This is a genomic window from Trinickia sp. Z7, from assembly GCF_056498045.1.
In genome coordinates this window covers 1-115,343 of sequence record NZ_JAUEQW010000010.1, presented here as the reverse complement: position 1 = coordinate 115,343, position 115,343 = coordinate 1, and the positions used below count along the sequence as shown (strand labels likewise).

The window sequence follows — 115,343 nt, the reverse complement described above, 5'->3', positions numbered from 1 at the left end:
CGGAACTTTACCGGCTGGCAATGCCGAATTTACCCGAGATTGAGCGAGATGGAATCGTACGATAATTCTTAAATGTGTGTAGACCGTGCGAAAAACCTCATTAGCGGTCCAATAGCCGCCCCTCGCCTCCGAGCCTATTGCTCCGAATGGGGAAGCGGGCGCGCTGCGCGACCTCTCGGAGGGAGGCGTAAAAGCGAGCGCATTGGCCATTTGCATGGCGATGTGCGCTTTCGGTCATTCGTTCACTCCGCGATTCGTTGAAAGGGAAACGCCATGAAATGTCGGTGGACCGTCGATCCGAATACCGCGCCAGCGCGGCGCCGTCCGCTTCGCCGTGCGCTCTGTCGCTCGCTGGCGCTCGCCGCTGCGGCCGCTTGCTCCGAAGCCGGGGCTGCTCAGGCCGCCTCGCCTCTGCACGAAACCATCGTTTTCGTCCGTCACGGCGAAAAGCCGGCCCATGGATATGGACAATTGGACTGCCAAGGGCTTAATCGAGCATTGGCATTGCCTGCCGTTATCGCAGCGAAGTTCGGTATACCCGATGCCCTTTACGCGCCCAATCCATCGATCCGAAAACCGGACGAAGGCGTGCCATACGACTATGTCCGTCCACTCGCGACGATCGAACCCACGGCCATTCAGTTCGGCATGCCCGTCGATACGAGCTACGGATATGCCCAAATCGATGCGCTCGAAAAGGCGCTCATTGCACCCGAACGACGGGGCAAGCTCGTGGTGGTAGCGTGGGAGCATCATGAGATCGAAGCGCTAGTGCGCCGGATCATGCAGCAATACGGCGGCTCGACGCAGAGCGTGCCGCATTGGCGAAGCGGCGACTTCGATGCGATATACGTCGTCAAGCTCGATTGGGCTGCGGATGGCGCCACGCCGAATGCGGCGTTCACGCTCGATCGCGAAGGCCTCGATGGACGCCCCAAGGACTGCCCGTGCGCGGCGCTGCCCGACGCGCCCGCACCATCGTCAGCGATCGCCCCCTAGGCCCTGCACGCGTCACTTTAGAAAAACAGGTCGCCGAGGTTGATCACGACACCATTGAGAAAGCAGTAGACCGCGTGACCCTGCGTGAGCGCATCGGACTGCTTGCTCGACGGTGAGGTTGACTTTGGCCTACGTCATCGTCTCGAGATCCTTTAACTCGTGACAGATATATCCTACATTCCCGCAAACGCAACCTCATCTTGTTAGATATGCCATACAGTGCGCCGAGCGCGTCCAGCGCCTTCCCTATCCTGTTTGCTCCGGATTTCGGAGAAGCCTTTCGCCGCGAGCGCAAGGCCCAAGGCCGCACGCAGCAATGGGTGGCGGATAAGGCGGGTGTGGCGCGCTTTACGATCACGCAACTGGAGTCGGGCCAGAACGTGGGGCTGCATCACGTCCTGGCCGCGCTGACAGCGCTTGGAAAGGGGCTTTCCATCGTATCGGTTCGCCCGGACTACGACCAGCTCAAGGAGATTTTCCGTGACGACGAATAGGGTGCGCGAGCTGATGCAGGGCGGTTTTCGGTGGCGCCGCCCAAGGTGTTCAGCCGACCGCGCGAAGCCGCTCGAGATGAGCCAACGCCGTTGCGCTAAAGGGTTGCCAATTGCCAGCGGCGAACGGGCAATGAAGGGAGAGGCCGGGCCGTGCGTATTAAGAGGCGGCTAGCTCATCCGTCATCGAAAACAACTTGCGCAGATGATGCGCGACGCCCGCCTCGAAGTTGTTGCCGATGCGCGGCACGGACGGGAGCCGCGCCATCAAATCGGGATTGGCATTGTTCATCATGAACGGGTGTCCCGCGGTTTCGAGCAAGTCGATGTCGTTCATGTTGTCGCCGAACGCGACGCAGTGTGCGGGGTGCAGCTCGAGACGGTTGAGCACGAATTGCAGCGCGCGTCCCTTCGAAACGTTCGACGTCATCACTTCCAAACAATCGGGAAGCGAATAAGTCACGTAAAGCGCATCGCCAAACGCGCGATCGAGGCGCTCGGCGATGAGCGCGAGATCCGCGGGATCGCCGATATAAAGCACCTTCGCGATGTCTGTGCCGTCGTGCGCCTGCAGATCGACGATTTCATAGCGAAAGCCCGAATCCTGGTGGTAAGCGAGCAACTGGGGCGCGTCGCGATCGATGAGCCAGGCGTCGTCAGCGAACAGATTGACGATCACGCGGCCATGCTCGCCGACGATGCCGGGCTGCACGAGTTGCTTCACCGCGTCGGCGCAAAGGTTGCGCGAGTGGATCAACGTGTCGTCAGGCGCGTGAACGCGCGCGCCGTTGGATGTCACGAGATAAGGACGAATGCCGAGCACGTCGCGAATGCCCGCGACATCGCAGTAGTGGCGCCCCGTGGCAATCACGAATTGGACCCCCGATTGCTCGAGCCGGCGCACCGTAGCCACCGTGAACGGGTCCAATTGATGATCGCTGTTGAGCAGCGTGCCGTCGAGGTCGGTAGCAACGAGCTTGTACATGGAAAAGGCCGGGCGATGTTTTTCGAGGAAGGCGGCGCGATGAATCGCGCGGCAATTGCTCCGTCATTTTAGGCCGCTTAACGAAACATCGCGCGCCGCGCGAGTTCGAGCGCGCCGTGCGCCGAGTCGGCCAGCGGCGGACGCAACCGGGACCGGTGCGATGCCGGGACATAGCCCGCTAGGGCTGCGGCGAGCCCGCCGCATAGCGCGACCGGCATCGCGCCGAGCGGATCCAAAGCATCGACGAGCTTCGCAATGTCGGCTCCCGCCTGCGCCAGCAGCGCTGCCGCGAACGGATGGTCGCAGTGTTCGAGCACGATGGGCGCCAAACCGGCGTAATCGGTCTGCTTCGCTTCGCAGAGCCAGACCACGAGCGCATCGCGATCGGCAGCGCCGATGTGGGCGAGCAGCGCATGCGAAAAAGCATCGGCGTTCACCCGCCCATCGAGTGCTTGCTGGGCATGGACGATTGCGCGCAGCCCGAGCCGTGCGCCGCTCGCTTCGTCGCCCGAAGGAAATCCGTAGCCGCCCGCGATGCGGCACACGCCGCTTTCACCGAGCGCGGCCGCGATGCTGCCCGTGCCGACCGCGACGATGACGCCCGCTTCGCCCCCATGCGCGCCGAGCACGGTGGTGTAGGCATCGCTTTGCACATCGAGCCTGGCAACATGAGGCGCGCGCGCCAAGAACGCCGCAAGCCAATCGCGGTTGTTCACGCCCGCGAGCCCGCAGCCGAGCACGCAGTGCCGCCATTGGAGCGCCAGCCCAGCCGAGGCGAACGCCTGCGCGCACGCCCCTTCGATGGCCTGCCACGCACGCTCGACACCGAGCGCGAGGCCCGACGGGCCACCCGCGGCCTGCGCGAGTTCGACGCCGCGCACATCGGCCAGCACGACGCGCGTGCCGGTGCCACCGCCGTCGACACCGATCAGAAATTGCGTTGTTTCCATGCTTTTCACCCGCGGCGCCGAGCCGCATCCTCAATGTTCGGTTGGTTCACGCCGACCGAGAGATTATCGGCTTCGCGCGTCCCCGCCAATTCTCCGATCGGCCTAGTGCCGCTCGATGGGCGATCCGCTATCCTTGCGAGCAATTCGGCCCCGCGCACGATTCGATTCGCCGGGGCTCTCGACACGGACCAACCAGCCGGCAAGCGAAAACACTTGCACGCACCGGCGAACGGAGGCATCCATGACGGAACGTTGCAACTGGGTAAGAACGCCGGCAGACGAGCATTACCACGACACCGAATGGGGCGTGCCTTCGCACGACGATCGTCATCTGTTCGAGATGCTCGTCCTAGAAGGCGCGCAAGCCGGCCTGTCATGGTCCACCATTCTGAACAAGCGCGAGAACTATCGCCGTGCGTTCGATCATTTCGACGTCGAAGCGGTCGCGCGCTTCACGCCGGCAAAAGTCGAGGCTTTGTTGCAAGACCCCGGCATCGTGCGCAATCGCGCCAAGATCGAAGCGGCCATCGTCAACGCGCGGGCCGTCTTGACCATTCGCGCCGAGCACGGCTCGTTCGCCGATTTCGTGTGGTCGTTCGTCGACGGCAAGCCCATCCAAAACGACTGGACGCTCTACAAAGAGCACGCGCCCGCCTCCACGCCGGAGTCCGACGCGCTGAGCAAAGCACTCAAAGGCTACGGCTGCAAATTCGTCGGCTCGACGATCTGCTATGCCTTCATGCAAGCAATCGGGATGGTCAACGATCATCAAACCAATTGCGCTTCGCGCGCGCGTTGCGCCGCGCTGGCCTCGCGACGCAGCAAGCGCAAGAGCGGCTAGCGGCGCAGGGCCGGGAATCCCCGCGTGTCGCGCGAGCAACACTCGGAAAAAAGTGCTTGATTACACGTCTTGGTCTAGGGAATATCCCCGAAAAGCTGCAATTTCGCCCGCCATCGCCGTTATAGCAGTCACGAGCAACAACATCGCCGCTGCCGATAGACAGCAGACCAAGATCATGAAGAACCTGCATTTCCTGACGCACCAGGACCTATTCGATCACGCCGTCGATCATCTTTTCGCGCAACGGCAAGCGGCCTTGCTGCCGCGCGGCGGCGGCGCTTACCACGGCTTTCGCGGCGGCTGCCCGATCGGCAGGCTGATCCATCCGCGCGATTACATGACTTCGATGGAAGGCGTGCCGGTTCGCTACATCGACAAACCCGCCACGACCGTTCCCGCCTACATGGACGCCGGCGTCGCGGCGCTGAAGAAAGCACTGCTCAAGGCGCGCGTGAACATCTACGATCCGACGACGGTCGACCTACTGAGCTGCCTGCAGAACGTACATGACGCGTTCGGCGTCTGGGAATGGCACGAACGGCTGTTGTCCGTCGCACGCCAATTCGGCCTTTCGGCCACCCGGCTCGAAAAGCACGCGGCCTAAGGGCTCGTCTCGCTGCTTGCATGCCAGGCTTGCGCTCGCGCGCCGATAGCGCGCAAGCGCGGCGTGATGCCGCGCAGGCCATGGCATCGCAGCCAGCGCCACCAAAGCAAACGGCGGTGTCGCTTCTTTCGAAGCACACCGCCGTTCGTTTTTTACAGCCGCGCCGCCCCAGGGACAGCGCCGTGTAGCGTTTAGTGCAGCTTCTTCGGCAGCATTTGGCTGCGCAGGCGCTTGTGCAGGCGCTTGACCGCAGCAGCCTTCTTGCGCTTACGAACAGCCGTGGGCTTTTCGTAAGACTGGCGTTCACGCAGTTCGGCGATCAGGCCGTTCTTTTCGATGGCGCGACGGAAGCGGCGGATCGCCACTTCGAACGGCTCGTTTTCCTTCAGAAGAATGGTCGTCATGGATTTCCCAAAGTTACGTTCAAATGCGTAGCGCGCTTTCGCGCACGCGCCGGTCCGCTAGAGGCCACCACCCAACCGTACGATAGACGGCGCGGACACTGCCACGTTCGGACTGGCCTAGAAAAGAGAGAGCGGAGAGTTCACCGCGCACGCCGGCCGGCTACCTTACCGACGCCGCGTTTGACTGCCGGAGCTGAACCTGCCCGTGCCGCTCGCGAAGTGACCGCGAGCCCGCCGCAGGACGACCGATGATGCCTGGCCGGTGCAACGAAAGGGCAGCAGATCTCAAATGAAAACGGCAGCGATCTCAATTCGACCCGAGATGATATCAGGTAAACCGCGAGCGGGCCACTTTTCGCGTCGCCCGATTGACCGGGCAACGCCGAAACAACAGCCAAATGCCGCCCTCGCCGGCACTTTTCGCAAACGTTTTGTTTTTCCCAAAACCTTTCCACACAAGGCTTTGCAGCCGTTTCCGGCCTCTAGGCACACGAATTCCTCGTTCGGTCCCTAAAGTTTTTTCTCGGCCTCGCCGACAACCAGGACAGGCGGGCAGCGCCATTCGCGAAAGCGCGACGCCGAACCCCGAACCAGCCTAGTCCCTGGACCGTTTTCCAAACGAGGAAGCAAAATGCTGAACATCAACACCAACATCCTGTCGTTGACGACGCAGACGAACCTGTCGGGTTCGCAAAGCGCGCTGTCGCAAGCCATCAACCGCCTCTCGTCGGGCAAGCGCATCAACACGGCAGCGGACGACGCCGCCGGCCTCGCGATCGCCACGACGCAAACGGCGGCGATCAACGCGCTGAACCAAGGCGTGATGAACGCCAACAACGGCATCTCGATGGTGCAAACGGCTTCGGGCGCGATCTCCGCTACCGTCGCCAACTTGCAACGTATCCGCCAGCTCGCCGTTGAATCGGGCGACGGCTCGCTCGGCACGGCGGCGCAAGCGAACCTGCAAACGGAAGTTTCGACCCGTCTGACGGAAATCAACCGCGTCGAATCGCAAACGTCGTTCAACGGCCAAAACGTGCTGAGCGGCCTGGGCAGCGTGAACTTCCAGGTCGGCGCGAGCGCCAACCAAACGATCACGGCGAGCTTCGGCACGACGGCATGGACGACGACGGGCCTGGGCGTGTCGGGCGTGGACATCTCGTCGACGTCGGGCGCGCAAAACGCAATCACGGCGATCGATGCGGCGCTTGCTCAAGTGAACAACTTCCAAGCAACGCTCGGCGCAACGCAGAACACGTTCCAAGCCGCAATCACGAACACGCAAACGCAATCGACGAACCTGTCGGCCGCCAAGTCGCAGATCGAAGACGCGAACTTCGCGGAAGAAACGGCGAACCTGTCGAAGGCGCAAGTGTTGCAGCAAGCTGGTATCTCGGTGCTCGCACAAGCGAACTCGCTGCCGCAACAAGTGCTCAAGCTCCTCCAGTAATACGGTCGAGCACCGCGTGGCGCGCCGCCGTTCGGGCCGCCATGCAAACGAAGGCGGTGCATGCGGTACACGCCGCAAGCATCGGCTTCGCAGCCACTCAGCAGGATCCGCGAACGGGAGGCATGCCTCCCGTTACGCGCTCACAGACGGCCGCATGTTTTATCAGACGGCCATCGCATGACACTGTATTGAATATTGCGCAAGCAAACGGAGCCAGGCATGAGCACGACAACGAGCACGTCTTCGCTGCTGCAACAAGCAGCGCAATCGATCTTGAGCGGTGCGACCAAGTCCACGCTCGACGTGAACTCGCTCGTCTCCGCGCTCGTTACCGCCAAAACCGCGGCGCAAGCCACGACGCTGTCCAATCAGCAATCGAGCGACAACACGACGCTCTCGGCGATCGGCCAGATGAAATCGGCGCTCACGGCGCTGCAAAATTCGCTGACCTCGACCGGACTTTCCGACGGCACCCTCTTCAGCAAGCTCGGCGCGACCTTGAGCGGCACAGGCATCACCGCGACGACTTCGACGGGTGCGGCCGCGGGCTCTTACTCGGTCAGCGTGCAAAACATCGCCACCGCAAACCAAATTTCGTCGGGCGCCTATGCGAGCGGCGCCACGCTCGGCACTGGCACCGTCACGATCGGCGATGGCTCCAACTCGATGACGGTCAATCTCGATTCGACCAACAATACGCTGTCCGGCCTTGCCGCGGCGATCAACGCGTCCTCGAGCAACCCCGGCGTGACGGCATCGGTCGTGACCGCGACCGACGGCCAGCACCTCGTGTTGACCTCGACCAACACGGGCGCGGCCAACAAGGTGACGATCGCCGCCGGCGCGGGCGTCGATACGGGCTTGAACACGGCTAGCTTCAAGCAAGTGACAGCCGGCCAAGACGCGCAACTCACGATCAGCGGCAATGCCGTCACGAGCGCAAGCAACAATGTGACGGGCGCGTTGTCGGGCGTGACGCTGAGCCTCACGTCGGCCTCGGTCGGCACCACGCAAACCCTGACCGTAGCGACGGATACGTCTGCGATCACCAACGCAATTCAGGGCTTCGCGAATGCATACAACGGCTGGATTTCCACGCAGAAATCGCTGTCCTCGTACGATCCGTCGTCCTCGACCGCGGGCCCGCTGCTCGGCGACGCGATGTTGAACTCGGCCGTCAACGGCATTGCCTCGATCATGGCAAGCGGCGTGACGGTGGGCAGCACGACCTACAGCATGGCCCAGATCGGCCTGAACCTGAACAACGACGGCACGCTCACTTTCAGCTCGTCGACGCTGCAATCGACGCTCACCTCGTCGCCGACGATGGTGCAAAACCTGTTCAACGGCACGAATGGCATCGGGGAACAGCTCAATACGTTCATCAACTCGTACACCGAATCGTCGGTGGGTCAAATCGATCAGCGCTCGGCGTCGATTCATTCCGATTTGACGAGTCTCACCCAGCAGCAGTCGTCGTTGACGGCCTACCAGCAGACGCTGACCGATCAATACAACGCGCAATTCACGGCACTGAACAATTTGATGTCTCAGATGCAGAACAACACGCAATATCTGAATCAATTGTTCGGCGGCAACGGCGCCACCGGTACGCTGAATAAGGCGTAATCGTTAAGCCCTGACGGAAACATGAAAGGCAAGAGATGATCTCTGAATCGCTCGCGCGCGCCTACGAACTGACGCGCGCACTCGTCGTCGCGGTGGAATCGGGGGACTGGCAGTTGGCGTCGGATCTCGTCGAAGAGCGCTCGCCATTGATCATGGCCCTCGGGCGCGATCAAGACGAAGCGTCGCTCACGACGATCCGAGCCATTCAAGAAATCGACGCGGCCATCATGAGCCGCGCGCACACCGCGCATGCCGCGATCTCGAATGAGTTTTCCGACGCCAAGCAAAGGATCGCCGCGGCCGGCTTTTATCAATCCACGGGGCAGTTGCGCTGAGACCAGGCGGCGTGAGCGAAACGAGCCAACGCCGCGATTTCGAATAACCAAAAACAAGCCGCATCTGTCAGATGCGGCGCTGTACGCTAAAGCCGCGGCAACGCGGCTTTTTTATTGACGCGTCGGTTAGCGCAAATTGCGCCCGAATCGGCGCGTTGTTCGGGCAATAGCGAGCGCGCGAGGCCTGGCACACTAGCCTCTGGCCGCCGCTTACCCTTACGAACACCGACACGCGCACCGTCGACGGCGCTTCATTCCAACGATCGAGACTCCCCCATGCATCCACCGTCGAGCACTCCCACCGGACCGCGCCGCATCGAGATTCGCCAGATTTTCTATTCCGAGGCGACGCGGCAGCAGCTCGACCCCGGCTTCATCCCGCTGGACAATTGCGGCCAGCGGCCCGATTGGCGCGAATATTGGCCGATTCGCGGTTTTCTGCAGCGGCACACGCTCGACGAAAACACGCTCTATGGGTTCTTTTCGCCGAAATTCGGGCAGAAGACGACGCTCACTTCCGCCGCCGTTCTCGAGTTTCTCGCTACCGTTCCGCGCGATGTCGATGTCGTCGGCTTTTCGCCGTTCTTCGATCAGGGCGCCGTTCATCTGAATACGTTCGAGCAAGCGGCCACCAATCATGGGAGCAGTTGGCCCGTATTCGAGCAGGCAGTGGCGTTCGTCGCGCCGGGCCTCGATCCGCACATCGTCGTGATGGATTCGCGCCATAGCATCTTCTGCAATTATTTCGTGGCGACCGCCGCGTTTTGGCGGCGCTGGCTGGCCGTGAACGAAGTGTTGTTCTCCGTCGCCGAAGCCGGCACGAGCGCACTCGCGCAACTGCTCAATGCACCGCTTCCCTATGCGAACGGCTTCGTGCCGGCCAAGGTGTTCGTCCAGGAGCGCGTCGTGTCGCTCCTATTGCTCGGCGAGCGGCATTGGCGCACGAGGCACTTCGACCCGTTGCGGCTGCCGATGTCGGGATCGATCGTCAGCCCTTATCCCGCCGATCTGCTCGTGCTCGATGCGTTGAAGACGGCCGCGATTGAAACCGGTCACGACAATTACCTGAAGCTGTTCCAGCAAGTGCGAAACACCTTGCTCGATACGGCGCGCCGGGCGAACGGGATGCAAGCGGGACGCAGTTGAGCGCTGCGAGCGCGATGCGCGCTGCGCTCGCCTTAGTATCCATTCAAATGACAGTGACGCCGGAAAACGACCGATAACGACCATTCAAATGGCAGCTATGCACTGCCCAACCCGAGGCCGAACCGGGGACAAATAGCTACGAAGCTTCGGCACACGCTCGCCACATCCGCTCGAATTCACCTTCGAGCGTGCGCGCAAAGCTAGCCGGGCTGCACAGCGTCGAATTCAACACACGCTCGCGCAACCCGCTGCGCAATGCCGCCAGCGCCGGCCGCTCGCGCGCGCAGGCAACGGCGCGGGCCACGTAGGCGTCGTCGTCGGCCGCGATCCAATCGCCGAGATCGACGCTATGGAGCACGCTTTCGCACAAGTGCCCGAGGAAGCGATCGCCATGCCGGCACAGCACCGGCACCCCCATCCACAAACTTTCGGCTGTCGTCGTCCCGCCCGGATACGGAAAGGGGCTCAACGAAATGTCGACGCGGTTGTAAGCGGCCAAGTAGTCCGCCCGCGGCGATGGGCCTTCCATCACCAAACGATCGGCCGCGACGCCGTGCGCGGCAAAGCGTGCAAGCGTGGCCGTGCGCTGCGCTGGGTCGGCGAGTTGCTGGGCTTTCAAGAACAGCTTCGCCTCGGGGACGGCATGCAAAATGCGCGACCATACCGCCACCACGCGATCGTTGACCTTCACGAGATCGCTGAAGCAGCCGAACGTCAGGGGACGCGCCGTATCGCCGAGCCGCGCTGCATCGATTTCGACGGCAGGCTCGGGCGGGGTAAAGCACAGATAGCCGTGCGGCAACCGCCATGGCCGCTCGACGAAGTGCTCGGCTTCCTCGGGCGGCAGCACCCATTGATCGCCGATCACATAGTCGATGGCCGGCAATCCCGTCGAAGCGAAGTAGCCGATCCAACTCGCTTGCACCGGCGCAGGCTTCCACGCAAATACGGGCAAGCGATTGCTGTCGGTATGACCCGACATGTCGAGCAAGATATGCACGCCGTCGTTGCGGATCGCCGCCGCCGCCGCTTCGTCGGCGAGCCCGACGAGCGAGCGCCATTGCGCAAAGCGCGGCTTCAGCCGCTGCGTCAGTGCGTCCTCGTAAGGGCGCGTCGAATAAGCGAACAATTGCACGCGCGCGGGATCCAAATGCGCCAGCACGCTTTCCAGGAAGAATCCCACCGGATGCGTGCGGAAATCGCCCGATACGAACCCGATGCGCAACGCAGCGTCCGGGGTTCTATCGACGAGCCAATCCGTGAACGGTCGCGCTCGTTCCCCCGCGAAACGGCCGAATGCGCGCGCCTCGGCCAAGTAATCGCGCGGCGCGACATCTTGGGCGAAGCTCAACGTAAACAGCAGATTGCTCCATGCCTCGCCCCATGACGGGCGCAACGCGAGCGCCTGACGAAACGCCTCGATCGCCGCTTTGTGCTCGCCCGTCTCGCGCAACACGATGCCCAAGTTCAAGGCGACTTGCGGCTCGTGCGGCAGCAGCGATCGTGCTTGCAGATAGCAGGCGGCTGCATCGGCCAGCTTGTTCTGCGTCTTCAGCGCATTGCCGAGATTGTTGTACGCCTGGCCAAAGCCCGGCTGCAGCGCAATCGCCCGGCGGCAATGATCGGCGGCCGCGTCGGCTTCGCCGAGCTCGCGCAGCACGTTGCCCAGATTGCTGTGCGCTTCGGCGAAGTCGGGATTGATGGCAAGGCACTTGCGAAAACTCGCCGCGGCCGCGGCAGGCAGGCGCATGTCGAGCAACGCCATACCCAAGTTGTTGTGCGCCCGAAAATGATTCGGATCGAGCGCGACCGCCTGCTCATGGCTTTCGACCGCGGCGGCTAGCTTGCCCCAGCTTCTGAGCGCGCAGCCGAGATTGTCGAAGTACACGGCCTGAGGGCTGATCTCGATCGCGCGGCTGATCGAATCGAGCGCATCGGCATAACGCGACTCCTGCATCGCGACGACGCCGAGCAGATGCCAAGCATCGGCATGCCGCGGCATGCGTGCAAGCGCAGTCTCGTAGCGAGCGCGGGCCTCTTGCAAGCGGCCGCTACGATGATGAACGAGACCGTCCTCGACGAGTGTGTTGGCATCCTGATCGATTGCCATCATGCCGCGATCTCCTTCAATTTCGTTTGCCACATTTGCTCGATCGCCGTCATCCAGTTGCCGGCGAAGCGCTGCGCGTCGGCAAGCGGCGAGCGCTCCACGCGTTCGCGCAAGCCTGCGCGCAGCGCGGCCAACGCCGGCAGATCGGTCGTCGCGGCGACAGCGCGCGCCACGTAGTCTTCGGTATCGGCTGCGATCCAGTCCGGCAGGCCGACCGTCTCGAGCACCAACTCGCCGAGGTGAGAAAGGAAGCGGTCACCGCGCCGCGTCAGCACCGGCACACCCATCCATAGCCCTTCGACGCTGGTCGTGCCACCGGGATAAGGAAACGGATCGAGCGCGAGGTCGACGCGGTGATACGTCGAGAAATATTGTTCGCGCGAGGACGGGCCTTCCAGTAGCAGACGCGATGCATCGATGCCGTATGCCGAGAACCGGGCGAGCGTATCGCGCAGGATCGACGGTTCGCCGAGCTGATGGTTCTTCAGCAGCAAGCGCGAACGCGGCGCGGCGTGCAGAATTCGCGACCAGACCTCGAGCACCCCGTCGTTGAGCTTCTTGTGGTTGTTCAAGCAACCGAACGTGAAGCCATCGTTACCGAGCGCGGGCAGCGAACTCACCGCGATCGCTTCGCTCGGCAGCGTGAAGCACAGGTAGCTGTCGGGCAAGCGCCAAATGCGTTCGGTGTACTGCGCTTCCTCGCCGGGCGGCACGACATGGGGATCGGCCAGCACGTAGTCGATCTCCGATAGGCCCGTGGTCGCGAAGTAGCCGAGCCAACTGATCTGCAACGGGGCGGGCTGCCATGCGAACATCGGCAGCCGGTTGCGCCCCGTGTGCCCCGATAGATCGACGAGCACGTCGATGCGATCGTCGACGATACGCCGCGCGAGCGCGGCGTCGTCCATTTCGGCCACATGCCGCCACAGCGCGAAGCGCGGCTTGATGCGGGCCGTCAGTTCGTCGCTATGCAACGCGTTAGAGTAGGCGATCGGCTCGATGCGGCTGCGGTCCAGTTGCGCCAGCACCGATTCGAAGAAGTAGCCCACCGGGTGCTTGCGCAAGTCCGCCGACACGAAGCCCACGCGCAGCGCGCGGCCCGTATGGGCGCCATCGGCCAAGACGGGCCACTGCGTATAGGGCGTCGCGCGCGCACGCATTCTTTCGCCGAAGTACCGGGCATCGGCCAGGTGTGTCTCAGGCGACCAACGCGGCACGTACGATTGCCCGAACAGCACGCACGTATGCGATTCGCCGAAGTCGGGGTTCAAGGCAAGTGCTTCGCGATAGCAAGCGAGCGCGGCGTCGGGCTCGCCGAGATCCGCGAGGATCGTGCCGAGGTTGTTTTGGAACGAGGGCGTGTCGTTGCGCAGTTCGATCGCGCGGCGCGCGTATGCGAGCGCGCGCTCGGGCGCGTTCAAGCGCCGCAGTGCATTGGCGAGGTTGTGATAGGCGTCGGCAAAATCCGGGGCGAGCGCGATCGCGCGCTCGTAGCACGGCACCGCCTCCGGCACGCGCCCGGCGCCGTTCAGCGCGTTGCCTAGCGTGTTGTATGCCTGCGCCGATGCGGGCGTGAGTTCGGCGACGCGCCGATACGCTTCGATCGCGCCGGCGATATCGCCGCGGTGCATCAGGATGCCGGCGAGCTTGTCGTGAGCCGCGGCCAACTGCGGCGCGAACTTGACGCTTTCGCGCAGGCATTCGAGCGCCGCATCGCCGTGGCCCTTTGCCTGCAAGGCCACGCCGAGGTTCAAGTGGGCTTCGGCAAAGGCCGGCTTCGCTGCGATCGCCTTGCCGTATGCGGCAATGGCGGCATCCAGTTGCGCCACGTCCTTCAACGCATTGCCTAGGTTGTTGTACGCCTCGGCATAACCAGGCTTGAGTTCGATCGCGCGAGCGCAGCTCGACATTGCCGCGGCGGCGTCGCCGGTTTCCCGCAGTGCGTTGCCTAGGTTGTTGTGGGCTTCTGCATAGTCGGGCTTGAGCGCTACGGCACGGCGATACGCGTCGACCGACTCGGGTAGCGCCTTGGCCTCGCGCAGCGCATTGCCGAGATTGTTGTAGTAGATCGGGCTCGGCGCAAGCGCGATCGATTCGCGCATCAGCGCGACGCCGGCTTCGCTCTGCCCGATCTGGCACGCGAGCAGCCCCATGAAGTGCAGCGCATCGGCGTGCTTGGGCTGCTTGGCGAGGATGCGCGCGTACAGCGCTTTGGCATCGGCAAGCCGCCCTGCCTGGTGATGCGCCAACGCGGCGTTGAGCCACTGGGCCGTGTTTTGCATGATCGATCCGGTTATGGAAGAGCGATGCGGCCCGCAACGGTGCGCCGCATGTCGTGTGCCGTCATGCCGTCGCCTTCGATGGTGACGCCGAGCTGGCGATGCGGGCGACGCCATCGCGCCACATCGCTTCGAGCGCAGCTTCGAGGTGGCGCGCATAGCGCGCGGCGTCGCACAGGGGCGAAGCAAGCAGCGTCGTGCGCAGGCTCGAGCGCAGCGCTGCGAGACGCGGCACATCGCCCGCGAAGGCGATGGCCTTGGCGACATAGTCGTCGTTGTCGGCGGCGATCCAATCGGCGAGGTCCGCCGAATGCAACATGCTCGTACAGATGTTCGACAAGAAACGATCACCGCGCCGGCACAGCACGGGCACGCCCATCCAGAGACCTTCCACGCTGGTCGTCCCACCGGGATAGGGGAAAGGGCTCAGCGCGATGTCGATGCGGTTATAGGCAGCGAAGTATTCAGCGCGCGGCGAGCGCCCTTCCAATATCAGTCGCGATGCATCGATGCCGCGCGCCGCGAAGCGCGCGAGCGTGGTCTCGCGCGTGGGCGCATCGTCGAGCTGCTTCGCTTTGAGGAACAAGCGCGAATGCGGAACGGCGTGCAAGATACGCGCCCAGACATCGACGACACCCTCGTTCATCTTCATCAGATGGTTGAAGCAACCGAACGTCACGTGGCCTTGCGCGGCGAGCGGCAACGGGCCGATGGCGACTTGCTCGGCCGGCGGCGTGAAGCACAGATAGCTGTCGGGCAGGCGCCAAAGCCGTTCAGTGTAGAACGCTTGCGCATCGGGCGGCAGCACGTGCGCATCGCCGAGCAGATAGTCCATGGCCGGCAAGCCCGTGCTGGCGAAATAGCCTAGCCAGCTCGCTTGCACGGGCGCGGGACGCCAGGCGAACATCGGCAAGCGATTGAAATTCATATGGCCCGACAGGTCGAGCAACAGATCGATGCGATCGTCGCGGACGCGCGCGGCCGCTTGCTCGTCGTTCATCGAGGCGAGCGGCGTCCAGGCGCTGAAAAACGGCTTGATGCGTGCGGTCAGCGCATCCTCCAAACGGCGCGTCGGGTAGGCGACGAGTTCGATTCGGCTACGGTCGATATGGGCGAGAATGCTTTCCAGGAAGTGGCCCGTGGGGTGAGTCTTCAGATCGCCGGAGACGAGGCCGACGCGCAGGGGGGCGGCTCGTGCACCGGCTGCGAGCGGGACGAGCCAATCGCGCCAAGGCTTTGCTTTAGCTGTGGCGATGCCGCCGAATTCGACGGCTTCGGCCAGATAGTCGGCCTGGCTCATGTCGTCGCGGTAGCTGAGGATGAAGAGCAGATTGCTGCGCGCTTCCAATAGGCCCGGCTTCAGTGCGAGCGCCCGTCGGTAGGCGTCGATCGCGGCATCGAGCTCGCCTAAATCGACGAGGGCATTGGCTAGGTTGTTGTGGGCTTCGGCGTAGTCGGGCTGGAGGGCGATGACGGTTCTGAAGCATTCGACTGCTTCCGTCAGGCGGCCCTCGTCTCTCAGCAAATTGCCGAGATTGTTGTGTGCCGGCGCATAGTCGCGCTTCAGCACGATGGCCTGGCGAAAGCTCTCGACCGCCGCAGCCCGCATTCCTCGCGCCGACAGCGCATTCCCGAGATTGCCATAGAAGATTTCGCTCTCGTGCCGGCTCAGCGCCTGCATGATCCATTCCGTCGCTTGCACATAATTGCCGTCGTGATACGCGACGAGGCCGAGCAAATGCAGCGCGTCCGCGTGGTTAGGATCGACGGCGAGAATCTGCTGATAGACCAGTGCCGCATCCGCGAAGCGTCCGGCATGCTGCAGAGCTAGACCCGATTCGATCAGGGGAGCGTTCGAGGGCGAGGCCGACTGCGACAACGACGAAGCCGGCGCACTCGGAGTCAACTCACCGCGCGTGCAAGGTGCGATGACCGGCGGGATAATGAACTGCACAATGCCTGGAGCCGGTTGCACCATCGCCGGCACCGCCGCTTGCGGCGTCACACCGGCACGCCCAGCCGACCCGCACGCGACGGCATTTTCAAACGGCTGTCGGGAGCCTAGTTCACGATCATTGCCCATACTTGCGCAGATAGCATTCGTAGGCTGCCCGCCACGGTGGCGTATTGAACGCGCCGGCGCTCTCGTGGACAGCACTAATTGGCCACGTACCCATGCGCAAGCCGTTGAGTTCGGCTTGCCGGCAGAAGTCCATGTCGTAGAGGTGGAACTCGAACTGATTGTCGAAGCGCGTACCTGATTCGATCAAGCGCGCACTGTCGGCAACGAGCATGAGCCCATCGAGCAGCTTGCACTCGACGCCCGACGGTCCGAAGTAGGAAATCATGTCGCATGGAAAACCCTTGCCGTGGCCGACCGTCCCGCTCAGATACTCTGGGCTGTCCCACGTGAAGTCGGGCGTCGCGAAGGCCCACGCAGGTTGCAGGGGCAAGCGGCGGCGATTACCGGCCAGACCGACCACGTCGAACTGGGTAAGGGCTTCGCGGATACGTTCCATCCAAAAAAAGTCATGGATCGATACGTCGTCGTGCATGAACACGAGAATCGCGGGGCTCGACGCAGCCTGCTCGATCGCGGCGTTGTATAGAGTCGCGAGCCCCGTCGTATTGTTGTCGAACAGCAGCAGTTCAGGCGCACACGCGGGACGTTGTACAGCCAGCGACCGACCAAGAGCGGTATCGCTCATGAAGTTCGCTCGTGAGCAACGAGTCGCGCAGACAAGGCGGATCGGCTTGTCCTCTGAGGCATCGGTGCGCGAGTGTTCGGCCGGGGCGGTCGTAGCCCGGGCGGCAGGATCGGGCTGTTCAGTGCGCGAGGGCGCACCTGTCGTCGGCGCGCCATCGAATTTTTTCACGCGCGTCGCGACGGCGCTTCTCGCATGGGCGAGATCGGCCTGAAAGGACTCGCTGTCGAATAGCTCACGAGGCACACGCGTCGTGAATTCATGGAGATTGGCTTGGAGTCGCGCGATCTCGGGTAGGCGAGCGCCACAAGAGGTATACAACTGCGACAAGCGCTGCGCCGCGCCAGCGAGCGCGCTGGCGGTCAGCGTGCCGCTCGCAGCTTCACCGCGCACCAGCAGTTCCCATTCATACAGACCGGCACTATAGGTAGGAGTAGTTTCCGGTGAAAGTTGTTTGTACTCGGGCCGCATGCGCAGCATGCTCAAGTACCCGCCGACCGCGACAAGAGGCCCGCGCGCGGCAAGGTTCAAGTACGTGGCCACGTCGGTCAGGAAATCCAACGTCAGTGATCGGTAGGCGAACAAATCCGTTTCGCTCGCTCGCTGGCGATCGATCATGACGTTGCTCGTTTCGCCAATAAAGTTTTGCATCTGGGCGACCATGTCCCTGACGAGCAAATCTCGGCCGATCAACGCCCGTTCTCCGACATTCAATAGCGCAGGCGGGGTATGCACGATGACGTCCTGCTCGTCGATGACCGCGCGCCCGTGAAATGCGAGGGGCGATTCCGGATGCAAGCGCAGCGCTTCGACGAGCGCATGGACCGACGTCGGCAACAGGATATCCGCTTCGGCCAGCCACTTGACGTAGCGACCTCGCGCATGCGACCACAACGCCCGGGCGGTCCGCACCTTGTCGTTGAAGCCTAGGTGGAGGTAGCGAATTCGCGAGTCGTTCAGTGCGGTTACGATCGGTGCCAGGGCGCCGCCAGGCGTATCGTCGCCCACTACGATCTCGACGTCGTCGAAAGTTTGGCGCTGAGCGCTGATCAGAGCACGACCTAGATAGTCGGCTCGGCGCGCGGGAACCAGGATGCTGACGGTAACCATTGGTGGGGAATCTCGTTAAAGTGGCTTGCGTGAGGGCGGTAAATCGAAAATAGCCGCCACTACACCGTGTCAAGCGTGCCCTGGCGCTCTCTCTAGCAGCAAGTAAAACTGCAACGAGCACAGTTCGGTCCATTCGTCGCGGCTCACACCCTTGAGCGTCATTCGTTCAAGATCGATGTTGATCGGCCCCGCGGCGCTTTGATGCTGCTGCCAAAGAGCGGCGAGCCGTCCGTCGATCGAATAGCGTGTCTGAATCACTCGGTAGCCGGTTTCCTCGGCGAACTTGAGCATTTCCTTGCGCGTAAAGAACCGAATGTGCGTGATATCGAGCAATCCCGCGGCGTCGTACGTCCAATTGCCTTTGCTCAGCTCGTCCATGAGCCACAGATTACGGACATTGGGAATGCTGAGCACGAGTTGCCCCGTCGGCGACATGTAGGGTCGCAGTTTCACCATCACGTCCCATGGGTCGTACATGTGCTCGAGTACATCGGTCAACAACACCGCGTCGAGCGTACCGTGCGCAATCCCTTCCCGGCGAAGATCAAAGTCTTCGAAACGACCGTGCAATACGCGGTCGAGCTTTTGCCGTGCGAGAGCCGCGGCATCCCGATTCATCTCGATGCCCCAGGCCCGGCTTCCAGGGAAACGCGACTTGACGAGCGCGGCATTGCTTCCCGCCGAGCAACCGACGTCAAGAATCAGCGATGGTACGTTTGTAAACATCTGTGCGAGTTCGCTGCGCCCAACCGTGTGATAGATATCGTCGACGGGCCTCGACTCAACGTTGAGATATTGCTGCCAAACGTAACGGGCCTTGCGCTCGGACAGCCCCCTAGCCATCGACGACATCAATTGCGCCACACGCGTGGCAGCCTTGCCGTCCACAGTCTCGTTGTAATGCGCCACGCGCTTTGCCGCCATCGCGAGCACTGCGTTGCGTGCGTCACCGTCCGTCAACAGCAGCCGCATATTGCCGGCCAGGTCCGGCGCCTCGACTTCCAAGATTCCTGTTTCCGACTCGAAACACGGTCCCATGATCATGCCGGTCTCGTTCATCAAGTTGATCACCGGCGTGCCGGCGAGCATCCCTTCCACCAAGTAGTTCGAGTCAATCGCCACGAGCAAGTCGGCACCCGCGGCAAGGAGCTGCGTGTCGCCAGTGCAGTAGAAGTAGTCGTCTCGAGGAGCCCCCAACTGCCCCAGAATGTTTGCGCAACGCTGCTCGCCGAAGGCCTGATTCGAGGGCCGGTCCTTGATGACGGCGTTGAAGCGCAGGCCGCAAGCGCGCAGCGCCTCGCAACTCGCTATGAAAACCATCACTGAATCGGCGTAGATATCGTCGTTGCAGTGCGCACTGAAGTTCGCCGACCAGGTCGTGCCGAAGACGATCAGCGGCGCATCGGGGTTCAGACCGTACTTAGCGTCGAGCTGACGACGGCTGCCCGTCTTGTCGTTTCGCAACTGCGCATAGTTGTCCCAAGCGGGATTACCGGTAACGACGAAACGTTCTTCGGGGTACCCGAGGTCGAGGTAGCCCTCCATGCCACGCCGTCCGAACACCGCGAGCTTATCGGCGATCAGCTGATCATGCACGGTGTACGGATCGACAAGTGCGATGCCGTGAGCGACGTGCAACGTGGCAATGCCCCGAGACTTGGCCCAGGCAGTCGCGACTTTGCCGCTGCGAGTCATGTCTTCACTAGTCACGAGCAAAGCAATGTCGAATCGGCCGGCTGCCTGCTCGAGGCAATCGAGCAACGCAGCCGTAGCCGGCAAGGAGGCGGCGAGTGTTTCGTCGATCGCGGTCGAGATCAGCGCCGACTCGCGTCCCAATGCGCGCTCTTCGCCCGCCAATGCGTTCAGGTACTGTGCGAATTGTGTCTGCGTCCGCACCGTCTCGGTTTCGAAGCGCCTCACACCTTCAGCGTCGAGCAGATCTTCGAGATGAACGACGGTGCTCCCGGTGCTTTCAATCGCACCGCGCATCTGCGGGCTTGTGGCGCCTGCGGAAACGAGCACGACCATCGGCTCGTGCATCGCCAGGAATTGACGCAGTGCTTCGTATTGCGTGCCCCACAACAGGCTGACAATGGCCTTTTGTGTCATTGCCGACCTCCATCGAAAATGCCGAAGTGCTTCTCCAATAACGCCTTGACGAGGTCATATTCCGCACCAATGGCGAGATCAACGCCGTCCTTGAACCGAAACGGCGCACCCGCCGCCCAGCCACGCGCGATGCTGGTAGCGTGCAGATCGATTCTCTCGTGCTCGAGCCACACGCTGAACTGCTCGAGTACTTGCGGAGCGATAACGCCGCGAAAATCGAAGCCGGGCATCCGTGCCGTAAGCGTCTTGAAGAGTCCGAAGAAGAATCGCCGGCTGCGCAGCGGCCTGAGCAACTCCGCGAGCCGCGCTGCATATTGCTCTCGGGTATGCGGCAGCCAGGGTTGCAACGCCGCGAAGTCGCCTCGATCGAGTGCCTCGTCGCGCGCTGCGACATCGGCCGCGAAACGAGCATTCGCCTGCACGTCAGGTCGATTGTCGAGAACGACGAACATACGGCCCGTCACACGGGGCGTCAAATGCCTGATGATCGCGTCTTCGAGAAAATAGCCCAGGTCGAATAGCGCCTGGTCGCGAGCGAACCAGGACAGCAGGCGCTTCCATCGTTGCGTGGCGTCGAGCTCGGCATAGGACAACCAATTGATGTTGCCGCCGCCCAAGAATGCACCGTAAGGTGCAGCCGCAACGATAGTCAACTCCGCGCCATTCGCGAATTCGACCAACTCGTCGGCGCTCACGCGCGACATGTAGTGCGTGAAGTCGCCTTTGTCGTGTGTGCGTTTTAGGGCATGCGGCCACCGCGTCTCGTCCGCGCCGTATGCAGCTTGCGTATGGTCGAGCGAATGTATGTCGAAGACCATTCGACCGCCGGGCCGCACGACGCGCTTCCATTCGAGCAGCGACTCGCGCCAGTTCGGGAAGTGAACGAGAACGTTGAGTGCAACGGCGCAGTCGAACGCATTGTCGGCGCACGGCAAAGCGGCGAGATCACCGACCTTCAGTTCGATCGGCGAGCCCCCGGCTAGCCGCCGCGTTTCATCGAGCATCGCTTGAGAGCTGTCGATGCCGGTCACGCGGTACCCGTCGACAACGAGCGGCAGTGCCGCGCGACCGGTGCCCACGCCGATATCGACGATCTCCGGTCCGCGAGCGAAGCGTCGAATCGCGTCGACCTCCAGCGCATTCTTGAGGCTATTGGTCGATTCGCTCACCATCATGCGACCCGAATACCAGCTGACCATGCGAGGGTCCTGCCAAGCGTCGGTTTTCCAGCGGATGAGGTCGGACAGACCCTCGCCGGAGGGGAGATCCAGCCGATCATTCATTTCAGTACTTCCCAAGAAAGAGGGGTGCCTCGCGTGAGGGCGCGTCGGACCTTTGTTCCGATCACGGTGGAAAAATATTTCGGCGACAAGCCGAAGCCCGGCCGAATCGCACGCACGTTGTCGGTGGTCAGCACCTCTCCGGCTTCCACGTCGCGCACGATGTAGAGCGAACGCCGGAACACCGCAGACGCGCGCTCTTGCTGCGTTGGGCCGTACACGACACGCCCCAAGGACTGCCAGGCTCGTTCGCTTTCCACTACGAGCGTCTTCATTTCGTCGGGCTCGAGTGAGAAGGCCGAATCGACACCGCCGTCGGCGCGCCGCAACGTGAAATGTTTTTCGATCACGGTTGCTCCAAGTGCAACGGCCGCGACGGCTGCGCCCACGCCCATCGTATGATCGGACAGCCCGACTTCACAGTCGAAAAGCTCGCGCATATGCGCGACCGTATTCACGTTGCTGTTTTCGGGGGAAGCCGGATAAGAACTCGTGCATTTGAGCAGAACGAGCTGTTCGCAGCCGGCGTCGCGCGCGGTGCGTACCGCTTCATCGAGTTCGGCTACGGTCGCCATCCCCGAGGAGATGATCAAGGGCTTCCCCGTGGCCGCCACCCGCCGAATCAACGGCAAATCTGTGTTCTCGAAGCTCGCAATCTTGTACGCAGGGACGTCGAGGCCCTCGAGAAAATCAACGGCTGTTTCGTCGAATGGCGTCGAAAAGCACAGCATGCCGCGCGAACGAGCGCGATCGAAAATCGGCTTGTGCCACGCCCACGGGGTGTGCGCCTGCTCGTAAAGCTTGTATAGCGAAGTGCCGGACCATGGACTGTTCGGATCGCCGATATGAAACTCCCCATCGTCGAGGTCGAGCGTCATCGTGTCGGGCGTGTACGTCTGCAGCTTCAGTGCGTGCGCACCGGTGGCCGCCGCCGCGTCCACGATCTCAAGTGCGCGCTCGAGCGACTGATTATGATTGCCCGACATCTCGGCGATCACGAACGGCGGACAGTCACGGCCAATCGGCCGATCCGCAATCTTGAATGCGCTCATCGCGCGACTCCTTACCAATAATCGACGGTCGAGCACCATAAGGACAGCGCCGTCACACGACGAACTCACCTGCTGCTTTCAGCGCTGAGTAAATCCACTCCGCGCGCTGCCAGTCTTCTAGGGTATCGATGTCCTGCACAAGATGCCGAGGTAATACGACCGGCAACGCAACGGGAGAAAACAGCGTGTCGCCCCGCCGCCATGCTTCACAGCGCCCCCAGTAGAACTGACCCGCATCGTGCCATGCCGCCTCGAGGTCCTGCGAACGGACGAGGCGATACTCGGGGTATAGGGCGTCGAGGGCACCGTCGGCGGTTACACGCAGCGCACGCTGCACCGGAAAATCGAATGTCGTAACCGAAAATGCGAACGATTTATCGGTATGCATCCGCAACTGCTGGAAACCGTCGCGAAGGTAGCGCGCCTGCAAAAACGGCGCAGTCGCGTAGATGCAGCATGCAAATTCCGGATTCGTGCCCTCGTTGCCCAACGCTACGAGCGCGTGCTGCACGACCTCCATCGTCCCGGCATGGTCGTCAGCAAGCGCCGCCGGCCGCACAAAAGGCACTTGTGCGCCATGCTGCCGCGCTACATGCGCGATCTCTTCGTCATCGGTCGTGACGACCACGCGTTCGAACAAGCCGCAAGCGAGCGCGGTACGGATCGAGTAGGCAATGATCGGCAAGCCGTGGAAGGGCTTGATGTTCTTCCGCTCGATCCGTTTGCTACCGCCGCGCGCGGGAATGATTGCGACGCACGTCATGTCAGCGCCTTCCTCAATTCATGCGCGACGATCGACTGAGTTTCGTCGGTCAACCCCGCATACATCGGCAAGCTAATGGCCTCCCGGTAATACTGTTCGGCTTCGGGAAACTGCCCCGGCGCGAAGCCAAGGCGGCGGTAGTACGGCTGCAGATGCACAGGAATGTAATGCAGGTTCGCGCCGATGCCCGCCTGCCGCAGGCGTTCGAAGACCTGACGATGCGTGGCATGCGTAGCGTCGAGCTTCATCCGCACGACATAGAGGTGCCACGCGGAATCGTCGAGCACCTCGCTTTGCGGCAGCACCAACGGCAAATCGTCCAGCAACGTCGCGTAACGTCGAACGAGTGCTCGACGGCGCGCAAGGAATGTCTCGAGCCGCGCGAGCTGAGAGATACCCAGCGCGGCCTGAAGATCGGTCATGCGGTAATTGAAGCCCAACTCGACCATCTCGTAGTACCAAGGCCCGTCGCTCTCACGCTCCAGCTTCGCGGCATCGCGCGTAATGCCGTGACTGCGCAGACTCAGCAGCCGAGCGTGCAGTGCGTCATCGTTAGTCAGCACAGCACCGCCTTCGCCGGTCGTTACGATCTTGACAGGATGGAAGCTGAACACCGTCATGTCCGCAAAATCGCCGCAGCCGACGGGCCCGCCCGCATAGGTTGCCCCCACCGCATGCGAGGCGTCTTCGATGACGGTGAATCCGTAACGGTCCCCGAGCCGCTTAATTGCTCGCATATCAGCGCTTCGGCCCCCGAACGCGACCGGCACGACGATCTTCGGCAACGTGCCTGCTCGTTCCGCGTCAGCCAGCTTGCGTTCGAGCGCTACCGCATCGAGGCACCAGGTGTTGCGGTCGATGTCCACAAAATCCACGTCCGCGCCGCAGTAGCGAGCACAATTGGCCGATGCCACGAATGTGTTCGGCGTCGTCCATAGTCGGTCGCCCGGACCCAGGCCAGCGGCAAGACACGCGATATGCAGCGCCGCCGTTGCGTTGCAGACTGCAACCGCATGCGCGGACTTGGCGCGCTCGGCAAGGGCGGCCTCGAACGCCGGTATCGCGGGCCCCTGCGTCAGCCAATCCGACTGGAGCACGCGAGCAACGGCGGCAAGGTCGGATTCGTCGATCGACTGACGCCCGTATGGAATCATCGCGCTCATACGGCTTGCTTATCGAGCGTCCGCAGTTCTTCGATTGTCAGGAACCGGCTATTGTTGTCGGACGTGTATTTGAAGCCTTCATCCACCGGCTTGCCAACTTCGCCGAGCGCATTGGTTGCATAGTCGCTTTGAACGACGAAACGCACCGACGGTGCTATGACATAGTGATCGTGATAGACGACGGTATTCATGCTGTCGTCGCGCGTAATCATCATTTCGTGCAGTTTTTCACCCGGACGAATGCCGATGACATGCTGCGGCAGTTCGGGGGCCATCGCCCGTGCCAGGTCGACTATTCGCACCGACGGAATTTTCGGCACGAACAGTTCCCCGCCCTGCATGCGCTGGAAGCTTTTCATGACGAAGTCGACCCCATGATCGAGCGTGAGCCAAAAGCGCGTCATACGCTCGTCCGTAATCGGCAGACTTTGCGCGGCTTCGGCTATAAGCTTGCGGAAATATGGCACGACCGATCCGCGCGAGCCCACCACATTGCCGTAGCGCACCACCGCAAAGCGAGTCTTATGCTTGCCAACGAGGTTGTTGGCCGCCACAAACAGCTTGTCCGACAAGAGTTTGGTAGCGCCGTACAGATTGATCGGACTTGCGGCCTTGTCGGTCGACAGCGCAACGACCTTCTCCACCCCATTCTCGATCGCCGCGTTGATGACGTTCTCGGCACCGTTGACGTTCGTCCGAATGCACTCGGTCGGATTGTATTCGGCCGCGGGCACTTGCTTGAGCGCCGCAGCATGCACAACATAGTCGATTCCGCGCATCGCTTGCTTTAGGCGCTCGCCGTCCCGCACATCACCGATGAAATATCGCATGCACGGCGCGCCGAAAACCTGCTGCATTTCGTATTGCTTCAGTTCGTCGCGTGAGAACACGACAACGCGCGCGGGCTTCCACTGGGCAAGCAGCGCCTTTACGAACTTCTGACCGAACGACCCCGTTCCGCCCGTGATAAGTATCGATTTGTCGTCGAACATTGCCCGATCCTTCTAGCTCACATCGTCTGCCGCGGATGCGGCCGGCCGAGAAACACGCACGCTCGTCGCCAAGTGCCGAACGATGCGCGCCTTCCGATGGATTCGTATATTAGTGACGACCGGCAAGCACCGTAGCTCCGATTTGAAGGCTTTTTGACCTTCTAATCGACAAACTGAAGCCCGGGTGGGGGGCGATCGGTGGGCTATCCGGCCCCGCCGCGACCTGAAATGAGACGATTGCGCCCCAATCGGGGCTCTATTTTACGAATCGGTGGGATCGTCGCGATGGTAGATTGGCGCCGTACGCCAAAGACCTTGAAAGCAGCTCGCCCGCGGCACGGGGCTCATATGAACGGATTTATCATGACCGACACCCGTCCACCGATTCACGGCCGCGGCCGGATCGCGATTCGCGCCGACGCGTCGATCGATTGCGGAAGCGGCCACGTCATGCGTTGCCTAACGCTCGCGGATGGGCTGCACGCCGAAGGCGCGGACGTTCATTTCATCACGCGTGCTCATCAGGGCAATCTCGATGCACTGATCGAATCCCGGGGTTATCGCGTTCATTCGCTCGGAACGAGCGAGCCGGAGGCGGGGGACAAACTCGCCATCGCCGGGGGACCACCTCATGCCGCCTGGCTGGGCTGCGACTGCACGGCCGATTTGAACGATACCTCACGGGCACTGGAATCGATCGGCGACGTCGACTGGCTCGTGGTCGATCACTATGCACTCGACGCTCGCTGGGAGACACCCCTGCGGGAATTTGCAGACCGGCTGTTCGTGATAGACGATCTAGCCGACCGGGACCACGACGCCGATCTTCTGCTCGATCAGAATATGGTCGCGGACGCGCAGCAACGCTACGTCTCGCGCACAGGGCCTCGATGCCAGCATCTGCTGGGCCCCACCTATGCGCTGCTGCGCCCGGAGTTTGCCAGACTGCGTGAAACGGCGAGACATCGCCGTCTAGAGGGGCCAGCCCGTCTACTGGTATTTTTCGGGGGCGTCGACGCCACGGACGAAACGGGTAAGTTCCTCGATGCTTGGTCCGCTGATGACGCAAAACGCTTTGTGGCCGACCTGGTAGTCGGCGCGAATCATCCCCGTCGCACGGTTCACGGGCAATGCGCGCTGCCCGGGGTGAACGTACGGGGCTATGTCCCGGCCATGGCCGCGCTGATGGCGAACGCCGACCATGCGTTCGGCGCCTCGGGCACTAGCAACTGGGAGCGCTTTTGCCTAGGGCTGAATTCGTCGGTCGTTTCCGTCGCCGCCAACCAGCGGGCCATTGCACAGTACCTCGGCGACGGAGGATGGGTGGACAGTCTCGGCGACGCGCGCAACACTACCGCCGAAACCTATCGCGAAGCGCTGCGCATGCTGGATCCCGCCTCGCAGGCAGCCCGCGCTCGCCATGAACGTCTCATGCAGGCGGTCGATGGCCGCGGCGTGGATCGCATCGTACGACGCTTGCTCGACAAGCCGGAGGGGCAATGAGCGAAAGCACTTTCGACGCGTGTCGCGACCGCTTGCGCCCGATCGGCGAGGCCGACCTGGCCCAGATCCTCGAATGGCGCAATTCCCCGGACGTGCGTGTCTTCATGTACACGGGCCACGAGATCTCGCTAAGCGAACACAAGGCCTGGTTCGAGCGCATTGCACACGACCGTTCGAGGCGCTCGTGGATTTTCGAGGCCGACGGTGAACCGATGGGCGTCGTCAATCTGACGCGTATCGACATGACAAGCCGCGAGGCACACTGGGGCTTTTACGTGCGCCCGGGTGCGCCGAAAGGCAGTGGTCTTAGGCTCGGCCGGCTTGCGCTAGCCGAAGCGTTCGGGCATCTAGCGTTGAATAGGCTGATCGGCGAAGTGCTGGCGTCGAACGACGCTTCTCTGCATTTTCACCGCAAGCTCGGCTTCGAACACGAGTGCATTCTCGAAGCGTACCATCACGATGGCGACGCGGCGCATGACGTCCACGTTTTCAGTTTGACGCGCGCGGCTTGGCTACGAGACTGCGCCGCGGCCCTCGCGCCGTAAGCCGTGCTCGCACACGACCAGAGCCCCTACCGCGCCTCGCTCGCGCTGTGTCCCAACCGTGCCGAAACGCACAAACGTGACCTACAAACCAGCCGTAAAGACCTACGACGCCCCCGCCCCCGCCCGCCGCATGGCCACCGGCTTGACCGCATTTTGCAGCGCCGGCGCTGCCGGCGTGGAATCATCGGTCGACGTCGCCCGTCCGCCATCGCGGAAGAACGCCTGCTCGGCCGCCTTATTCATCACCAAGATACTGATCCGCCGATTGGTCGGCGCATTCGGATCGTTCCCTTGCAACGGCTGCACATCGGCCAGCCCGCGCACTTGCAGCACCTTATCGAGCCGCATCCCACCCGTGACCAACGCGCGCCGCGCCGCATTCGCCCGCTCCGACGACAACTCCCAGTTCGTATAGCCGTCCTCGCCGCCGCCGTACGGCACGTCATCGGTGTGGCCCGCTATCGAAATGTGATTCTCGACATCGTTCAGCGCCCCGCCGATCTGCGAGAGGATCGTCACCGCATACGGTTGCAGGCGCGTACTGCCGAGCGCGAACATCGGCCGCTTCTGCGAATCGACGATCTCGATGCGCAAGCCCTCGGCCGTGATCGATATCCGAATTTGATCCTTGTACGCATTGAGCGCCGGCACGTGCTCGATCAGCGCCGTCAACTTCTGCTTCAGTTGCTGCAAGCGCTGCTGATCCTCCGGGGCGGCCTGTGGCGTCGATGGCTGCGCCGTCGGCGCATTGGGCTGCGTCATGGCGCCGGCACCGGGCCGCGTGTCGGAGATATCTTTCCCGCCGCCCTGAACCACGTTCGAGCGCGTCGCATCGGCCGTCTCGCTGCCCGAAAACAGCGCCGAGAGCGGCGTATTGAAGTATTCGGAGATCCCTTGCTTGTCGTACTTGGAAGTCGATCCGAGCAGCCACATCAACAAGAAGAACGCCATCATCGCGGTGACGAAGTCCGCATACGCAATCTTCCACGCCCCGCCGTGATGCCCTTCATGATCGCCGCCCTTCTTGCGCCTGACGACGATGCTCATCGGCCGCTTGTCCGCGGCGTCTTTGGAGAGTCTGTCACCCATCGCTTCGCCCCGCTCAGGATGACGTCGCGGGCTTCGAGACCTTCGTCGCACGGACGGTGTCGTCGAGTTCCTTGAACGTCGGGCGATCGGTGGTGAACAGCACCTTGCGGCCGAATTCGACGGCCACCGAAGGCGCATAGCCGCTCAGCGAAGCGAGCAGCACCGCCTTCACGCACTGGAACGGCTTGGCGGCCGCACGACCCTTGGCATGCAACAGGTCGGCCAAAGGACCCACGAACCCGTACGACAGCAAAATGCCAAGGAACGTGCCGACGAGCGCAGCCGCGATCATCTTGCCCAGCACCGCGGGCGGCTCGCCGACCGAAGCCATCGTATGCACCACGCCCATGACCGCCGCAACGATGCCGAATGCGGGCAAGCCGTCGGCCATCTTCTGCAGCGCGTTGGCGACGACCGATTCTTCGGCATGGTGCGTCGTCAACTCTTCATCCATCAGATCCTGCATTTCGAGGACGTTGATGTTGCCGGTCGACATCATGCGCAGATAGTCGGTGATGAAGTCGAGCAAATGATGGTCGCCGGATATCGTCGGGTACTTTTGAAACTGTGGGCTCTGTTCGGGCGCATCGACATCGGCCTCGAGCGCCATCATCCCTTCCTTGCGAGCCTTTTGCATCAACTCATAGAGCAGCGCGATCAACTCCAAATATTTGGCCTTGTCGTAGCGCGGACCCTTGAAGCAAGCGGGCAAGCTCTTGATGGTCTTCTTCAGCGTAATGACAGGGTTCGCAACGACAAACGCGCCGAACGCCGCCCCGAAAATACAGAGCAGTTCGAACGGCTGAAGCAGCGCGAACAGATGCCCGCCCTCTCCGACGAAACTGCCGATCACGGCGCCGAGCACCATGACCCATCCGATTGCCACAAACATAACTTCTCCCAATGCTCCAAGCTGCGCCAACGCGCCGACCGCCCTCACGCGAGCGGGGCGACGGACGAATCGTTCGTACTCCTATCGATCGTGCAAACGGACACGACTCGATGAAAGCGGTCGATTTTTACCGATCGCGGCCCTGCGGCGAGGTCTGATATCCGTCCATCCCTAGCTAACGGCGCAAACACGCGCAGCTAAAGGGCTAGATGTCGTTGAATTAATAGGGACGCAGCTGAAATGCGGCGACAAACCGGTATCGATGACCGATTTCGCGGAGCTTTGATGTAGATCAAACGTTTGGGGCAACATCACGGTAAGCGAACCGGCACATCGTTCCCTCGCGCGCCACGCGCACCGCGGAAAGATAAAGCGAACCGAAGCCTCGTGCTGCTCGGCCGAGGCGCAGCTCATCGCATCTTCGACGAGTACGAGTGAATAATTGCGGTCGAACGCCGCACGCGCGGGGGCGGCGTTCGGCTCGCTCTATCAATTCTTTCCAACGAAAGATGCGCTGGCGCATGCGCTTTTGGAAACCTACGTCGCGGCGCTGATCGCGGATTTCGAACGGTTGCGCGAAGCGGCGCCCTCGCTCGACACAACAGCGCTCGCGCACCGGCTGGCGCGTGCGCTACTCGCGTTTCGGTCGGCGCATCCGGCGTTCGCTCGGCTCCTCGAAACCCACGGCGGGGCGTTGCCCAGCGCCGCCGCCGTGCGCTAGCGCCTGCGCGACGAGCTGGCCGCGGTGCTGCGCGCCAAAGCACCGTGGATGAAAGCCGCCCAAGCGCAGGTACGGGCGGCGGTGATCCAGCAACTCATGAAGGCGGCGGTCGCGATGCAGGCGCAGAATTCGCTGCCGCATCGCGCCGCGATCATCGACGAGTTGGAGCGCGTGATACGCCTCCACTTGGACGATACGCTGCGCTGCGCCGAGGCAGACCGCGGCGCAGCGGCGAGCCCGAAAGCACGCGATCGACCGAGCACGCGCGACGCGGGTGCTGCGCCCGTCGCGCCGCTTGCGCGTAATCGCTCGTAATGGTGGGAGGCCCAACGCGCCTCGCAGGTCGTTCATCCGATAACCACGCGGCTATAATGGGCGCGATTCCGTACCGAGTCGTCTCCAAGAGGTAACCGATGTCCGCATCGCCCCTCGCCGCCCCGCCGCGGCGCGCCCGCAATCTGGCCGAATTCGTCGTGAGCCGATTGACCGAGCAAATCGAAACGAGCGCGCTCAAGCCCGGCGACAAGCTGCCCACCGAATCTCAGTTGATGGAGACGATGCATGTGAGCCGCACCGTCATCCGCGAGGCGATTTCGCGCTTGCAAGCCGCGAAGATGATCGAAACGCGCCACGGCATCGGCAGCTTCGTGCTCGAATCGCGCGCGTCGAAGCTCGACATCGACATGATCCCGGCCACGACGCTGCGCGACGTGCTCTCGATTCTCGAGCTGCGCATCAGTCTCGAAACCGAATGCGCCGGGCTCGCCGCGCAGCGCGCCCAGCCGGACGATATCTCGCGCATCCGGGCGGCGCTCGATGCATTGAACGCGTCGCGCGACACGGGCCGAGCCAGCGTCGACTCCGATTTGAAGTTCCATATCGCGGTCGCCCGCGCCACGGGCAATCGCTATTTCATCGACATCCTCACGCAACTGGGCACCGCCTTGATTCCGCGCGAGCGCATCGATTCGGCCGGGATCGCCGACGAAGACCCGCAAGCCTATCTCTCGCACGTCAATCGCGAGCATGAGAGCATTCTCGACGCGATCGCTCGGCACGACGCCGAAAGCGCACGCGCCGCCATGCGCATGCATCTTTCGAATAGCCGCGAACGTCTGCGCCGCGCCTACAAGCGCGCGAGCGGGAACGACTAGCGCCGCTTTCTCGGGGCCATTCCCGCTAACTCCGCATTTGCGCCGACCACCTGCAGGCCCCTAGCGCACACAAAAGCGTTGCGGCCAGCCGACACTGCATCGCGTCCAACCGAGCGGCCCGGCCACGAGCATTCAACGACGCCGCTTCCGCGCATGGGTGCCCGTTCGCCTGGGCGCGGTTGCAGCGTCCGCGCGCCTGCGCCGACGCTGCTCGCAGGCCCGAAGGCGCGCGAAAACACCCCCTCCCCGCCCCATCCACCAGTTGTCGTACAACCAGTATAGTAGCCGTCGCGATTCGTCTTCCTGGGAGTTTCCCTACTAAATTCTCCGTTCTTCCCTAGCGACAATGCCGTTCACCGCTAGTTGTACGATGACGTACGAGATAACTCTCCAAACAACGGCGGCAAGCAAAATTCGGGCGCTCGGCCGTGTGCCGGCGCCGTTGGGATGCAGCGATCAACCACGGAGACTCAATTGAACAAGCGCGTATTGAAACTGTCGGCCCTCGCTCTGGCTGCCGGCTTGGCAGCGGGCGCGGCGCAGGCGCAGACCAGCGTCACGTTGTACGGGATCGTCGATACGGGGATTGGCTACCAGAGCAATCAGGCGCCGGCGCTGGGCGCCACGTCGGGCGGCAAGGCCGCGACGAAAATGATCAACGGCATCTGGTCGGGCAGCCGTTTCGGTTTTAAGGGGAGCGAAGATCTGGGCGGCGGCACGAAAGCGGTGTTCCAACTCGAAGAAGGCTTCAACAGCGCGACGGGCGGACAAAGCGTGAACGGCCTCGCGTTCAACCGGCAGGCGTACGTCGGTCTGAGCGATACGCGCTACGGCACGCTGACTTTGGGCCGGCAGTACACCTCGTTATACACGCTGTTGTCTCCGTGGAGCCCGACGACGTGGCTGACGGGCGCATTCGGCGCGCATCCGGGCGATATCGATTCGTTGGACACCAACTATCGCGCGAACAACTCCTTCGTCTACACCTCGCCCACCCTCAGCGGCTTGACGCTGAGCGGCTCGTACTCCATGGGCGGCGAAGCGGGCAGCTTCAACGCGGGTTCGACGTGGAGCGCCGCCGCGCAGTATAAAAACGGTCCCCTCGGCGTCGCCGCGGGCTTTCAGCGCGTGAACAATTCGGCGGTGGGCGGCGGCGCTTGGGGCTCGTTCTCGACCGTCAGCAACAACGGCAGCCAGCCTGCCGTGTCGGCGGTGAACAACGGTTACCAGTTGGCGCAAGCGCAGCAGCGGATCGCGCTGACGGGCGGCTGGCAATTCACGCCGTCGTTCGATCTTTCGGTGTCCTACTCGAACGTGCAGTACATCCCGGGCGTGAACTCGAAATTCGCCAGCGAAGCCGTGTTCAACACGTACGGCGCGGTGCTGCATTGGAAGGCGACGCCCGCATTGGATTTGGCCGGCGGCTACAGCTATACGAAGGCGTCGAAAGCCAACGGCGTGACCGACGGTGCGCAGTACCACCAGTTCGTGCTCTCGCAGTACTACTCGCTGTCCAAGCGCACGGCGTTCTACGTGCTCGAAGCGTTTACGCGCGCGAACGGCCAAACGCTCAATGCGGCAGGCGGCGTGATCAATGCCACGGCCACGATCGGCGACGGCTTCAACGGCACGCCTTCGTCCACGCGCAACTTGTTTGCCGCGGGGGCAGGGATCGTCCATCGGTTCTAACTCTTCGAGTTTTCCGAGGCGCAAAGGCAGGAGCGTTGGGCGGTTTAGCGGCGGGCTTGCCGTCGCGGCGCCAGCGAAACGTCGTGCGGCCCATCCTAGCGATGGGCCGCATGAGTTGCCTAACGACGTAGTCCCCGATGTAGTCCACCGATCGGATCAACCGCCCTGCACGAGCGCCGTCACCTGAGGCGCCGTCATCGCGCCGCGATAGATGCGAAAGTCGTCGATCGAGCCGGCGAAGAATGGATCGCCGCTCCATTGCGAGCGGCCGATCCAGTTTTGCGCCGTCTTGCCGATGCGCCACGGCGCAAATACGAAATCGCTCGAACTGTTGACCGCCGCGCCATTGACGTACAAGATCGCCGTCGTGCCCGATAGCGTGACGGCGACATGCGCCCACTCGTTGACCGGCAGCGCCGCCGTGCCGTCGAGACGCCGCTCGCCGTGAGGCCCGTTGGTCGTGATCGCGAAGCGCACGACGCCCCCCGATCCCATCGGCGTCAAGAACATATAACGCCCGGTGCCGGCGCCGAAATCGAACACGCGCGCCCAGCGGGTGGCACGAGTCCAATTGACCCACGCCGCGATCGTGAAGTCCGAAACGTCCGCCACGATGTCGTCGGGCAGGCTGAAATAGCCTGTCGCGCCGTCGAGCGAAACCGCGTTGCCTCTCTTACCCACGGCATGGGTCGCGCCGCCCACGAGCGTGCCCGTATGCCCATTGCCCGTGGTGTCGGCCGCCGTCGTGCCGCTTGCTTCGTCGAAGCTCAGCAGCGTGTGCGCTGCCAGCGCCGTCACGGCGGCGACTTCCGCAGAATTGGCGCCCTCGCCAGACGCCGTCGCGGCCGCTACGACGTAGTACCAAGTGCCGGCGCCGGGCTTGTCGGTGTAACTGAGCGGATCGACGATGCCCGAGGCGACGACGCCGTACGGTCCCCCGGCCGTCGCGGCACGCTTGACGGTATAGCTCGATGCGCCGGCCACGCCCCACCACGACAATACGACCCTTCCCGCTTCCGGCCAGGCCGTGAGCCCGGATGGCGCCGCCGCGGGCGCGACGGCGTCACGCGTGCACGTCAATGTGCCGTAACCGAGCTGGTCGTAGCCGCCGCTCGTCGAACCGTAATTGCCGCCGCCGCCTTCCGGTTCAATTGCGAGCGCGAATTTCGTCGACCATGGCGCGGCGAGGCCTTTCCGATTGACGTAGTGGTTGTAGACGAGCGCCCAACATGGCCGCACCGTCCCTCGACTCGCGGTCGAAAACCCGGGCTGCACCACGTCTACGTTCGAATAAGTTACGTACGGCACCGTCAGATACGTGCCGTCGGGCTGCACCAGATTCGCCTTCGCGACATACTCCGCGCCGGCAAGAAACCGATTGCGGTCGTGCCCGTAAGCGTCGATGCCTTGATTCCAAGCCATTTCGCATATAGCGCCGCCCAAAGCGATGCCAAGCGTGTTGTGACCTTGGTCGCGGCCGCTCTCCTGCCACTGGCCGAGATAGCCCGGATGCACGTAGTAGACGGCTTGTGCGATTGCGCCGTTGCCGGGGCCGTTCAGGAAGTAGTCGATGCCCGAATCGAATATCGCGTGATCGTCGCAAAGCACGCCGATCGCCATCACCGAGGCGATGTTGCACAGGTCCCAGTTGGCCCAGTAGTGAGTAATCTCCGTGTTGTTATGGCGATTCAGGAAGTCCGCGTTGATCGGATAGAAGATGTTGCGCATCATCGCCTGGAACGCCGCAAAATCGGCAGCCGCCCAACCCCGATAGCCACGCATGATCTCGCCGGCGTTGGCAAATTCGTAGCCATACAGTCCGGCCGCGAGGTCGACGTTCGAATCGCCGCCCAGGCGTTGCAACGTAGACGACCATGCATTCATGATTTGCACGGCTTTGTCGGCATAGCGGGCATCGCCACCCACCTTCCAACGCAGCGCGCATGCGTAGGCTGCGGCGATGTCGTTGTAGAGCACCGGATAGTTTTGCGGGCCGGTACCGCCGCGGTCCACCTCGACTTGCGGACGCGGCGACCACGACAAGCTTGCGTGGCTGTTCGCGGCCAAGATCTTCCAGCCGTCGATCCATGGCGAGGTTTGGGTCGAGACTTTCAGTGCCATACGGTCGAAATCGGCCTGCGTATGCAGCAGACCCGGGTGGACGAATGCACCGCTCGACACGATATCGGCTTGCCCGGTCGCCACGTGCGCCAGTGCGCTGGCCGACGCTGCGCCGCTCGCTGCGGCGCGGGTGCTCGATGCGGCGGCGTCCGACGCCGCGCCGCCGCATGCCGAAAGCGCCAGCGCGCCGAGGCTATAGAGAAAGGTCCGCCGAGAAATGTCCGGCATCGACTCGTTGCCCTTCGTCTCGTCCATATCGCATCCGTGTAGAAATCGTTGCCGCGTGCCCTGCACCGTCAGTTGCGGCGTTGCCTGCCGGTATCGAACTTGTGCGCTGCTGCTGCGCGAACACGTGCGACCGCGCCGCACGACGATTGTTCAATCGAACGAAGATACACAGTGGCAACGGGGACAAGGGCATCAGGATCGACGGAAACGAGCGTCAGAAAACCCTTAGGGCGAAGCGTTGGCTGCGCCCTCGACGACCGCATGCACGAGTGCCGGCGAAACATAGTGCGGCCCGTCGAACAGATAGACGCGGTACCCGCGATAGGCCTGAAGCTGCGGTTTCAATTCGCTTGCGTTCGCCGCGCGCACGCCTGCGCCCGGCAACCCACGAAACGCCTCGGCAATGATTCGCACACGCTCGGGCCCTAGGCGTTCGGCAAGTGCGTCCGCGTAAGCTCGCGCCACGCCCGGCTTGCGCACGTAGTCGCCGCAACCATCTTGGAACAACACGCCGACATCGCGCGGCAGCCATCGGTCCAGCCACGCCGCGAGCGCGGCGCCCCCGATGTTCGAGTTGTCGTAGACGCTGATCCATAGCGGCTTGGGCAACTGATCGAGCAACGGCTCGAGCGATGCGGCATCGCGCCAGGTAGGATCGACTTCGACCGGAAAATACCAACCGGCGACATGCATCGGCCACTTCACCGCCGCCAGCGCGAGCGATTGCTTGACGAGCTGCGCCGCATTGCCGCGCGCCCGCGACTCGTCGAAGCGGGCCGCCAAACCGACGATCACCTCCCGTGCCCACGGCTCGCGGCCGATGCGCTTCCAGTCGGGCAACCGTTGCGCCGTCTGCAGGCGCGCGCCCGCCACGAGCGCTTCGTCGTCCACCGCGGTCCATTGCACGAGCAGCTCGCGCACGCCAAGCGCGTCCCATTGCCCGTGCGGATTCATATGGGCGGCATCGGGCTGCCAGATGATCCCCTGGGCGAGCTCGGATGCATCGCCCCGATCTGGCGTGGCGGCAGCGCAGTAGCCCGCCGCCATGGCGAGTGTGCAAGCGGCCACCCCCGCGCGGCGCCGCCAGCGCCTTGCGAGCGCTCGCGTCGGCGCCCTATCGCCCATGGCTGCGCGCGAGCGTGTCCGTCAGCGCATGCCGGTAGTCGTCGGCTAAACGCGCTCGATCGATTTTTGCGTTGACGGTCAACGGCAGCATCCGGCAAGGGATCAGTTCCGAAGGAATCATGTAGGGCGGCAGGCGCTCACCCAGGCGCATGCGCCAATCGCTCGGCAACGCACGTTGCGCGCCTCGCAGATCGTTCGCGCCAGTCTCGACGAAAGCCACGATGCGCGCCACCGTGCCGTCGGTGCGCCGCAACGGCACAGCGGCCGCATGAACCCCGCCCGGCATCGCCGCGAGCGCCGCGTCGATCTCCGCCAGCTCGATGCGATAGCCGTTCAGCTTCACTTGTTCATCGATACGGCCGTGGCAAAACAGCAGTCCATCGGCATCGACACTGCCCAGATCGCCCGTGCGAAACGCGCGCTGGCCCGCGCGCGAGAACATGCGCGTCGCGTTCAGATCGGCGCGGTTCAGATAGCCGCGCATGACATAGGGGCCGGCAATGCACAGCTCGCCGCCTTCGACGAACACTTCCCCGCCGCGCCGCGCGAACCCGATCGGCAAGCGCTCGGGATGCGTGGCCAGCACGGCGTCGTCGACGACGATCCATGTCGCCGCCACCGTGGCCTCGGTCGGACCGTAGGTATTGATGATGCGCGCGTCGGGAAAGCGCTCGCGCAATCGCCGCGCCAGAGAAACGGGCAGCATCTCGCCGCAGAACAAAAACGTGTTCAACGACGGCAGCGCGACATGTGCGAAGCGCGGATCGAGTAATTGCTGCTGCGCGAAGGACGGCGTGGAGACCCATGCGCTCACCCGCGCGTCCGCGACCTTGCCGATGAACGCAGCGCCCGGCAGGCAGGCCGCGCGCGACATCATCACGATCGCGCCGCCGGACGTCAGAGTGCCGAAGACTTCATACATCGAGAGGTCGAAGCTGAACGGCGCCTGATTCAGAAAGACCGGCGCCGTACCGAGCGCGAAGTCGGCCGCCATCCACTCGGCCAACGACTGCACGCTTTCGCGGCCGATCTGCACACCCTTGGGCTCGCCCGTCGTGCCGGAGGTGAACAGCACGTAGGCAAGATTTTTCTCCCGGAGTGGTTGCGCACGTTCCGGCGCCGATTCGCACTCGCCCGCCCAATCGAAGCGTTCGAAGCTCGCTCGGCGCGCGTCGTAATAGACCGAGGCGCCGAGCGCACACGCGATGCGCCGCATACGCTCGTCGGGATAAACGGTGTCGATCGGCACGAACGGCGCACCGAGCATCAACGCGCCCGTCATGGCCACGAAGAAGTCCGCTTCTTTGTGTCCGCGCACGATCACCGGCACGTCGCGCGCGATGCCTTGAACGAGAGCCGCGTCGCACCAGGCGAGCGCGGCTTGCTCGAGCGCACGCCAACTGAGCGTGCGCTCCGCCGCGACGACGGCCGGTGCGTCGGGACGCACGTCGGTTTGGACGAAACGGCCTTGCGCTAGATCGAAATGCATCTGCGCCGCCTATTTGAACGATGGGAACGATGGGTTGGACGCGTTCGACCGGTCCGAACCCTGAGCGGCGATGAACGACGCAAGCGCGGCTGCACTCGCGAGGTGTTCGGCGATCTCCGTCGGCGGGACCGACACGCCGAACTCGCTCTCGACCCGCAGCACGATCTCGACGGCGAGCACCGAATCGACGAGTCCCGAATCGATCAGCGGCGCATCGGCGTCGATGCTACGCAGCACGACTGATTCGACGAGCGCTTGGACGCGTTCGAGCAATCCGTTTTCTGTTGACATCAATCGAATCTCCTTCAAGACAGGTCGATCAAAACTGGAAATAGAGAAAGCGCGTTTCGCCATGCAATTGCGCAGCGCATACGAGCAAAACGAGCACGATCGTGGCCGTCCAGCGCCAGGACGGCGACCAGCGCCAACGCGGCGCAACGGTATCGGCGGCGCGCTCCAGCGCCGGTGCGAACCGGCCCATCCATTCGTGCGAATTCGGCGCAAACCAAGCGATCGCCAGCAGCAGCGCGAGTTGCGGTGCAGGCATGCTCCGGCCCAAGGCCAGCCGCAGCCCACCCCACAGGCCGCCGCCATCGTCGATCGACGGCCAAGCGGGCGGCGCGAAACCGCGCAAGCCGGCCATGCCTTCGAGCATCGCAAGCGCATCGCCCACTCCGTGCGCGCGAAAGAACACGAACGCGACGAGCGCGGCAACGAAGGTGATCAGCACGCTCGCGACGCGCCACGCGTGCGAGCGCACCTTCGCCGCTGGCGTGCCGGGGGACCGAACCGCCGCACTTCGGTCGTTGGCTTGGCGCCAATTGCGCCAAGCGTGATTGACGGTCAGATAGACCGCGTGCAGCACGCCGTAGATGAGGTACTGCAGCCCGGCGCCGTGCCAGATCCCCGCGAGGCCCATCGTGTAGAACGTCGGCACGGCCACCGTGGCGGCGAAGCCCATCGGCGAGCGCTGCGCGGCACGACCGATCGGTTGGCCCCGCTGCGCACGGCGGCGGTTGATCCGCATCGACAGCGGGTAATAGAGGTAAGCGGTCAGGTAACGCGTGAGCGTGATGTGCCAGCGCTGCCAGAAGTCGATGATGCTGGCTGCTTTGAACGGCGAATTGAAATTGAGCGGAAAGCGAATGCCGAAGAGTTTGGCCAGACCCACCGCCATGTCCGAATAGCCCGAGAAATCGAAGTAAAGCTGAAGCGCGTACGCGAGCGCCGTGCCCCATGCAGCCCAGCCGTCCAATGCCGCCGGGGCCGCGAAGCCCGCGTCGGCGTAGGCGGCGATCGGATCGGCCAGCAGCAGCTTCTTGGCGAGCCCCATCGCAAACACGCTCGCGCCGATCGAGATGTTTTGCGCGCGCAGCCTGTATGTCTGCGCTTGCGCGAACTGCGTCATCATCTCCTTGTGATGCAGAATCGGTCCCGCGATCAGATGCGGAAAGAAGGTCACGAACTGCACGAAGCCAAGTGCGTCGGATTGTTTGACGATCCGCGCGCGGCAATCGAGCAGATAGCCGATCTGCGTGAACGTGAAGAAGGACACGCCGAGCGGCAGCACGACGCTCGATGCGTGCTGCGCGAGCCAGCCTTGTTGCGAGAGCCCGCACCATTGCACCCACGCGCCGGCCATCGCCGACCAATACTTGTAGCGCACGAGCACGGCCAGATCGACGCAGATCGCCGCCGTCAGCCAAATGCGCGCGCTGCGCGAGCCGGGCGCGGATGCGAGGATCGCGCGGCTCATGCCGTAGTTGAATGCGATCGACATCGCAAGCAAACCGATGAACGCCGGCGCCCATGCGCCATAGAACGCGAGCGAGGCCAGGCACAGCCAGAACGCCGCCAAGCGCGGCGAACGCGCGCCGGCCACATAGTAGAGCGTCAACGCAATCGGCAGAAACAGCGTCAGGAAGACGAACGAGTTGAACAGCATCGGCGTATTCCCTCACTGACGGTGGGTAGACATCGGCAAGGCCGCCACCGACGGACCCGATGCGATAGAGGCAGGCGAAGACAGCGCGTCTTCCGACATCTCCCAAATGACGACGCGCACGCTGGACGGCCACTGCGCCCGCTTGGCCCAGATCGCCGCAAGTGCGCGGTCGAAGCGCCCATCGTCTTCGCTCACGTTCCATACCTCGCCACCGAGCGCTCGGCCGAGCCGGTCGGCAAAGCCGCTGCGTCGCGAGAAAGAACTGCCCGCAAGCAGCACCCGCGCGGGCGGGGTGTCGTCGAGCAAGCCGCCGGAGGGTATGGGGCGGATCGTTTCGGGCATTTCGATGTCGGGTGCGGGCCGCCAGTCGTTCGGAACATCGGCCAGGCCGGCGAGCCGCAGCAGATCCCCCACCCGCGCGCGCACACCCGATTCGTGCTCGACCGCGAATCGCGTATCGCCGCGTGCGCCCAGGAACGGCTGCACCGCGACCGCAACGGCGTCCGCGGCCGCTTGCGCGCCGCGCCCGTTCCAATGCACGTCGGTGCGATAGAAGGCGGGGCGGGCGGCCGTCAGCGGGCCGAGCAAGTCCACTTGCGCGACACCGGCTTGCGCGAGCGCCTCCCGCCACGCCTGCCAGCGCGCGGTCATGCGCGCCTCCTGGCGCAAGCCGCAGAGCGCCTGCGTCTCGACGCGCGCTTTGTCAGGGACGGTCGCGACGACGAGCGCGATGCCGTCGCGGCGCAAGGCGTCGGCGTAGCGATGCAGGGTAGCGACGTGTGCGCGCATCGCCTCGGTCACAGGGATCGTCTCGGCTACCGACGGCGCAGGCTGCAGGCCATCGGCGTAGAACAACCAGCCGCGGCAGCCCTCACGCACTTGCGGCCCTAGATCGCCGAGCACACGGTAGCGCAGCGCAGCGCTCGCGCGGCGCAGCGCGGCGGCGTACGGCACGTCGATGGCGCGATCGATGCGGCGCATCGCCTCGCCGCTGCGCCATGCCGCGGCATCGCCGAGCGTGGACGCCGGATCGGCCTTCGTGCGCGCGACGAGCGAGGCGATGCCGAGCGCGAACGCGCCGGCGAGCAAGGCCAACACACAAGCGGCCATCGGGCGATGTGCGCGCTCGGACTCTGCCATGCGCGGCGAGCCAGCCCCGAGGCGGCCGTGGCGTTCGGCAACGGTCTCGCTCATTGCGCCAGCGCCTTATCGATACGATCGAACCAAGCGGCTTCGGCCATGATCGACGAAGCGTCCCACTGACCCGAGGCGCTCGGACCGTAAGCCATCTGCCCTTCGTTGAACTGCCAGACGATCGCCTGCGGTTTTTGCTGCGCGAACGCGGGGGATTCGAGGTAATCGAGCAGCGTCTTCCACGGCCCCGTATCGCCGAATTTCCAGGTCAGTCCGACCGGACGCGCGAGCGCATGCGAGAGCCGCTGAGTAAAGCCGAGGTACGGCTGCACCATGCTGTTGCCGACCACCTGCACCACGGGCGCGGCATCGGCCAGCAAGCCCGCGCCGTCGGTCTCCTCGCGTACGATGAAACGGTCTTTACCGATGGCCCGCTTGCGATCGGGCGGCAGCAGCGCCGCGAGGTCGCCATAGTCCATCTCTTCGGTCCATTCGCCCAGCTCCCTCGGCTCGCCCTGCTCGCCGGGCAGCGGCCCGGCAGCCGCTAGATGCCGCGCCGTCGCATCGGCCGCCGCTTCGGCCGTATGCGCGGACCAATGGTAGTCGGCGCGAATATAGGTGCTGTCCTCGCGCGTATCGACGTGCGCGAGCGCGGCCGCCGCGTCGACGAAATCGAGCCGCGCGTCCCGCGCATGCGCAAGGATCGCCGCGTAGCGCTGCGCGACGCTCGTAGAAAGCGCGGTGTCGTCGGGCAACTTGTCGGCGGCGGCGCGCGCCTTCAACGGCGCGACCACCATCGTGCAACGCACGCCGCGTGCGCTGAGCTTGCCCACGGCCTTGCCGATCAAGTCGACCACGGTCAGGCACGCTGGCGTATCGTCGGCCGTCCAGCTTTCCCAAGCGGGGAACAACCAGCGGTCGCGGCCCTCGACCACGCCCTGCGCCGCGCGTGCCATGCGAGGCGTGAACGTCAAACCGGCGGCCAGCGGCGCGGCGGCCAAAGCCAACAACAAGCGGCGGCGGCGCGCGCAGATGGCGGCGCCCGGATCGTGAGCGAAGTAGGTGGGTCTCATCGGCAAATATTCTTGTGGGTGGAGTTCAAAAAGAGCGCCATCGTCGTGGGCGGGAACCGCGCGAGTCCCGCTCGCCTCAGTGGCCGCCCGGCCATTCGAGCGTGTCGGGCACGCCGCCCAGCACCGGCCGCGCGGCAGTGCCGGACAGGATCAACGTGTAGCTGCGGCCGGCAGCCAGACGCGGGAGTGCGAACGGTGCGGAAACGGCGTCGCCGCAAACGGCGACCAGGGTCGCGGCGACCGGGTTGATCGAGCGCGCCGCTGCGTGCGCCGGCGCGACGCGATCGAAGACGACCGTGTCGGCATGGCGCTCGAGCGCGACTTTCCCATCGCATCCATCGACGAAATTGAACAGCCGTAGCTGCGCGCGCAAGGCGTCGGCGGTGGCCGCTGGCGCGGCGATGGATCGCGCTCGCCAGCCGCGCGCGCCGTCGCGCTCGATCGCCACGGTGATCGTCGATCCGGCGGTGTCGCTGCCCGCCGCGCGCGCGGCGGCGGCGTCTTGCGCGGCGATCGCGCCGTCCACTTCGACACCGAGCGTCGTGCCGGGCCGCACGACGCCGAGCCCCGTCGCCGCGCCCGGCGCGAGTTCGATCGGGCGTGCACCACCCGGCAGCGCAACTTTCGCGGCGCGCGTCGAAAGGTTGACCACGCGCAAGTACGTCGCGTCCGCCGGCGGTTGGGGGCCGTATAAGCTCGCGACATCGTCGGCGGCCGCGCTAGCCGAAAGGGGTGCGGCGGCCATCATGACGGTCAGGGCGGTCACGGCGGTCAGAGCGAATTCGCGCGCATGGCGGATTCCCATGCTCCGCTTCTGTTCCGAGGCTGGGGTTCGAGTTTCGTTTCGGTTCGTCATCGCTAGCATCACGTTCTTGGTTCGAATCATTGGAAAACGAGCGGCCAGGCTCGTATCTGCCGCCTTCAATAAGCAAACACCGCGCTGCAAAAGGCGCCGCGCGCGCGGTCGTCGCCGGTCACCTTCCAGCGGTACTGGACCGAAAGCTGGACCGACGAGCGCAAGGTGTCGTACTTGCCGTCGCGAAATCCGTAGTGCACGGTCACGCCCACGCCCGCGCCCACCGGCACGCTGCGATCGACGCTCGTGTCGTAATCGGCGCCGAGCACGGCGTAAGGAAAGACCGTCAAGCGCGGGCTCACGCGGTCGATTCGGTAGCTGCGCCCCGCTTCGACGAGCGCCGTCGCGTAGTTCGATCCGTGCGCCAGATAGCGGCCTGCTTCGGCGTAGGCCGATAAGGTCCACCACGACGGCACATCCACGCGCCGTTCGGTGCCCACCCCGGCCGAGTAGGCGAGCCGCGCGAGCCAATCGCCCTGCGCCTGCGAGCCGATCGGCACGATCCGTTCGAAGGCGGCGATGGCGTCGACGCTCGAGAACGGCTTGCCGCGCACACCGAACGCGGCCTCGAGCGAGCTTGCGCCGCTCGCCCCGCCGCCCGACACGCCGAAGCCCTCATAGCCGCGTGCGTACAACTCCAACATGCGATCGCCGAGGCTGCCGAGCGGACGCCAGTACACCTGCGCACCCGCTTGCCAGTTGTTGCTCGCGGTAGCCGTCGGCGTGCTCGGATAGCCCGACTGCAGTCCCGCGCCGCGGTAGTCGAGCGAGACGTCGAAGCCCCATTTGCGCGTCGCCTCGGAATGCGCCGCCCGCAGGCCTTCGAGTTCCTGCGCCCCCTCGGCCTGCGCCGAAGCGGCTTTTCGCCGGTGCTCGTCCTGGCGGCGAACGGGTCGATCCTTATCGGCGGCGCTCGAACGCTCGGAAACGACAGTTGGAGCCGCCGCTGGAGCGAGCGCGCCGATCGCGCGCTCGAAGTAGCGTGCCGACTGCGCGTCTCGATCCGCCGCCGCCGCGGCATAGCCGGCGTCGGCGAGCGAGAGCCCGGCGAGCTTGCCCTGCGCGTCGGCGTGCTCGAACGCGGTCAACGCGCGCGCATCGTCGCCGGCTTCGCGCGCGACGTAGCCTGCTTCCAGCACAGGCAGCGAGTCGAGCAAGCCGTCATCGATCAGCCTGCGCGCTTCATGGTTGGCCTCACGCGTCTGCCCCGCGCCTTCGAGCGCGTTGATCAATGCCGCGCGGTGCTGCGCATTCTCGGGCGCGGCCGCCACCGCTTCGCGCGCGTAACGGATGGCCCCGCGCTTATCGCCCCGCTCGCTCGCGAGATCGCGCGCACGGCCCGAAGCAAACGCGGGATCGGCGGGCCATACGTCGCAACTCGCGCCGAAATCGGGATCGTCCACGCAGTCGGCGATGGGCTGCACTGCACTCAACGTCGGCACCGGGCTTGCATTGCCCACGAGCCGGCGCGCGCGGCCAAGCCGCTCTGCGACGAGCGCATCGGTGTCGTCGCCAAGCGGTGGCATAGCCGAGAGCCGATCGAGCGCATACTGCGCTCGCCCTTGCGCCATCCATATATCGGCCGCAATCGCGCGCGCGCTGTTCCGTGTCGAGCGAGTGGCGTCTTCGCGGTGCAAGGCCGCGTCCAGATCGGCGTCGGCGGGGGCGAGACGTTGCTGCTCGGCGCGCGCGAAGGCGCGAAAGACGAAGGGCAGCACTTCCGTATCGTCGTAAGCGATAGCGTCGCTGGCGGCTTGCTCGAGGCCGTCCCAATCGCGAGCCGCCATCAAAGCGTCGAACAATGCGACGCGATAGTCGATGTTGTCGGGTGCGTAGGCCACCGCTTCACGCGCCGCAGCGCTCGCCTCCCTCAAGCGAGCGCCTTGGCGTGCGGCGAAGGCACGGTGCGAAGCCTTCGGCGCCATGCCATTGCCGATGAAGGTGCGTCGCAGCCTGAGGTCATCGCTGTCGCCGAAACGTTGCACCGCTTCGACATCGGCCCGCCATGCGAGCGCGTCGTTGCCGGCCGCGCTCGCCGAATCGATCAGCAACAAACGCAAACGCAGCACGTCGGGCCGCGCCGCGATCGCGCGCTGCGTCTCTTGCACGGCGCCGGCATAGCGCTTCTCGCCGTAGGCGCGATACGCCCGCTGCGCGGCTTCGAATGCCTCGCCCGTTAGCGCGTCGCCCGGTGCGCTCAACGCGCTCGGCCGCTGTGCGAGCCGCTTGGCAGCCGAGCCGACCGCGTCGATTTGCGCTCGGCGTTCGACCAACGGACGGCGCGGCCCCAGATCCCCGATCGCCTGACGTAGCGCGGCGCTCGCGGCGCCATAGCGACGCTGGGCCGCCAGCGTATTGGCGAGGAGCAGCCGCAACTCGAGCACGTCGGTGCGCTGACGGATCGCCTCTCGCGCGAGCCCTTCGGCCTGTCGATAGTCGTGTCGTTCGAACGTGGCGTAGGCTTGCTGCGCCACGCGATAGGCCGCGCCGCCAAGCGCCGGCGGGTCGATGTCACGCTCGCTCGCGTGCCCGGCCGCTGCAGCGAAGGCGAGATAGACCAGGCAAGCCCGCGCCATGCGCCGCAGGCGCGGAACGCGATAGTGGGGCGATTTCGCGGTTGGCGTCGTGCGCGCCGCGGCCGCCACGGCTTGATGAACGTTCGTGTCGCGGCTCATGAGCCCGCCCCTTGCAAGCTGCTTAGACGGCGCTGCTCGTCGATGACAACCTCGATCGCTTCACGCGAAACGACGCCGCGCGCGACCATGAAATCGCCGATACGGCCGTGCCGGTCGGGATGGTATTCGGTCAGGGCCGCTTCGAACGCTTGCCGGCGCACGAACCCGCGCTCGATGAGCAAGTCACCGATGAGCGGTATGCTGTGCATCGCCGCTGCTTGCGGTCGTGGCTGCGTTTGCTCGGGCGTTTGCGTTCGCACCTGTGCTCGCGGCGCATCGTCCAAGCCCCCGCGCAACCGCCTGAGCCCGAATGCGATCTCGCCCTCGCGCACGATCCTCTGCTCCACGCTCGCGCCAATGTGCGCCTGAAGCTGCGCGAGCAACGCGTCGCCGAGCGGGCTCGCCGTCAGCACCACCGCGCGCCCTGCCGTATCGAAGCCCTGCGGCAGCACCCGAAAGCGAATGATCGTGTCGAGCGGCAATTGCCCACGATGGCGCTCGAGCGCATCGGCATCGAGCCTCCCGCGTTCCAACTCGGCCTGAAATGCGATGGCTTCGGCAAGCGTTTCGTCATCGAGCCAGCCCTTGGCCATCAGCACTCGGCCCAGCGGCGCTTCGCGTGCGTGCGCCTCATCGAGTGCGCTGCGCAGCTTCTGCGCATCGATGGCCTGCCAAGAGACCAAGAGCTCCCCCAAGCGCTGCCGCCGATCGACCAAGCCATCGGCGGACGGAAAATCGTGCATCGTCTTGTCCCATGCGAGCCGCTTACCGGTCGCCATATGCACGACGAACAAGCGCCACGCGCGCGCCACGGCCAGAAAATTGATGAAGTTGGCGATCACCATGCGCGGTGCCGACAACAAGCCGTGTTCCCAGCCATATAGGCGCGTCACGAAGTACATGCGCTGCACGGCGCGCAGCGCCAACGCGCACGCGTTGAACCACAGCAATGCGCGAAACCAGGCGGCATCGGCGAGCGCCGAGGCGGCGAACGGCGGCGCCATGCCAAGGGCATCGGCCAGCGCGAACAACAGGAATTGGGCGACGAGAACATAAGCGAGCATGCCGACGATCGCCGTCACCGTGCCCTTGCGGTCGCGCAGCAACAGATAGCGATTGGCGAGCGAACCCGAGAACCCGGTTTGGCGCCAACCTTGCAGGCCGATGCCGAGCGTCCAGCGGGCGCGTTGCCGATACGCCGTGCGCAGCGTGTCGGGGAAGAACTCGCGCACGCAAAGCGGCATCGACAACGTGAATTCGCGCACGGGGCCAAAGCCGAACCAGGTCTTGCGGCGCGCGGCGAAGGTGACCGGAAAGCGCGCGAAGATCGACTGCATGCCGAGCTTGGCCAGGCGCGTGCCGACGTCGTAGTCTTCGGTCAGGCTCTCGGTGTTGAACGGTTGATTGTTCGTCTGCGCGATCAAAGCGAGCAATGCGCGGCGCGAAAAGCACGTGCCCACCCCGGCCGACGGCACCGCGCCCGCGAGGCTCTCGCGCACGACGAGATCCTTCGCATGCCATTCGGCGAATTCGTCCATATACGTGCCCGCGACGAGTTCGAACCAATGGCGCTCGAGCGAGGCGACGGGCAGTTGAATCATGTCCTTGCGCGGCAGCAGGTAATTGAAGAACTTCAGCTCGAGCGGATGCAGCACGTCCTCGCTGTCGTGCAGCACGACGCCCGCGAACTCGATGCCGCTTTCCTGCTCGTGCTTGAAAATCGCCTGGATGACCCAGTTCAAGCAATCGGCCTTGCAGGTGGGACCGTCGTGCGGCACCTCGACGCGCCGCAACTGCCGGTAGCGGCGCCGCATGCGCTCGACTTGCTCGATCGTGCGCGCGTCGTTGCGATACGTGCCGACGAAGACGACATAGCGGCGGTAGTCGAGCACGCGCACCATGTCTTCGAGCATCGCCCCGATCACGTCGTATTCGAGCCAAGCGGGCACCATGATCGCGATCGGCTGCTCTTCGCGCACATGCAGTTGTTCGACGGTCAGCGCGCGGTAGCGCCGTTTCACGGTGAAGTGCCGGTAGATCTCGCGCGACCAATACCAGAGATCGACGAACAAATCGTCGAGGCTCGACGCGAAGATGACGACCGCGACCACGGCCGAGAGCACCTCGAGCATCGTGAAATAGCGGCTCATGGCATAGCCGCCGTACCACTGCAGCGCGACGAGGCTCATCGCTCGCCGTCCTTCGCCCGATGGCGGCGGCGCTCGATGCCCGCGATCGCGACGAGCGCGATCAGGAAAGCGACGATGCCCGCGGCGACGAGCCATGGCAAACGACGCGAGAAGACATCGGCGCGTGTGCTATCGGTGACGACCTCGCCCGGATGACGCGAATCGAACAACCGCGCCACCCCGTTCGAGGCGACGAGCGCAACGTCCCCGCGCACGAGGCGCAAGGCGGCGGGCAGTTGCGGCGCCTCGCGGCCCAGCGAGCGATAGGCGATGCCGGTGGCGCCGTTCGATTGCGCGACGTCGATCACGGCAAGCTTGGACAAACCCGAGACATCGGCATAGACGCGCCCCGATGCGTCGACGAGCTTGAGACGATCGGCGGACCATCGTGCGCGGGCATCCTCTTGCTGCAGCGCTAAGTCGGCGGCGAGGAACGGGCCCGTCGGCGCGGCCACCGCGCCGTCTTTCACGACCGCGAGCGCGGCGCGCGACGGCGCGAGCCCGGCGGCGTTGGCCAAGCGCGCGAGCCGTGGCAGCGACTCGGTGGCATCGTCGAGATAGGCTGCGGGCACGAACACGCTCGCTGCCGTCGCAAAGCGCGGCAGCATGCCGATGAAATCGTCTTCCACGGCGGCGCGCGCGAGCGTCAGATGACTCGTCGGCAGCACGGCCACCGGGTAGCCTTGCGAGCGCGCCTCGCAGCCGCCGTCGGGGCGGCGCTGGAACACGACGCGCAGCACGTTGGTCGGCGCCAGCGCGAAGCGCGGCACGTGCGCGACGATCGTGCCGGGCTTGCCGTCCTCGCGCAGCAGTTTCGAGCCGATCAGCACGCCGTTGAAATACACGGAGGCGATGTCGCCGTCATGGTGCGGCGTCGGCGCGGCGGCAAGGTCGAGCACGACTTCATCGGGAAGCTTGCCGCTGCCGGCGACGGCGGACAGGTCGAAGCTCGCGTCCCAGATGGCGCGACCGAGCACGTCGAGCGTGCGCGGCTCGCCGCCTAGCGCGGACAGCGCGATGCGATCGGCGTCGGGCGCGAGCGCGTCGTCGAGACGATGCACGACGTAGCGATCGGCGAGCCCGACGGCGCGCCAGTCGCGCGCGAGCGCTTGCGCGGCGCTCGAATCGCCGACGACGATGGCCGCTTGCCCCGGCAAATGCGCGACGCGAATCTCGCCGGCCGCTAGCGGCTTCTCGATGGGCGCAAACACCCGTGCGCGCCAAGCATCGAACGCCACTGCGCCGGCGGGCGAGACCGCCGCGATCTGCGTGCGCAACGCGTCGAGCGCCGCGCGCGTTTGGCCGCGCAGTGCGTCGTCGGCGATCACCATATCGGGCGCGAAGGCGCGGTGCGATGCGAGCGTCAGGAGCGCGCCCACCGTCGCCTCGTCGGAAAGCTCGATGCCGCTGCCCGAAGCAAGCGCGGCGAACGCCGGGACCGCGCGCAACGCGGGCGGCACGTCGGCCGCGTCCAGTTGCACGGTCTGACCCATCGCGGGCCACGCGCGCACGACGGGCGCGCGCCCTTCGCGCTCCATCAGCGCTTGCACGCGCCAGGCGGTATCGAAGGCTGCTTCGCCAACATGCCGCCCCGAGATCGCGACGATGGGCGCGAGCGGCAAGGCGCTCCATGCCGTACGGACGTCGGTGACGGCCTCGGGATCGAAGCGATAGGAGAGCCGCGAGCCGGGCGCGACGCGTAACACGTTGCCGATGGCCGTTTGGTCCGTGCAGAGCCGATCGTCGATGACCGAGGCCCATTGCAGGCCGACGCGCACGAAGCCGCTCGGCCGCGGCGCCCCGTCCACGCCGATGCTCGCTTGGGCATCGCCTTGCGCTTGCGTGAAGCTGCGCGCGAGCACCGGCGCGCCGTCGAGCGAAACGACCAGCGTTTCGCGTCCGCCGTCGGCGTGCAGGAAACCGCCGTCCAACTGCAGCGTCGCGTCCTCGATCGGCACACCGGCAGGAACCGGCAGATACAGCTCGTGGCGGGCGTCGGGCGCCGACAGGACGAGCGGCTCGCGCACGCCCAGGTCGGAGAGCGTGACGCTGCGCGTCGTCACGCGATGCTCGCTCAGATGACGAAACGCGTCTGCAATGCCGCTCGCCGACGCATCGCTCGTGGCGGCACACACGCCATGAGCAAGAATCAGTAAGGGCGCGGCGGCAAGCGCCAGGCGAAGGCGCACGGCGGTGCGCGCGAAAGGATCGGAGGTCACGATAGTTTGGTTCGGTTCTATGAATGCTCGGAAGAAGACCGGGACGATCCACAGCATCGCGGATCGCTTCGATGGGCCGTCCGGCGCGTCGATGGCGCCCACGGCCGGCGACGCAGCGGTGCGGCGGTAAGCGCACTAGAGCGGCATGGCGTGCTCCAAGGCCTCGGTGGGCGTCGCGTAGGGCCGCGTGAAGCTCGCGAACTCGATGAATGGACGGCCCGCGACGGCGGCGGCGATGCGCTCGGCCGCGTGGCCGTCGCCGTAGGGGCTGATCGGCTGGCCCAGGGAAGCCCCGTTGCCGCACCCGCCCAGCAAGGCGCGCACGCCTTGAACGATCGTGTCGGCATGCGTGCCGACGAGTCGCACGGCCCCTGCTTCGAGCGCTTCGGGCCGCTCGGTGACCTCGCGCATGACGAGCACGGGCTTGCCGAGCGCGGGGGCTTCCTCCTGCACGCCGCCCGAATCGGTCAACACGATGGCAGCCCGCTGCATGAGCCGCACGAAGCCGAGATAGTCGAGCGGTTCGATCAAATGCAGGTTGGGCGTCGCGCCGATGCGGGCGTGGGCGGGGCCGCGCACGTTCGGGTTCAAGTGAATCGGATAGACGATTTGAACTTCGCCGCTGCGAGCGAGCGTGTCGAGCGCCGCGCAAATCGAGGCGAAGCCTTCGCCGAAGCTTTCCCTGCGATGCCCGGTGACGAGCACGATCGGCACCGCCTCGTTCAGTTCGGGCAAACGGGCGTCCAGCCGCCGGCGCAGCTCGGGGTCGGCGTCGATGCTCGCCGCCGCCATGTAGAGCGCATCGATGACGGTGTTGCCCGTCACGAAGATGCGCCCGGCGAGCGACTCGGTCATCAGGTTCGCCTTGGCGCTTTGCGTCGGCGCGAACAGGAGATCGCCGATCGCATCGACGACGCGACGGTTCATTTCCTCGGGCCACGGGCTCGACATGTCGCCCGTGCGCAAACCCGCTTCGACGTGGCCGACCGGAATGCGGCGATGAAACGCGGCCAACGCCGCGGCGCAGGCGGTGGTCGTGTCGCCGTGCACGAGCACGCGATCGGGCCGTTCCTGCGCGAGGATGTCGTCGAACGCGAAGATGAGACGCGAAGCAAGACCGTTGAGCGTTTGATTGGCCGTCATCAAGGCAAGGTCGTAACGCGGACGAATATCGAACAGTTCGAGCACTTGCTCGAGCATCGAGCGGTGCTGGCCACTCACGCAGACGATCGACTCGAGTCCCGGCGTTTTATCGAGCGCCTTGATGACCGGCGCCATTTTGATCGCTTCGGGACGTGTGCCGAAAACGGACATGATTTTTGTTGCCATTGTTGATATTCCCCGATCCGTTCAATGCTTTATGCGCCGCCGAATGACGACCGCGTTCGCAGCCGATGCGTCGTGCGCATGGCGTGCAAATGCGATCACCCGCTGAAACTGACGATTACCGGCGCGCGAGAATCGGCGCCAAGTCGGGCGCGGCTCAGATCACAGCTTGCATTCGCGCCGAGGGGGAATTTTCCGAATTTTCGAGAACCGGCTTGCAAACAATCGTTAACCCCATAGCCAAACAAACGTTAAGACGCATAGCGTCGGGCGGGGCAAACGATTTCGCAGCTTCGATTAATCCATTGGAATTCGGCAGCGCTATGAATGTTTGAAATGATTGAAACGCGCGGCGCGATCGCGCGCATTGCGGCAGTCGAAAAGGGGAAGGCGGGGAAAGACGAACATTGGCGCCGCTCTCGCCCGCGACGGACTACGCCTGGGCGTAACCGTCGCGGTGAAGCGGGTGAAGCAACTGCAGGGGATGAAACAGGTGAAGCGGGTGAACCGGATGCATCGTCGCCGGTTGCGGCCCGCCTTGCGCGAGCCGCAACCGTTCAAGCGCTCACGTCGAGCGCTTAGAAGAACCCGAGCGCTTCCGCTTGGTAGCTCACGAGCAGGCACTTCGTCTGCTGATAGTTCTCGAGCGCCTTCTTATGCGTTTCGCGGCCGATGCCCGACTGCTTGTACCCGCCGAACGCGGCATGCGCAGGATACAGGTGGTAGCAGTTGGTCCAGACGCGGCCCGCTTCGATCTCGCGACCCATGCGGTACGCGCGCGTTCCGTTGCGCGTCCACACGCCCGCGCCGAGTCCGTAGAACGTGTCGTTGGCCAGTTCGATCGCTTCTTGCTCGTCCTTGAACGTCATCACCGACGCCACCGGCCCGAAGATTTCTTCTTGGAACACGCGCATCTTGTTGTTGCCGAGCAGCATCGTCGGCTGAACGTAGAAGCCCGTGCCCAGATCGGGCGCCGGCGCCGTGCGCGCACCGCCGGTCAAGCATTGCGCGCCTTCGCCGCGGCCGATGTCGATGTACGAGAGAATCTTGTCGAGCTGCTGTTGTGAAGCTTGAGCGCCGATCATCGTCTGCATGTCGAGCGGGTGCCCTGCCTTGATCTGGCCCACGCGCGCGATGGCTTTTTCGATGAAGCGGTCATAGATCGACTCTTGAATCAGCACGCGCGAGGGACACGTGCAGACTTCGCCCTGATTGAGCGCGAACATCGCAAGCCCTTCCAAGGCCTTGTCGAGGAACGCGTCGTCCTGATCCAAGACATCGGCGAAGAAGATGTTCGGGCTCTTGCCGCCCAACTCGACCGTCGAAGGAATCAGATTCTCCGCTGCGGCGCGCAGAATGTGCTTGCCGACCGGCGTCGATCCCGTGAACGCGATCTTTGCGATGCGCTTGCTCGTTGCGAGCGCCTCGCCCGCTTCCTTGCCGAAGCCGTTGACGATGTTGACGACGCCCGGCGGGAACAAGTCGCCGATCAACTCCATCAGCACGAGCACCGACGCGGGCGTTTGCTCGGCCGGCTTCATCACGACGCAGCAGCCGGCCGCGAGCGCGGGGGCGAGCTTCCACGCCGCCATCAACAGCGGGAAATTCCACGGGATGATCTGGCCGACCACGCCCATCGGCTCGTGGAAATGGTAGGCGACCGTGTTGTCGTCGATCTCCGAGATCGCGCCTTCCTGCGCGCGGATGCAGCCCGCGAAATAGCGGAAGTGATCGACGGCGAGCGGCAGGTCGGCGGCCATCGTTTCGCGCAGCGGCTTGCCGTTGTCGATCGTCTCGGCCACCGCGAGCAGCTTCAAGTTCTTTTCCATGCGATCGGCCACCGCGAGCAGCGCGTTGGAGCGCTCGGTGGTCGAAGTCTTGGCCCACTTGCGGCGCGCCGCATGGGCGGCGTCGATAGCAGCTTCGACATCGGCTGCGCTCGAACGGGGGATCCGGCAGAACGGCTTGCCGTTGATCGGCGAAACGTTTTCGAAATACTCGCCCGCGACAGGAGGCACCCATTTGCCGCCGATGAAATTGTCGTATTGCTTGCGATACGGGTACTCGACGTCCAAACCGAGCTGTTTCAGGTCAAACAGGTCCATTGCGTGTCTCCTTCGATCATGTATTCGAAAATTCGCGGCGCCGAAGCGGCCGCCCTATCAGGCAACAAGCATGCCAATTGAAAGACTCGGTGCGCACCATGAGAACCGCTTCGCCGGTCGGCTCCGCCCTGCTTCAATTTCGAACAGTTCTGCCTCGCTCGCTCGACGACTGTCGCAATTTGGGACAGTCGTCGAACGCGCCGCGCTCACTTCACCGATGCCGAAGCCAGCGCCCCTTGCGCGGCGCTCTGCGGGCCGGCGTTCAGCGGCGTGGTCGAGGCCCGCGCGGCGTCCGCCGTCAGCTTGCTACCGCCCGACGGATACCCGTTCACATTCAGCAAAAACGCCATCAGGTCGGCGTATTCGCTGTCCTTGAGCTTGCCGGGGCGGTCGGCCGGCATGTTGGTCGCCATATAGTTATAGATGCCGCCGATCGTCAGGTGGGCATTATTTGCGGGCGCGAATGCCGCACCGCTCAGCGCCGGCGCGGTCACCCCTTGCATATCGGCGCCGTGGCACTTGGCGCAGTTCGCCGCATACAAACGCTTGCCGTGCGCAACCTGCGCCCGGTCGAACGAAGGGGCCGCGGCGGTCGTGGCCGCGGGTGCGGCCGCATCCGACACTTTGACGATATATCCGCGCAGGCGAGCCGAGTCGCGCGCCGCGCGCAGCAGGCCGGTGCGCGCGCCGGGCACGGGACCATCGAGATAAGCGAAAGCCGCCGTCCTGCCTCGCGCCTCTTGTATTGCGGCGGGCGTCACCCAGGCTCGCGTCAGCTCGGCAAGACGCCCATCGGCTTGCATCGCGTCGAGCGCCGTGTCGACCTTGCGCTGCAGGCCGTTCGCCCCTGCTTTGAAGGCGAAAACGAGCTGCCAGTCGGAATAAGGCGAATGGGTCTTGCGCACATCGAATTGGCGGCCCGCATGCGCCTGCTCGTATGCGACCACCGCCGGATACCAAACGATTGCGCGGCCCGCGCGGCCGCTTGCCACGGCGTCCACGGTTCGCTCGGGTGTGCTCTCGAGAACGAAGCGCACGTGCTGCTCTTGCACGGCGATCAATTGCGACGGGCTGCCGTAGGTTGCCGCTACCGTCTCGCCCGGCGCGAGCTTTTCGGCTGCGCCCGAGGCCGCGCCGACGCTGACGTAGCTCGCGTTCAAATAACCACGCGAGAACAACATTTTGCCGTCCGAGGCATCGGCGGCATGTGAGCGCGGAAAGCCCGCGATCACATCGCAGTCGCGGCCGAGCGTTGCGTGCAGTTCCTTGAGCGAGACGCCGTCGTCATCGCCGCCTGCATCGCCGACCTGAACGAACGTGCTGTCGATGCCGGCCGCTTTGAAGGTCTCCGTCGCAACGCGCTTGTCGAGCGCCACGGACGGGCTGCCCTTGAAGGTGCAAATGCGGACCGTGGATGCAGCCGCGCTCGTGGAAAAGAAGGCGAGAGCCGCGGCGACCGATACGGCGGCCGCGCCAAAATTGAATTGCGTGTTCATGATGGTGCTTTCGAAAAGCGCCGCGCCGCAGGCGACCGCCGTGCCTGGCAGGCGGTCGCGGCATGAGCCTAGCGGTTGAGCGCGGTAATGAAGTGACCGATCAGCCGTGATGCAGGGCGAAGACGTAGAGCGTGCCGCCGCGCGGTACCTTGTCGGCGACCTTCGCCATCGGGCCGCCCCAGATCGGGTTCGCGCCGCCGTAGCCGGCGAGCACGGCGACATACTCTTGCCCATCCGCTTCGAAGACGGCCGGCTGCGCGATGATGCCGCTTGCCAGTTGCGGGCTCTTCCAGAGCACCTTGCCCGTCGCCGCATCGAACGCATAGAGGTGGCCGTCGAGCCCGCCGCTGAACGCAAGGCCGCTCGCCGTGCTGGCCACGCCGCCGTTCCACGGCATCTTGCTCCAGTGGCTCCACACTTTCTTGCCCGTGTTCACGTCGATCGCTTGCAATTCGCCGTAGCCGTGACTGCCCGGCTCGGGCTTGATCTCGAAGCCTTCGCCGAGATACGGCAAGCCTTCCATGTAGCTCACGGATTTACCCGACAAGCTCATGCAGGCATGCAACGACGGCACGAACGCAAGGTGCCGCTCGGGATCGTACGAAACCGACCACCAGTTCTTCCCGCCGAGGAAGCTCGGGCAGGTATCGATCGTCGTGCCCACGGTCGGGTACTTCGACTTGTCCTGGATCGGCTCGCCCTCGCTCGTATAGCCGGTGACCGAGGTGGCCTTCACGAATGCGTTCGCATAGATGAGCTTGCCCGTCGTGCGATCGATGGCGTGGAAGAAGCCGTTGCGGTCCGCATGGATGATCGCGTCGTAATCCTTGCCGCCGTACTGAATGTTGGCGAGGATCGGGGTATTGACGCCGTCGTAGTCCCAGGTGTCGTTACGCGTGTACTGGTAATGCCACTTGATATCGCCCGTCTTCGGGTCGAGCGCGAGCAGCGAATCGCTGTACAGGTTGTCGCCCGGACGCAGCGAAGCGAGCCACGGCCCCGGATTGCCCACGCCCCAGTACAGCGTCTTGGACGCCGGATCGTAAGTGCCGGTCAGCCAGGACGCGCCGCCGCCGTGTTCTTGCATGCCGTCGGGCCAGGTCTCCGCGCCTTTCTCCTTCTGCGAGGGGATCGTCACGCGCTTCCACAGGACGTTGCCGTTGTCCGGATCGAGCGCGGCGATGAATCCGCGCGCGCCGTATTCGCCGCCGGAGTTGCCGACCACGATCGCGCCGTCGATCGCGAGCGGCGCGAGCGAGAACGCATAGCCGGTGCCGGGATCGAACATGCGCTTCTTCCAGGCCACGGCGCCCGATTGCGCGTCGAGCGCGACCACCTCGCCATCGAGCATGGCGATATAGACGTTCTTGCCGTAGAGCGCGACACCCCGATTGACCACGTCGCAGCAAGCATTCTTGAACGCCTCTGGACCCAGCTTGGGTTCGAACTTCCAAAGCGCCTTGCCCGTGATCACATCGAACGCGTAGACGTTGTCTTTAGGAGTGCTAACGAACAAGTACCGGCCATTGACGATCGGCGTCGCTTCGAAGCCTTGCTGCAGTTCTGCGGGGAATTTGTAGCTCCAAGCGATGCCGAGCTTGCGCACGTTGGACGGATCGATCTGCTTGGCCGGCGAATGCGACTGGCCGCTGTAGGTGCGGTAATAAGTCAGCCAACCGGGATCGTTCTGCGCGCCTGCTAACCGGTCGAAGGTCACTGCATCATAGTCCGCAGCCGCGATCGAAGGCTGCGACGTGAGGCCGACGGCCGCGATGGCCGCGGCGGCGAGTGCCGCGCGGCTCCAGGCCGAAACTGAACGTCTCTTCATGTATGTCTCCTGTGTCGGCGCAAGTCGTTGCTTCGCCAATCGGTCGCAACTCGTGCATCGGATCGAGCTGCGACCCCGTGCAACGCACTCGGGCCGCTCTCATGCAAGGCTTGGTTGGTCGATTTATCGCGGCGCGAATCGCACGAGTCATGACGCTCGATCTGCGAACATTCGCCGCGGTCCTCGTTGATGCAAGTCATATGCCATCGCGCCGAGATCGTTAGCCCAAGCGACTTGCGCACTTGTGCACATGCATCGAAGCGTCATCGCACGCGACAGGAGGACGCGGCGATGCGTTCCAATCTGAAACAAGTCCCACTCAGGGGTGTCGCGAAACGAAACACCCAAGCGCACACCTCGCGCTGAGGTCGCGCCATGGCCTCCGCCGCAATCGAGCGGCGCCATACTCGGGCCGACATTGCCCTCGCGACTGCGACCCATTGGCATGGTTCTCGCGTTAAAGTGTGCGACGCCGGCGGCATTGCCGGTCCATGAGACGCGGCGCTGGGAGGACATCATGAGACGGTTGCGGATGGTGGTGGACAAGTGGCTCGCGCCTGCGCCCGAGGCCTCGATCCGCGTCGAGCGCTGCGCCGCCGGCTCGCAGGGCAAGCATCGCGTGCGCGTTGAGGTGGACGGGCCGCGCGGCACGACCGCGCTGTATTTCTTCCGCCACGACGACGGCGCGTGGCATGTGTTCCCCCCGGGACAAAGCGGCGTCACGATGGGCGTACGGGCGGCGTAACGCATGATGCCCGCTCGTGGTTCTTCGTCTACGGCTTGCGCGCATCGCGCGCGTCCGCTGCAACGCGACAAGCGCGCAGCAGGGCGTCTTGCGACGGCTGCGTTGCTAGGATTGGCGTTGACGTGTCCGGCCAAAGCGCAAACCCAGCGCGTCATCGCGCCGAGTAGCCCTGCCGCCCGAGACTCGTCGAACCCGTCGAACGCGTCGAACGCAACGAACTCGAACGGGGCCACGAACCCGAGCGTCACGCTTGCGCCGATCGTCGTGGTCGGCACGACGCCGCTCATTGGCGTCGGCTTGCCGCTCGCGCAGGTGGCGGCCAACGTGCAGATCGTGCGCGCCGAGCAACTCGACGCGCAACATCGCAGCACGCTCACCGATTTCTTCGAAAAGAACCTGCCGAGCGTGAGCATCAACGAGGCGCAGGGCAACCCCTATCAGGTCGCCCTCGACTACCGGGGCTTCACCGCCTCCGCGCTGCTTGGCGCGCCGCAGGGCTTGTCGGTCTTCCTCGATGGCGTGCGCATCAACGAGCCGTTCGGCGATGTCGTCAACTGGGACTTGGTCCCGCAAGCGGCGATCGACACCATCGAGCTGATGCCCGGTTCGAACCCGACCTTCGGCTTGAACACGCTCGGCGGCGCGCTCGCGATCACCACGAAGAACGGCAAGGACTACCCCGGCGGCGAGGCGGAAATCACGGGCGGCTCGTGGGGCCGCAAAACCGCCGAAGTGCAGCAGGGCGGCAGGCTCGGCGACCATCTGGACTACTTCGTGACCGGCAACGCCGCGAACGACAACGGCTGGGCGCAAAAGAACGCGAGCCGCGTGCGTCAGGCCTTCGGCAAACTGCGCTACACCAGCGCCGACACGACGCTCGCGCTGTCAGCCGGCGGCATCGACAACGACCTGCTCGGAATGCAGACGATCCCGCGCTCGTTTCTCGGCGACCCGCGCCAACCCTATACCTTCCCCGATCAAAACCTGAACCACGCCGGCTATGTGACGCTATCGGGCGAGCACGATGTCAACGACGCGCTCCGGCTGAGCGGCACGGCTTACTATCGCCGCTTCGTCAACAGAAACATCAGCAGCAACAACAACGCGAATTTCGGCGAGACGCTGCCCGACGGCTCGATCGACGCACTGCAAGCCACGAACGTCGACTCCACCGTCGCGACCGACAGCTATGGCGCAAGCCTGCAACTGACGTTGCTCGGCAAGCTCGGCGGCATGGACAATCAACTCGTGGCGGGCATTGCCGCGGATTTCGCGAACTCGCACTACACGTCGGCGTCGCAGGGCGCCGTTTTCACGCCCACGCGTGCAGCGATCGGGATCGGCAGCTACGCTCAGCGCGTCAATGCGAAAACCCGCGACGCCAATCTCGCCTCGTATCTGCAAGACACGCTCTCGCTCACGAAGCAATGGTCGCTGACGCTCTCGGGCCGCTACGACTGGGCCAAGAAAAATATCGGCGACGAGAGCGGCAAACAGCCGCTGCTCGACGGCAGCCATGTGTTCTCGCGCTTGAATCCGGCGATCGGCGTGACCTGGCACCCGGCGCGCAGCCTCACGGCCTACGCCACCTACAACGAAGGCATGCGCACCCCCACCGCGATCGAACTGGCCTGTGCCGATCCGAGCGCGCCTTGTTCGCTGCCCAACGCGTTCGTCGCCGATCCGGCCCTGGCCGCCGTCGTCTCGAAGACGTACGAGGCCGGGGCGCGCGGCAAGATCGGCGCCGCGACGAGTTGGAGCGCCGCGCTGTACCGCACGACGCTCGTCGACGACATCCAGTTCATCAGCGCCCCCGCCACCGCCCAAGGGTACTTTCAGAACGTGGGCAAGACGCGCCGCCAAGGCATCGAGCTTTCGGGGCGCTCGCGGTTCGGGCCGGTCGGCATCGCCGCGAGCTACAGCTACATCGACGCGACCTACCGCTCGAGCTGGGTCGCCAGCAGCCCGAGCAACGCGAGCGCCGATGCCAACGGCAACATCGCCGTGCACTCCGGCGACAAGATCCCGGGGATTCCCGCGCACACGGTCAAGCTGCGGCTGGACTACGCCGCCACGCCGAAGTGGACGATCGGCGCCAACGCGACCTATCGCGGCAGCGTGTACGCCCAAGGCGACGAGAACAACGCCGACCCGAACGGCAAGATCGCCGGCTATGTCCTGATCGACGTCGATACGGCCTACCGCATCACGAAGCGCTTGCAGGTGTTCGCGACGATATCGAACTTGCTGAACAAGCGTTATGCGAGCTTCGGCGCGCTCGGACAAAACTTCTTCAACGGCCCGAATCACACCTTCGACGGCTCGGCGCCCGTGAACGAAGCATTCGTCGGGCCGGGCGCGCCCAGGGGCGCGTGGATGGGGGTGCGTTATGCGTGGGATTGAGGCGGTGCGCGCGGTGGGCCTGCGAACCCTCACCCGCTCGCCGGAATGGGGATAACCCCTGATACCGCGCGGCGGCCGTCGAGCGCATCGTACGAAATCGGCGCTCCCTAGACATGTTCTGACTGAAGCAATCACGCGGCAGGCGCGGCGATCTGGCGCAGTTCTTGCTCTTATCGGTGACCGAAAGTGTGGGCCACGTGCCGACGCTCGCCCCGGAGGAGACAATGCGCAACCTTGTTCATCGCTCGCCGCAGCCCGTTGCGGCCGGCGAATCGAGCTGGCTCACGCCGTCTATACAAAAAGCCCACGAACGCTCGACGGGCTACGGCCTGACCACTTGCACACGGCCCGATTACGACGTTCTGCCTTCATCGGAGCTCTCGCTGCGGGTCGAGCAGAGCCGCATCCTCTGCGCGCATGCGATGCCGGTGATGGAGACGCTGCGCGAGCAAATCGTCAATACCGAAAGCATGGTCGTGCTGACCGACGCGCAGGGCCTCATCCTGCATTCGATCGGCGACGACGATTTTCTCGAACGCGCCGAGAAGGTCGCGCTGCGCCCCGGCGCGCAATGGTCGGAAGAAAAGCAAGGCACGAACGCGATCGGCACGACGCTCGCCGAGTGCAGCCCGACGGTCGTGCACGGCGATCAGCATTTTCTCGAAGCAAACCATTTCCTCACGTGCTCGAGCGCGCCGATTCTCGATCCGTACGGCGACCTCATCGGTGTGCTCGACGTGACGGGCGATTACCGCAGCTACCATCAGCACACGATGGCGCTCGCCAAGATGTCGGTGCAGATGATCGAGAATCATCTGTTCGCCTGGACCTTTCGCGACACGCTGCAAGTGGCCTTCCATAGCCGCCCGGAGTTTCTGGGCACGCTGATGGAAGGCATCGCCGCGTTCACGGGCGACGGGCGCTTCCTCTCGGCCAACCGCAGCGCTCAATTCCAGCTCGGCATGCCGCTCGCGGCGCTGCGCGCGCACACGCTCTCGTCGCTGTTCGGCATGACGAGCGCGCAGCTGATCGACCGCATGCGGGCGAGCCGCGATTCGATGCTCTCGCTCAATCTGCACAGCGGCGCGGTCGTGTGCGCGAACGTCACGTTCCGGCGCATGGCGGTGTCGAGCAGCGGCGTGCAGACCGAGGCGCGGCGTCAAACGAGCACCGACAGTTACGCGAGCACGGCCGCTTGCGCGAGCTCCGCGCGCACCTTGCGCCTCGCGCAGCTCGATACGGGCGACCCGCAGATCGCGGCCGTGATCGCGAAAGTGCGCAAAGTCAGCGGCAAGGATATTCCGGTCCTGATCACGGGCGAAACCGGCACGGGCAAAGAACTGCTCGCGCAGGCGATCCACTACGACTCGCCACGCCGCGCCGGGCCGTTCGTCGCCGTGAACTGTGCATCGATCCCGGAAACGCTGATCGAATCGGAGCTATTCGGCTACGAGGAAGGCGCCTTCACGGGCGCGCGCCGCAAAGGCGCCGTCGGCAAGCTCGTGCAGGCGCACGGCGGCACGCTCTTTCTCGATGAAATCGGCGACATGCCGTACCCGCTGCAGGTCCGCTTGCTGCGCGTCTTGCAGGAGCGCGTCGTCAACCCGCTCGGCTCGGCCAAATCGATTCCGGTCGACATCGCCATCGTCTGCGCAACGCACCGGGACCTGCGCGAGATGATCGCGCAAAACCGCTTCCGGGAAGACCTCTACTATCGCTTGAATGGCTTGGTCGTGAAGCTGCCGCCGCTGCGCGAGCGCCAAGACCTCGCCATCGTCATCGACAAGATGCTCGAGCGCGAAGCGCTCACGGGCGGCGACGGCCAACGCCTATCGGTGGCCCCGGAAGTGATGACGCTGTTCGAGCAATGCGCCTGGCCGGGCAACTTCCGCCAGCTCGGCAACTTGCTGCGCACCGCGGCCGCCATGGTGGAGAACGATGGCCAGATTCGCCGCGAGCATTTGCCGGACGACTTCTTCGACGATCTGCAACAGCGCGATGCAGCGCTAGCTGCCGCCACGCCGCCCCCCGCCACACCCCTAGCGCAAGCGGCGGCGCCGAACGGCACCCGGCTGCAGGACGTCGCCGCCCAGGCGATCGCGACCGCCCTCGCCCGCCACGGCGGCAACGTCTCGGCCGCGGCGCGCGCGCTCGGCGTATCGCGCGCCACCATCTATCGCAACATGCCGCCTTCCGCCACGCGCAAGCCCGGCGACGACGAGTGAGCCGGGGCGGCTTCGCCCGGCTCGCGCATCGCAGCGACAGCACACCTGTCACAATTTGCGACACCGCTGTCGCTCAATGAAACAGTGTCCGTTACACGATGCGCCGGGCGATGCGCCGGCCCGCCCCATTCCCCCACTTGCCGCGTGCGCGAATGTGTCGCCCCTCGCGGCCAGCCGCGCCCATCGCATCGGGTCGTGTTCGATTCCTCACTCGGCATACCCCTTGCTTAATCGATGCGACCGCAACGAACGCTTGCGGTTCAGCTTGCTCACCGACTCGATCAAACAAGGAGACGACCATGCAGTGGACTACGCCGACCTATACCGACCTGCGCTTCGGTTTCGAAATCACGATGTACATCGCCAACCGATAAGGAGCCGGCGAGCGCCGCGCATGAAGACGATGCTCTTCGCGCGCGGCCACTCCCGAGCGCATCGCCATGTTGATTAAGGTTCTCGGTTCCGGCGCCGGCGGCGGTCTGCCGCAATGGAACTGCAATTGCGCCAACTGTTCGCAGGCGCGCGCGCGCACGGGGCCGATCAAGCCACGCACGCAGTCATCGATCGCCGTGAGCGAGAACGGTGACGATTGGGTGCTCATCAACGCATCGCCCGACATCCTGACCCAACTGCGCGCCCACGCCGAATTGCAGCCTGCGCGCGCGCTGCGCGATACCGGCATCGCCGCCGTCATGCTGTGCGATGCGCAGATCGATCACGTGACGGGTCTGCTCATGCTGCGCGAGCGCACGACGCCGCTGCCGCTTTATGCGACTCAGCCCGTGCTCGACGATTTGTCGAGCGCATTGCCGCTCATTCCCCTGCTCGCCCGCTATTGCGGCGTGGACCAGCACGCGATCGTGCTCGGCGAGCCGTTCGTCATTGCGCCGCTCACCGGCTTGCGCTTCACGGCGATCGCGATCGACAGCGCACCGCCGCCTTACTCGCCGCACCGCGGCTCGCCGGTGACGGGCGACAACGTCGCGTTCGTGATCGAAGACCTCGCCACCTCGGCCATCGCGTTCTATGCACCGGGCCTTGCGCGCACGTCGCCTTCGATCCTGGCCGCGATGCGATCGGCTCGGCTCGTGCTCGTGGACGGCACGTTCTGGACCGATACGGAGATGATCGATCTAGGCCTATCGAACAAGCGCGCAGCCGAGATGGGGCACCTTGCGCAATGCATCGTCAACGGCGAAGCGGGCATGATCGAACTGCTCGACTCGCTACCGCGCGCCACGCGCAAAGTGCTGATTCATATCAACAACACGAATCCGATTCTCGATCCTCGTTCCGATGCCTACGCGATCGTGCGTGCGCACGGCATCGACATCGCCGAAGACGGAATGGAACTGCAGGTATAGCCGTGAACGAGACCTCGCTTACCCCGCCGCTGCACGAGACGCCCTGGACGCACGAACAATTCGAAGCGCAGTTGCGCGCGCTCGGCGCGGGCTATCACATCCATCACCCTTTCAACGTGCGCCTCAATAGCGGCCGCTGCTCGCCCGATGAAATTCGCGGCTGGGTCGCGAACCGCTTCTATTATCAGATCAACATTCCGCTGAAAGACGCGGCGATATTGTCCAATTGCGACGATCGCGCCACGCGCCGCCGGTGGGTGCAGCGCATCCTCGACCACGACGGCTACGGCGAGGACGCGGGCGGCATCGAAGCATGGGTGCGGCTGGCCGAAGCCGTGGGCATCGAGCGCGATCGCCTGTGGTCGTTGTCGCAGGTGACGCCGGGCGTGCGATTCGCCGTGGACGCCTATGTCAACTTCGCGCGACGCGCGCCGTGGCAAGAAGCCGTCTGTTCGTCGCTGACCGAGATGTTTGCGCCGCAGATCCACAAGGACAGGCTCGCAGGCTGGCCCGACCTTTATCCTTGGATCGCCGCGCCCGGGCTGCAGTATTTCCGCAGCCGCATTCCGCTTGCCCAACGCGATGTCGAACATGGCCTGGCCGTAACGCTCGACTACTTCAAGACGCCTGCGCAGCAGCGGCGGGCGCTCGACATACTTCAATTCAAGCTCGACATTCTCTGGTCGATGCTCGATGCGATCGAACGGGCGTATTCGTCATGACCTATACCAACGCCGTCGGGGGCGCGCCGCTGCGCCCGCGCCTTCGTCCGATTTTTCGCTTGCAGTGGGAAGCGGCGCAGGATTCGTACGTATTGCTTTATCCGGAGGGAATGGTCAAGCTCAATCCGAGCGCGGGCCAGATCCTCGTGCGATGCGACGGCACGCGCGAGCTCGATGAAATCATCACGGAGTTGGAAGACCTGTTCAACGCTTCCGACCTCGCGCCCGACGTCTACCGGTTTCTCGATCACGCACGCCAACGCGGCTGGGTCGACTGAGCAGCCCTTATCGATCGCCCCGCCATGAACGAGACCGTTTCTGCTTCGCCGCCGCTGTGGTTGCTTGCCGAACTCACCTATCGGTGCCCCTTGCATTGCGCGTTTTGCTACAACCCGGTGGACTTCGCGAGTCACGGCCCCGAACTCGATACCGATGCATGGCGGCGCGTGATCACCGAAGCGCGCGCGTTGGGCGCGGCGCAGATCGGGTTCTCCGGCGGCGAACCGCTCGTGCGCGACGATCTCGAACTGCTGGTGGCCCATGCGCGCGAGCTGGGCTACTACACGAATCTGATCACCTCCGGCGTCGGGCTGAACGAAGCGCGCATCGCTGCATTGAAGGACGCGGGCCTCGATCACATTCAACTGTCGTTTCAGGATTCGACGCGCGAACTCAACGATTTCCTCTCGAGCACGCGCACGTTCGAACTGAAGCGCAACGTCGCGCGTTTGATCAAAGCGTACGGGTACCCGATGGTGCTCAACTGCGTGCTGCATCGATTCAACCTGCCGCACGTGGCGCAGATCATCGAAATGGCGCTCGATATCGGCGCCGAATACCTCGAACTTGCCAATACGCAGTACTACGGTTGGGCCTTGCTCAATCGAGATCAGTTGATGCCGACGGCCGAGCAATTGCGCGAGGCCGAGGATACGGTCAATCGATATCGAAAGCTCGTCGGGGACCGCTGCAAAATTCTATTCGTCGTCCCGGACTACTTCGAACAGCGCCCGAAAGCCTGCATGAACGGGTGGGGCTCGGTCTTTCTCGGCATCGCGCCCGATGGCGCCGCACTGCCTTGTCATGCGGCGCGGTCGCTGCCGGGGTTGGATTTGCCCAATGTGCGAGACGCCTCCGTAGCCGACATCTGGTACGAAAGCTCGGCGTTCAACGCATTTCGGGGCGAAGACTGGATGCGAGAACCGTGCCGAAGCTGCGACGAGCGCAGCGTCGATCACGGCGGCTGCCGGTGCCAGGCGTATTTGCTGACGGGCGACGCGCGTGCCGCCGATCCCGTCTGCTCGAAGTCGCCGCATCATGGCGAAGTCGAACGGGCGGTCACGCTCGCGCGGCGCAGGCCAGGCGGCGAAGAGCGCCCGCTTTTGTTTCGTAGCATGGCGGCCTCGCGCGGGCGCGATTAGCGCCGGTTAGCGCTTGGCTTGCGGCTGCTCGGCTTTCGATTTTCCGAGGACGCCATCACCACCGTTGATGGACATGGGGTGCGATTTTCTCCAAATACAACGCGCGCAGCGCGGCCATCGCGGCATCGGTCAGAGGCGGCAAATCGCTTGCCGCATTGTTGGCCTTGGCTTGCTCGGGGTTCTTGGCCCCGGGGATCACGGTCGTGACGCCCTCGTTCATCAAGATCCAACGCAGCGCGAATTGCGCCATGGTCACGCCCTCTGGAACGAGCGGCCGGATTTCGTCGACGGCCTTGAGCGCAACGTCGAAGGGCACGCCCGCGAACGTCTCGCCTTTGTCGAATGCCTGCCCCTCCCGATTGAAGTGCCGATGATCGTCGGCTGCGAACGCCGTATCCGCCGTCATCTTCCCGGTTAGCAGGCCGGAGGCGAGCGGCACGCGGACAATCACGGCGATCCCTCGTGCCCGCGCTTCGCGCAAGAACAACTCGGCGGGACGCTGCCTGAAGACGTTGTAGATCACCTGCACCGACTTGACGCCGGGGTATTCGATCGCCTTCAGACCTTCCTCGACCTTTTCCACCGAGACGCCGTAGTGGCGGATCTTTCCCGCTGCGACCATGTCGTCCATGGCCTCGAAGACTTCCGGCCGGTAGTACACCTCGGTGGGCGGACAATGCAGTTGCACTAGGTCCAGACAATCGGTGTCGAGATTCTTCAGAGACCGGTCGACGAACGCGTTCAGATTGGCTGCCGTGTAGCCTTGGGCCACATGCGGGTCGAGCCGGCGGCCCGCCTTGGTTGCGACGAAGGGCTTCGGCCCGCCTCGTTCTTTGAGCACGGCGGCGATGATGCGCTCGGATCGGCCATCGCCGTAGACATCGGCCGTATCGATGAACGTCGTGCCGCTATCGAGCGCCGCATGCAGCGCCGCCTTCGCATCGCTTTCCGGCACGGCGCCCCACGAACCGCCGATCGCCCACGCGCCGAAGCCGATTTCCGAAACGACTTGCCCTATATTGCCAAATGGCCGTTGATTCATGGTCTTTCCTCATTCAAGGCATCAGTTGCCCGCCATTCACTTCGATGATCTGCCCGGTGATATACCCGGACAAGGCGGGCGAGGCGAGAAACAGAAACGCGCCGACGCATTCCTCGGGCGAGCCTTCTCTTCCCATCGGCACCGACGCGGTTTGCTGCGCAAGCAGCTCCGGCGGCGTGTATTTGTCGTGGAACGGCGTTTGGATGAGGCCCGGCGCCACCGCGTTGACCCGGATGCCGTCGCGCACGAATTCCTTGGCATGGCCGCGCGTCAAACTACTGACGAAGCTTTTCGTGGCGGCGTAAAGCACGGCGCCCGCGCCGCCTCCCGTGCGCGCGGCCACGGACGAAGTGTTGATGACATACCCTCCGGCCGCCTTGAGAAACGGATGGGCTGCCACGGTTGCCTCCCACACGGAGCGCGCGTTCAGATCGACCACTTCATCGAAATGACCAGGCGGCATCTGCGTCGATGCAATGCGTCCCAGCATGCCGCCGGCATTGTTGATGAGGCCGTCCAGGCCGCCAAGCGTTTCCGCCGCGGCCTGCACGACGCGCGCTGCGGCGCCGGGCTCGCCCAGGTCGCCTCGAATCAGGTGAATGCGGTCGGGGCATTTTGCGCGCAGCGCTTCGGCGGCCGTCTCGCTCCGATTGAAATGCGCCACGACATGCGCTCCTTGCGCGGCGAATGCGCGGGCCACCGCGGCGCCGATCCCCGTCGACGCGCCCGTGACGAGCACTTTCGTGCCCTCCAGGTCGCCGATCCGCATGTGCTCGAAATTGGGCATACGTTTCCCTCGAAAAGATGCGTTCACCGCCGCCGCAGGCGTCGCGCGTTGCCGGCATTGCCTCGGCTGGGAAGCACATCATTGCACGGCGTAGAATGAAGCGGATTCATTGGGCTATTGAATCGCATTCACCATGAGCAAATCAGATCGGATCGACTTCGCGGACCTGAAGTCTTTCTTAGCGATCGTCAGGTGCCGCAGCTTCAAGCTCGCCGCGATCGAACTGGGGCAGACGCCGTCGGCCGTCAGCCATGCCATGCGGCGGCTCGAAGAACGCCTCGGCGCAAAATTGCTCAACCGAAGCAGCCGATCCGTCTCGGCCACCGCTGTCGGGCGCGACCTCGCGGCGCGGTTGGAGGACGGTTTCAATCTAATAGGCACGGCGCTCGAAACGTTCGAAGCGCCCGGCGCGGCGCGACTCGGAGAAATCCGCCTGAACGTGTTCGCGGATGCGGCGCATTTGCTGATTGCCCCAGCATTGCCGGAGTTCGCGCGCCTGTGTCCCGACGTGCGCTTGACGGTTGTCGTCGAGGATAGGCCCATCGACATCGTGGCCGAGGGTTACGATGCGGGCGTGCGCTACGGCCACTATGTCCCCGAAGACATGGTGGCGGTGCCGCTCACCGGGCCGCAGCGGTGGGTCATGGCGGCCTCGCCGGATTATCTCGAGCGGCACGGCACGCCTCGCAGTCTCAAGGATCTGGCCGGCCACACCTGTCTTCAATTGCTGCTCGGCGACAACTCGAGCTATCGATGGGAAATCAACGATGGCGGCGAAGCCCGCCGCCTGCGGGTGCCCGGCTTACTGACGATCAACGATACGGCCACGACGATCAGCGCATGCAAGGCCGGCTTGGGCATCGCGTACGTGCTCGAGGCCCGCATCGCCGCCGAATTGGCGCGAGGGGAATTGCAGGTCGTGCTGAAAAAGCACGCGTTCGCCGAGGACCCGTTTCACATCTACTACAGCAGCCGCCGGTACAAGCATCCGGCGCTGATGACTTTGATCGATATCGTGCGTCGCCAGCAGTCGTTACCGAAGCTGGCCAAAGGCGCTCCACGCTGACGCAGCTTCGCAAGCTGGCGTTTGGGTGCTAGTCCAATGCCGTGTTGCCGAGCGGCGGCTTCGTGCCTTGTCGGGCGAAAGGGTCCGCCTTACTGTTCGTACGCCCCGATGTCGACATTCGCTCCCTGAATGCGCGGATTTCCGGCGAAGTCCACGGAACCCAGTACCGACGTGCCGAGGTTGATTCCGGCGCTCACCGCGGGCGAGCTTGCCGCCACATGGAAATCCGGGCTGGCCAAACTCAGATAGAGCGGATTCGCGAACGAAGAATGTGCATCGTTCCCGGAGATCGAACGGTAAGCGGGGAAACCCGTGACCGACGCGCCCTTCCAATACCAGGCACTGGCGGGCGCACCACCGGTGGAGAAGTACACGTTGTAATCGGCGTCCACATTCGAAGAACTCGCAATTCCGGTCACGAATTGGTCCTGCGCACCGGCATACACGATGTTGTTCTTGAAGATGTTGTTCGTCGAGAAGTACTGGATCTGGAACTCGCCCGAACCCGAGTTCTGCGTATCGTTGTTGTAGAAGGAGTTGTTGACGAAATTGCAGTGATCCGTGCCGCCCCGGCTGGAATCGTATCCGCCGATCGTCAGGCCCGACAGGTTGTTCGCATAGATGAGGTTGCTGCGCACGGTCACATAGCTGCTGAGCTTGTTGGCGTGCTCGCTGGCTACTTCCACGCCGAAGTCGGTGTTGTGCACGACGTTGCGTTCGATGGTCACCCGTGTGCAGCCGTCGCAGTAGATGCCGTCGGCGCCATAGGAATTGCCGTAGGCCGGATTCCCGTATGACGTGATGTTGTAGACGGTGTTGCCGCTGATCGTGCCGTCGCGTGCCAAGTCGGTGGAGGTGCTGCTCGAAACGCCTTCGAAGCCGATCGCGTCGATCCCTATGTTGTTGGTGTCATGGACGACGTTGTTCGTGATCGACCAGTTCTGGATGTTGCCGTCGAGTACGAGCGATTCACTGGATCCGAGCGTGAGGTGATCGATCTGATTGCCGTCGATCGTCAGTTGGCTGATGGCGGCGGTCGGATTGCTCCCATACGCCGCCAGCCCCATGGCGTTTGCGCCCGTGCTACGTGCGGTGTTCGCGATGTGGTGGATGTGGTTGCTCAGGATTTGAAGGTTGTTGCTGGCTCCCGTTATCCAAACGCCGACGGGCACCCGGGCGGTGCTAGCCGTGGCGTAGTTGCGGATCTCGAGCCCCACGATCTTGAGGTAGCTTCGGTCGATGATGTTGAAAAGCCCGCTCTGTCCCGAAGCGGGGGTCAAGCCAGTGCCGTCGACGATGGCGGTTTCACCAGGATAATTCTGGAAGGTGATGTAGCCGCCCGAGGCCGTGCCCGAAACGTTGATGGTGACCGACTCGTTGTAAGTCCCCCCGCGGACGTACACCGTATCGCCGGCGATCGCGACGTTGGCCGCGTGCTGGATGGTGCGCCAGGGGGAACTGCTGGTGCCTGGGTTGGCGTCGTTGCCGCTCGTCGAGACATAGTGCGCGGAAGCCGCCAGGCTGGCTGAACTGGTGCTCGGGCTGATGCTTGAAGAGGTGCTGCCAGTGCTGCTCGAGATACCGGAGTTGCCGCTGCCCGTGTTCGATACACCGGACGTACTGCCGCCACTGCTGGCGACATCGGACGTGGAAGAGCCCCCGCCACAGGCAGTCAGAAAAACTGCCAAAGCCACGGAAATCACCGTGAACGGACGCATCGACATGCGTGCTTCCTTATTAGGATGAGTTGCGGGAATTGCGCGCGCGCATGTGCACAGAATATACGAGCTCTGTGAACAGAGCGGTACAAAGGGCCGGAAAGTTGTGAGGAATTGTCACGGTGTTGGGCGGACCGTGCTTTTCCATCGACCACACCAACGGGTCGGTCAGGCCGAAGCGTGCCGCCGGCCATGCGAACACTTGAGCTCGCTAGGATAAATCTGATTAACCGGCCGCTCGCTTGGGCGCTCCCAAAGCTGGCGCAGCAGATGGCAGGTGAACTGAAGGATTGAAATGAAAATCAGTGAACTGAGCGAATTCGACGGCTCCAGGTTCCTCAAGGAGGAGGAAACGATTCGCCACTATCTCGCGCAAGCATTCGAACGCGGAGACCCACGTCTGAGCCAGGCTGCGCTCGGGAACGTTGCGAAGGCGCGGGACATGTCGGCGCTCGCGCGTGAATCGAGCGTAAAGAGAGAAGCGCTATATCGCGCTTTGTCGGAAGAAGGGAACGCAGAATTTGCAACCATCATGAAGGTCGTGCGCGCGCTGGGGCTACATCTCACGATTGCGCCGCCCGAACCGGCGCACCCGTGACGATCATTGCATTACGGCATCTTGCAACGGCGTTGCGCCAGACGAAGCAATCCCGCTCGAGGCTCAGCCGCATCGAGGGCAGTTGCCGTGCGCATCACGGGGCCGCATATGCATATTCAAGCCCGCGGGAGGTCTGGGATAGCTGGTTTGAGGGCGAGGAAGTGAGCCCGGACTTCATGTCGGCGCGCGACCAACCCGGTGATCAGGAACGTGAGAGATCTTGATGCTCGAGTAAAAGCTCGATACGAACATCTGCATCTTCACTATCAAGAACAAACCTCACGAAGCTCGCGACGCGTTCAATCGCCACCACGGCCACTCGCTCCCGGCTGCAAGGTGAAGAAGGAATTGCACGTCGTGCGCGTCGTTCGCTGAGAGAAGTTCCGTCTTCCCGTTGGACATCGTGACGCCCTTCACCGTGGTCCCATCTGCACTCTTGAGCAGATACGGCAGGCCTTCCACAGGCTCCGCCTTGTCCAAGGTGTACTTTAGCTACACCGACTGCAGTTCGGCAGGTGATGCCGGTAGAGCGGCCCCGTCACCTTCGTCGCAGGTCGATAGGCTGCGGTCGACGTAGAAACACCGTTGACACGCCTATCGGCGACGCTTAATATGTGCGTATCGACGTTGTTTCTACGTCAGATATTTACCCGGTGTGACCGCCCGGTGTCGCACCTATCAGAGGTTCAAACCGGAGATAGATATGGCAGTGCAAGTTATTAAGCGATGGGGCAACAGCCTTGCCGTAAGAATTCCCGCCGGCGTGGCGGACGAGGCGCGGTTTGCCGAAGATCAAGAAGTTGACGTGCAGGTAGAAGAAGGTGTGCTGGTGATCCGGGCACACTCTCCGATCAAGCTGTTCTCAATGGAGCGCTACAAGCAGCAGCTCCGCGAGCGGACGCTTGAGCTGCACGAAACGATCGACTGGGGCGAGCCGCGAGGTACGGAACTCAACGGGCCTGACGACCCGACCAGAAACGATCAGTGGTGACGAATGCATAACGGTATTCCGGAAGCGGGCGACATTCTATGGCTTGAGATTGGGCCGGCACGGGGCAACGAGCAGGACGGCTACCGTCCGGTCCTAGTGCTCACGGAGATGGAACTTAACGATCTCACGGGACGCATCATGGGCGTGCCGATCACATCGAAAATCCGGGGCTGGGAAACCGAGGTTCCGATCACGAACCTCCCCAAACCCTGCGTTGCTCTGATCGATCAGATGCAGACGCTCGCATACCGTGAAAGGGGCGCCCGGTTTAAGGGGGAGCGCGCGACGGAAGAGGAGCTTCACGCGGTTCGTTATGGCCTGCGAGTATTGCTCAGTCTGTGATCCAACCGATGGAGTGGCGGCCGAGTACACGGGCCGATGAAAACTCATCGGCAACATGAGGACGCCGCTTGCGACGACCCCCAAAACAGCGCTCTGCCCACCTGTCAGCCGAGCATCTGACGCGCTGGGTGCAGCCACGCACGCAGTCCGTCGAGCCGAAGACTGCAGCCGGCTGACCGTATTTTCACTGTACTGGGGAAAAACGATGCAGTAGCAAAACCGCTGAAAGCCTTACCAGACTTGGCGCGCCCGGCTGGGATCGAACCAGCAACCCCTGCCTTCGGAGGGCAGTACTCTATCCATTGAGCTACGGGCGCTAAGACATGTCGGCGCGCGTGTAAAACGAGAAACCACAGCGCCAAGCAAGACCGAGAGCATACCTGTTTTCGCCCTACGCGTCCACCGCGCCTGCCCCGCCCGGCGCGGGCCTGCCCCATCTCGCACCGGCGCCCGCCGCCCCACCCTCGCCCTGTCCACCGCACCCCACCGTTACCGCCCCATTAAAGCAAGCCCGGGTAAACGCCGCCCCTGCCCTGCGCGCGCCGCTCGCCGAGGCCAAAACGTTGCGTCTATAATCGTCCGTGTTTTGACCGAATTAATTAAGTCGTTGCCGACTTAGCCGTTTCACGTTTTTTAGCTGTTGCCGTCGCGCTGTACCGCTCACCAACAAAATTCCCCGGGAGACGAGACAAGCATGAGCGAAGCACCACACGGAGCCCCGATCAAAACGCCCGGCCAGTTGATCGCCGCGGTCATTGCGGCGTTCGCCGTTCCGATCGTCGTCATCATCCTGCTGGCGTTTTACGTCAACCAGTCCGTGCGCACAGGCGCCGGCACCAACGGCCTAGCCGACACCACAGTCGCCAGCCGCATCGCGCCGATCGCCCAAGTCACCGTCCGCGATGCCAATGCACCGCACGTGTTCAAGACCGGCGAAGAAGTGTTCAAGGCGGTTTGCACCACCTGCCACACGCCCGGCGCAGCCGGCGCGCCCAAGTTCGGCAACAACGCCGATTGGGCCCCGCGCATCGCCCAAGGCTACGACACCCTGCTGCACAACGCGTTGACCGGCAAGAACGCCATGCCCGCCCGCGGCGGCACGAGCCCCGACGACTACAGCGATTACGAGATCGCCCGCGCCGTCGTCTACATGGCCGATCACGCCGGTGCGAATTTCCCCGAACCGGCCGCCCCCGCGCCGGGCGCCGCGGCCACCGCAAATGCAGCATCGGCCCCGCAAAGCGCAAGCGCCAGCACCGGCGCCGTCAACGACCAAGCCGCAGCCGCCATCGCCGCCTTGCCAAGCGCACCAAGCCCCGCATCGTCGAGCGCCGATAAGGAACAAGCTGGTAAAGCGCTTTACACGCAAGTCTGTCAGGCCTGCCACGCCGCCGGCGTGCTCGGCGCGCCAAAGTTCGGCGACAAGGCCGCGTGGGCGCCACGTCTCAAAGACCCGATGGACGTGGTCTACAACTACGCCCTGCACGGAAAAGGACAGATGCCACCCAAAGGCGGGTCCAGCGCATCCGACGACGAGGTCAAAGCCGCCGTCGATTACATGGTCAACGCCGCCAAGTAAGTTCTGAAGCCCAGCAGCACGTCAGGCCCCGAGCGTCGGTCGAGGCCTGAATGCCTGCGTCGAGCGCCGCGGGCGGGCAAGCCGCGTAGAACGGCAGAGGCGCAGCAGCAAAGCAGTCAACGCCACGACCCGCGCGGACAGTGCGCCGCAAGCACTTCACGCAGGCCCCGCCCGCAACCCCGTCAAGGCTTTTGCAACAGCGCCTTCAGGCTGGCAAGCCGATCCTTCGGCGTCATCGGCGCCTCCTCGGCCGTGGGCGGCGGCGCCTCGTCAAGCCCCATCTCGGGAATGAAACGCGACGGCTCGCACACCACGGTCTCCCGCGCCCGCTTGCGCTTCTTGCACCAGTTCAAATGCAAGCTGCGTTGCGCGCGCGTGATCGCGACGTACATCAAGCGCCGCTCTTCCTCGATGCGCGCATCGTCGATCGGCTCGTCGTCGGCGCCGCCGCGGTGCGGCATGATCCCTTCCTCCACCCCCACCAGGAACACGTGCGGGTATTCGAGCCCTTTCGATGCATGCACCGTCGAGAGCCGCACCGCGTCGGGATCCTCCTCCTTGCCCTCGAGCATCGACATCAAGGCCACGGTCTGAATGAGGCCAAGCAGGTTCTTGCCCGTATCGGCCAATCCGTCCGCATTGTCATAGCCGCTCGCCTCGCCATCCTCGGCTTGCTCAGGCTCGGGCTTGGTCCCTTTGCGCTTGAGCCATTCGAGAAACTCGAGCACGTTCTGCCAGCGCGACTGCGCCTGCCGCTCGTCGAACGTGTCGTAAAGGTAGGCCTCGTAATGGATCGCTTCCATGAGGTCGTCGATCAGCGTGGTGGCCGGATCCTTGGTCGCACGGTCGGCAATGCGCTGCATGAAATCGCAGAACACCCGCAGCGGCTCGACTTGGCGCGCCGAGAGCCGTGCTTCGATCCCGCCCATGTACACGGCCTCGAACAGCGACACCTTCGCCTGCCCCGCGAACGCGCCCAGCGCTTCGAGCGTCGTGTTGCCGATACCGCGGCGCGGTGTGGTGATCGCGCGGATGAACGCGGGATCGTCGTCGGAGTTCGCGATCAAGCGCAGATACGCACAGATGTCCTTGATTTCCGCTTTATCGAAAAACGATTGGCCGCCCGAGAGCACGTACGGAATGCGCTCGCGGCGCAGCACCTGTTCGAAGATGCGCGCCTGAAAGTTGCCCCGATAAAGGATCGCGTAATCGCGAAATTGCGCGCGCCGCTCGAACTTGTGCGCGGAAAGCCGAAAGACGACCGACTCGGCCTCGTGCTCTTCGTCGTTGCATCCGGTCACCGTGATCGAATCGCCCATGCCGTGCTCGGACCACAACTTCTTCTCGAACAGCTTCGGGTTGTTCGCAATGACGTTATTGGCCGCGGTCAGAATCCGCACCGTCGAGCGGTAGTTTTGCTCGAGCTTGATCACGTGCAGCTTCGGAAAATCGCGACCGAGCTGCGCGAGATTTTCCAGCGTGGCACCACGCCAGCCGTAGATCGCCTGGTCGTCGTCGCCCACCGCCGTGAACGCGGCGCGCGGCCCGGCGAGCAACTTCAGCAAGGCGTACTGACACGCATTCGTGTCCTGATACTCGTCGATCAACAAGTAACGCAGCTTGTTTTGCCAACGGTCGCGCACGGCCTCGTTCTGCGCGAAAAGCTCGGTGGGCAAGCGGATCAAATCGTCGAAATCGACCGCCTGATACGCATGCAGCGTCGCCACGTAATTGCGGTAGACGATCGCCGCCTGGTGCTCGTCTTCGTTCGCCGCATTCGCTTGCGCCGTTTGCGGATCGATCAGCCCGTTCTTCCACAGGGAAATGATCGACTGAATCTTGCGGATGAAGCCCTTGTCGGTCGAGCCGACCTGCTCTTGAATCATGCCGAAGCAGTCGTCGGCATCCATGATCGAAAACTGCGGCTTGAGCCCCAAATGCTCGGCTTCTTGCCGCAAGATCTGCACGCCCAACGAATGGAACGTGCAAACGGTCAGCTGATTCACGGGCACCTTCCGGCCCTCTTTGCCCGGCGTCGTCAGCGTTTTGCCCTCGAGCAGCTTGCCGACGCGCTCGCGCATTTCGGCCGCTGCCTTGTTCGTGAAGGTCACGGCTGCAATATGGCGGGGCTCGAAGCCCTTGTTCTCGATCAGGTGTGCGATTTTCTGCGTGATGACGCGCGTCTTGCCGCTGCCTGCGCCGGCCAAAACCAGGCACGGGCCGTCGAGGTAGCGCACCGCTTCGCTTTGCGCGGGGTTCAATCCTGCGGACATCTTCGTGTGGATGGTGTTACGAGGTTGGCGGCCCGCGCCGGAGCGCATCGATGCATACAGTCGATGCGGCGCGCGAAGCCGTGAGGGCAAGTGCGCGATGTTAACACGGATGCACGCCCGAACCGGGGCTCACGGTGGGATCGGTTCCTCCCGGCGAGCAAGGCATGCCACAATGTTCGATTCTCTTGCCGCGCGGCCCGGTGGGGCCCTTTTCCCGCACATCGCCGCGCGAGCCTCATTCATCTGTCGTCAGGCGGAGGGAAGCACGATGGCTTCGACGTTGAAAATCGGTTTGATGGGCTACGGATTCGCGGGCGCGACGTTTCACGCGCCCGTCATCGAGCACTGCGGCGCGCCGCCCGACGCCCCTGGGGTTCCCTATGCGCGCGTCACCGCCATCGCCACTAGTCAGGGGGAGCAGGCCCGTGCCGACTACCCGCAAGCGGCGATCGTCGCCGACATCGATGCGCTGGTCGCCTCGGACGAGGTTCAATGCGTCGTCATCGCCACGCCGAACGACACGCACTATCCGCTCGCGGCCAAAGTGCTCGAGGCCGGCAAACACGTCGTCGTCGATAAACCCGTCACGCTCACGGCGCAGCAAGCCTGTGCGCTGGCTCGCCTCGCGCGCGAGCGGGGTCTCGTCTTCGCGCCGTTTCACAATCGCCGCTGGGATGGCGATTTCTTGACCCTGCGCGAACTCGTCGAGCGCGGCGCGCTAGGGCGCATCGTTCATTTCGAATCGCATTTCGATCGCTTTCGGCCCCAGGTCCGCCAGCGTTGGCGCGAGGAGGCATCGCGCGGCGGCGGTCTGCTGTTCGATCTCGGCCCCCATCTCATCGATCAAACGCTCGCATTGTTCGGTGCGCCGGAATCGGTCTACGCAAGCGTCAAATTGCATCGCGACCATGCCAGCGCGCCCGACTACGTCCACCTTCTGCTCGGCTATCCCGACAAGGAAGTCATCCTCCATGCAAGCGCGCTTGCGGCAATCGAGCCGCCGCGCTTTGCCGTGCACGGCACGCGCGGAAGCTACGTCAAATTTGGCCTCGATACGCAGGAAGACCAGCTCAAAGCCGGACTGCGCCCCGGCCAAGCAGGCTTCGCCGCGGGCAACGCAGCAGGCACGCTGCGTGCTCTTGAGGGCGAGCGAGAGATCGAGCGGGCGGTGCCCACGCGCGACGGAGCGTATGTCGACTTTTACCGCGCGCTCGCTCGAGCGATAACCGGCGGCGCGGCGTTTCCCGTCACGCCGCAAGACGCAGTCGATGTCATGACGATCATCGAGCTGGCGAACGAAAGCGCGCGCGAAGGCAAGCGCCTGCCGTTCGTGCGCCTCGCCCCGTGAAGCGGCAAGGGTGCTGCGGCAAGTCCGCCGCGCCCGTGCGCCCGGGGTTCGTGCAGCCGCTTGTCATCGGATACAGGACGCCGGACGTTTGACGTGACATGGTTCGTACGATCGATCCCCCACAGACACCACGCACACTCAGAAGGAGAGATGGGATGCAACGCTCGATTCGCGTACTCGTTGGCTGCGCGCTGATTTCCGCGCTGGCAGCTTGCGTGGCGCCGCGGCCCCCGCATAGGCGCGCGCCGCCGCCGCCCCCGCCCCCGCCGCCGGTGGTCGTGCGCCCCGCCCCGAATCCGCACGAGGCCGACCTGGCGCGGTATGCGCAGGTGGATGAACGCATCGACAGCTTGAACCGCCGGATCGACGAGCGCGTCGCCCAAGGTTATTACCCGCCGCCGACGGGCGTTTCGCTGCATCATCGGCTCGACGTGATCCACCAAGAGATGCACGACATGGCGGGACAACACGACGGCGGCATATCGGCTGACGAGCAGCGTGTGCTCAATCAGGAACTCGACAGCGCAGCGAGAGTGATCGGCAATTGACGTCGAACGAAGCGGCGAGAACTCGCTTCGACAGCAAACGCGGTGGCGCCCTTGGGCCTACCGCGTTTTTTATTGTCGATTTTCCTGCGCTCGTCCATCGAGCCCATGAGAGGGCCGTCGAACGGCCCCCCGCTTGCACTGCGCTCCGTATGCGGGCGAGAACCCCGCCCTAAACACGTTCGTGCGAAGGCTCAGCGCCGCGCCTGCGTCGCCATCCGAACCGCCAGCCCGGCGAGCACGGTGCCCATCAGCCAGCGTTGCACGGTAACCCAGCTCGGCCGCGTCGCCAGAAAGGCCGCGATCGAACCGGCCATCATCGCGACCACCGTATTGACGGCCAGGCTCGCCGCGATTTGCAAGCTACCGAGCGTGAGCGATTGAGCCAGGACGCTGCCACGGTGCGGATCGATGAACTGCGGCAGCAGCGACAAGTAGAGCACGGCGATCTTCGGGTTGAGCAGATTCGTCACGAGGCCCATCACGAATAGCTTGCGCGGGCTGTCAGGGGGCAAATTGCGCACTTCGAACGGCGAGCGTCCGCCCGGCTTCAACGCTTGCCACGCGAGATAAGCCAGGTAAAGCGCACCGCCGAGCCGCAACGCGTCATAGGCGAACGGAACCGCCAGCAGCAACGCGGTGATGCCGCATGCCGTGCTGACCATGTAGAAGACGAAGCCGAGCGCGACGCCGCCCAGCGAAATCATGCCCGCGGCACGGCCTTGGCAAAGCGAGCGCGAAACGAGATAAATCATGTTCGGCCCGGGCGTCAGCGCGATGCCGAGCGCGACTAGACCGAAAGCAAGCAAGGAACTGGACGTGGGCATTGCATCTCCTCGATAGGTGACAGATGGCCATTCATGCCCAGGCGCGCGGCGAATTCGGTCCCGCGCTCCCCGATGGTGAACTCCATCTCACGGCGCCAGTCGCGCGGCCGGATCGATTATTCCATGCTTCGCGAGAATGCGTCGCGAGTCGCGCGCAGCCCCACGGTCCACGGTCCACGGTCCACGGTCCACGGACATTAATTAGGCCACAGCGGCGGCGCAGGCCCGAAGTCCAAGCCGCGTTTGGACGTCGCGCATCGAACCCTCGATCCAGCGGCGCAGCAGGCCATCGAAGCAAACGGCGGCCATCGAGCCTGCGATGAGGCGATAAACGTCGTTACGGCGCACCTTCGAGATCCGCTCGGGATCGAGCCAGGCTTCGTTGTCCGCCAACAACTTCAACGTCTCCAACCCGATCAGGATGGGCCATAGGCAAGCCAATCGGAGACGGATCGACGAACGCGGAATCGCGAGCGCGTAGTCGAGCGCATCGCGGTAATGCGCGAGCGCGGTCGCCATCAGTTCGGCCAGCACGGGCTTCGCCCGCGACGAGGCATCGGACGCGAGCAGCGCGGCCGGCGTGAGCCCGTGACGCTCGAGCATCGATGAGGGCAGATAGCAGCGGCCGATGCGCAGATCCTTTGCGCAGTCTCGTAGGATATTCGTCAACTGCAGCGCTTTGCCGAAGCCGATGCCGCGCGCGACGGCCATGTCGTGCGGCTCGGCGAACGTGCCGGGCACATGTGCGCAGGTCATCTTCGTCCAAAACTCGCCGACGCAGCCCGCCACGAGGTAGGTGTAACGGTCGAGTTCGCCCGGCTCGCGCAGCGCTTCGATCCGCCCCGAATCCTCGGCCGGGAACGTGCGCAGGTCGAACTCCATACCAGTTGTCAGGGTAATGACGATTTCTCGCACGGCGGCGCGATCGTCCGGCGCGAGTTGCTCGAGCAGTGCGAGAGCCGCGGTCAGCGATTGCAGCAGACGTTTTTCATCGGCGAGCGCTTGCCGGCCGGCCACTTCATCGGCCACTTCGCCGATCGCGGCGAGCGTCGGCGCGCTGTTGTCGCCCCCGACCGCCGCGCGCAGCGCGAGCAGCAAACGCAAGCGGCGCGGGGGATCGATGAGCGGGGTATCGGCGATCGTGTCGGCTGCCCGCGCGAGCAAATAGGCGAGCCCAACCGGCTCGCGCATCGGCCCCGGCAGAATACGCAGCGTCAAATAAAACGAGCGCGAAACACTTTTGAGCAGGGGGCCGAGGAGATCGGCCCGGGCAACGTTGGACATGAATCGGACGAGAAAAAAGAAGCGCACGGCTTGCGTGCGCCATTGTAGCCGCCCGGCTCGCCCGCCCGCTTCGCGCCGGAACCGGCGGTTGGCGGGTAGAAGGGTGGGCGAGCGCGGCTCCTGCACTTTGCGCCTACTGCGCTCGCCGAGCCAACCTCGGGGCGCGTTCGGCCCCGAGCACGAGCGCGAGCCCGATCAAGATCGCGGCCATTCCGGCAAGCTCCGACGCATGCAGCCGATTGCCGAGAAACGCATAGTCCATCAGCGCTGTGACGATCGGCACGAGATAGAACAGGCTCGTCACGTTGACAAGGTCCCCGCGCCGCACCAATCGGTAGAACAGCAACTGCGCGAAGACCGAAATCACGAGCCCGAGCCAAATCAGCGCAATGAAGAGCGGCGCATCGAAGTGCACGGCGAGCGGCATGAAAGGCGCGATCGCCACGCACAATGCGAGGCTGACCGCATTCTGCAACGGCAGCACATCGATCGGAGGTTGCTCGATCCGTTTTTGCAACAGCGCGCCGCAGGTCATGCAAAGCAGCGCCGCCAGCCCGAACGCGGCGCCGCCCAAGGATGCGCTCGCGCCTGCCGCCCCGGGATGAACCACCAGCGCGAGCCCTAACAGCGATATGCCCAGCCCGGCGATTCGTCGCGCACCGTAGCGCCGCTGCGTCGCGATCAAGGTCAAGATCGGCTGCGCGCCCAAGATCGTGGCGAGCAATCCCGGCGTGAGCCCGCGCGAAAGCGCGAGCAGGTAGCAGATCGAATACCCGCCGGTGAGCAGCGCGCCCGTGAGCGCCACGCGCCAGCGCGTGCCGGACGCGGGTAGCCATCGCCCGCGGCGCGCGCCGAACGCGGCCAGCACCGCACTGGCGAGCGCAAAGCGCAGCAACAGGAAAGCGAAGGCGCTGGCATGCTCGATGCCGATTCCGGCAAAAATCGCGCCGCTGCTCCAGAGCAAAACAAACAGCGAAGTCGTACCGTAAGCCGCCAGTGCGGCTCGAATCGAATTCATTTGATGACCACCTGTGCAAGGTTGCGTGAACCCCGCGAACGCACGTCACGCGCGTTCGGCTCGCGCTGAAGCGCGAAGCGAAACGCAGCGGGGCGTTGGCGGGATGCGGGAAAGTCGGGGGTTAAACGCGCGCCGGCGGGGGCGCGGCGATACCGACTACGGCTTGCCTCGGCGGGGGAGGCGAGCCGGCTTGCACGGGCACGGCCAGGACTGCGACGGGCGAACGCGACGCGCACCGAACGCCGACGTGTGCGTCGGAGCTACGGGCGAGCAGGCTGCGTGTGCGCTTGGCGTTCGTCATCGATGTCGAATGGATGAAGGCGTGACGGCCGATCGGATCGAGCCGGATGAAACCCGGAGCCCGATCCAAACTTGTCCCAGTTCGTCCGAAGGCTGCGGCGATGATATCGACCGAAGCGGGAAGGACCGACCGTCCGATAGACTACTCGCGATCGAACGATCGAGCAACGGGGCAACCCGCGCGCAACCCACGCGCGATCTCGCCTTTCCCCTATGGATTTGTTGATGCTCGTGGGGCGCGCTCGGTGCCATACTGGCCACCTGCCGCCAATGCCGTCCCTCCCAATGGATGCGCCCATGACCGTCTTGGCCGATGCCGTGCTCGTCTTGCATGCGCTCGTCGTGCTGTTCATCGTCGGCGGCTTCGCCGCCACCTGGCTCGGCGCGGCTTGGCATTGGGAGTGGGTGAGAGACCGGCGCTTCCGCTCGGTGCATCTGGCCGCGATCGGCATCGTGGCGCTATTAGCCGCGCTCGACGTTCCCTGCCCGCTGACGGCGCTCGAAGCGCGGTTGCGCACCGGCGCGGCCGGCAACGAAGGATGCATCGAGTATTGGCTCGGGCGAGTGCTCTACTACTCGCTGCCGACGTGGGTCTTTACGCTCGCCTATGTGTCGTTCGCGCTCGCCGTGCTGCTGACTTGGCGGTTCGTGCCGCCGCGCGCGCCACGGTCGTCTCGGCGCTGACGGCGCGCGCCGCCTCCCCATCCGCGCGGCGGGCGTCTAGAACGGGCCGATGCCAGCGGCCATTGCAACGCAGGCACGAACTGCCGGCGCCCATCGCGTAAGCTCGCTTTCGCCGCGCCACGGCTAGCCACGGCTATGGCGCGTGCTCGGCGCTGCGCAATTGGCTCGCCGCTTCCTGCGCGGTTTCCGCCTCGCGCCTTCTGCCCATCTGCGCGTAAAGCTTCGCCAAGTTTCCCAACACGCGCGCATAGTCGCCGCGATAGGCGCCCGGTTGCTTCTTTGCGAGCCCGGCATAGAGCGCCGCGGCCCGCCGGTACGCGCCTTCTGCTTCCGAAGGGCGGTGCGACTTGCTGAGGAGCACCCCAAGATTGTTCAGCACGCGCGCCTGGTCGGCGCTGAATGTCCCCGGGGCGGCGCGCTCGAGCGGTCGCAGCGTGCGCAGCGCTTCGCGGTAAGCCTGCTCGGCTTGCAACGCCCGGCCTTGCTTCCGGTAGAGCACCCCCAAGTTCGTCAGCGTGCGCGCCATGTCCGGCCCGTCCCCCGACGGGCTCTCGCGCGCCAGTTGCCGGCGAATCGAGAGCGCTTCGCCATAAGCTTGCTCGGCGTCGTTCAGGCGCCCGCCATCGCTGTAGAGGTTGCCCAGGTTGTTCAGCGTGCGCGCGAGCGCGGCGCGATGCGCGAGCGCGTTCTCGCGCACGAGCGCACGTTGCAAAACGAGCGCCTCGGCATAGGCGTGCTGCGCGTCGTCCGTGCGGTGCAGCGTCGCGTATAAGACGCCGAGATCGTTGAGCGTCGTCGCCAAACCCGCGCTATAGGCCGCCGCATCGTATTGCACCAGCGCTCGCTCGAGCTTGAGCGCCTCGCGGTAGAGGTCGATCGCGTCGGCAGGCCGGTCGGCGTCGCGATAAAGCGCGCCGAGCGCCTCTAGCAACGCACCGACCTCCGGCCCATAACGCTCCGGCCGCTCGCGCGCCAGGCTCCAGGTCACGCCGAGTGCGCGCAGATAGGCCATCTCGGCGTCCTGCGGCAGCGCCAACTCCACGTACAGACGGCCGAGCCGAGCCAATTCACGCGCGTAACGGGGCCGCCATCTGTCGGGCTTGTCCTGCGCCAGCGCCCGATAGCGCAAGGCAAGGGCCTCCACCACGGGCTGCGCTTGCTCGGGCAATTTCATCTCTTCGAGCAAATCGCCATAGAGCTCGGCCATATCGGCATCGCCCGGCCGCATGGCGTGCGCAAAGCGCATGAAGGTGAGGGATCGCTTCGCCGAAAATCGCAGCCATTCGACGAGACCTGCTTCGAAACTGCGCGAGGCGGTCAGCTCGACGGGCGCCCCCGGCTCGATGAGCTGCGCCGACAGCAGCGCCGCAGCAGTATCGAGGTCGAGCGCGGCAACTGCGGCGTGCACTTGCGGCTCGAGCGGATCGTCGGTCCAGATCACGCGCATCTGCCGCTGCAGCAGGTCATAACGGGCAACCCATTTGCGCGCGAGCGCGACGAAATCGAAGTCGGGCTTGCCCGCGCCTTGAGCCGCGAGCGTCAGGACCAACGGCGCTACGCGCTCGAACGCCTGAGACGCGACGGCAAACATGAGACCGGCAGCCTGAGCGAAAGCGGCCCGCTCACGGCCCGACAGACGGGCACGGCGCGCGGCCCGCTCGGCGTCGAGCGCGAAGCGCGCCAACCGCCCCGGCGCGACATCGCAACCGCGCTCGAAACGAAACCCGTGCTCGACGTCGTTGGCCGCCAGCGCGGGCACGCAAACCGGCGGCGGCGAGGCCGTGTCCGCAGCCGCCGCGCTCAACGCCGCCTGCGCCATCGCTAGGCTGGCAAGCCATCGATGCGCGCGCCGATTCGTCATACTCGCCTTCTTGTGCCGGGTGGCCGTCAGCTATATGAGGGACGGTCCTGGCGCGGCTGTAAGTTGGCCAGCGCACGCCCGCGGGCGGTCGCCCGCGGCGCGGTGCGCCGCTTACTGCCAGCATAGGCGCATCGGCCCGCTCACGCAGCAGGGAGCAGAGAGCCCCCAGCACGAAAACGCGAACGGCGGCGACTATCCCCCGGCGCTCGTGCGCGCGCGCCGAGCTTGCTCGCGGATATCGGAGAGCGTCGCGGCGGGGGTGCTCACTTCTTGGGGCACGCGGATCTCGATGAGCGCGGGCAATCCGCTCGCCACGCAGCGATCGAACGCAGGCAGGAAATCGGCCGTATGTTCGACGGTTTCCCCATGGGCGCCGAACGAACGCGCGAACGCGGCAAAGTCGGGGTTGGTGAGACCGGTCCCGTGCGTGCGCCCCGGATAGTGCCGCTCTTGATGCATGCGAATCGTGCCGTAATGGGCGTTGTTGACGACGACGAAGATGACGTTCAGACCATACTGCATCGCCGTGGCGAGTTCTTGCGACGCCATCATGAAGCAGCCGTCGCCGGCGAGCGCCACCACGGTGCGCTCGGGATGAAGCGCCTTCGCCGCAATCGCCGCAGGCACGCCGTAGCCCATCGAGCCGCTCGTCGGCGCGACCTGCGTGCGCCACTGCCGATAGGCGAAGTGCCGATGGAGCCAGATCGCGTAATTGCCGGCGCCGTTCGTGACGATGGCGTCGGCCGGCAGCCGTGCCCGCAGTTGCCCCATGATCTCGCCCAATTGCACGTCGCCGAGCATCGGCCTCGGCGCGCGCCACTCCAGGTAGGCCGCGTGGGCCTGCTGCGCCGCGCCCGCCCACGCCGGCGCGCCGCTCGGTTCTAGCGCCGCGAGCATGGCCGCGATCTCGGGCATGCCGGAGACGATCGGCAGATCGGCTGCGTACACGCGCCCGAGTTCTTCGGCGCCTTGATGAACGTGCACGAGCGTTTGCTTCGTCTTCGGAATGTCGAGCAGCGTGTAGCCGCCTGTCGTCGCCTCGCCCAACCGGGGACCGACGACGAGCAGCAAGTCCGCATCGCGAATGCGCTGCGCGAGCGCGGGATTGATGCCTAGGCCGACATCGCCGGCGTAGTTCGGATGATCGTTGTCGATCGTGTCTTGATAGCGGAACGCGCAGCCGATCGGCAGTTGCCAGGTTTCGACGAAGCGCCGCAAATCGGCGCACGCCTGCGCATTCCAGCCGCTGCCGCCGGCAATGAGCATCGGCCGCTGCGCGCGTTCGAGCAATGCGCGCAGCGCTTCGATTTGCGCATGCGAGGGCGAGGCGGCGATGCGCTTGAACGGCGGCGCAGCCGGCACGCGCGGGCAAGGGTCGGACAACATATCCTCGGGCAGCGCGAGCACGACCGGCCCCGGACGCCCCGCGCAGGCCGTATGGAACGCATGGCTCAGATATTCGGGGATGCGCCGTGCATCGTCGATTTGCGCGACCCATTTCGCCATCTGCCCGAACATGCGCCGATAGTCGATCTCTTGAAACGCCTCCCGGTCCAGATGCTCGCGCGCGCACTGGCCGATCAGCAAAATCATCGGCGTCGAATCTTGAAACGCGGTGTGCACACCGATCGAGGCATGCGTCGCGCCGGGCCCGCGCGTGACGAGCGCAACGCCGGGCCGCCCCGTGAGCTTGCCCGTCGCCTCGGCCATATTCGCCGCCCCGGCCTCGTGGCGGCAGACAAACGTGCGAATGCGTTCCGTTTCATCGTGGAGCGCGTCGAGCACGGCGAGAAAGCTCTCGCCGGGGACGCTGAAAACACGGTCGACTCCATGCGTGATGAGCGCGTCGACGAGCAATCGCGCTCCGGTCACGTTGGTGGTATCGGCGGCATTCGACATGTGCGGCAACCTCCTGACTATCTGGTGATGTTGTTCGAAGGAAGTGGGAACGGGGCAAAGCGCGTTGCGAGAGACGGCGCCGACAGCTTACGCCTGCGCCGGCCGGACTGTCACTGCCGAAAAATGCGCACAGCCGCGGCCCTGCGGCCGGATGTCGCGCCACACCGCAGGCGCGATTCTGCGGCTTTTCCACTGCGGGGGACGGCGCGGCGACGATACAGTCGAAGCCATTCAAACCGCGGAGACGACCGATGCGAGTCGATGACTTCGAAGCCGATGCCGCGCTCGCGCGCTTGGCCCGCAACACCGTGCTCGGTCTGCGCAGCCTTGCCGACCGTCGCCTGGACGTGACCGATCTGGCATTCGAGCGCTTCATGAAAATCTGCAGGCCGCACGGCTCGATCGAGCAAGCACGCCGCTTTTTCGAAACGCGCAGGCTCGGGATCCTCGAAGAAGGGCGGCCCACGATCAATTTCAATGCGGGTACTTGGTTCGGCAACGGGAAGGAACCGGCGCGCGTGCTCAATATGTTCGACCGATCGCAAAAGCCGTCGCACAACCCCGATGTCGTCAACGCCCGCTCGTGCCGAAACAAAGTGGAGATGGAATTCGCCGATTACTCGGGGCGGGCACGAAAGGCTGCACGATGCGGTCGCCACCTACTTTCAGCTCGAAGGCGCCGCTGTACTGCACCGCCCGCATGCTGACGCAAATCTACCTGTATGCGAGCGGCGAGCGGCAGCGCGGCTCGCGCTTTTGCCTGCCGCCCGACACCACGGGGTACAAGGTCAACTACATCGAATTTCAGGCGCACACCGATATTCGCTTCGATCGCGATATCGCCGCCATGGTGATTACGCGCTCGGAAATCCGCTCTTCCTTCCTAGGGCTGCCGTGGTACGCCGAGGAGCGTCACATCCGCGAATTTGCGCGCGAGCATTCGATTCGTCTGTCGTTCGTCGCGTAGCGGCGCTGGGCCATGCGTCTTGGCGCCGGCGCACGGGCTTTCAGCACTCGACGATGTTCACGGCCAGCCCGCCGCGCGACGTTTCCTTGTACTTGGTCTTCATGTCGGCGCCTGTCTCGCGCATGGTCTTGATCACCGAATCGAGCGACACATAGTGACTGCCATCGCCGCGCAGCGCCATGCGCGCCGCATTGACGGCTTTGACCGCCGCCATGGCGTTGCGCTCGATGCAGGGAATCTGCACCATGCCGCCCACCGGGTCGCAGGTCAGGCCGAGGTTATGCTCCATGCCGATCTCGGCCGCGTTCTCGACTTGCCGCGGCGTGCCGCCCATGACGGCGGCCAGCGCGCCGGCCGCCATCGAGCAGGCCACGCCCACTTCGCCTTGGCAGCCCACTTCCGCGCCCGAGATCGATGCGTTCAGCTTATAGAGAATGCCGATCGCGGCCGCCGTCATCAGAAAATCGATGACGCCCTGCTCGTTCGCCCCCGGCACGAAGCGCGTGTAGTAGTGCAGCACGGCCGGAATGATGCCCGCGGCGCCGTTGGTGGGCGCGGTAACCACCCTTCCGCCTACCGCATTCTCTTCGTTGACGGCGATGGCGTAGAGGTTGATCCAATCGACCATCGAAAGCGGGTCGCGCAGCCCCTGCTCCGGGTTGCTCGATAGCGTGCGATAGAGCTGCGGCGCACGGCGCTTGACTTGAAACGGCCCCGGCAGCGTGCCGTCGGCGTCCGGATTGCCGATCCCGCAGCCACGCGCAACGCACGACTGCATCACATCCCAAATCTTTAGCAAACCGGCGCGCGTTTCTTCCTCGGTATGCCAGACGCGTTCGTTGTCCCACATGAGTTGGGCGATCGATTTACCCGTCGATGCGCACAGCGCCAGCAATTCGTTGCCGGTGCTGAACGGATGCGCCCGCTGGTCTGCCGCTTGCAGCACCTTGGTGTTGGGTGCGCCGGCGGTGACGACGAAGCCGCCGCCCACCGAGAGGTAGGTCGCCTCGCGCAGCACCTCGCCTGCCGCGTCGCTCGCCCGCAGCTTCAAGCCGTTCGGATGCTCGGGCAGCGCCTGTCGGTAGAAAGCGATCTGCTCCTTCGGCGTGAACGCGATCTCGTGCTTGCCCAGCAGCGTAAGCCGTCGCGACTTCTGCACGACGTCCAGCCGAGCCGCGATCGTCGATGCGTCGACGGTATCGGGCGCCTCGCCCATCAACCCGAGGATGACGCCGCGATCGGTGCCGTGCCCTTTGCCCGTTGCACCGAGCGACCCGTGGAGATCGACCTTGACCGCTGCAGTGCGCTCGAGCAAAGCGTCGCGCTCGAGCCCTTGGACGAACAGCAGGGCCGCGCGCATGGGCCCAACCGTATGCGAGCTCGAGGGGCCGATGCCGATCTTGAATAAATCGAAGACGCTGACTGCCATTGCTGCTCCACAAGGTAATTGTTCGAAGGGGCGCACGCGGCTAGCGCGCGCCGTTGCTGCTGATGAAGGCTCCGCCCTGCGTCCACCGTTGCCGTTGCCGTTGCCGTTGCCGTTGCCGGCGCCATTGCCGCTACTGCGGTCGTACGCAACGCGCGAGCCTGCGCCGCATCAGGCCCCCTAAGGCGTTATCGCGCCGGTAGGGGCAGGCACACGGCAAGCCAAGCCGGCGGCGTGGGCGCGAGCCGCAGCGCGACGCCCGTATAGCGGCCCGAAAGGCGGGCGGCCAGATGGAACAGCTCGGCCCCATCTTTTGGGTCCCATTGCCCCGAGTAGCCCGGCACGCCGGCCTCGCGGCGCTTCGCATCGAATGCCACGCTCGAATGCACGAACTCTTCGTGCGTCTTCTCTCCAAGCGCATACGGCATGAGCCAATCGAGCGCCAGTTGGAGCGTCGCGCCGTTTTGCGCGCGCAGCACGAGCCAGTTGCGGTTGTGACGCCGCGCCGCGAGCGCCGCGATCACGAGCGGTTCTAAATCGTACGTCACGTAATGCAGCGCATCGCGCTCGGTGAAGTCGACCGTGCCGCCGTCGGGCGCAATGTTCGCGCCGATCTGCTCGACGAACAACCGCTGCGCCGCGTTGATGAGCTTGCGGTCGTCGAGCGTAAAAGCCGCCATCGCGAGGAGCTTCACGCGGTGGCTCTCCCAGTTGTTGCGGTACGTACCCGCGAGCGGACGCGGCTGCGCATCGACGCGCTCGACATAGCCGTTCGCGAGCTTGGCGATGAACGCGGAGGCCGCGTTGCGCGTTTTGACCGGCAGCGCGCTCGCCGTCATGTCGTAGGCGAGGATCATCGCGTCGAAATGCGTCTCGTCGATCGGGTCGAAGCTCGGCTGATAGGTCGTCGCCCAAGCGTACAGGAAACGATCGACGAGGCGCAGATACCGCTCGTCGCCAGTCGCCCGCCAAACGAGCGCCGCGTCGCGCATGAGCGCCAGATCTTGCTCCGCCGCGAGGCTCTCGTCGTAGATGCCTTCGTGCGGCAAGGTCCCTTCCGTGTGCAGCCGTGCGAGCGGCTTGGGCTGATCGTTCAAGCGCGCCGCCACGCGTTTGACGAGCCCTTGGGCAATGGGCGCGGCGCTCGTGCGCTCGCTCGTTTGCATGGCGGGAGCCGCGCACAGGTTCATCGCCGCCCAGGACGAGCCGACGGGAACGAACACCGCCGCGCAGGCGAACAGGCACGCCGCGCGCGATGCCCGCGATGTCAATTTGGTGTCGGCCGCTTGCCCCATCCGTCGCTCCTTCGTTGGCTTGATTTCGGAGACAGATGGTAGCCCGTATTGACGACGAACGACGCGCGCCCGCACGAAGCGGGCATGCGCACGGTTCGCGCCGTTACGCGTAGTCGGCCACCGGCACGCAGGAACAGAACAAATTGCGATCCCCATAAGCGTTGTCCGCACGGCCCACCGGCGGCCAATACTTGCGCGCCACCAAGGACGGCAGCGGATAGGCCGCCACTTCACGCGAATAGGCATGCGGCCATTCATCGGCCGTCACGACGGCCGCCGTATGCGGCGCGTGCTTGAGCGGATTGTCCTCGCGGTCCACCCGCCCTTCCTCCACCGCCCGGATCTCCTCGCGAATCGCGATCATCGCCCCGATGAAGCGATCGAGCTCTTCCTTCGATTCGGATTCGGTCGGCTCGACCATCAGCGTGCCCGGCACCGGGAAGCTCATCGTCGGCGCATGGAAGCCGTAATCGGCCAAACGCTTGGCCACGTCGTCGACGGTGATGCCGCTCGTCTCCTTGATCGGGCGCAGATCGAGAATGCATTCGTGCGCGACGAGTCCGCCCGGGCCTGCGTAAAGCACGGGAAAGTGCGGTGCGAGGCGCTTGGCGACATAGTTGGCATTCAAAATCGCGACTTCGGTCGCCGCCGTCAAATTCTTCGCGCCCATCATCGCGATGTACATCCACGAGATCGGCAGAATCGAGGCCGAACCATAGGGCGCAGCCGATACGGCGCCGATGCCGCTCTCGGCGCGGCGATAGCCCGACGAAATCTGATTGGGCAGAAACTGCGCCAAGTGCGCGCCGACCGCCACGGGGCCGACGCCGGGGCCGCCGCCGCCATGCGGAATGCAGAACGTCTTGTGCAAATTCAAATGCGAGACGTCGCCGCCGAACTGCCCCGGCGCCGTAAGCCCGACCATCGCGTTCATATTGGCGCCATCGACATACACTTGGCCGCCGTGCGCATGCACGATCTCGCAGATTTCGCGCACGTTCTGCTCGAATACGCCGTGCGTCGACGGGTACGTGATCATGATCGCCGCCAGGTTGGCCGCATGCTCGGCCGCCTTCGCCTTGAGATCCGCAATGTCGACGTTGCCCTGCTCGTCGCACCCCACCACGACCACCTTCATGCCCGCCATGTGCGCCGACGCCGGGTTCGTGCCGTGGGCCGACGCCGGAATCAAGCAGACGTCGCGATGGCCTTCGCCGCGCGAAGCGTGATATGCGTGGATGATGAGCAGGCCGGCGTACTCGCCTTGCGAGCCGGCATTGGGCTGCAGCGAAACGGCCGCATAGCCCGTCGCGGCGACCAGCATCTGCTCGAGTTGGTCGATCATCTCGCGGTAGCCGATCGTCTGCTCGGCCGGCGCGAACGGATGGATCTGCGAAAACTCGGGCCACGTGACGGGCAGCATCTCGGAAGTCGCGTTCAGCTTCATCGTGCACGAGCCGAGCGGGATCATCGAACGATCGAGTGCGAGATCCTTGTCGGCCAGGCTGCGCAGATAGCGCAGCATCTCCGTTTCCGAGTGGTGACGGTTGAACACGTGGTGCGTCAGATACGCGCTCGTGCGGGCGAGGGTTGGCGGAAGCGCGGCCGCCTCGCTCGCGCGCCCTTCCTCCTGCGCGCGCGTGAGCGCCGTGTCGAGCACGTCTACGTGCGGCACGTCGATCGCGCCGGCCGCGTTCGCGAACACGCTCAAAAGATCGGTCAAATCGGCTCGCTTGGTCGTTTCGTCTATCGATACGCCCACGCGCGTGTCGCTCACGCGGCGCAGATTGATGCGCATGCGCTTGGCCGCGTCATGGACGGCGGCCGTGCGCGCGCCGGTTTCGATCGTCAGCGTGTCGAAAAAGGTGTCGTTCACGAGCGCATAGCCGAGCTGCTTCACGCCCGCGGCGAGCAGGCTCGCAATGCGATGCACGCGCTGCGCGATCGTCTTGAGCCCTTGCGGGCCGTGGTAGACGGCATACATGCTCGCCATGATCGCGAGCAGCGCTTGCGCCGTGCATACGTTCGAGGTGGCCTTCTCGCGGCGAATATGTTGCTCGCGCGTCTGCAGCGCAAGGCGCAGCGCGCTTTTGCCCTGGGCATCGACCGTCACGCCGACGAGCCGGCCTGGCATTTGGCGCTTGAACGTGTCGCGCACCGCCATGTACGCGGCATGGGGGCCGCCGAACCCGACGGGCACGCCGAAGCGCTGCGAGGTGCCGACGGCAACGTCCGCGCCCCATTCGCCCGGCGGCGTCAAAAGGGTCAGCGCGAGCAGATCGGCCGCCACCACGACATGGCCGCCCGCCGCATGCACGGCCTCGGTCAACGCGCGGTAGTCGCGCACGTCGCCGCCCGCGCCCGGGTATTGAAGCAGGACGCCGAACGCGTTCGCGGCGGCCGCCTCGTGCGCCGGTCCCACTTGCACTTCGATGCCGATCGGCTCCGCGCGCGTACGCACCACTTCGATCGTTTGCGGCAGCACGTCGTCGGCCACGTAGAACAGGTTCGATTTGGCTTTGCCGACGCGTTGCAGGAGCGTCATCGCTTCGGCCGCGGCCGTCGCCTCGTCGAGCAGCGACGCATTCGCGATCTCGAGGCCCGTCAAGTCGCCGATCATCTGCTGGAAGTTCAGGAGCGCTTCGAGCCGGCCTTGCGAGATTTCGGGTTGATACGGCGTGTAGGCCGTGTACCACGCCGGATTTTCCAGCACGTTGCGAAGAATGACGGCCGGCGTGTGCGTGTTGTAGTAACCTTGCCCGATGAAGGAGCGGAACACCTCGTTTTTGTCCGCGAGCTGCCGCAGCATGGCAAGCGCCTCGGCCTCGCTGCGCGGCTCGGCGAAAGGCCCGAGCGGCAGCGCATCGGTGCGGCGGATCGCGCGCGGGATCACCGCATCGATCAGCGCGGCGCGCGATTCGAAACCGAGCGCCTCCAGCATCGTGCGCTGGTCCGCGCTGTCCGGACCGATGTGCCGCTCGGCGAAGGCGTCATGCACTTCGAGCGCGGCGAGCGAGAGAGGGGTGCGGTTCATCAGACGATCCGGGTGTTCGAGCTTCATGATAGGGCGGGGCTGGGGCGCGGCGCTCCGGCGTCGAGCACGCCGGATGCGCCGCGCGGCAAAAACGAAAGAAAGGGTTAGCCTACGAGCTTCTGATAGCCGTCGGCGTCGAGCAACTTGTCGAGCGCGGCGCCGGCGCCGAGCTTGACCTTGAACAGCCAGCTCGCGTAGGCGTCTTGGTTGACTGCATCGGGCGTGTCGACGAGCGCTTCGTTGACGGCCACGATCTCGCCCGAGACCGGCGCATAGATGTCGGAAGCTGCCTTGACCGATTCGACGACGCCCACGGCGTCACCGGCCGTGAAGCTCTTGCCGACTGCCGGCAGTTCGAGGAAGACGATGTCGCCGAGCGTCTCTTGCGCGTGATCGGTGATGCCCACCGTCACCGTGCCGTCGGCTTCGGTTCTGACCCACTCGTGTTCATCGGTGTATTTCAGATCGGCCGGGACGTTGCTCATGTGTTGCTCCTGATGAAATAGGACATGCGTTGAATTGAAAGCGTAAGGACCGAAAAACGCGCGCAAGGCGGGCTAGGCGGCCAGCACTTTGCCGTTGCGCACGAACGGCAGTTTTACCACGCTTGCGGGCAGCGCTTTGCCCCGAATCTGAACCTGCACGAGATCGCCCGGCTTGACGCCTTTGGGCACGCGCGCAAAGGCGATCGATTCCTGCATCGACGGCGAGAACGTGCCGCTCGTGATTTCGCCTTCGCCGAGCGGCGTCACCACGGTCTGATGCGCGCGCAGCACACCGCCGGCCTTGCCGTCTTCCTTTTGCAAAATTAGGCCGACGAAATCGCTGCGCGCGCCGTTTTGCTCGAGCGCGGCCCGGCCCACGAACGCTCGCGGCGCGGTCAGATCCACGGTCCAAGCGAGGCCGGCATCGAGCGGAGAAACCTCTTCATCCATGTCTTGGCCGTACAGATTCATGCCGGCTTCGAGCCGCAGCGTGTCGCGCGCGCCCAGCCCGCACGGGCGCACGCCCGCCGCTTGCAGCGCCTGCCAAAGGGCGGCGACCTTCTGCGCCGGCACGATGATTTCGAATCCGTCTTCGCCCGTATAGCCCGTGCGGGCGATCGTCAGATCGCCGAAAGCGGCGTCGCTCACGCGCGCCGCGTTGAACGGCTTGAGCGGCTCGGTCGCGCCGCGCGCCGACGGCAGGACTTGCCACACCTTGGCGCGCGCGTTCGGCCCCTGCACGGCGACGATCGCGAAATCGCTGCGCGGAGTGATCGTCACACCGAAGCCGCGCTCGGCGTTCAAACGATTGAACCATGCGATGTCTTTTTCCGCGGTGCCGGCGTTGACCACGACCCGGAAGCATTCGTCGGAGAAAAAGTAGACGATGAGATCGTCGATCACGCCGCCGCGCTCGTTCAGCATGCACGAATACAGTGCGCGGCCCGGCGTCTGCAGCTTGCCGACGTTGTTGGCGAGCGCATATTCGAAGAACGCGCGAGCGAGCGCCCCGGTGAAATCGACGACGCGCATGTGCGACACGTCGAACATGCCCGCGTCACCGCGCACGGCACGGTGTTCGTCGATCTGCGAGCCGTAATTGACGGGCATGTCCCAGCCGCCGAAATCGACCATGCGCGCATTGAGGGCGCGGTGAACGGCGTTGAGCGGGGTACGTTTGAGTTCGGTCATCGGGGCCTCGGCGCGCAAAGGTATTAGCGAAAACAAAAAGGGCCATGCCGGCCGATTCGCGCGCACAGCTCGATAGCCGGACTGCGCGATTTATACGGTGCATGACCCCTCTGTCCTCGATACCTGAGAGATTGCGCCGCCGAAAACGATTTGCGTTGTTCAGCGTTGCGCGCGCCCCTTCGGTGGGCGGCTTGATCGCAGGGGCGGCGTTCGAATCGTGCCGCCGCGCCGTTGCGAGCTACCGCCTCTCTCCAGAGTGCGAAAAGCCGCGCACTGCGCGAGCCCTTCGACGCGGTCGGTCCTTTTGCCTGAGAGTTTGCGGGTGTGCCCCTTCGGCGGCGTCCCAGCGGGTGAAAACCCTGCCGCGAACACGCTCTCCCGACGCGTGCGCGAAATTTACGCGAGCGTAAGGGTGTTGTCAAATGACCGCGCTTGCGAAGCGGCGATCCTGCAGCTTCGACCAAGAAGCGCTAACTTAGTCTTATGCGCGATGAACTACGTGCGCGCCGCACGCGTCCATAGGTTGACCTCGACGGGAATAGCAGCGCGCCTGCGCTCGTCTAACGAAGCGTGACGCAGTCCATCGCGCCGGCAGCAATACCGAGGAGGAACTCCATGTCGAACCGTTTCTGCTGCACCGACCCCGACATTCGCCTGTTGGCCGCGGGCCGGGTGCAGTTCGCCTCCAGCGACGCGCTCGAGCGCGCGATGGAGCCGCTTGTCGAACGTTCGCGCGCGGTGCCCACGGGCACTCTCGCCGATGTTTTCCGCGACGTCGATGCCCATGCCCTGCTGTTCGTCGCTGCATGGCGCGTGAACCGCTTCGAGGCGGCCGAGCGCACCATCGTCGACGCCATCGCCCATGCAATCGAGCCGCTGCGCGGCGAGGCCACGCCGGCATGGGTCGACGTGGCTACGCCCGCGGGCGCCTGGACCTCGGGACGCAGCGGCCCGGGCGAGTGTCTGGTGCTCGTGCGCCAGCCGCTCGAAAAACCCAACCCCGTGATTCAAACGAGTTGGATCGACCGCGTCCTGCTCGCGCTCAATGGCGACGCCGAGCCGCCCGACGGCTTGATTTCGGCAAACTTCTTTGCCTCCACCGATGAAGCCACCGTGCTCAACTTCGCCCGCTGGACGAGCGCCGAGGCGCACCGCATCGCCTTGGCGCGCGGCCACTACGCGCAGCACGGCAGCATCGGCACCTCGCCCCTGTGGCAAGCCACGCGCGAGCACCCCGGCATTCGCGCCGAGCACGAAGTGTGTCGATACATGCGCGTGTCATAGAGCCAATGAGCGCCGATATGACGCTGCGATAGCGCAGATAGTGCGTTGAGACAGCGCCCGGCGCCAAGCGACGGGCGGGGCGCGGCCCGCCTGCGCCGCATCCGGTTCCGGGCGCCGCTAGACGAGCACGCCGACGCGATACTTCGTGATCTGCCGATACGGCTTGTCCGGGCGGGAGATGACGTCTTCGCGGTCCGCCATGTTGATCTGATTGGGAAAGCCGCCCGCTTCGAGGCAAAGCCCCGCGTGCGCGCCGTACGTCGTTCCGTTGCGTCCGCGCACGCCTTCCAAATAATTGCCCGAGTAGAACTGCAAGCCGCGCTGATCGGTCGATACCGTCATCACACGCCCGCTCGTCGGTTCATAAAGCCGCGCGACCTCGCGCAGCGCCGGCTGCGACCCGCGCAGGACATAGCAATGATCGAACCCGCGTGCGAGCGACAGTTGCTCATGCGGCCATTCGAGCCGCGCGCCGATCGGCGCGGCCTCGCGAAAGTCGAAGGCCTTGCCGGCAACGGCCGTCTGCCTCACCGGAATCAAACCCGCGTCCACTTCGAAAAATGCATCGGCATCGATCGACAGCACGTGGCCCTTGATATCGGCGCCCGCCTGCGCGGCCAGATTGAAGTAGCCGTGGCTGGTCAGATTCAGCGGCGTGGCGGCATCGGTGCTCGCGCGATAGTCGATCGTCAATTCGCCGTCATCGTCGAGCGTATAGCGCACTTCGACGCGCACGTTCCCGGGAAACCCCGCGTCGCCTTCTTCCGAATCGAGCGTCAGCACGAGCGCGTCCTCGTCTGCGCGCGCTTGCCACAGCGCGCGATGAAAGCCCGTTGCGCCGCCATGCAGCGAGTTCTCGCCCTCGTTGCGATCGACGTTGTGCTCGATGCCGTCGAGCGTGAAGCGCGCGCGGGCGATGCGATTGGCCCAGCGCCCGACCAGCGCGCCCATGTACGAGGTCGCGGCCCAGTAATCGGCGGGCGTATCGTGCCCGAGCATGATGTCGCCGAGCCGGCCCGCGCGGTCCGGAGCATGCCAGGAGACGATCGCGCCGCCCAGTTCGCTGATGGACACGCGCATGCCATGCGCGTTTCGCAACGTGAAAAGATCGACGGTTTGTCCGTCGGGCAATGCGCCCCACGGTTCGTGCGACAACTTGGCAGTGCTCATCATAGGGACATGTAAGGTTTGAATGTCGGGTGGAAAACGGCGCCTCGCGGGCTCCGTTCAGGCTGTCTCTTGCGCACTCGCGCGCAACTGATATTCGCGCGGCGTGCAGCCGAGCTCCCGGCGAAACACCGCGTGCAGATACTGCACCGATTTGAAGCCGCAACGCACGGCCACGTCGCTGCTCGACACGTCGCGCTTGACGAGCAGCGCCTTGGCCGCATCGAGCTTTTGCCGCAGTATTTCTTGATGAACGGTGCACTGCAACTCGCGCCGGAAATGCTCTTCGAGCGAGGAGCGCGACACGCCCACGTAATCGGCCACCTGATCGGTGCGGATGCCTTGGCACGCGTACTGCCGAATGAAATGCCGCGCCCGCGCGACGTAGGGGCTTGCAAGCGGCTGATGCTTCGTCGAATCGAGCACGTTGATGCCGACCGGCGGCACGAGAATCGTGCGCCCCGGGAAACGCGCGCCGTGCAGCATCTGGTGCAGCAAATGCGCTGCCGTGCGGCCCATTTCCTCGGTGCCTTGGATGACCGAGGACAAGGGGATGCGCGTGAGCGTGCGCGTGAGCGGATCGTTGTCGATGCCGATGATGGCCACGTCCTCGGGCACGGGAATACCCGCGATCAAGCACGCTTGCAACAGATGCCGCGCCCGCGCGTCGGTCACGGCAATCACGCCCACGGGCTTGGGCAGCGCGTCGAGCCACTGCGTCAATTGCTCGATCGCTTGATTCCAGGTTGGAGCGCTCGTCGATAGCCCGCGATAGATCTCCGCATCGATCTGCTCGGGCGTGCGCCCGTCCGCCTCGCGCAGCCGCGCGAACGCCAGCTCGCGCTGGCGGGCCCAGCGGTGCTCGTTCGCGGGCGGCAGGCTGTAGAGCGCGAAATGCCTGAGTCCCGCCTCGATCAAATGGGTGTAGGCGAGCGAAACGAGCTTCAGATTGTCGGTCGCGATATAAGGCACGCCGGACGGATAGTGCGAAGGATCCTCGAACGACGAACCGACGGCCACGACGGGCAGCGGGCAGCGCGCGAGCGCATCGCAGACGGCGGGGTCGTCGAAGTCCGCGATGATGCCGTCGCCATCGAAACGTTCGATGCCGGCGAGGCGGCAGCGGAAGTCTTCTTCGAGAAAGAGATTCCAGCCCACGCGCGTGGAAAGCAGATATTGGCCGACGCCCGCGATGATCTCGCGGTCGTAGACCTTGTTCGCATTGAACAGCAGCGCAATACGATGCGCCTTTTGCTGCAGCGCCGGTTTGGTCATCGCTCGAGCCCGGCTATCGGTGCTGCAGCGCGTTCGCGCTCGCGCATGAAGTCGTCTCCTATGGATCGCGCTCGCTCGCCGATGGCGCCGCGGCTTGCGGGGCAGCCCGCCCCGGCTGCCTTGTCCGGCCGGCACGTGCCCGAGCTGGAACGCTACCCGCGATTCTAGGCGGGAATGCCGCGGCCTGCGGGAAACGGCTCGCGCACCGGCAAGAAACGTTAGCGCCGCTGAGCAATTTCGCAATTGTGGCCGGCGCGGCCCCGCTGGCACCATGGCCGCACTCCGATAACCGGCCGCCGCTCGAAGAACGGCGCGCCGGCCGGCCAGCGCAGGCATCGGCCTGCGCTCGCGCGAGTCGCCGCGCGCACGGCTACCCGAATCGGCAAAGCAGGCGACGCCCAATATACAAAAATGGAGTGGAGACATGGCATTCGCAAAGCGTCGGTCCATCTTAGGTTCGCTCGTCGCAGGCGCGGTCCTCGCGAGCATCACGCTGGCCGCACCGCTCGCACACGCGAGTAAGGATCATCCCGTCATCGGGTTTTGCATCGACGATCTGCGCGTCGAACGCTGGTCGCGCGACCGCGATTACTTCGTCGCCGCCGCGCAGAAGCTCGGCGCGACCGTCTCGGTGCAATCGGCCGACGCGAGCGAAGAGCGGCAAATCTCGCAGATCGAGAACTTGATTTCGCGCGGCGTCGACGTGATCGTCATCGTGCCGTTCAATTCGAAGACGCTCGGCAATGTCGTGGCCGAGGCCAAGAAGGCCGGTATCAAGGTCGTGTCGTACGACCGCCTGATTCTCGATGCCGACGTCGACGCCTACATCTCGTTCGACAACGAAAAAGTGGGTGAACTGCAAGCCAAGGGCGTCTACGATGCGCAGCCCAAGGGCAACTACTTCCTGCTCGGCGGCGCGCCGACCGACAACAACGCCAAGATGCTGCGCGAAGGCCAGTTGAAGGTCCTCAAGCCTGCCATCGATCGCGGCGACATCAAGGTGGTCGGCGAGCAGTGGGTGCCCGAATGGAGCGCGGCCACGGCGCTGCGCATCGTCGAAGACGCGCTCACCGCCAACGGCAACAAGATCGATGCGATCGTTGCCTCCAACGACGGCACGGCCGGCGGCGCGATCCAGGCGCTCGCCGCGCAAAAGCTCGCGGGCAAAGTGCCCATCTCCGGCCAGGACGCCGATCTCGCCGCCGTCAAACGCGTCATAGCCGGGACCCAGACGATGACCGTCTACAAGCCGATCAAGCTGATCGCCAGCAAAGCGGCCCAACTATCGGTCGATCTCGCCAAGGGCCAGAAGCCGCAGTTCAACGCACAGTACGACAACGGCAAGAAGAAGGTCGACACCATCTTGCTGCAGCCGACGGTGCTCACCAAGAAGAACGTCGATGTGGTCGTGAAGGACGGCTTCTACACGCAAGCGCAGCTCTCGAGCCAATAACGCCCGATGCGATCGCGCGGCCCGCCTGCGATGCGGGCCGCGCGGCATCGGCGCCTGTTTAGTCGAATCAAGGAACGAGACGCATGGCGCAAGCACAACCGTTGCTATCGCTCAATGGCATCGTCAAGACATTTGGGGGCGTGAAGGCGCTCGACGGAATCGACCTGTCCGTGTCGCGCGGCGAGTGCGTCGGCCTGTGCGGCGAAAACGGCGCGGGCAAATCCACCCTCATGAAAATCGTCTCGGGCGTGTATCCGCACGGGACCTGGGACGGCGAGATCATCTGGGACGGCGCGCCGTTGGTCGCGGCGAGCGTGCGCGACACCGAGCGCGCAGGCATCGTCATCATCCATCAGGAACTCATGCTCGTGCCGGAGCTCTCGGTGGCCGAGAACATTTTTCTCGGCAACGAGATCACGCTGCCCGGCGGCCGCATGAACTATGCGGCAATGCACCAGCGCGCCGACGAGCTGCTGCGAGGCCTGGGCATCGAGGGGATCAACGTCGCTCAGCCGGTGATGAACTTCGGCGGCGGCCATCAGCAACTCATCGAAATCGCGAAGGCGCTCAACAAGGACGCGCGGCTGTTGATCCTCGACGAACCGTCCTCGTCGTTGACGGCGTCCGAAACGCGCATCTTGCTCGACATCGTGCGGGACTTGAAGCGCCGCGGCGTCGCTTGCATCTACATCTCGCACAAGCTGGACGAAGTCGAAGCCGTCTGCGACACCGTCACGGTGATCCGCGACGGCCGGCATGTGGAAACGGCCCCGCTCGCCGCCATGGCGGCCCCGCGCATCGTCGCTTTGATGGTGGGGCGAGAGATCACGAACCTGTTTCCACGCGAGCCGCACGAAATCGGCGAGGTCGTGCTCGAAGCGCGCAACGTCACTTGCTTGGACGTGACCAATCCGCGCCGCAAACGCGTGGACGACGTTTCCTTCAGCGTGCGGCGCGGCGAGATCCTAGGCGTGGCCGGGCTCGTCGGCTCGGGCCGCACGGAGCTCATGCAGGCGATCTTCGGCGCGTATCCCGGCACGAGCCGCGCCACGGTGCTCGTCGAGGGCAAGCAGATCGCCGTGCGCGCACCGGGCGATGCGATTCGCGCCGGCATCGGCATGGCGCCCGAAGACCGAAAAGCGCACGGCATCGTGCCGGACCTCGGCGTGGGCCACAACATCACGCTCTCGGTGCTGCAGCGCTTCGTGAAGCGAGGCTCGATCGACGCGGCCGCCGAACTCGACACGATCCATAAGTCGATGAGGCAACTGTCGGTGCGCGCCGCGCACCCGTTCTTGCCGATCGCCAATCTGTCGGGCGGCAATCAGCAAAAGGCCGTGCTCACGCGCGTGCTGTTGACCGAACCGAAGGTGCTGATCCTCGACGAACCGACGCGCGGCGTCGATGTCGGCGCGAAGTACGAGATCTACAAACTGATCTTCGCGCTCGCCAAGCAAGGCATGGCGATCGTCGTCGTCTCCTCCGAACTGCCCGAAGTGCTCGGTCTCGCCGATCGCGTGCTCGTCATGGGCGAAGGCGAGCTGCGCGGCGACTTCCTCAACGACGGCCTCACGCAAGAGGCCATTCTCACGGCCGCCATCGAACCGGCACGCCGGGCCGCGGCCTTGCCCCCCAACGAAACGGCTCCCGTATGACACCCGACCTTTCCTCCGCCCGCCTGCGCGGCGACGCCGCCCAAGGCGGCGCGGACCGCGTGCGCCAATGGTTTGCGCGCTACAAGATTCTTGCGCTCTTGCTGGCCGTCGCGCTCATTTGGCTGTTTTTCACCGTGCTCACGCACGGCGCGTTCGCCACCCCGCGCAATCTGTCGAATTTGTTGCGACAGATGGCGATCAGCGGCACGCTCGCGTGCGGCATGGTGTTCGTCATCATCGCGGGCGAAATCGATTTGTCGGTCGGCTCGCTGCTGGGCTTGCTCGGCGGCATCGCGGCGATCCTCGACGCCAATCGCCGTTGGCCGATCGAAGCGACGATCCCCGCCGTGCTGGCGCTCGGGGTGTTGGCCGGCTTGTTCAACGGTTGGCTCTCGACCTATCGGCGCGTCCCCTCGTTCATCGTCGGCCTCGGCGGCATGCTCGCCTACCGTGGCGTGCTGCTCGGCATCACGGGCGGCGCGACGATCGCGCCCGTGTCCGATCACTTCGTGGTTCTCGGGCAGGGCTATCTGCCGCGTCTCGTGGGCGATGCGCTCGCCCTGCTGCTGTTCGGCGTGCTCGCGTTCGTGACGGCGCGCCAGCGCGGCAACCGGCGCCGCTACGACTTGCCCGTCCCGCCGCTGTGGCAGGACGGCGTGAAGATCGTCGGCGCGGGCGCCATCATCTTCGCGTTCGTCGCGACGCTCGACGGCTACGGGGGCATTCCGGTGCCGGTGTTGCTGGTCTTGGTGCTGCTCGGTCTGTTCACCTGGATCGCCACGCAAACCGTGTTCGGGCGCCGAATCTACTCGGTCGGCTCCAATCTCGAGGCCACGCGGCTTTCGGGGGTCGATACGAACCGCGTCAAGCTCGCGATCTTCGCGCTGATGGGGCTCATGTGCGCCTTCGCGGGCATCGTCAACACGGCACGGCTCGCCGCGGGCTCGCCTTCGGCAGGCACGATGGGCGAACTCGACGCGATCGCGGCCTGCTTCATCGGCGGCACGTCGATGCGCGGCGGCTCGGGCACGGTGTACGGCGCACTGATCGGGGCGCTCGTCATGGCGAGCCTGGACAACGGCATGTCGATGCTCGACGTCGATGCGTACTGGCAAATGATCGCGAAAGGCGCGATCCTTGTCCTCGCGGTGTGGATCGACGTCGTTTCGCGCACCAACCGGCGGTAGAAAAAACCCGAGCCTGTGCAACGCGTGTTGCGCTGCAACGCAGCCGCGCCGGGCGCGGCATTTTCTTCAACCATGGAATTTCGCATGTCGTACGCCATTTATCCCAGCTTGGCCGATCAAAACGTCGTCGTTACGGGGGGCGGCAGCGGCATCGGCGCGGCTATCGTCGAAGCGTTCGCCCGCCAAGGGGCGCGCGTATTTTTTCTCGACATTGCCGAGAGCGATTCGCAAGCGCTCGTCGAAAGCCTACGAGACTGCGCGCACCCGCCCACGTTCCACCGCTGCGACTTGCGCGACACCGACGCGATCGAACGCGTATTTGCCGACATCGGCGCGCAAGCCGGCGTGATCGACGTCCTCGTGAACAACGCGGCGAGCGACGATCGTCATCCGTTCGGCGAGATTACGCCCGCCTATTGGGACGAACGCATCGCCGTCAATCTGCGACACCAATTTTTTTGCGCCCAACATGCGGCTTCCGGCATGAAGACTGCGCATAAGGGGGTGATTCTCAATCTCGGCTCGATCTCGTGGCACCTTGCGCTGCCGAGCCTTTCGATCTACATGACGGCCAAAGCCGGCATCGAAGGGCTCACGCGTGCACTCGCCCGGGAACTGGGCGCGTTCGGCATCCGCGTGAACGCCATCATCCCCGGGGCCGTCCGTACGCCGAGACAGATGAAGCTGTGGCAATCGCCCGAAAGCGAGGCGAAACTCGTCGCCGACCAATGCCTGCCCGAGCGGGTCGAGCCCGAGCACGTCGCAAGAATGGCCTTGTTTCTCGCATCCGAGGACGGCTCGCGCTGCTCGGGACGCGAATACTTCGTCGATGCGGGGTGGTATGGAGCATCTTCATGATTTCACCGGAATGTATTTGGCCGCTGGGCGCCGAACTCGGCGAGGGGCCCATATGGAGCAGCCGCGATAAAGCCGTGTATTTCGTCGACATCAAGCGCAAGCACCTTCACCGCTACAGCACCGAGACGCGCGAGACGATGACCTGGCCCGCGCCGAGCGAGGCCTGCTTCATCGTGCCGAGCGCGGACGGTGCGTTCGTCTGCGGGCTGCGCAAGGGCCTGTATCGATTCGATGCGCGCACGGGCGCCTTCGACAAGCTCAAGGACGTCGAGCGCGACGTCGCCGTCAACCGTTTGAACGACGGCTTCGTCGACCCGCAAGGCTACTTGTGGTTCGGTTCGATGGACGACGAAGAAGATGCGCCCACGGGCGCGCTTTACCGCGTGGGCGACACCGGCGCAATCGAGCGCCGCGACGAAGGCTATGTGATCACGAACGGCCCCGCGACGAGTCCCGATCGGCACACGCTCTATCACACGGACACGCTGGGGCGGACCATCTACGCCTTCGATCTGGACGAGGGCGGCGCGATCTCCAATAAACGCGCGTTCATTCACGTGCAAGGCACCGCGCACCCCGACGGCATGGCGGTGGACGCCGAAGGCTGCCTCTGGGTCTCGCTGTTCGGCGGCGGGTGCATCGAACGCTATTCGAACGACGGCAAGCAGATCGACACCGTCGCCTTTCCGTGTTCCAACATCACCAAGCTCGTGTTCGGCGGCGACGACCTGCGCACCGCCTACGTGACGACGGCTCTGAAGGGGCTGAGCGCGGCCAAGCGCGAACGCGAAACGCTCGCGGGCGGCTTGTTCGCGTTCCGCTCGCCGGTGCCGGGCTTGCCGCAAAACGTCCTCATGCGGGGGCTCGCGCACGCGTCGTGAACGGCTGCGCGCCTCGTCCCGCATTCATTAGGAGAACTCAACACTTATGTCATCGACGCCCACTCGCCGGCTGCGCAGCCAAAACTGGTTCGACGATCCGACGCATGCCGACATGACCGCGCTCTATGTCGAGCGCTTCATGAACTACGGCCTAACGCGCGAAGAACTGCAATCGGGCCGGCCCATCATCGGCATCGCGCAAACGGGCAGCGATCTTGCCCCCTGCAACCGGCATCACATCGAACTGGCCGCGCGCACGAAAGCGGGCATCCGCGATGCGGGCGGCATTCCGATGGAGTTTCCCGTTCACCCGCTAGCCGAGCAAAGCCGCCGCCCCACGGCGGCGCTCGATCGCAATCTCGCTTACCTCGGGCTCGTCGAGATCCTGCACGGTTATCCGCTCGATGGCGTCGTTTTGACCACCGGTTGCGACAAGACCACGCCCGCGGGCTTGATGGCCGCGGCGACGGTCGATATGCCGGCCATCGTGCTGTCGGGCGGCCCCATGCTCGACGGCTGGTTCGAAGGCAAGCGCGTGGGCTCGGGCACCGTGATTTGGCATGCGCGCAACTTGCTGGCCGCCGGCGAAATCGACTACGAAGGCTTCATGCGGCTCACGGCCGCGGCTTCGCCGTCCATCGGCCACTGCAATACGATGGGCACCGCGCTATCGATGAACAGCTTGGCCGAAGCGCTCGGCATGTCGTTGCCCGGCTGCGCGTCGATTCCGGCGGCGTATAGGGAACGCGGGCAAATGGCCTACGCGACCGGCAAGCGCATCGTCGAGCTCGTACGCGAGGACATCCGGCCCTCGCACATTCTTACGCGCGAGGCGTTCGAAAACGCGATCGTCGTCGCCTCGGCGCTCGGCGCATCGACGAACTGCCCGCCGCATTTGATCGCGATCGCGCGCCACATGGGCATCGAGCTCACGCTCGAGGATTGGCAGCGCCTCGGCGCCGACGTGCCGCTGCTCGCCAACTGCATGCCCGCGGGCGAGTACCTGGGCGAAAGCTTCCACCGCGCGGGCGGCGTGCCGGCCGTGCTGCGCCAGCTCGCGCAAGCGAGCTTGTTGCATGGCGGCTGCCTGACCGTATCGGGCCGCACCATCGGCGATATTGCGCAGGCAGCGCCCGATGCCGACGGGGAGGTGATTCGTTCTTTCTCCGAACCTTTGAAGCACGGCGCGGGCTTCATCGTGCTCTCCGGCAACTTCTTCGACAGCGCGATCATCAAGATGTCGGTCGTCGGCGAAGCGTTTCGCCAAACCTACCTGAGCGAGGCGGGCGACGAGAATGCATTCGAGGCGCGCGCCGTCGTGTTCGACGGCCCGGAAGACTATCGGGCGCGCATCGACGATCCCTCTCTCGAGATCGACGAGCGCTGCATCCTGGTCATGCGCGGCTGCGGCACGCTCGGCTATCCGGGCAGCGCCGAAGTGGTCAATATGGCCCCGCCTGCCGCGCTCCTGAAGCGCGGCGTCACGTCATTGCCTTGCATGGGCGACGGCCGGCAAAGCGGAACGTCCGCAAGCCCATCGATATTGAACATGTCGCCCGAATCGGCAGCCGGCGGCGGGCTGTCGTTGATGCGCACGGGCGATCGCGTCCGTGTCGATCTCAATGCGCGGCGCGTCGAGTTGCTCGTCGACGAAGCGCAACTCGCGCAGCGCAGAGCGGAAGCGCCGCCGAGCGTGCCCGAATCGCAAACGCCCTGGCAGGAAATTTATCGTCAGTTCGTGGGGCAATTGTCGACCGGCGGCTGCCTCGAGCCTGCCACGCTATATCTCAAAGTGATCGAGACCCGCGGCGATCCACGCCATTCTCATTGAGTCATCGAGACCTCAACGCAAAGCCATCCCTATGCATATCGACCCTGCTTCTTGTCTCCCCTCGGACCTCGATCGCGCAATCCTCGTCGGCCGCGTCTGGCGCGGTGCGCCCATCGACGGGCCGTCCGTCGTCGTCGTTCGCGGCGGCGAGGCGTTCGACATCACGGCCAGCGCCCCCACGACGAGCGATCTGTTCGATCGCGACGACGTGGCCGCGTTTGCGCGCTGCGCGCCGGGCGAGTCTCTCGGCCCCGTGCAGGCCCTGGTCGATGCGAGCGCCACGGGCGAACCCGGTGCGGCGCCGCGCTTGCTGGCTCCCTGCGACGTGCAGGCGATCAAGGCCTGCGGCGTCACGTTCGCGGTCAGCTTGCTCGAACGCGTGATCGAAGAGCAAGCGGGCGGCGACCCGGCGCGCGCAGCCGAGATTCGCGCATCGCTGCACGCGCTCATCGGAACCGACCTCGCACAGATCAAACCGGGTTCCATGGCGGCGCTGCGCTTGAAAGACGAGCTCAAACGCCGCGGAGCATGGTCGCAATACATGGAAGTGGGCATCGGCGAAGATGCGGAGGTCTTCACCAAATCGCAACCGATGTCGGCGGTCGGCTTCGGCGCCGACGTCGGCCTGTACCCGAGTTCGGCATGGAACAATCCGGAGCCCGAAATCGTGTTGGCCGTCAACGCCGCAGGGCAGGTGGTCGGCGCGACGCTCGGCAACGATGTGAACTTGCGCGACATCGAAGGGCGTTCGGCGCTGCTGCTCGGCAAAGCGAAGGACAACAACGGCTCGTGCGCCATCGGCCCTTTCATCCGGCTGTTCGATGCCGACTTCACGCTCGACGCGGTGCGCGCCGCGAGCGTATCGCTGCGCATTGCCGGCGAGGACGGCTTCGTGCTCGAAGGCGTGAGCCATATGCGCGAAATCAGCCGCGACCCGCTCGAACTCGTGGCGCACACCTGCGGCGCGCACCATCAGTACCCGGACGGCTTCATGCTGTTTCTCGGCACGATGTTCTCGCCGATCAAAGACCGCGACGCCAAGGGCGGCGGCTTCACTCATCATCTGGGCGACGTGGTGACGATCGCGACGCCGGCGCTCGGGGCGCTCGTGAATACGGTCCGGCTCTCGACCGAGATCGCGCCGTGGCAGTTCGGCGTGCGCGCGTTGTATCGGAATTTGTCGAAACGCGGCATCGCGATGTAGATCCCCGACTGGCGGCCCGCTGAAAAAGGCTTTCGCTTCGCGCGGAAGCCTTTTTGTTATTAAGCTCCACTTTAAGTCCACTATAACCTACTTGCATACCAATCAAAGCCCACCTAAGATCCATCCCGTGGCCTGTTCATGGCCGCATCGCACCTTCCGCAAGACACCACCAACCTCACGACCGTCCAGTTCTACGACCGGCGCAGCGATCTGAACCCGTGCGTGCCCGGCACGCTCAATTTCACGGGGAAAGTGGTGCGCGAAATCGCGTCGATGTATGCGGACGCGCAGGCGCCGCTGCACACCTGGTACTTCGGCGGCGACGAAGCGAAAAACATCTTCCTCGGTGGCGGCTTCCAACCGCTCAATGGAACGGACCCCGGCAAGGGCCGCATCGATCTTGCGGTCCAGGACAAACCGTGGGCACGTTCGCCCGCGTGCACCGCGCTGCTGCAACGGGGCGAAATCAAATCGATCGACGAATTGCCGGCGCGCTTGGCCAAGCAAGTGAGCGCGCAAGTCGCGGCGAACGGCATCGACACGATGGGTGCGTGGGAAGACGGGCTCAAAGGCGCGACGGGGGCGCAGGACTTCTCGACCCAACACGTGATCGCGTCGATCTGGGACACCGTGTTCTGGGGGGCAGCCGACAGCGCACGCGACTACGGGGCGAAGGGGTTCGAACCCGTGCTGGCATTGCCCGATTATCTCTACTTCGATTTCCCCTACACGCTCGACCCGCACGAGCGCGGCTATTACTGGGGCTCGCACGCAACCGACGAATACAAGGTGTTTTCGTTTGCTCCGCAGAACTTGCCGCAAAACGCGGAAGTATTCGGCGATCGCAACGGCGCCCCGTTTCAAGCGACCGGCACGGGGGCGCCGCCGCGCATCTACGGCATGCAGGGCCAAGCGTGGGGCGAAGTGATGCGCAACGACCGCTTCCTCGAATACATGGTGTACCCGCGTCTGCTGGCGTTGGCCGAGCGCGCCTGGCACCAAGCGGACTGGGAGCTGCCGTACACCGCGGGCGTGAGCTACGAGCTAGGCGTTACCCATCACGTCGACATCGCCTCGCTCAACCGCGATTGGGCCGGTTTCGCAACCGTGTTGAAGGAGCGCGAACTGCCCAAGCTCGACCGCGCCGGCATCGGCTATCGCAGGCCGACGTTCACCTTGACGGGCGAATGAACGATTGCCGTTCTCGCAACCCAGCCCGCGGCGATGTCCGTGCCGCGGGCTTCACATGAGCCTGCCGCACGTTACTCGTCGCAGCGCAGTTCCCCGCCGGCGCGTCGCACACCCGCAGCCGACCGAAAACCCCGAACGATTGGCGCATTTCTTCGGCATCCGCCGCAAGGGCGTTGCCGCCCACGCACTATCGTGAAACGGCTTTGCCAAGCAACGGTGTTTCATCGAGTGAATGGCACTCAACCAGATAGTGGGGACGGCTATGGGCATCGGCACATTGCATCGCACTTCGGCGACCGCAAAACACGGCTCACCCGGATCGAGCGCTCACCGCGCGCAGCGATTCAAGCCGAGTCGCATCCTCGCATCGCTCGCCCCCGCCATCGCAGCATTGATGTCTAGCTCTCTGCCTGCCGCCGCCAGCGCGGGCGCGCTCCCTACGAACGGTTCGTTCGTGGCCGGCTCGGGTTCGATCAACACGAGCGGCTCGACGATGACGATCGACCAAACGAGCTCCCGCGGAGTCATCGACTGGACCCGTTTTTCTATCGGACGCGGCAATGCAGTTGCCTTTCATAACGGCAACGGTGCAACGCTCAATCGTGTCACGGGGGCAACCCCTTCCATTATTTTGGGCGCCCTGTCTGCCACCGGCGGCGTGTATTTGATCAATCCGCAAGGGATCGTCGTCGGCCCCGGTGGGACCGTGACGACGGGGGGCAGCTTCGTCGCCTCGACGCTCGATACCTGCAATTGCGCCTTCATGAAAGGCAGCGCGCCCACGTTCACGGGCAACTCGAGCGCGTCGGTGGTGAACATGGGCGCGATCGGCTCGACCGGCGGCGACGTCTATCTGATCGCACGCTCGTCGGTGGTCAACGGCGGTTCGATCAGCGCGCCCAATGGCGTAGCGGGAATGGCGACCGGTGCGAGCGTGCTGCTGGGCGATGCTTCGAGCAGCCAGCCCGTCCTCGTGCAAACCGGCAGCGGCGGCTCCGTCGTCAACATGGGCGAGATTCGCGCGGCGCAAGCAAGCTTGCAAGCGGCCGACGGCAACGTCTTCGCACTGGCGGGCAACCATGCTTCGATTCGCGCGACCGGCACGGCAACCCGCGACGGTCACGTCTGGCTCGTCGCCGATACAGGCAACGTCAGCTTGCAAGGCCCGATCGACGCACACAACGCCGACGGCAGCGGCGGCACGGTGGACGTGAGCGCGCGCACGCTCTCGCTCGGCAATGCCGTGGGCGGCACGGCCCTCGTCACGGCGAAGCAGTGGAACATCACTGCGCCCGTGTTCACCATCGACGGCACGGCAGCGAGCGCGTTGAGCGGCAGCTTGAAGGCGGGAACGTCGATCGCGCTGGCAACGAGCGGCGCGCAAGGCGCGACCGGCGATATCGACGTGGCGTCCAGCTTGCATTGGTCCGGGGCGGCATCGCTGACGCTTAGCGCCTATCGATCCCTCACCATCGAAGCGGGTGCGACGCTCGCCAATAGCGGAGCGGGCCACCTCACGCTGCGCGCCGATTCGAACGCGCTCGACAACGGCGGCAGCGTCACCAACCTGGGCGCGATCGACTGGTCCAAGAGCCTCGGCACCGTGGCGGCGTTTCACGACATGAACGGAACGTACACGCCCGGCACGCAGACGATCAACGCAGCGTGGGCGCCTGCGCCGCCGAGCGGGCTGCGCGATCAGATCACGGGCTATGCGCTCGTCAATTCGTACACCGACTTGCAAAACGTCGCGCACGATCTAGCCGGCAATTACGCGCTGGGTAAGGATATCGATGCCAGCGCATCGAGCGATCGCAATTACGTGCCGATCGGCAACGTCGATACCCCGTTTACGGGGCTGTTCAACGGCTTCGGGCATCAAATCGACAACATCAACATCTATCAATCGGTGGCCGGCGATCATGGCGAACAGGGCATGGTGCTTCGCACCCAAGGTCTGTTCGGCTTCATCGGCCCGACGGGCCTCGTCGCCAACTTGGGCGTGAGCGGTGACGGCAACGGTTATGGGTACGGCCAATACGCGGCTTACGGACTGCTCGCCGGGATCAATGAAGGCACCATCGTCGGTGCACGTTCCGCGGGCAGTATCTCCGTCATTAGCGGGCTTGCCTATGCTTCGACGGTCGGTGGGCTCGTCGGCGAGAATCGCGGAACGATCCGGCGTTCGTCGAGCAGCGCGGGCATTTATTCGGAAGGCAACAACGGCGGGCTCGTAGGCAATAACGCCGCCGAGGCCACCCTCGCGCAATCGTTCGCGACCGGCAACGTGGATTCGGAGGCGCACTCGGGCGGCGGCGGCGGTCTGGCCGGCTCGAACGCGGGCACGATCACGCAGTCGTATGCGACCGGCAACGTGTCGTTCAACCCCGACTACTGCGGACCGAACTCAGGGCAGGCCTGCCTGCCGGGCGCCGCAGGCCTCGTCCGGTACAACAGCGGCGCGATCACGCAATCGTTCGCGACGGGACAGGTGACGGAGCCCAATCTTCCCGGTGCGCCGACGCTGCCGGCGATCGGCATCGCGACGTACAACACGGGGACGATCGGCAACGACGTCTATTGGAACAAGGACACGACCGGCGCGAGCATCGGCGTCTACTCCGGGACCCAACTGCCGGCCGCGAACGGCCTCATGACCGCGCAAATGAGCGTTCCGGCGTCGTTCGTCGGATACGACTTCGGCCCCGGAGGCGTTTGGACGATGCCGCCCGACGCGACGCATCCCATCTTGAGCTGGCAGATCGGGCCGTAAACCTCGCAGGCGAGCGCTAGGCGACGTGCGTTTTTCCCGCCTAGCGTTGAAGATGTTCCGCATGCGCCGGAGTCGGTGCGCATGCATTTCGACGATCGTATCGCTCTATCGACGACAGCCGCCCGCGCCATGGCATCCCGCGCGAGCGGCTTTTCGCGTTTACATCGTTGCCCTGGTCGCTAGTCAATCACCACTCAGTTGCCACTGAAGAACGGGATTCGTTGCGCCCGCCGGCATCGCCCAAACCCCGCCAGGCCCGAAGTCCCAACCGGCGAAGCTGGCAGAATCGATCATTTGCGCGCTCGTGAGCCCATTGGCCGCCGAGACGCCCGGCCCGCCCGCGGCCTGGCCGCTCGTGTCTTTGTTCCAATAAACGTCCGAGCCGATCGATCCGGTATTGACCGCAGCGATGCCCGCTAGCGTGGGCGCCGTCGACCCTTGGGCGAGGCCGCTCAAGTTGCCGCTCGCGAACGATTGCGTGATCGTGCCGCTGTTCTCGGCGACGAGGCCGCCGCCTTCGAGCGATGTGCCGGACACCGCGCCCGTCGCAAACGACCGCGCGATCGTGCCCGAGTTGGCGCCGACGAGGCCACCCGCTTGGACCAAGCGATTCGTCTCGCCGCTGTACGGATTGGTGAGCGCGCTCACTGCGCCCGTCGCGTACGACTGCACGATGGTGCCGGAATTTTGCCCGACGAGGCCTCCGGCGAAGCCGGCGTTCGACACCTGCACGTTCGCGCCCGAACGCACGATCAAGCCTTCGTTCGTGCCTACTAGACCGCCAACGGGGGGCGCGCCGCCATCCGCGTAATCGAACAGGTTCCCTTGCACCGAACCGGATACGACGACGTTCGCAATCGTGCCTTGGTTCTCGCCTGCGAGCACGCCACCGGGCACCCCTTTGCTCAGCGTCGATCCGACTGCATTGGTGATGTTCAGATTGCGTACGACGTCGTCTTGGCCGATGGTCGTGAACAGCGCGTTGACGATATCGACCGCGTTCGAAATCGTGTGGCCCATCCCATCGAATTGGCCCGTAAAAGGCCCGCCGATTTCAACCTGGGCCCAGGACGGCAGCGCAATATCTTTGCCCATCGCGTAATTGCCCGCCCCACCGACGTTGTTCAGATCGTCCATGGAGTTGACCAACTGATAGGCCGAGAGCTGCGTCTTCAGGCCGCTGTACTGCGGCGCGCGCCACGCGGCATTGGCCGATTGCGCGCCGGCCGTATACGTGCCCTTCTCGTCGTAATACGCCGTGACGATGCCTGTGCTCTTCGACCAATCGAGCGTGCCGTCGTTGACTACGCTGCCGCCGTTGTCCATTGCGCCGGCATCGGCGCGCAGCACCAAGTTGCCGGTTCCTTTGTTCTTGATCGTCACGTCTTTGTCGACGGTCACGTTATGGAAAGCGCTCAGCGTGAACGATGCCGCGCCTTTCCAGCCGACCGTGGACGCCACTGCGATATCGCCGGCGGCGCCTTGCGCTCCCGTCGCTTGCACGCTCACGCTCGTGCCCTCGCTCAAGCTGCGGGAGAACGCATGCGCCGCACCGGCGCCGATCGTCAGGCTCGGCAGCGAAACATTCCACACGCCGGCCAACACGCTCGGCCCGCAACGAATGAACGTCAGATTGCCTGCGGCCGTATCGACCGTGCCGCCCGAGCCATCGGCGTTCTTGGCTTCGACGCGTCCGCCCAGTTGCACATGGCCCGTATCGGCAACGAGCCAGATATGGCCATCGCGCGTCGCGGTGCCCGTCGCGCGCAGGGCGGCGTGATTGCCGGAGAACGCGAAGACGTTGCCGTCCGCGGCCTGCAAGCTGATTTGCGCGGCGCGGATCGTGCCGCGATTGAGCACACTGCCTTTGTCGCCCAGCGCGACGAACACTTGTTTGCCGCTCGAAGCATCCTGCAGCAGGACCGCTTCCGCGGCCACGAGTTCGGCCGTCCCATTGGGCGCGTGAATGGTGCCGTTGTTTTCGACTTGAGCATCTGCGATCAAGAAGACATCGCCCTTGGTCGAACCGATCTTGCCCAGATTGACCACTTTCCCGCCGGATACGCCGATGAGCGCCATTTGCGCGCCGTTCATGAACGATGTGTTGTCGGTATCGAGGGTGGAGGCGACGAACCGGCCGCCCGTCGAGACGACGCCGCTCGATCCGATCACGATGCCTTGCGGATTGATGAGGTAGAGGCTGCCGGTGGCGGAAAGCGTACCGAGGATCGAGGACGGATCGCTGCCGGTGACGCGATTGAGTGTCGCGCCGTTGCCGTTGTCGAACGTCACGTGGGCGCCCTGGCCGATGGAGAAGCTGTTCCATTCGATGATGCCGCGCGGCGTGCTCTGCACGATGGAGAGCGACCTGCCGTTTTGCTGGAGCGTCCCGCTGCCGGCGACAAAGCTGCCGCCGCTCGGCAGCACGTGCGCATGTGCGGTCGAGACGAAGCCGCACAGCGCAACGACGGCGCCGCGCAGGAGCGATGCGATTAATTTCGGTGCCGCGGAACAAGACGTACTGCTTCTGCTTTTCATGAAGTCTCCGCACTCGACAGATTTTGATGATCGGCAGGGCACGGATGGCCCTCCGCCCCGCAGGTGGTGAATCGACGCGTTTTTTTAAGAGTTTTGGGTGCGCCTTAGCGTAAAGCATTTACCAAGCGCTATCTGATCGCATTCGATTGAAATATGTCCGCAGATACGGACGAGTATTCGGCGTTTTACGCCAGGGTGTTTGCGGCTTGCGTTGGAACGCAAATAAAGCGAACCATACGAGCGCCTGACATGGCCGCTCGTCTTGCCCGCCTGCCGCACATCGGCGCGCCTGCCGCTCTGCCCAGCGGTTGTGTGCTCGTAGCGCCGCAATATTCTCTCGAGGCCGACAAGATCGAACCGATCAAGAGCGTCATGAATTCGAAAGCGCATGTCGACGCATTCGAGTTCACGCCGGACCTAGGGAACTACTTCCGGTGCCGCTGCGCGCGAACGCGCTGCGATCGCAAACGGGTCATTCGTTCGGGGATTATCTGGCCACAATGCGATGACCAAAGAGCGGGTGATGGCCGACAAGCTTTCGCCGCAAAGCGACGAGGAAATCAAGGCTATCGCGAGGGCCGCTGCTCGGACTCCGGCGTTTTGTCCGAGAAGGCTAGTAGCGGCAGACCTGTCAAGGGATCGAGGTGCTTGTCCCTTGCAAGGCGATTGACAAGCTCGTTCGATGGCTTCTCTGGCGGTTTCGCCGCGGCTCGTTCCTTTTCCCATTGGAACGTACCGTCCCAGGCCGGAAGTGGCGCAGGTGGAAGCGGAACGATTTGCTCTATATCGGGGACCATAGGATTACGCTCTTCATTCTTGCTGATAAAGCTGCGAATCAATTCGTAGCGTCGAGAGCGTTCGGCATCTTTGGGCAGCGCGAGGTACCTGATTCTGTCGGACGCTGCGGGACCATCAAAACCTGTCTCCAGGTTGTAGGCCGCCTGAGCGTTACCTGCTTGAACGGCAAGTTGGAAGGCTGATACCGCGCCGGAATAGTCGCGATCAACGGTGAGAACGACTCCGAGCTTATTCGCTGCAGCGCCATCACCCTGCTCCGCAGCGCAGCGCCACATTTCTCGAGCGATCGCCGGCGCCATTCCAACCGGGTTCAGTTGCTCTGCAATGTAGGCTTGCGCTTCTGGGTTACCCAAGTCTGCAGCTTTTCGAAAGTAATGCGTCGCGGCAGCGACATCCTGTTATAAGCCGTACCCAATCTCTAGGTAGTGCCCAACGTCGAAATAGCCTCCCGGGATCCCGTCATGCACCAATTGCATCGCCAAGTCGACCGCCTCCTTCCTCCCCGCCGGGGCAAAAACGAGCTCTTGCACGATTAGCAGTTGGGCGTTGTGATTCGCCTTGTAATGTCCATACGCGGCCGCGATTCTGTAGTACCGCATGATGTCGTCGTAGTCCTTCGCACCCTCGTGCTTCTGCAGATAACGTGCGTAGAGAAAGAGCTTGTCGGCATCCGGGTCTAGTTTGGGCAGATGCGAAGCTTCGCGCTCGCAAGTGAACGCCAACTTCGCTCGCAGCGCACTCGCGTGGGAAGACTCCGATACGGGCGGGTCTTTCTTGGCACAGGCGCACGCCAAGACTGCTAGAAAGATTAGAGCAATTCTGCGTTTCATTTCGTGGTCGGTGTGCGCGATCTATCGACACGCGAAGAATTCACCCCGGGGCTCAGTAGTCGGACCTGAATAATCGTGCGAGGCGTATGCAGTAAGGCTGTGAAGCCGAAACGGTGTTGTTGGATTTGCAAGAAGCGGGCATATTGATGCGTGAATCCTGCAAATCCTGACGAGGTGTG

89 protein-coding genes, 1 tRNA gene, 2 pseudogenes and 3 riboswitches are annotated in these 115,343 nt (G+C 64.4%); of the genes and pseudogenes, 42 read left to right on the top strand and 50 right to left on the bottom strand.

Annotated elements, in window-relative coordinates; translation table 11 throughout:
* Positions 1 to 504 precede the first annotated feature (504 nt).
* Positions 505 to 999 (top strand): histidine phosphatase family protein, encoded by a 495-nt coding sequence (locus tag QQS38_RS17820; RefSeq protein ID WP_479646685.1) that lies wholly within the window; start codon positions 505 to 507, stop codon positions 997 to 999.
* Positions 1,000 to 1,208: 209 nt separating this feature from the next.
* On the top strand, positions 1,209 to 1,493 hold the full coding sequence (locus QQS38_RS17815; RefSeq protein ID WP_479646759.1) for a helix-turn-helix domain-containing protein: 285 nt from the start codon (positions 1,209 to 1,211) through the stop codon (positions 1,491 to 1,493).
* 157 nt (positions 1,494 to 1,650) lie between these two features.
* Here the strand turns inward: QQS38_RS17815 and QQS38_RS17810 are convergent, their stop codons facing one another.
* Both QQS38_RS17810 and QQS38_RS17805 read right to left on the bottom strand, forming a co-directional pair.
* Positions 1,651 to 2,475, bottom strand: coding sequence for a Cof-type HAD-IIB family hydrolase (locus tag QQS38_RS17810; protein WP_479646684.1), 825 nt, complete (start codon positions 2,473 to 2,475; stop codon positions 1,651 to 1,653).
* A gap of 77 nt (positions 2,476 to 2,552) precedes the next feature.
* Positions 2,553 to 3,425, bottom strand: a complete 873-nt coding sequence (locus QQS38_RS17805) for a glucosamine kinase nucleotide-binding domain-containing protein (protein ID WP_479646683.1) — start codon at positions 3,423 to 3,425, stop codon at positions 2,553 to 2,555.
* A gap of 241 nt (positions 3,426 to 3,666) precedes the next feature.
* Here QQS38_RS17805 and QQS38_RS17800 point away from each other — a divergent pair, with 241 nt between their 5' ends.
* Together QQS38_RS17800 and QQS38_RS17795 are read left to right on the top strand one after the other, a co-directional pair.
* On the top strand, positions 3,667 to 4,266 hold the full coding sequence (locus QQS38_RS17800; RefSeq protein ID WP_479646682.1) for a DNA-3-methyladenine glycosylase I: 600 nt from the start codon (positions 3,667 to 3,669) through the stop codon (positions 4,264 to 4,266).
* A 175-nt stretch (positions 4,267 to 4,441) separates the two neighbouring features.
* Positions 4,442 to 4,870: a hypothetical protein gene (locus tag QQS38_RS17795; RefSeq protein WP_479646681.1), complete on the top strand. Its 429-nt coding sequence runs from the start codon at positions 4,442 to 4,444 to the stop codon at positions 4,868 to 4,870.
* Positions 4,871 to 5,061: 191 nt separating this feature from the next.
* On the opposite strand, the gene rpsU is transcribed toward QQS38_RS17795, so the two are convergent.
* Positions 5,062 to 5,274 carry a 30S ribosomal protein S21 gene (rpsU, locus tag QQS38_RS17790; protein ID WP_006401410.1) on the bottom strand — a complete coding sequence of 71 codons (213 nt, stop codon included), beginning with the start codon at positions 5,272 to 5,274 and terminating at the stop codon, positions 5,062 to 5,064.
* Positions 5,275 to 5,905: 631 nt separating this feature from the next.
* Here rpsU and QQS38_RS17785 point away from each other — a divergent pair.
* The 4 genes from QQS38_RS17785 (at position 5,906) to QQS38_RS17770 (ending at position 9,834) form a co-directional block, all read left to right on the top strand.
* On the top strand, positions 5,906 to 6,724 hold the full coding sequence (locus tag QQS38_RS17785; RefSeq protein ID WP_479646680.1) for a flagellin domain-containing protein: 819 nt from the start codon (positions 5,906 to 5,908) through the stop codon (positions 6,722 to 6,724).
* A gap of 219 nt (positions 6,725 to 6,943) precedes the next feature.
* Positions 6,944 to 8,353 (top strand): flagellar filament capping protein FliD, encoded by a 1,410-nt coding sequence (gene fliD, locus QQS38_RS17780; RefSeq protein ID WP_479646679.1) that lies wholly within the window; start codon positions 6,944 to 6,946, stop codon positions 8,351 to 8,353.
* A gap of 35 nt (positions 8,354 to 8,388) precedes the next feature.
* On the top strand, positions 8,389 to 8,688 hold the full coding sequence (locus tag QQS38_RS17775; protein WP_479646678.1) for a flagellar protein FliT: 300 nt from the start codon (positions 8,389 to 8,391) through the stop codon (positions 8,686 to 8,688).
* 276 nt (positions 8,689 to 8,964) lie between these two features.
* Positions 8,965 to 9,834, top strand: coding sequence for a hypothetical protein (locus tag QQS38_RS17770; RefSeq protein ID WP_479646677.1), 870 nt, complete (start codon positions 8,965 to 8,967; stop codon positions 9,832 to 9,834).
* Between the two features lie 136 nt (positions 9,835 to 9,970).
* Here QQS38_RS17770 and QQS38_RS17765 read toward each other — a convergent pair whose 3' ends face one another.
* From QQS38_RS17765 to pseB, 10 genes are all read right to left on the bottom strand, one after another.
* Positions 9,971 to 11,947, bottom strand: a complete 1,977-nt coding sequence (locus QQS38_RS17765; protein WP_479646676.1) for an O-linked N-acetylglucosamine transferase, SPINDLY family protein — start codon at positions 11,945 to 11,947, stop codon at positions 9,971 to 9,973.
* Entirely contained in the window at positions 11,944 to 14,226 is a 2,283-nt protein-coding gene (locus QQS38_RS17760; protein WP_479646675.1) for a tetratricopeptide repeat protein, read from the bottom strand. Before QQS38_RS17760 ends, QQS38_RS17765 begins: the two co-directional genes overlap by 4 nt.
* Positions 14,227 to 14,287: 61 nt before the next feature.
* Positions 14,288 to 16,201 carry an O-linked N-acetylglucosamine transferase, SPINDLY family protein gene (locus tag QQS38_RS17755; RefSeq protein WP_479646758.1) on the bottom strand — a complete coding sequence of 638 codons (1,914 nt, stop codon included), beginning with the start codon at positions 16,199 to 16,201 and terminating at the stop codon, positions 14,288 to 14,290.
* Positions 16,202 to 16,295: 94 nt separating this feature from the next.
* Positions 16,296 to 18,038 (bottom strand): glycosyltransferase, encoded by a 1,743-nt coding sequence (locus QQS38_RS17750; RefSeq protein ID WP_479646674.1) that lies wholly within the window; start codon positions 18,036 to 18,038, stop codon positions 16,296 to 16,298.
* Positions 18,039 to 18,107: 69 nt separating this feature from the next.
* Complete coding sequence (locus QQS38_RS17745) at positions 18,108 to 20,147, bottom strand: class I SAM-dependent methyltransferase (protein WP_479646673.1); 2,040 nt, start codon at positions 20,145 to 20,147, stop codon at positions 18,108 to 18,110.
* The gene (locus QQS38_RS17740) at positions 20,144 to 21,430 is read right to left on the bottom strand and encodes a class I SAM-dependent methyltransferase (protein ID WP_479646672.1); all 1,287 of its coding nucleotides are present in this window, start codon (positions 21,428 to 21,430) and stop codon (positions 20,144 to 20,146) included. The genes QQS38_RS17745 and QQS38_RS17740 overlap by 4 nt, the downstream gene beginning before the upstream one ends.
* Complete coding sequence (gene pseI / locus QQS38_RS17735; RefSeq protein ID WP_479646671.1) at positions 21,427 to 22,479, bottom strand: pseudaminic acid synthase; 1,053 nt, start codon at positions 22,477 to 22,479, stop codon at positions 21,427 to 21,429. The genes QQS38_RS17740 and pseI overlap by 4 nt, the downstream gene beginning before the upstream one ends.
* A gap of 52 nt (positions 22,480 to 22,531) precedes the next feature.
* Positions 22,532 to 23,242 (bottom strand): pseudaminic acid cytidylyltransferase, encoded by a 711-nt coding sequence (gene pseF, locus QQS38_RS17730; RefSeq protein WP_479646670.1) that lies wholly within the window; start codon positions 23,240 to 23,242, stop codon positions 22,532 to 22,534.
* Positions 23,239 to 24,405, bottom strand: a complete 1,167-nt coding sequence (gene pseC, locus QQS38_RS17725; RefSeq protein ID WP_479646669.1) for a UDP-4-amino-4,6-dideoxy-N-acetyl-beta-L-altrosamine transaminase — start codon at positions 24,403 to 24,405, stop codon at positions 23,239 to 23,241. The genes pseF and pseC overlap by 4 nt, the downstream gene beginning before the upstream one ends.
* Positions 24,402 to 25,397: a UDP-N-acetylglucosamine 4,6-dehydratase (inverting) gene (pseB, locus tag QQS38_RS17720; RefSeq protein ID WP_479646668.1), complete on the bottom strand. Its 996-nt coding sequence runs from the start codon at positions 25,395 to 25,397 to the stop codon at positions 24,402 to 24,404. Before pseB ends, pseC begins: the two co-directional genes overlap by 4 nt.
* Before the next feature lie 363 nt (positions 25,398 to 25,760).
* Here pseB and pseG point away from each other — a divergent pair, with 363 nt between their 5' ends.
* The gene (pseG, locus tag QQS38_RS17715; protein WP_479646667.1) at positions 25,761 to 26,900 is read left to right on the top strand and encodes a UDP-2,4-diacetamido-2,4,6-trideoxy-beta-L-altropyranose hydrolase; all 1,140 of its coding nucleotides are present in this window, start codon (positions 25,761 to 25,763) and stop codon (positions 26,898 to 26,900) included.
* Complete coding sequence (gene pseH, locus QQS38_RS17710; RefSeq protein ID WP_479646666.1) at positions 26,897 to 27,445, top strand: UDP-4-amino-4,6-dideoxy-N-acetyl-beta-L-altrosamine N-acetyltransferase; 549 nt, start codon at positions 26,897 to 26,899, stop codon at positions 27,443 to 27,445. Before pseG ends, pseH begins: the two co-directional genes overlap by 4 nt.
* Positions 27,446 to 27,547: 102 nt before the next feature.
* On the opposite strand, the gene motB is transcribed toward pseH, so the two are convergent.
* Positions 27,548 to 28,534: a flagellar motor protein MotB gene (gene motB / locus QQS38_RS17705; protein WP_479646665.1), complete on the bottom strand. Its 987-nt coding sequence runs from the start codon at positions 28,532 to 28,534 to the stop codon at positions 27,548 to 27,550.
* A gap of 13 nt (positions 28,535 to 28,547) precedes the next feature.
* Positions 28,548 to 29,426, bottom strand: a complete 879-nt coding sequence (motA, locus tag QQS38_RS17700) for a flagellar motor stator protein MotA (protein ID WP_479646664.1) — start codon at positions 29,424 to 29,426, stop codon at positions 28,548 to 28,550.
* Between the two features lie 442 nt (positions 29,427 to 29,868).
* Between motA and QQS38_RS17695 the strand changes: the two genes are divergently transcribed.
* The 4 genes from QQS38_RS17695 (at position 29,869) to QQS38_RS17680 (ending at position 32,990) form a co-directional block, all read left to right on the top strand.
* On the top strand, positions 29,869 to 30,147 hold the full coding sequence (locus QQS38_RS17695; RefSeq protein ID WP_479646663.1) for a hypothetical protein: 279 nt from the start codon (positions 29,869 to 29,871) through the stop codon (positions 30,145 to 30,147).
* Positions 30,148 to 30,195: 48 nt separating this feature from the next.
* Positions 30,196 to 30,462 (top strand): hypothetical protein, encoded by a 267-nt coding sequence (locus QQS38_RS17690; RefSeq protein ID WP_479646662.1) that lies wholly within the window; start codon positions 30,196 to 30,198, stop codon positions 30,460 to 30,462.
* A 98-nt stretch (positions 30,463 to 30,560) separates the two neighbouring features.
* Positions 30,561 to 31,301 (top strand): FadR/GntR family transcriptional regulator, encoded by a 741-nt coding sequence (locus tag QQS38_RS17685; RefSeq protein ID WP_479646661.1) that lies wholly within the window; start codon positions 30,561 to 30,563, stop codon positions 31,299 to 31,301.
* Between the two features lie 447 nt (positions 31,302 to 31,748).
* Positions 31,749 to 32,990 (top strand): porin, encoded by a 1,242-nt coding sequence (locus tag QQS38_RS17680; RefSeq protein ID WP_479646660.1) that lies wholly within the window; start codon positions 31,749 to 31,751, stop codon positions 32,988 to 32,990.
* A gap of 156 nt (positions 32,991 to 33,146) precedes the next feature.
* On the opposite strand, the gene QQS38_RS17675 is transcribed toward QQS38_RS17680, so the two are convergent.
* From QQS38_RS17675 to QQS38_RS17605, 15 genes are all read right to left on the bottom strand, one after another.
* The gene (locus QQS38_RS17675; RefSeq protein WP_479646659.1) at positions 33,147 to 35,366 is read right to left on the bottom strand and encodes a LamG-like jellyroll fold domain-containing protein; all 2,220 of its coding nucleotides are present in this window, start codon (positions 35,364 to 35,366) and stop codon (positions 33,147 to 33,149) included.
* A 198-nt stretch (positions 35,367 to 35,564) separates the two neighbouring features.
* Entirely contained in the window at positions 35,565 to 36,464 is a 900-nt protein-coding gene (locus tag QQS38_RS17670) for an alpha-amylase family protein (RefSeq protein ID WP_479646658.1), read from the bottom strand.
* Positions 36,454 to 37,953 (bottom strand): AMP-binding protein, encoded by a 1,500-nt coding sequence (locus QQS38_RS17665; protein ID WP_479646657.1) that lies wholly within the window; start codon positions 37,951 to 37,953, stop codon positions 36,454 to 36,456. The genes QQS38_RS17670 and QQS38_RS17665 overlap by 11 nt, the downstream gene beginning before the upstream one ends.
* 9 nt (positions 37,954 to 37,962) lie before the next feature.
* Positions 37,963 to 38,244 carry an acyl carrier protein gene (locus QQS38_RS17660; RefSeq protein ID WP_479646656.1) on the bottom strand — a complete coding sequence of 94 codons (282 nt, stop codon included), beginning with the start codon at positions 38,242 to 38,244 and terminating at the stop codon, positions 37,963 to 37,965.
* 28 nt (positions 38,245 to 38,272) lie between these two features.
* Entirely contained in the window at positions 38,273 to 39,898 is a 1,626-nt protein-coding gene (locus QQS38_RS17655) for an MBOAT family O-acyltransferase (RefSeq protein WP_479646655.1), read from the bottom strand.
* A 12-nt stretch (positions 39,899 to 39,910) separates the two neighbouring features.
* The gene (locus QQS38_RS17650) at positions 39,911 to 41,092 is read right to left on the bottom strand and encodes an alginate O-acetyltransferase AlgX-related protein (protein WP_479646654.1); all 1,182 of its coding nucleotides are present in this window, start codon (positions 41,090 to 41,092) and stop codon (positions 39,911 to 39,913) included.
* Positions 41,089 to 42,105 (bottom strand): alginate O-acetyltransferase AlgX-related protein, encoded by a 1,017-nt coding sequence (locus tag QQS38_RS17645; protein WP_479646653.1) that lies wholly within the window; start codon positions 42,103 to 42,105, stop codon positions 41,089 to 41,091. Before QQS38_RS17645 ends, QQS38_RS17650 begins: the two co-directional genes overlap by 4 nt.
* A 76-nt stretch (positions 42,106 to 42,181) precedes the next feature.
* Positions 42,182 to 42,910, bottom strand: coding sequence for a hypothetical protein (locus QQS38_RS17640; protein WP_479646652.1), 729 nt, complete (start codon positions 42,908 to 42,910; stop codon positions 42,182 to 42,184).
* Between the two features lie 116 nt (positions 42,911 to 43,026).
* Positions 43,027 to 45,636, bottom strand: a complete 2,610-nt coding sequence (locus QQS38_RS17635) for an NfrA family protein (RefSeq protein ID WP_479646651.1) — start codon at positions 45,634 to 45,636, stop codon at positions 43,027 to 43,029.
* Positions 45,633 to 47,825 (bottom strand): glycosyl transferase family protein, encoded by a 2,193-nt coding sequence (locus tag QQS38_RS17630; RefSeq protein WP_479646650.1) that lies wholly within the window; start codon positions 47,823 to 47,825, stop codon positions 45,633 to 45,635. Before QQS38_RS17630 ends, QQS38_RS17635 begins: the two co-directional genes overlap by 4 nt.
* Positions 47,822 to 50,044: a cellulose synthase gene (locus tag QQS38_RS17625; protein WP_479646649.1), complete on the bottom strand. Its 2,223-nt coding sequence runs from the start codon at positions 50,042 to 50,044 to the stop codon at positions 47,822 to 47,824. Before QQS38_RS17625 ends, QQS38_RS17630 begins: the two co-directional genes overlap by 4 nt.
* 135 nt (positions 50,045 to 50,179) lie before the next feature.
* Positions 50,180 to 51,373, bottom strand: coding sequence for a non-hydrolyzing UDP-N-acetylglucosamine 2-epimerase (gene wecB / locus QQS38_RS17620; RefSeq protein ID WP_479646648.1), 1,194 nt, complete (start codon positions 51,371 to 51,373; stop codon positions 50,180 to 50,182).
* A gap of 575 nt (positions 51,374 to 51,948) precedes the next feature.
* Complete coding sequence (gene exaC, locus QQS38_RS17615) at positions 51,949 to 53,475, bottom strand: acetaldehyde dehydrogenase ExaC (RefSeq protein WP_479646647.1); 1,527 nt, start codon at positions 53,473 to 53,475, stop codon at positions 51,949 to 51,951.
* 206 nt (positions 53,476 to 53,681) lie between these two features.
* The gene (locus tag QQS38_RS17610) at positions 53,682 to 54,971 is read right to left on the bottom strand and encodes a c-type cytochrome (RefSeq protein WP_479646646.1); all 1,290 of its coding nucleotides are present in this window, start codon (positions 54,969 to 54,971) and stop codon (positions 53,682 to 53,684) included.
* 100 nt (positions 54,972 to 55,071) lie between these two features.
* A complete protein-coding gene (locus tag QQS38_RS17605; RefSeq protein ID WP_479646645.1) occupies positions 55,072 to 56,799 on the bottom strand; it encodes a methanol/ethanol family PQQ-dependent dehydrogenase in 1,728 nt (575 codons plus the stop codon).
* 517 nt (positions 56,800 to 57,316) lie between these two features.
* Here QQS38_RS17605 and QQS38_RS17600 point away from each other — a divergent pair.
* The 8 genes from QQS38_RS17600 to pqqE all read left to right on the top strand — a co-directional run bounded on the left by QQS38_RS17600 (position 57,317) and on the right by pqqE (position 65,679).
* Complete coding sequence (locus tag QQS38_RS17600; protein ID WP_479646644.1) at positions 57,317 to 57,544, top strand: hypothetical protein; 228 nt, start codon at positions 57,317 to 57,319, stop codon at positions 57,542 to 57,544.
* A 3-nt stretch (positions 57,545 to 57,547) separates the two neighbouring features.
* Positions 57,548 to 59,947, top strand: coding sequence for a TonB-dependent receptor (locus tag QQS38_RS17595; protein WP_479646643.1), 2,400 nt, complete (start codon positions 57,548 to 57,550; stop codon positions 59,945 to 59,947).
* A gap of 224 nt (positions 59,948 to 60,171) precedes the next feature.
* Entirely contained in the window at positions 60,172 to 62,172 is a 2,001-nt protein-coding gene (locus QQS38_RS17590) for a sigma-54-dependent Fis family transcriptional regulator (protein WP_479646642.1), read from the top strand.
* Positions 62,173 to 62,471: 299 nt separating this feature from the next.
* Positions 62,472 to 62,546, top strand: a complete 75-nt coding sequence (gene pqqA / locus QQS38_RS17585) for a pyrroloquinoline quinone precursor peptide PqqA (protein WP_175021319.1) — start codon at positions 62,472 to 62,474, stop codon at positions 62,544 to 62,546.
* 66 nt (positions 62,547 to 62,612) lie between these two features.
* On the top strand, positions 62,613 to 63,536 hold the full coding sequence (pqqB, locus tag QQS38_RS17580; RefSeq protein WP_479646641.1) for a pyrroloquinoline quinone biosynthesis protein PqqB: 924 nt from the start codon (positions 62,613 to 62,615) through the stop codon (positions 63,534 to 63,536).
* 2 nt (positions 63,537 to 63,538) lie between these two features.
* Positions 63,539 to 64,258, top strand: coding sequence for a pyrroloquinoline-quinone synthase PqqC (gene pqqC, locus QQS38_RS17575; protein WP_479646640.1), 720 nt, complete (start codon positions 63,539 to 63,541; stop codon positions 64,256 to 64,258).
* Positions 64,255 to 64,536, top strand: coding sequence for a pyrroloquinoline quinone biosynthesis peptide chaperone PqqD (pqqD, locus tag QQS38_RS17570; protein WP_479646639.1), 282 nt, complete (start codon positions 64,255 to 64,257; stop codon positions 64,534 to 64,536). The genes pqqC and pqqD overlap by 4 nt, the downstream gene beginning before the upstream one ends.
* A 24-nt stretch (positions 64,537 to 64,560) precedes the next feature.
* Positions 64,561 to 65,679 (top strand): pyrroloquinoline quinone biosynthesis protein PqqE, encoded by a 1,119-nt coding sequence (gene pqqE / locus QQS38_RS17565; RefSeq protein ID WP_479646638.1) that lies wholly within the window; start codon positions 64,561 to 64,563, stop codon positions 65,677 to 65,679.
* 55 nt (positions 65,680 to 65,734) lie between these two features.
* Here the strand turns inward: pqqE and QQS38_RS17560 are convergent, their stop codons facing one another.
* Together QQS38_RS17560 and QQS38_RS17555 are read right to left on the bottom strand one after the other, a co-directional pair.
* Positions 65,735 to 66,721, bottom strand: coding sequence for an aldo/keto reductase (locus QQS38_RS17560; RefSeq protein WP_479646637.1), 987 nt, complete (start codon positions 66,719 to 66,721; stop codon positions 65,735 to 65,737).
* A gap of 13 nt (positions 66,722 to 66,734) precedes the next feature.
* The gene (locus QQS38_RS17555; RefSeq protein WP_479646636.1) at positions 66,735 to 67,508 is read right to left on the bottom strand and encodes an SDR family NAD(P)-dependent oxidoreductase; all 774 of its coding nucleotides are present in this window, start codon (positions 67,506 to 67,508) and stop codon (positions 66,735 to 66,737) included.
* A 133-nt stretch (positions 67,509 to 67,641) separates the two neighbouring features.
* On the opposite strand from QQS38_RS17555, the gene QQS38_RS17550 reads away from it, so the two are divergent.
* Entirely contained in the window at positions 67,642 to 68,574 is a 933-nt protein-coding gene (locus tag QQS38_RS17550) for a LysR family transcriptional regulator (protein ID WP_479646635.1), read from the top strand.
* A gap of 89 nt (positions 68,575 to 68,663) precedes the next feature.
* Here the strand turns inward: QQS38_RS17550 and QQS38_RS17545 are convergent, their stop codons facing one another.
* The gene (locus QQS38_RS17545; protein WP_479646634.1) at positions 68,664 to 70,298 is read right to left on the bottom strand and encodes a choice-of-anchor Q domain-containing protein; all 1,635 of its coding nucleotides are present in this window, start codon (positions 70,296 to 70,298) and stop codon (positions 68,664 to 68,666) included.
* Between the two features lie 289 nt (positions 70,299 to 70,587).
* Between QQS38_RS17545 and QQS38_RS17540 the strand changes: the two genes are divergently transcribed.
* From QQS38_RS17540 to QQS38_RS17530, 3 genes are all read left to right on the top strand, one after another.
* Positions 70,588 to 70,890, top strand: coding sequence for an addiction module antidote protein (locus QQS38_RS17540; RefSeq protein WP_479646633.1), 303 nt, complete (start codon positions 70,588 to 70,590; stop codon positions 70,888 to 70,890).
* A 703-nt stretch (positions 70,891 to 71,593) separates the two neighbouring features.
* Positions 71,594 to 71,881, top strand: coding sequence for an AbrB/MazE/SpoVT family DNA-binding domain-containing protein (locus tag QQS38_RS17535; RefSeq protein ID WP_479646632.1), 288 nt, complete (start codon positions 71,594 to 71,596; stop codon positions 71,879 to 71,881).
* Positions 71,882 to 71,884: 3 nt separating this feature from the next.
* Positions 71,885 to 72,223, top strand: a complete 339-nt coding sequence (locus tag QQS38_RS17530; protein WP_479646631.1) for a type II toxin-antitoxin system PemK/MazF family toxin — start codon at positions 71,885 to 71,887, stop codon at positions 72,221 to 72,223.
* A 241-nt stretch (positions 72,224 to 72,464) separates the two neighbouring features.
* Here the strand turns inward: QQS38_RS17530 and QQS38_RS17525 are convergent.
* Positions 72,465 to 72,540: transfer RNA gene (locus QQS38_RS17525), tRNA-Arg, on the bottom strand.
* Positions 72,541 to 72,917: 377 nt separating this feature from the next.
* Here QQS38_RS17525 and QQS38_RS17520 point away from each other — a divergent pair.
* Positions 72,918 to 73,802 carry a c-type cytochrome gene (locus tag QQS38_RS17520; RefSeq protein WP_479646630.1) on the top strand — a complete coding sequence of 295 codons (885 nt, stop codon included), beginning with the start codon at positions 72,918 to 72,920 and terminating at the stop codon, positions 73,800 to 73,802.
* 182 nt (positions 73,803 to 73,984) lie between these two features.
* Here the strand turns inward: QQS38_RS17520 and QQS38_RS17515 are convergent, their stop codons facing one another.
* The gene (locus tag QQS38_RS17515; RefSeq protein ID WP_479646629.1) at positions 73,985 to 76,075 is read right to left on the bottom strand and encodes a UvrD-helicase domain-containing protein; all 2,091 of its coding nucleotides are present in this window, start codon (positions 76,073 to 76,075) and stop codon (positions 73,985 to 73,987) included.
* A gap of 268 nt (positions 76,076 to 76,343) precedes the next feature.
* On the opposite strand from QQS38_RS17515, the gene QQS38_RS17510 reads away from it, so the two are divergent.
* Complete coding sequence (locus tag QQS38_RS17510; RefSeq protein ID WP_479646628.1) at positions 76,344 to 77,423, top strand: oxidoreductase; 1,080 nt, start codon at positions 76,344 to 76,346, stop codon at positions 77,421 to 77,423.
* A gap of 155 nt (positions 77,424 to 77,578) precedes the next feature.
* Positions 77,579 to 77,971, top strand: coding sequence for a hypothetical protein (locus QQS38_RS17505; RefSeq protein WP_479646627.1), 393 nt, complete (start codon positions 77,579 to 77,581; stop codon positions 77,969 to 77,971).
* A 191-nt stretch (positions 77,972 to 78,162) separates the two neighbouring features.
* Here QQS38_RS17505 and QQS38_RS17500 read toward each other — a convergent pair whose 3' ends face one another.
* The 3 genes from QQS38_RS17500 to QQS38_RS17490 form a co-directional block, all read right to left on the bottom strand.
* Positions 78,163 to 78,795 carry a LysE family translocator gene (locus QQS38_RS17500; RefSeq protein ID WP_479646626.1) on the bottom strand — a complete coding sequence of 211 codons (633 nt, stop codon included), beginning with the start codon at positions 78,793 to 78,795 and terminating at the stop codon, positions 78,163 to 78,165.
* A 28-nt stretch (positions 78,796 to 78,823) separates the two neighbouring features.
* Positions 78,824 to 78,908, bottom strand: a riboswitch (ZMP/ZTP riboswitch).
* An 88-nt stretch (positions 78,909 to 78,996) separates the two neighbouring features.
* Positions 78,997 to 80,079, bottom strand: a complete 1,083-nt coding sequence (locus QQS38_RS17495; protein ID WP_479646625.1) for a phytoene/squalene synthase family protein — start codon at positions 80,077 to 80,079, stop codon at positions 78,997 to 78,999.
* Positions 80,080 to 80,212: 133 nt separating this feature from the next.
* The gene (locus QQS38_RS17490; RefSeq protein ID WP_479646624.1) at positions 80,213 to 81,097 is read right to left on the bottom strand and encodes a DMT family transporter; all 885 of its coding nucleotides are present in this window, start codon (positions 81,095 to 81,097) and stop codon (positions 80,213 to 80,215) included.
* A gap of 597 nt (positions 81,098 to 81,694) precedes the next feature.
* Here QQS38_RS17490 and QQS38_RS17485 point away from each other — a divergent pair.
* The gene (locus QQS38_RS17485) at positions 81,695 to 82,081 is read left to right on the top strand and encodes a DUF2784 domain-containing protein (RefSeq protein ID WP_479646623.1); all 387 of its coding nucleotides are present in this window, start codon (positions 81,695 to 81,697) and stop codon (positions 82,079 to 82,081) included.
* A gap of 133 nt (positions 82,082 to 82,214) precedes the next feature.
* Here the strand turns inward: QQS38_RS17485 and QQS38_RS17480 are convergent, their stop codons facing one another.
* Both QQS38_RS17480 and QQS38_RS17475 read right to left on the bottom strand, forming a co-directional pair.
* Positions 82,215 to 83,942: a tetratricopeptide repeat protein gene (locus QQS38_RS17480; protein ID WP_479646622.1), complete on the bottom strand. Its 1,728-nt coding sequence runs from the start codon at positions 83,940 to 83,942 to the stop codon at positions 82,215 to 82,217.
* 192 nt (positions 83,943 to 84,134) lie between these two features.
* Complete coding sequence (locus QQS38_RS17475; protein ID WP_479646621.1) at positions 84,135 to 85,841, bottom strand: thiamine pyrophosphate-binding protein; 1,707 nt, start codon at positions 85,839 to 85,841, stop codon at positions 84,135 to 84,137.
* Between the two features lie 251 nt (positions 85,842 to 86,092).
* Here QQS38_RS17475 and QQS38_RS17470 point away from each other — a divergent pair, with 251 nt between their 5' ends.
* Together QQS38_RS17470 and QQS38_RS17465 are read left to right on the top strand one after the other, a co-directional pair.
* Complete coding sequence (locus tag QQS38_RS17470) at positions 86,093 to 86,548, top strand: hypothetical protein (RefSeq protein WP_479646620.1); 456 nt, start codon at positions 86,093 to 86,095, stop codon at positions 86,546 to 86,548.
* Positions 86,542 to 86,808, top strand: a complete 267-nt coding sequence (locus QQS38_RS17465) for a hypothetical protein (protein ID WP_479646619.1) — start codon at positions 86,542 to 86,544, stop codon at positions 86,806 to 86,808. The genes QQS38_RS17470 and QQS38_RS17465 overlap by 7 nt, the downstream gene beginning before the upstream one ends.
* Before the next feature lie 40 nt (positions 86,809 to 86,848).
* On the opposite strand, the gene QQS38_RS17460 is transcribed toward QQS38_RS17465, so the two are convergent.
* The 5 genes from QQS38_RS17460 to gcvT form a co-directional block, all read right to left on the bottom strand.
* Entirely contained in the window at positions 86,849 to 88,237 is a 1,389-nt protein-coding gene (locus QQS38_RS17460; RefSeq protein ID WP_479646618.1) for an L-serine ammonia-lyase, read from the bottom strand.
* A 185-nt stretch (positions 88,238 to 88,422) separates the two neighbouring features.
* Positions 88,423 to 89,529, bottom strand: coding sequence for an alginate lyase family protein (locus tag QQS38_RS17455; RefSeq protein ID WP_479646617.1), 1,107 nt, complete (start codon positions 89,527 to 89,529; stop codon positions 88,423 to 88,425).
* 103 nt (positions 89,530 to 89,632) lie between these two features.
* Positions 89,633 to 92,590 (bottom strand): aminomethyl-transferring glycine dehydrogenase, encoded by a 2,958-nt coding sequence (gcvP, locus tag QQS38_RS17450; RefSeq protein ID WP_479646616.1) that lies wholly within the window; start codon positions 92,588 to 92,590, stop codon positions 89,633 to 89,635.
* A 77-nt stretch (positions 92,591 to 92,667) separates the two neighbouring features.
* Positions 92,668 to 93,048 (bottom strand): glycine cleavage system protein GcvH, encoded by a 381-nt coding sequence (gcvH, locus tag QQS38_RS17445; RefSeq protein WP_479646615.1) that lies wholly within the window; start codon positions 93,046 to 93,048, stop codon positions 92,668 to 92,670.
* Positions 93,049 to 93,120: 72 nt separating this feature from the next.
* Positions 93,121 to 94,239, bottom strand: coding sequence for a glycine cleavage system aminomethyltransferase GcvT (gcvT, locus tag QQS38_RS17440; protein WP_479646614.1), 1,119 nt, complete (start codon positions 94,237 to 94,239; stop codon positions 93,121 to 93,123).
* A gap of 100 nt (positions 94,240 to 94,339) precedes the next feature.
* Positions 94,340 to 94,504, bottom strand: a riboswitch (glycine riboswitch).
* 20 nt (positions 94,505 to 94,524) lie between these two features.
* A riboswitch (glycine riboswitch) is annotated at positions 94,525 to 94,630 on the bottom strand.
* Positions 94,631 to 94,854: 224 nt separating this feature from the next.
* Here gcvT and QQS38_RS17435 point away from each other — a divergent pair.
* The gene (locus tag QQS38_RS17435; protein ID WP_479646613.1) at positions 94,855 to 95,523 is read left to right on the top strand and encodes a hypothetical protein; all 669 of its coding nucleotides are present in this window, start codon (positions 94,855 to 94,857) and stop codon (positions 95,521 to 95,523) included.
* Positions 95,524 to 95,640: 117 nt separating this feature from the next.
* Here QQS38_RS17435 and QQS38_RS17430 read toward each other — a convergent pair whose 3' ends face one another.
* Positions 95,641 to 96,696 carry an aldose epimerase family protein gene (locus QQS38_RS17430; protein ID WP_479646612.1) on the bottom strand — a complete coding sequence of 352 codons (1,056 nt, stop codon included), beginning with the start codon at positions 96,694 to 96,696 and terminating at the stop codon, positions 95,641 to 95,643.
* Positions 96,697 to 96,750: 54 nt separating this feature from the next.
* Positions 96,751 to 97,965, bottom strand: a complete 1,215-nt coding sequence (locus tag QQS38_RS17425) for a XylR family transcriptional regulator (protein WP_479646611.1) — start codon at positions 97,963 to 97,965, stop codon at positions 96,751 to 96,753.
* A 424-nt stretch (positions 97,966 to 98,389) separates the two neighbouring features.
* On the opposite strand from QQS38_RS17425, the gene xylF reads away from it, so the two are divergent.
* The 9 genes and pseudogenes from xylF to QQS38_RS17380 all read left to right on the top strand — a co-directional run bounded on the left by xylF (position 98,390) and on the right by QQS38_RS17380 (position 110,998).
* Positions 98,390 to 99,418 carry a D-xylose ABC transporter substrate-binding protein gene (gene xylF, locus QQS38_RS17420; protein ID WP_479646610.1) on the top strand — a complete coding sequence of 343 codons (1,029 nt, stop codon included), beginning with the start codon at positions 98,390 to 98,392 and terminating at the stop codon, positions 99,416 to 99,418.
* 83 nt (positions 99,419 to 99,501) lie between these two features.
* Entirely contained in the window at positions 99,502 to 101,073 is a 1,572-nt protein-coding gene (gene xylG / locus QQS38_RS17415; protein ID WP_479646609.1) for a D-xylose ABC transporter ATP-binding protein, read from the top strand.
* The gene (locus QQS38_RS17410; RefSeq protein WP_479646608.1) at positions 101,070 to 102,260 is read left to right on the top strand and encodes a sugar ABC transporter permease; all 1,191 of its coding nucleotides are present in this window, start codon (positions 101,070 to 101,072) and stop codon (positions 102,258 to 102,260) included. Before xylG ends, QQS38_RS17410 begins: the two co-directional genes overlap by 4 nt.
* Before the next feature lie 84 nt (positions 102,261 to 102,344).
* Entirely contained in the window at positions 102,345 to 103,118 is a 774-nt protein-coding gene (xylB, locus tag QQS38_RS17405; RefSeq protein ID WP_479646607.1) for a D-xylose 1-dehydrogenase, read from the top strand.
* Entirely contained in the window at positions 103,115 to 103,999 is an 885-nt protein-coding gene (locus tag QQS38_RS17400) for an SMP-30/gluconolactonase/LRE family protein (RefSeq protein ID WP_479646606.1), read from the top strand. The genes xylB and QQS38_RS17400 overlap by 4 nt, the downstream gene beginning before the upstream one ends.
* A gap of 46 nt (positions 104,000 to 104,045) precedes the next feature.
* Positions 104,046 to 105,830, top strand: coding sequence for an IlvD/Edd family dehydratase (locus QQS38_RS17395; protein ID WP_479646605.1), 1,785 nt, complete (start codon positions 104,046 to 104,048; stop codon positions 105,828 to 105,830).
* A gap of 31 nt (positions 105,831 to 105,861) precedes the next feature.
* Positions 105,862 to 107,034, top strand: coding sequence for a fumarylacetoacetate hydrolase family protein (locus QQS38_RS17390; RefSeq protein WP_479646604.1), 1,173 nt, complete (start codon positions 105,862 to 105,864; stop codon positions 107,032 to 107,034).
* Positions 107,035 to 107,193: 159 nt separating this feature from the next.
* Positions 107,194 to 108,225, top strand: a pseudogene (locus QQS38_RS17385) (family 20 glycosylhydrolase); the annotation flags it as partial.
* Positions 108,226 to 108,619: 394 nt separating this feature from the next.
* Complete coding sequence (locus QQS38_RS17380; RefSeq protein WP_479646603.1) at positions 108,620 to 110,998, top strand: two-partner secretion domain-containing protein; 2,379 nt, start codon at positions 108,620 to 108,622, stop codon at positions 110,996 to 110,998.
* Positions 110,999 to 111,181: 183 nt separating this feature from the next.
* Here the strand turns inward: QQS38_RS17380 and QQS38_RS17375 are convergent, their stop codons facing one another.
* From QQS38_RS17375 to QQS38_RS17365, 3 genes and pseudogenes are all read right to left on the bottom strand, one after another.
* Complete coding sequence (locus QQS38_RS17375; RefSeq protein ID WP_479646602.1) at positions 111,182 to 113,536, bottom strand: two-partner secretion domain-containing protein; 2,355 nt, start codon at positions 113,534 to 113,536, stop codon at positions 111,182 to 111,184.
* A gap of 566 nt (positions 113,537 to 114,102) precedes the next feature.
* Positions 114,103 to 114,495: pseudogene (locus QQS38_RS17370) on the bottom strand (DUF6396 domain-containing protein); the annotation flags it as partial.
* 237 nt (positions 114,496 to 114,732) lie between these two features.
* On the bottom strand, positions 114,733 to 115,164 hold the full coding sequence (locus QQS38_RS17365) for a hypothetical protein (RefSeq protein ID WP_479646601.1): 432 nt from the start codon (positions 115,162 to 115,164) through the stop codon (positions 114,733 to 114,735).
* Positions 115,165 to 115,343 lie beyond the last annotated feature (179 nt).

What these genes read in the sequence shown, in the direction of transcription:
- QQS38_RS17815 (WP_479646759.1), top strand. Translation starts at nt 1,209, where the DNA reads ATGCCATACAGTGCGCCGAGCGCGTCCAGCGCCTTCCCTATCCTGTTT.
- QQS38_RS17810 (WP_479646684.1), bottom strand. Translation starts at nt 2,475, where the DNA reads ATGTACAAGCTCGTTGCTACCGACCTCGACGGCACGCTGCTCAACAGC.
- QQS38_RS17805 (WP_479646683.1), bottom strand. Translation starts at nt 3,425, where the DNA reads ATGGAAACAACGCAATTTCTGATCGGTGTCGACGGCGGTGGCACCGGC.
- QQS38_RS17800 (WP_479646682.1), top strand. Translation starts at nt 3,667, where the DNA reads ATGACGGAACGTTGCAACTGGGTAAGAACGCCGGCAGACGAGCATTAC.
- QQS38_RS17795 (WP_479646681.1), top strand. Translation starts at nt 4,442, where the DNA reads ATGAAGAACCTGCATTTCCTGACGCACCAGGACCTATTCGATCACGCC.
- rpsU (WP_006401410.1), bottom strand. Translation starts at nt 5,274, where the DNA reads ATGACGACCATTCTTCTGAAGGAAAACGAGCCGTTCGAAGTGGCGATC.
- QQS38_RS17785 (WP_479646680.1), top strand. Translation starts at nt 5,906, where the DNA reads ATGCTGAACATCAACACCAACATCCTGTCGTTGACGACGCAGACGAAC.
- fliD (WP_479646679.1), top strand. Translation starts at nt 6,944, where the DNA reads ATGAGCACGACAACGAGCACGTCTTCGCTGCTGCAACAAGCAGCGCAA.
- QQS38_RS17775 (WP_479646678.1), top strand. Translation starts at nt 8,389, where the DNA reads ATGATCTCTGAATCGCTCGCGCGCGCCTACGAACTGACGCGCGCACTC.
- QQS38_RS17770 (WP_479646677.1), top strand. Translation starts at nt 8,965, where the DNA reads ATGCATCCACCGTCGAGCACTCCCACCGGACCGCGCCGCATCGAGATT.
- QQS38_RS17765 (WP_479646676.1), bottom strand. Translation starts at nt 11,947, where the DNA reads ATGATGGCAATCGATCAGGATGCCAACACACTCGTCGAGGACGGTCTC.
- QQS38_RS17760 (WP_479646675.1), bottom strand. Translation starts at nt 14,226, where the DNA reads ATGCAAAACACGGCCCAGTGGCTCAACGCCGCGTTGGCGCATCACCAG.
- QQS38_RS17755 (WP_479646758.1), bottom strand. Translation starts at nt 16,201, where the DNA reads ATGGTGCAACCGGCTCCAGGCATTGTGCAGTTCATTATCCCGCCGGTC.
- QQS38_RS17750 (WP_479646674.1), bottom strand. Translation starts at nt 18,038, where the DNA reads ATGGTTACCGTCAGCATCCTGGTTCCCGCGCGCCGAGCCGACTATCTA.
- QQS38_RS17745 (WP_479646673.1), bottom strand. Translation starts at nt 20,147, where the DNA reads ATGACACAAAAGGCCATTGTCAGCCTGTTGTGGGGCACGCAATACGAA.
- QQS38_RS17740 (WP_479646672.1), bottom strand. Translation starts at nt 21,430, where the DNA reads ATGAATGATCGGCTGGATCTCCCCTCCGGCGAGGGTCTGTCCGACCTC.
- pseI (WP_479646671.1), bottom strand. Translation starts at nt 22,479, where the DNA reads ATGAGCGCATTCAAGATTGCGGATCGGCCGATTGGCCGTGACTGTCCG.
- pseF (WP_479646670.1), bottom strand. Translation starts at nt 23,242, where the DNA reads ATGACGTGCGTCGCAATCATTCCCGCGCGCGGCGGTAGCAAACGGATC.
- pseC (WP_479646669.1), bottom strand. Translation starts at nt 24,405, where the DNA reads ATGAGCGCGATGATTCCATACGGGCGTCAGTCGATCGACGAATCCGAC.
- pseB (WP_479646668.1), bottom strand. Translation starts at nt 25,397, where the DNA reads ATGTTCGACGACAAATCGATACTTATCACGGGCGGAACGGGGTCGTTC.
- pseG (WP_479646667.1), top strand. Translation starts at nt 25,761, where the DNA reads ATGACCGACACCCGTCCACCGATTCACGGCCGCGGCCGGATCGCGATT.
- pseH (WP_479646666.1), top strand. Translation starts at nt 26,897, where the DNA reads ATGAGCGAAAGCACTTTCGACGCGTGTCGCGACCGCTTGCGCCCGATC.
- motB (WP_479646665.1), bottom strand. Translation starts at nt 28,534, where the DNA reads ATGGGTGACAGACTCTCCAAAGACGCCGCGGACAAGCGGCCGATGAGC.
- motA (WP_479646664.1), bottom strand. Translation starts at nt 29,426, where the DNA reads ATGTTTGTGGCAATCGGATGGGTCATGGTGCTCGGCGCCGTGATCGGC.
- QQS38_RS17690 (WP_479646662.1), top strand. Translation starts at nt 30,196, where the DNA reads ATGAAAGCCGCCCAAGCGCAGGTACGGGCGGCGGTGATCCAGCAACTC.
- QQS38_RS17685 (WP_479646661.1), top strand. Translation starts at nt 30,561, where the DNA reads ATGTCCGCATCGCCCCTCGCCGCCCCGCCGCGGCGCGCCCGCAATCTG.
- QQS38_RS17680 (WP_479646660.1), top strand. Translation starts at nt 31,749, where the DNA reads ATGCAGCGATCAACCACGGAGACTCAATTGAACAAGCGCGTATTGAAA.
- QQS38_RS17675 (WP_479646659.1), bottom strand. Translation starts at nt 35,366, where the DNA reads ATGGACGAGACGAAGGGCAACGAGTCGATGCCGGACATTTCTCGGCGG.
- QQS38_RS17670 (WP_479646658.1), bottom strand. Translation starts at nt 36,464, where the DNA reads ATGGGCGATAGGGCGCCGACGCGAGCGCTCGCAAGGCGCTGGCGGCGC.
- QQS38_RS17665 (WP_479646657.1), bottom strand. Translation starts at nt 37,953, where the DNA reads ATGCATTTCGATCTAGCGCAAGGCCGTTTCGTCCAAACCGACGTGCGT.
- QQS38_RS17660 (WP_479646656.1), bottom strand. Translation starts at nt 38,244, where the DNA reads ATGTCAACAGAAAACGGATTGCTCGAACGCGTCCAAGCGCTCGTCGAA.
- QQS38_RS17655 (WP_479646655.1), bottom strand. Translation starts at nt 39,898, where the DNA reads ATGCTGTTCAACTCGTTCGTCTTCCTGACGCTGTTTCTGCCGATTGCG.
- QQS38_RS17650 (WP_479646654.1), bottom strand. Translation starts at nt 41,092, where the DNA reads ATGAGCGAGACCGTTGCCGAACGCCACGGCCGCCTCGGGGCTGGCTCG.
- QQS38_RS17645 (WP_479646653.1), bottom strand. Translation starts at nt 42,105, where the DNA reads ATGAGACCCACCTACTTCGCTCACGATCCGGGCGCCGCCATCTGCGCG.
- QQS38_RS17640 (WP_479646652.1), bottom strand. Translation starts at nt 42,910, where the DNA reads ATGGGAATCCGCCATGCGCGCGAATTCGCTCTGACCGCCGTGACCGCC.
- QQS38_RS17635 (WP_479646651.1), bottom strand. Translation starts at nt 45,636, where the DNA reads ATGAGCCGCGACACGAACGTTCATCAAGCCGTGGCGGCCGCGGCGCGC.
- QQS38_RS17630 (WP_479646650.1), bottom strand. Translation starts at nt 47,825, where the DNA reads ATGAGCCTCGTCGCGCTGCAGTGGTACGGCGGCTATGCCATGAGCCGC.
- wecB (WP_479646648.1), bottom strand. Translation starts at nt 51,373, where the DNA reads ATGGCAACAAAAATCATGTCCGTTTTCGGCACACGTCCCGAAGCGATC.
- exaC (WP_479646647.1), bottom strand. Translation starts at nt 53,475, where the DNA reads ATGGACCTGTTTGACCTGAAACAGCTCGGTTTGGACGTCGAGTACCCG.
- QQS38_RS17610 (WP_479646646.1), bottom strand. Translation starts at nt 54,971, where the DNA reads ATGAACACGCAATTCAATTTTGGCGCGGCCGCCGTATCGGTCGCCGCG.
- QQS38_RS17605 (WP_479646645.1), bottom strand. Translation starts at nt 56,799, where the DNA reads ATGAAGAGACGTTCAGTTTCGGCCTGGAGCCGCGCGGCACTCGCCGCC.
- QQS38_RS17600 (WP_479646644.1), top strand. Translation starts at nt 57,317, where the DNA reads ATGAGACGGTTGCGGATGGTGGTGGACAAGTGGCTCGCGCCTGCGCCC.
- QQS38_RS17595 (WP_479646643.1), top strand. Translation starts at nt 57,548, where the DNA reads ATGATGCCCGCTCGTGGTTCTTCGTCTACGGCTTGCGCGCATCGCGCG.
- QQS38_RS17590 (WP_479646642.1), top strand. Translation starts at nt 60,172, where the DNA reads ATGCGCAACCTTGTTCATCGCTCGCCGCAGCCCGTTGCGGCCGGCGAA.
- pqqB (WP_479646641.1), top strand. Translation starts at nt 62,613, where the DNA reads ATGTTGATTAAGGTTCTCGGTTCCGGCGCCGGCGGCGGTCTGCCGCAA.
- pqqD (WP_479646639.1), top strand. Translation starts at nt 64,255, where the DNA reads ATGACCTATACCAACGCCGTCGGGGGCGCGCCGCTGCGCCCGCGCCTT.
- pqqE (WP_479646638.1), top strand. Translation starts at nt 64,561, where the DNA reads ATGAACGAGACCGTTTCTGCTTCGCCGCCGCTGTGGTTGCTTGCCGAA.
- QQS38_RS17560 (WP_479646637.1), bottom strand. Translation starts at nt 66,721, where the DNA reads ATGAATCAACGGCCATTTGGCAATATAGGGCAAGTCGTTTCGGAAATC.
- QQS38_RS17555 (WP_479646636.1), bottom strand. Translation starts at nt 67,508, where the DNA reads ATGCCCAATTTCGAGCACATGCGGATCGGCGACCTGGAGGGCACGAAA.
- QQS38_RS17550 (WP_479646635.1), top strand. Translation starts at nt 67,642, where the DNA reads ATGAGCAAATCAGATCGGATCGACTTCGCGGACCTGAAGTCTTTCTTA.
- QQS38_RS17545 (WP_479646634.1), bottom strand. Translation starts at nt 70,298, where the DNA reads ATGTCGATGCGTCCGTTCACGGTGATTTCCGTGGCTTTGGCAGTTTTT.
- QQS38_RS17540 (WP_479646633.1), top strand. Translation starts at nt 70,588, where the DNA reads ATGAAAATCAGTGAACTGAGCGAATTCGACGGCTCCAGGTTCCTCAAG.
- QQS38_RS17535 (WP_479646632.1), top strand. Translation starts at nt 71,594, where the DNA reads ATGGCAGTGCAAGTTATTAAGCGATGGGGCAACAGCCTTGCCGTAAGA.
- QQS38_RS17530 (WP_479646631.1), top strand. Translation starts at nt 71,885, where the DNA reads ATGCATAACGGTATTCCGGAAGCGGGCGACATTCTATGGCTTGAGATT.
- QQS38_RS17520 (WP_479646630.1), top strand. Translation starts at nt 72,918, where the DNA reads ATGAGCGAAGCACCACACGGAGCCCCGATCAAAACGCCCGGCCAGTTG.
- QQS38_RS17515 (WP_479646629.1), bottom strand. Translation starts at nt 76,075, where the DNA reads ATGTCCGCAGGATTGAACCCCGCGCAAAGCGAAGCGGTGCGCTACCTC.
- QQS38_RS17510 (WP_479646628.1), top strand. Translation starts at nt 76,344, where the DNA reads ATGGCTTCGACGTTGAAAATCGGTTTGATGGGCTACGGATTCGCGGGC.
- QQS38_RS17505 (WP_479646627.1), top strand. Translation starts at nt 77,579, where the DNA reads ATGCAACGCTCGATTCGCGTACTCGTTGGCTGCGCGCTGATTTCCGCG.
- QQS38_RS17500 (WP_479646626.1), bottom strand. Translation starts at nt 78,795, where the DNA reads ATGCCCACGTCCAGTTCCTTGCTTGCTTTCGGTCTAGTCGCGCTCGGC.
- QQS38_RS17495 (WP_479646625.1), bottom strand. Translation starts at nt 80,079, where the DNA reads ATGTCCAACGTTGCCCGGGCCGATCTCCTCGGCCCCCTGCTCAAAAGT.
- QQS38_RS17490 (WP_479646624.1), bottom strand. Translation starts at nt 81,097, where the DNA reads ATGAATTCGATTCGAGCCGCACTGGCGGCTTACGGTACGACTTCGCTG.
- QQS38_RS17485 (WP_479646623.1), top strand. Translation starts at nt 81,695, where the DNA reads ATGACCGTCTTGGCCGATGCCGTGCTCGTCTTGCATGCGCTCGTCGTG.
- QQS38_RS17480 (WP_479646622.1), bottom strand. Translation starts at nt 83,942, where the DNA reads ATGACGAATCGGCGCGCGCATCGATGGCTTGCCAGCCTAGCGATGGCG.
- QQS38_RS17475 (WP_479646621.1), bottom strand. Translation starts at nt 85,841, where the DNA reads ATGTCGAATGCCGCCGATACCACCAACGTGACCGGAGCGCGATTGCTC.
- QQS38_RS17470 (WP_479646620.1), top strand. Translation starts at nt 86,093, where the DNA reads ATGCGAGTCGATGACTTCGAAGCCGATGCCGCGCTCGCGCGCTTGGCC.
- QQS38_RS17465 (WP_479646619.1), top strand. Translation starts at nt 86,542, where the DNA reads ATGCTGACGCAAATCTACCTGTATGCGAGCGGCGAGCGGCAGCGCGGC.
- QQS38_RS17460 (WP_479646618.1), bottom strand. Translation starts at nt 88,237, where the DNA reads ATGGCAGTCAGCGTCTTCGATTTATTCAAGATCGGCATCGGCCCCTCG.
- QQS38_RS17455 (WP_479646617.1), bottom strand. Translation starts at nt 89,529, where the DNA reads ATGGGGCAAGCGGCCGACACCAAATTGACATCGCGGGCATCGCGCGCG.
- gcvP (WP_479646616.1), bottom strand. Translation starts at nt 92,590, where the DNA reads ATGAAGCTCGAACACCCGGATCGTCTGATGAACCGCACCCCTCTCTCG.
- gcvH (WP_479646615.1), bottom strand. Translation starts at nt 93,048, where the DNA reads ATGAGCAACGTCCCGGCCGATCTGAAATACACCGATGAACACGAGTGG.
- gcvT (WP_479646614.1), bottom strand. Translation starts at nt 94,239, where the DNA reads ATGACCGAACTCAAACGTACCCCGCTCAACGCCGTTCACCGCGCCCTC.
- QQS38_RS17435 (WP_479646613.1), top strand. Translation starts at nt 94,855, where the DNA reads ATGTCGAACCGTTTCTGCTGCACCGACCCCGACATTCGCCTGTTGGCC.
- QQS38_RS17430 (WP_479646612.1), bottom strand. Translation starts at nt 96,696, where the DNA reads ATGATGAGCACTGCCAAGTTGTCGCACGAACCGTGGGGCGCATTGCCC.
- QQS38_RS17425 (WP_479646611.1), bottom strand. Translation starts at nt 97,965, where the DNA reads ATGACCAAACCGGCGCTGCAGCAAAAGGCGCATCGTATTGCGCTGCTG.
- xylF (WP_479646610.1), top strand. Translation starts at nt 98,390, where the DNA reads ATGGCATTCGCAAAGCGTCGGTCCATCTTAGGTTCGCTCGTCGCAGGC.
- xylG (WP_479646609.1), top strand. Translation starts at nt 99,502, where the DNA reads ATGGCGCAAGCACAACCGTTGCTATCGCTCAATGGCATCGTCAAGACA.
- QQS38_RS17410 (WP_479646608.1), top strand. Translation starts at nt 101,070, where the DNA reads ATGACACCCGACCTTTCCTCCGCCCGCCTGCGCGGCGACGCCGCCCAA.
- xylB (WP_479646607.1), top strand. Translation starts at nt 102,345, where the DNA reads ATGTCGTACGCCATTTATCCCAGCTTGGCCGATCAAAACGTCGTCGTT.
- QQS38_RS17400 (WP_479646606.1), top strand. Translation starts at nt 103,115, where the DNA reads ATGATTTCACCGGAATGTATTTGGCCGCTGGGCGCCGAACTCGGCGAG.
- QQS38_RS17395 (WP_479646605.1), top strand. Translation starts at nt 104,046, where the DNA reads ATGTCATCGACGCCCACTCGCCGGCTGCGCAGCCAAAACTGGTTCGAC.
- QQS38_RS17390 (WP_479646604.1), top strand. Translation starts at nt 105,862, where the DNA reads ATGCATATCGACCCTGCTTCTTGTCTCCCCTCGGACCTCGATCGCGCA.
- QQS38_RS17380 (WP_479646603.1), top strand. Translation starts at nt 108,620, where the DNA reads ATGTCTAGCTCTCTGCCTGCCGCCGCCAGCGCGGGCGCGCTCCCTACG.
- QQS38_RS17375 (WP_479646602.1), bottom strand. Translation starts at nt 113,536, where the DNA reads ATGAAAAGCAGAAGCAGTACGTCTTGTTCCGCGGCACCGAAATTAATC.
- QQS38_RS17365 (WP_479646601.1), bottom strand. Translation starts at nt 115,164, where the DNA reads ATGAAACGCAGAATTGCTCTAATCTTTCTAGCAGTCTTGGCGTGCGCC.